The 115,343-nt window shown below is 40.9% G+C and carries 79 protein-coding genes (1 of these 79 running past the window's edge); 66 read left to right on the forward strand and 13 right to left on the reverse strand.

Annotated features, from left to right (window positions below):
- The first annotated feature begins 225 nt into the window (after positions 1 to 225).
- The 5 genes from D1164_RS00005 (at position 226) to D1164_RS00025 (ending at position 5,153) form a co-directional block, all read left to right on the forward strand.
- Entirely contained in the window at positions 226 to 1,695 is a 1,470-nt protein-coding gene (locus D1164_RS00005) for a sodium:solute symporter (RefSeq protein WP_119347883.1), read from the forward strand.
- Positions 1,692 to 2,552 carry an ATPase gene (locus tag D1164_RS00010; protein ID WP_119347884.1) on the forward strand — a complete coding sequence of 287 codons (861 nt, stop codon included), beginning with the start codon at positions 1,692 to 1,694 and terminating at the stop codon, positions 2,550 to 2,552. Before D1164_RS00005 ends, D1164_RS00010 begins: the two co-directional genes overlap by 4 nt.
- Complete coding sequence (gene murQ, locus D1164_RS00015) at positions 2,536 to 3,345, forward strand: N-acetylmuramic acid 6-phosphate etherase (protein ID WP_119347885.1); 810 nt, start codon at positions 2,536 to 2,538, stop codon at positions 3,343 to 3,345. Before D1164_RS00010 ends, murQ begins: the two co-directional genes overlap by 17 nt.
- Positions 3,346 to 3,442: 97 nt before the next feature.
- A complete protein-coding gene (locus tag D1164_RS00020) occupies positions 3,443 to 4,387 on the forward strand; it encodes a hypothetical protein (RefSeq protein ID WP_119347886.1) in 945 nt (314 codons plus the stop codon).
- A gap of 97 nt (positions 4,388 to 4,484) precedes the next feature.
- Positions 4,485 to 5,153 carry an HAD family hydrolase gene (locus D1164_RS00025; protein WP_172594262.1) on the forward strand — a complete coding sequence of 223 codons (669 nt, stop codon included), beginning with the start codon at positions 4,485 to 4,487 and terminating at the stop codon, positions 5,151 to 5,153.
- A 260-nt stretch (positions 5,154 to 5,413) separates the two neighbouring features.
- Here D1164_RS00025 and D1164_RS00035 read toward each other — a convergent pair whose 3' ends face one another.
- From D1164_RS00035 to D1164_RS00055, 5 genes are all read right to left on the reverse strand, one after another.
- A complete protein-coding gene (locus D1164_RS00035; RefSeq protein WP_147371960.1) occupies positions 5,414 to 5,827 on the reverse strand; it encodes a hypothetical protein in 414 nt (137 codons plus the stop codon).
- Between the two features lie 158 nt (positions 5,828 to 5,985).
- The gene (locus D1164_RS00040) at positions 5,986 to 7,734 is read right to left on the reverse strand and encodes a SusD/RagB family nutrient-binding outer membrane lipoprotein (RefSeq protein ID WP_119347890.1); all 1,749 of its coding nucleotides are present in this window, start codon (positions 7,732 to 7,734) and stop codon (positions 5,986 to 5,988) included.
- Between the two features lie 14 nt (positions 7,735 to 7,748).
- Positions 7,749 to 11,159, reverse strand: coding sequence for a SusC/RagA family TonB-linked outer membrane protein (locus D1164_RS00045; RefSeq protein ID WP_119347891.1), 3,411 nt, complete (start codon positions 11,157 to 11,159; stop codon positions 7,749 to 7,751).
- Positions 11,160 to 11,274: 115 nt separating this feature from the next.
- Positions 11,275 to 12,276 (reverse strand): FecR family protein, encoded by a 1,002-nt coding sequence (locus D1164_RS00050; RefSeq protein ID WP_172594263.1) that lies wholly within the window; start codon positions 12,274 to 12,276, stop codon positions 11,275 to 11,277.
- A gap of 193 nt (positions 12,277 to 12,469) precedes the next feature.
- Positions 12,470 to 13,009 (reverse strand): RNA polymerase sigma factor, encoded by a 540-nt coding sequence (locus tag D1164_RS00055; protein ID WP_119347893.1) that lies wholly within the window; start codon positions 13,007 to 13,009, stop codon positions 12,470 to 12,472.
- Positions 13,010 to 13,423: 414 nt separating this feature from the next.
- Between D1164_RS00055 and D1164_RS00060 the strand changes: the two genes are divergently transcribed.
- The 11 genes from D1164_RS00060 (at position 13,424) to D1164_RS00105 (ending at position 25,328) form a co-directional block, all read left to right on the forward strand.
- A complete protein-coding gene (locus tag D1164_RS00060; protein ID WP_119348310.1) occupies positions 13,424 to 14,353 on the forward strand; it encodes a PhoH family protein in 930 nt (309 codons plus the stop codon).
- 87 nt (positions 14,354 to 14,440) lie between these two features.
- On the forward strand, positions 14,441 to 15,391 hold the full coding sequence (locus tag D1164_RS00065; RefSeq protein ID WP_119347894.1) for a phosphoribosylaminoimidazolesuccinocarboxamide synthase: 951 nt from the start codon (positions 14,441 to 14,443) through the stop codon (positions 15,389 to 15,391).
- A gap of 169 nt (positions 15,392 to 15,560) precedes the next feature.
- On the forward strand, positions 15,561 to 17,147 hold the full coding sequence (locus D1164_RS00070; protein ID WP_119347895.1) for a PKD domain-containing protein: 1,587 nt from the start codon (positions 15,561 to 15,563) through the stop codon (positions 17,145 to 17,147).
- Positions 17,148 to 17,265: 118 nt separating this feature from the next.
- Entirely contained in the window at positions 17,266 to 18,312 is a 1,047-nt protein-coding gene (trhO, locus tag D1164_RS00075; protein ID WP_241558234.1) for an oxygen-dependent tRNA uridine(34) hydroxylase TrhO, read from the forward strand.
- Positions 18,313 to 18,544: 232 nt separating this feature from the next.
- Positions 18,545 to 19,540, forward strand: coding sequence for a tRNA dihydrouridine synthase (locus D1164_RS00080; protein ID WP_119347896.1), 996 nt, complete (start codon positions 18,545 to 18,547; stop codon positions 19,538 to 19,540).
- Positions 19,541 to 19,615: 75 nt separating this feature from the next.
- On the forward strand, positions 19,616 to 20,872 hold the full coding sequence (locus D1164_RS00085) for an outer membrane protein assembly factor BamB family protein (RefSeq protein WP_119347897.1): 1,257 nt from the start codon (positions 19,616 to 19,618) through the stop codon (positions 20,870 to 20,872).
- Between the two features lie 415 nt (positions 20,873 to 21,287).
- On the forward strand, positions 21,288 to 21,521 hold the full coding sequence (locus D1164_RS00090; RefSeq protein WP_119347898.1) for a DUF4492 domain-containing protein: 234 nt from the start codon (positions 21,288 to 21,290) through the stop codon (positions 21,519 to 21,521).
- 2 nt (positions 21,522 to 21,523) lie between these two features.
- Positions 21,524 to 23,080, forward strand: a complete 1,557-nt coding sequence (locus D1164_RS00095) for a cytochrome ubiquinol oxidase subunit I (protein WP_119347899.1) — start codon at positions 21,524 to 21,526, stop codon at positions 23,078 to 23,080.
- 18 nt (positions 23,081 to 23,098) lie between these two features.
- Positions 23,099 to 24,229 (forward strand): cytochrome d ubiquinol oxidase subunit II, encoded by a 1,131-nt coding sequence (gene cydB, locus D1164_RS00100; RefSeq protein ID WP_119347900.1) that lies wholly within the window; start codon positions 23,099 to 23,101, stop codon positions 24,227 to 24,229.
- A 16-nt stretch (positions 24,230 to 24,245) separates the two neighbouring features.
- Complete coding sequence (locus D1164_RS24085) at positions 24,246 to 24,377, forward strand: hypothetical protein (protein ID WP_262707156.1); 132 nt, start codon at positions 24,246 to 24,248, stop codon at positions 24,375 to 24,377.
- A 210-nt stretch (positions 24,378 to 24,587) separates the two neighbouring features.
- On the forward strand, positions 24,588 to 25,328 hold the full coding sequence (locus D1164_RS00105) for a glycosyltransferase family 2 protein (protein WP_119347901.1): 741 nt from the start codon (positions 24,588 to 24,590) through the stop codon (positions 25,326 to 25,328).
- 6 nt (positions 25,329 to 25,334) lie between these two features.
- On the opposite strand, the gene D1164_RS00110 is transcribed toward D1164_RS00105, so the two are convergent.
- The gene (locus D1164_RS00110; protein ID WP_119347902.1) at positions 25,335 to 26,891 is read right to left on the reverse strand and encodes an ArnT family glycosyltransferase; all 1,557 of its coding nucleotides are present in this window, start codon (positions 26,889 to 26,891) and stop codon (positions 25,335 to 25,337) included.
- A 530-nt stretch (positions 26,892 to 27,421) separates the two neighbouring features.
- Between D1164_RS00110 and D1164_RS00115 the strand changes: the two genes are divergently transcribed.
- Genes D1164_RS00115 through D1164_RS00125 form a run of 3 tightly spaced genes read left to right on the forward strand, consistent with a single transcriptional unit; the run spans position 27,422 to position 30,637 of the window.
- Complete coding sequence (locus tag D1164_RS00115; protein ID WP_119347903.1) at positions 27,422 to 28,816, forward strand: hypothetical protein; 1,395 nt, start codon at positions 27,422 to 27,424, stop codon at positions 28,814 to 28,816.
- Between the two features lie 19 nt (positions 28,817 to 28,835).
- Positions 28,836 to 29,777, forward strand: coding sequence for a glycosyltransferase family 2 protein (locus D1164_RS00120; protein ID WP_206610877.1), 942 nt, complete (start codon positions 28,836 to 28,838; stop codon positions 29,775 to 29,777).
- Complete coding sequence (locus D1164_RS00125; protein WP_119347905.1) at positions 29,774 to 30,637, forward strand: class I SAM-dependent methyltransferase; 864 nt, start codon at positions 29,774 to 29,776, stop codon at positions 30,635 to 30,637. Before D1164_RS00120 ends, D1164_RS00125 begins: the two co-directional genes overlap by 4 nt.
- A gap of 11 nt (positions 30,638 to 30,648) precedes the next feature.
- Here the strand turns inward: D1164_RS00125 and D1164_RS00130 are convergent, their stop codons facing one another.
- The 5 genes from D1164_RS00130 to D1164_RS00150 form a co-directional block, all read right to left on the reverse strand.
- Positions 30,649 to 32,097 carry a hypothetical protein gene (locus tag D1164_RS00130; protein ID WP_119347906.1) on the reverse strand — a complete coding sequence of 483 codons (1,449 nt, stop codon included), beginning with the start codon at positions 32,095 to 32,097 and terminating at the stop codon, positions 30,649 to 30,651.
- Positions 32,094 to 32,840: a class I SAM-dependent methyltransferase gene (locus D1164_RS00135; protein WP_119347907.1), complete on the reverse strand. Its 747-nt coding sequence runs from the start codon at positions 32,838 to 32,840 to the stop codon at positions 32,094 to 32,096. The genes D1164_RS00130 and D1164_RS00135 overlap by 4 nt, the downstream gene beginning before the upstream one ends.
- Positions 32,841 to 32,888: 48 nt before the next feature.
- On the reverse strand, positions 32,889 to 34,592 hold the full coding sequence (locus tag D1164_RS00140) for a hypothetical protein (protein WP_147371962.1): 1,704 nt from the start codon (positions 34,590 to 34,592) through the stop codon (positions 32,889 to 32,891).
- A gap of 12 nt (positions 34,593 to 34,604) precedes the next feature.
- Positions 34,605 to 35,315, reverse strand: coding sequence for a glycosyltransferase family 2 protein (locus tag D1164_RS00145; RefSeq protein ID WP_119348312.1), 711 nt, complete (start codon positions 35,313 to 35,315; stop codon positions 34,605 to 34,607).
- Between the two features lie 76 nt (positions 35,316 to 35,391).
- On the reverse strand, positions 35,392 to 37,044 hold the full coding sequence (locus D1164_RS00150) for an ArnT family glycosyltransferase (protein ID WP_119347909.1): 1,653 nt from the start codon (positions 37,042 to 37,044) through the stop codon (positions 35,392 to 35,394).
- Positions 37,045 to 37,193: 149 nt separating this feature from the next.
- Here D1164_RS00150 and D1164_RS00155 point away from each other — a divergent pair, with 149 nt between their 5' ends.
- The 4 genes from D1164_RS00155 (at position 37,194) to D1164_RS00170 (ending at position 42,434) form a co-directional block, all read left to right on the forward strand.
- Positions 37,194 to 39,413, forward strand: a complete 2,220-nt coding sequence (locus tag D1164_RS00155) for an APC family permease (RefSeq protein WP_119347910.1) — start codon at positions 37,194 to 37,196, stop codon at positions 39,411 to 39,413.
- Between the two features lie 190 nt (positions 39,414 to 39,603).
- Complete coding sequence (coaD, locus tag D1164_RS00160; protein ID WP_119347911.1) at positions 39,604 to 40,086, forward strand: pantetheine-phosphate adenylyltransferase; 483 nt, start codon at positions 39,604 to 39,606, stop codon at positions 40,084 to 40,086.
- A 5-nt stretch (positions 40,087 to 40,091) separates the two neighbouring features.
- Positions 40,092 to 41,504: a TlpA family protein disulfide reductase gene (locus D1164_RS00165; RefSeq protein ID WP_119347912.1), complete on the forward strand. Its 1,413-nt coding sequence runs from the start codon at positions 40,092 to 40,094 to the stop codon at positions 41,502 to 41,504.
- A gap of 126 nt (positions 41,505 to 41,630) precedes the next feature.
- Positions 41,631 to 42,434: a metallophosphoesterase gene (locus tag D1164_RS00170; protein ID WP_147371964.1), complete on the forward strand. Its 804-nt coding sequence runs from the start codon at positions 41,631 to 41,633 to the stop codon at positions 42,432 to 42,434.
- Between the two features lie 75 nt (positions 42,435 to 42,509).
- On the opposite strand, the gene D1164_RS00175 is transcribed toward D1164_RS00170, so the two are convergent.
- Complete coding sequence (locus D1164_RS00175) at positions 42,510 to 43,133, reverse strand: NUDIX hydrolase (RefSeq protein WP_119347914.1); 624 nt, start codon at positions 43,131 to 43,133, stop codon at positions 42,510 to 42,512.
- 45 nt (positions 43,134 to 43,178) lie between these two features.
- Between D1164_RS00175 and pyrE the strand changes: the two genes are divergently transcribed.
- Positions 43,179 to 43,814, forward strand: a complete 636-nt coding sequence (gene pyrE / locus D1164_RS00180; protein WP_119347915.1) for an orotate phosphoribosyltransferase — start codon at positions 43,179 to 43,181, stop codon at positions 43,812 to 43,814.
- Positions 43,815 to 43,869: 55 nt separating this feature from the next.
- Positions 43,870 to 44,319: an SRPBCC family protein gene (locus tag D1164_RS00185; protein WP_119347916.1), complete on the forward strand. Its 450-nt coding sequence runs from the start codon at positions 43,870 to 43,872 to the stop codon at positions 44,317 to 44,319.
- A gap of 9 nt (positions 44,320 to 44,328) precedes the next feature.
- On the opposite strand, the gene D1164_RS00190 is transcribed toward D1164_RS00185, so the two are convergent.
- Positions 44,329 to 45,072, reverse strand: coding sequence for a biotin--[acetyl-CoA-carboxylase] ligase (locus tag D1164_RS00190; RefSeq protein ID WP_172594264.1), 744 nt, complete (start codon positions 45,070 to 45,072; stop codon positions 44,329 to 44,331).
- Between the two features lie 154 nt (positions 45,073 to 45,226).
- Here D1164_RS00190 and rsfS point away from each other — a divergent pair, with 154 nt between their 5' ends.
- From rsfS to D1164_RS00390, 41 genes are all read left to right on the forward strand, one after another.
- Positions 45,227 to 45,598, forward strand: coding sequence for a ribosome silencing factor (gene rsfS / locus D1164_RS00195; protein ID WP_119347918.1), 372 nt, complete (start codon positions 45,227 to 45,229; stop codon positions 45,596 to 45,598).
- Between the two features lie 9 nt (positions 45,599 to 45,607).
- On the forward strand, positions 45,608 to 47,683 hold the full coding sequence (gene ftsH, locus D1164_RS00200; protein WP_206610878.1) for an ATP-dependent zinc metalloprotease FtsH: 2,076 nt from the start codon (positions 45,608 to 45,610) through the stop codon (positions 47,681 to 47,683).
- A 20-nt stretch (positions 47,684 to 47,703) separates the two neighbouring features.
- Positions 47,704 to 47,910: a putative signal transducing protein gene (locus tag D1164_RS00205; RefSeq protein WP_119347919.1), complete on the forward strand. Its 207-nt coding sequence runs from the start codon at positions 47,704 to 47,706 to the stop codon at positions 47,908 to 47,910.
- A 122-nt stretch (positions 47,911 to 48,032) separates the two neighbouring features.
- The gene (locus D1164_RS00210; protein ID WP_172594265.1) at positions 48,033 to 48,860 is read left to right on the forward strand and encodes a phosphatidate cytidylyltransferase; all 828 of its coding nucleotides are present in this window, start codon (positions 48,033 to 48,035) and stop codon (positions 48,858 to 48,860) included.
- Between the two features lie 2 nt (positions 48,861 to 48,862).
- Positions 48,863 to 49,519: a phosphatidylserine decarboxylase family protein gene (locus D1164_RS00215; RefSeq protein ID WP_119347921.1), complete on the forward strand. Its 657-nt coding sequence runs from the start codon at positions 48,863 to 48,865 to the stop codon at positions 49,517 to 49,519.
- A 6-nt stretch (positions 49,520 to 49,525) separates the two neighbouring features.
- Positions 49,526 to 50,272: a CDP-alcohol phosphatidyltransferase family protein gene (locus D1164_RS00220; RefSeq protein WP_119347922.1), complete on the forward strand. Its 747-nt coding sequence runs from the start codon at positions 49,526 to 49,528 to the stop codon at positions 50,270 to 50,272.
- 273 nt (positions 50,273 to 50,545) lie between these two features.
- Positions 50,546 to 51,157, forward strand: a complete 612-nt coding sequence (locus tag D1164_RS00225) for an RNA polymerase sigma factor (RefSeq protein WP_172594266.1) — start codon at positions 50,546 to 50,548, stop codon at positions 51,155 to 51,157.
- A 33-nt stretch (positions 51,158 to 51,190) separates the two neighbouring features.
- Entirely contained in the window at positions 51,191 to 52,387 is a 1,197-nt protein-coding gene (locus tag D1164_RS00230) for a FecR family protein (RefSeq protein ID WP_119347924.1), read from the forward strand.
- A gap of 158 nt (positions 52,388 to 52,545) precedes the next feature.
- On the forward strand, positions 52,546 to 55,872 hold the full coding sequence (locus D1164_RS00235) for a SusC/RagA family TonB-linked outer membrane protein (RefSeq protein ID WP_172594267.1): 3,327 nt from the start codon (positions 52,546 to 52,548) through the stop codon (positions 55,870 to 55,872).
- A gap of 146 nt (positions 55,873 to 56,018) precedes the next feature.
- Entirely contained in the window at positions 56,019 to 57,521 is a 1,503-nt protein-coding gene (locus D1164_RS00240) for a SusD/RagB family nutrient-binding outer membrane lipoprotein (protein WP_172594268.1), read from the forward strand.
- A gap of 186 nt (positions 57,522 to 57,707) precedes the next feature.
- Entirely contained in the window at positions 57,708 to 60,173 is a 2,466-nt protein-coding gene (locus D1164_RS00245) for a LamG-like jellyroll fold domain-containing protein (protein WP_119347927.1), read from the forward strand.
- Positions 60,174 to 60,634: 461 nt separating this feature from the next.
- A complete protein-coding gene (locus D1164_RS00250; RefSeq protein WP_119347928.1) occupies positions 60,635 to 63,553 on the forward strand; it encodes a LamG-like jellyroll fold domain-containing protein in 2,919 nt (972 codons plus the stop codon).
- A gap of 18 nt (positions 63,554 to 63,571) precedes the next feature.
- Positions 63,572 to 66,487: a LamG-like jellyroll fold domain-containing protein gene (locus D1164_RS00255; RefSeq protein ID WP_119347929.1), complete on the forward strand. Its 2,916-nt coding sequence runs from the start codon at positions 63,572 to 63,574 to the stop codon at positions 66,485 to 66,487.
- Between the two features lie 456 nt (positions 66,488 to 66,943).
- Entirely contained in the window at positions 66,944 to 67,513 is a 570-nt protein-coding gene (locus tag D1164_RS00260; RefSeq protein ID WP_119347930.1) for an RNA polymerase sigma factor, read from the forward strand.
- 182 nt (positions 67,514 to 67,695) lie between these two features.
- A complete protein-coding gene (locus tag D1164_RS00265; protein WP_172594269.1) occupies positions 67,696 to 68,820 on the forward strand; it encodes a FecR family protein in 1,125 nt (374 codons plus the stop codon).
- A 230-nt stretch (positions 68,821 to 69,050) separates the two neighbouring features.
- Complete coding sequence (locus D1164_RS00270) at positions 69,051 to 72,359, forward strand: SusC/RagA family TonB-linked outer membrane protein (RefSeq protein ID WP_172594270.1); 3,309 nt, start codon at positions 69,051 to 69,053, stop codon at positions 72,357 to 72,359.
- Between the two features lie 23 nt (positions 72,360 to 72,382).
- Positions 72,383 to 74,014: a SusD/RagB family nutrient-binding outer membrane lipoprotein gene (locus D1164_RS00275; protein WP_172594271.1), complete on the forward strand. Its 1,632-nt coding sequence runs from the start codon at positions 72,383 to 72,385 to the stop codon at positions 74,012 to 74,014.
- Positions 74,015 to 74,326: 312 nt separating this feature from the next.
- Complete coding sequence (locus D1164_RS00280) at positions 74,327 to 75,094, forward strand: PIG-L deacetylase family protein (protein WP_119347934.1); 768 nt, start codon at positions 74,327 to 74,329, stop codon at positions 75,092 to 75,094.
- Between the two features lie 119 nt (positions 75,095 to 75,213).
- Positions 75,214 to 77,100: a metallophosphoesterase gene (locus D1164_RS00285; protein WP_119347935.1), complete on the forward strand. Its 1,887-nt coding sequence runs from the start codon at positions 75,214 to 75,216 to the stop codon at positions 77,098 to 77,100.
- 281 nt (positions 77,101 to 77,381) lie between these two features.
- A complete protein-coding gene (locus D1164_RS00290; RefSeq protein ID WP_119347936.1) occupies positions 77,382 to 79,052 on the forward strand; it encodes a hypothetical protein in 1,671 nt (556 codons plus the stop codon).
- A gap of 3 nt (positions 79,053 to 79,055) precedes the next feature.
- A complete protein-coding gene (locus D1164_RS00295; RefSeq protein ID WP_119347937.1) occupies positions 79,056 to 81,332 on the forward strand; it encodes a DUF4091 domain-containing protein in 2,277 nt (758 codons plus the stop codon).
- A 5-nt stretch (positions 81,333 to 81,337) separates the two neighbouring features.
- Positions 81,338 to 83,848, forward strand: a complete 2,511-nt coding sequence (locus tag D1164_RS00300; protein WP_119347938.1) for a glycoside hydrolase family 95 protein — start codon at positions 81,338 to 81,340, stop codon at positions 83,846 to 83,848.
- Positions 83,849 to 83,861: 13 nt separating this feature from the next.
- On the forward strand, positions 83,862 to 84,881 hold the full coding sequence (locus tag D1164_RS00305; protein ID WP_119347939.1) for an alpha/beta hydrolase family protein: 1,020 nt from the start codon (positions 83,862 to 83,864) through the stop codon (positions 84,879 to 84,881).
- A gap of 27 nt (positions 84,882 to 84,908) precedes the next feature.
- Entirely contained in the window at positions 84,909 to 86,009 is a 1,101-nt protein-coding gene (locus tag D1164_RS00310) for an acyltransferase family protein (protein ID WP_119347940.1), read from the forward strand.
- An 83-nt stretch (positions 86,010 to 86,092) separates the two neighbouring features.
- Positions 86,093 to 87,265: an FN3 domain-containing metallophosphoesterase family protein gene (locus D1164_RS00315; RefSeq protein WP_119347941.1), complete on the forward strand. Its 1,173-nt coding sequence runs from the start codon at positions 86,093 to 86,095 to the stop codon at positions 87,263 to 87,265.
- A 255-nt stretch (positions 87,266 to 87,520) separates the two neighbouring features.
- Positions 87,521 to 90,271 (forward strand): glycosyl hydrolase family 95 catalytic domain-containing protein, encoded by a 2,751-nt coding sequence (locus D1164_RS00320; protein ID WP_119347942.1) that lies wholly within the window; start codon positions 87,521 to 87,523, stop codon positions 90,269 to 90,271.
- Between the two features lie 182 nt (positions 90,272 to 90,453).
- A complete protein-coding gene (locus D1164_RS00325) occupies positions 90,454 to 93,114 on the forward strand; it encodes a hypothetical protein (protein ID WP_119347943.1) in 2,661 nt (886 codons plus the stop codon).
- A gap of 61 nt (positions 93,115 to 93,175) precedes the next feature.
- The gene (locus D1164_RS00330) at positions 93,176 to 93,733 is read left to right on the forward strand and encodes a GNAT family N-acetyltransferase (protein WP_119348314.1); all 558 of its coding nucleotides are present in this window, start codon (positions 93,176 to 93,178) and stop codon (positions 93,731 to 93,733) included.
- 104 nt (positions 93,734 to 93,837) lie between these two features.
- Positions 93,838 to 95,655: a hypothetical protein gene (locus D1164_RS00335; RefSeq protein ID WP_119347944.1), complete on the forward strand. Its 1,818-nt coding sequence runs from the start codon at positions 93,838 to 93,840 to the stop codon at positions 95,653 to 95,655.
- Complete coding sequence (locus tag D1164_RS00340) at positions 95,603 to 97,981, forward strand: GH92 family glycosyl hydrolase (RefSeq protein WP_172594272.1); 2,379 nt, start codon at positions 95,603 to 95,605, stop codon at positions 97,979 to 97,981. Before D1164_RS00335 ends, D1164_RS00340 begins: the two co-directional genes overlap by 53 nt.
- A 165-nt stretch (positions 97,982 to 98,146) precedes the next feature.
- Positions 98,147 to 100,438 (forward strand): DUF4838 domain-containing protein, encoded by a 2,292-nt coding sequence (locus tag D1164_RS00345; RefSeq protein ID WP_119347946.1) that lies wholly within the window; start codon positions 98,147 to 98,149, stop codon positions 100,436 to 100,438.
- A 29-nt stretch (positions 100,439 to 100,467) separates the two neighbouring features.
- Positions 100,468 to 103,395 carry a glycoside hydrolase family 2 protein gene (locus D1164_RS00350; RefSeq protein ID WP_119348315.1) on the forward strand — a complete coding sequence of 976 codons (2,928 nt, stop codon included), beginning with the start codon at positions 100,468 to 100,470 and terminating at the stop codon, positions 103,393 to 103,395.
- An 8-nt stretch (positions 103,396 to 103,403) separates the two neighbouring features.
- Positions 103,404 to 105,707 (forward strand): alpha-galactosidase, encoded by a 2,304-nt coding sequence (locus D1164_RS00355; RefSeq protein WP_119347947.1) that lies wholly within the window; start codon positions 103,404 to 103,406, stop codon positions 105,705 to 105,707.
- Between the two features lie 36 nt (positions 105,708 to 105,743).
- On the forward strand, positions 105,744 to 106,400 hold the full coding sequence (locus D1164_RS23930; protein WP_206610879.1) for a hypothetical protein: 657 nt from the start codon (positions 105,744 to 105,746) through the stop codon (positions 106,398 to 106,400).
- 12 nt (positions 106,401 to 106,412) lie between these two features.
- Complete coding sequence (locus D1164_RS23935) at positions 106,413 to 107,435, forward strand: hypothetical protein (RefSeq protein ID WP_206610880.1); 1,023 nt, start codon at positions 106,413 to 106,415, stop codon at positions 107,433 to 107,435.
- 56 nt (positions 107,436 to 107,491) lie between these two features.
- Positions 107,492 to 109,474 carry a right-handed parallel beta-helix repeat-containing protein gene (locus tag D1164_RS00365; RefSeq protein ID WP_172594273.1) on the forward strand — a complete coding sequence of 661 codons (1,983 nt, stop codon included), beginning with the start codon at positions 107,492 to 107,494 and terminating at the stop codon, positions 109,472 to 109,474.
- Positions 109,475 to 109,571: 97 nt separating this feature from the next.
- Positions 109,572 to 110,243, forward strand: a complete 672-nt coding sequence (locus D1164_RS00370; RefSeq protein WP_119347949.1) for a lysoplasmalogenase — start codon at positions 109,572 to 109,574, stop codon at positions 110,241 to 110,243.
- A 55-nt stretch (positions 110,244 to 110,298) separates the two neighbouring features.
- Positions 110,299 to 111,339 (forward strand): glycoside hydrolase family 43 protein, encoded by a 1,041-nt coding sequence (locus tag D1164_RS00375; protein ID WP_119347950.1) that lies wholly within the window; start codon positions 110,299 to 110,301, stop codon positions 111,337 to 111,339.
- A 45-nt stretch (positions 111,340 to 111,384) separates the two neighbouring features.
- A complete protein-coding gene (locus tag D1164_RS00380) occupies positions 111,385 to 113,379 on the forward strand; it encodes a sialate O-acetylesterase (protein ID WP_119347951.1) in 1,995 nt (664 codons plus the stop codon).
- A 426-nt stretch (positions 113,380 to 113,805) separates the two neighbouring features.
- A complete protein-coding gene (locus D1164_RS00385) occupies positions 113,806 to 114,411 on the forward strand; it encodes an RNA polymerase sigma-70 factor (RefSeq protein WP_119347952.1) in 606 nt (201 codons plus the stop codon).
- Positions 114,412 to 114,544: 133 nt separating this feature from the next.
- Positions 114,545 to 115,343 carry the 5' portion of a FecR family protein gene (locus tag D1164_RS00390; RefSeq protein WP_119347953.1) on the forward strand. It continues 269 nt past the right edge of the window, so the window shows 799 of its 1,068 coding nt (coding positions 1-799); it begins with the start codon at positions 114,545 to 114,547; its stop codon lies off the right edge, out of view.

The following is a 115,343-nucleotide window of genomic DNA, read 5'->3' on the forward strand; positions in this document are numbered from 1 at the left end:
CATACCCCTAAATTTAATTTTGAATTTAAAGGTATGAATTCAAATCGTGGACAACCTATTTCGAGCATATCTTACATAATATCAAGTTCTTAAAACAATATTTTATAAAGTTTAGTGGACACTAATGATTTAATATAAAGAAAATATTCGTGAACCTTGTTTTTTAGTTGCAGTTTCTGCGGCAAGGTATTGTTGTGTCCCAAAATTTAAAATAACCATACTTATATGAATTTTACATTTATAGATATCATCATCATAATAGCCTATTTGGGTGGAATAACCTGGTTTGGAATTAAGGTTGCCGGGAAACAGGTATCAACTAAAGACTATTTTCTTGGAGGTCAGAAGATTCCCTGGTGGGTTGTTTGTTTTTCAATAGTCGCAACCGAAACAAGTTCTTTAACATTTATAAGTATTCCCGGGCTTGCCTATTTAACGAACCTTAATTTTCTTCAAATTACGTTAGGTTATTTTTTAGGAAGAGTGGTTGTTGCCTGGGTAATTCTTCCATCTTATTTTAAGGGAGAATTGGGAACCGCTTATACTTTTTTGGCAAATCGGTTTGGAATACCGATGAAAAATCTTGCATCCGGTGTTTTTATGTTGACAAGACTGGCTGCCGACGGCGTAAGGCTTTTTGCTACAGCTATTCCCCTTGCCCTTATTTTAAAGGAAACTTTTATTGCAGAAAGCCTTACAAATGAATGGATTTATATTATTTCAATCATCCTGATAGCCCTGGTGACTTACAGCTATACTTTTGCAGGGGGGCTAAAATCAGTTGTTTGGATGGAAGTGGTTCAACTATTCATATATTTTATCGGAGCAATAGCTGCAATAGTTGTTGTAAACCGGTACCTGAGCGGAGGAATAGGAGGAGGAATGACTGAGGCATTTAAAGCAGGCAAATATGAAGTGTTTAATTTTTCTGTAGATGGTGGCTTTAAAGGGTTTATCTCAACCCCATATACTTTTATTGCAAGCGTTTTGGGTGGTGCTTTTTTGTCTATGGCCTCACATGGAATCGATCAACTTGTTATCCAACGGTTGCTTGCTACAGGCACTCTTAAAGCCAGCAGAAAAGCGTTGGTAACCACCGGGGGAATCATTATATTTCAATTTGCCCTTTTCCTTTTCCTTGGCAGTTTGCTCTTTGTTTTTTATGGTGGAGCAGATATCAAACCCGATGAAGTTTTCCCCAGGTTTATAATTGAGGAAATGCCGACAGGACTTTCAGGATTGATTATTGCTGCCCTTTTTGCAGCGGCAATGTCAACTCTTTCAAGTTCCATTACAGCCCTGGGGTCTACAACTATGTATGATTATGTGGTGCCTTACTACAAAAAACTAAATAAGACCAATGAAATTATAATTTCCAGATTAATAACGGGAATATGGTGTCTTCTGCTTATTGGTTCAGCCATTTTATTTATGCAGAGTTCCCAGGTAGTTGTAGAACTTGCCTTGTCCATTGCATCATTTACTTATGGTGGATTACTGGGCACCTTTTTTCTGGGCGTTCTTTTCCGCAAACCACAGATTAAACATGCTATACCTGCTTTTATGGCAGGTATTATTGTGATGATTTATATTATCCTTTTCACTTCAGTTGCCTGGACGTGGTACACTTTAATTGGAACTATGGTTACAGTGATTGCAGGCCTGTTTTTAACTAAATTTTGGAGAACCAGATGATACTAATAGCAGACGGTGGCGCCACCAAGACAAGCTGGTGTTTTTCCGGTAAAGGAGATACACCGGGAATGATGTCCACAGGCGGTATTAATCCGTATTTCAGGACTACCGAAGATATTATTCAGGAATTGCAAAAAAGCTCATTTTCCCAACTTTCAGGAAAAGTGGAGCAGGTATTTTTTTATGGTTCCGGAGTGGTGGATGCTAGAAAGGCACAGGTCATCAGCGAGGCTCTTTTTTCTTTTTTTCCAACAGCGGAGATTGAAGTTCAGAGTGATCTTTTGGCGGCAGCCCGGGCTACGCTTGGTAAAAAGGAAGGAATAACCTGCATTTTGGGAACCGGTTCCAATTCGTGTCAATACGACGGGGAAAAAATTACCGCCCATATACCACCGCTGGGCTTTATTTTAGGCGATGAAGGCAGTGGAGCAGGACTGGGCAAACAGTTGGTTTCTGACTACCTTAAAAAGATTATGCCATCTGAACTGTTAGCACAGTTCCAGGCCAGGTATCCGCTGGAATACACTGAATTCCTGAACCGGGTTTACAATCAGGGAAAACCCAACCAGTTTTTGGCAGGATTTGTTCCGTTTTTAAAAGAAAACATCCATAAGAGTTACTGTGCCGGGCTTGTGCGTAGGGCATTTGAGTCCTTTATGACAAGAAATGTGGTGCAATACAAAGGACACGAAAAACAATCCATTTGTTTTGTGGGGTCGGTAGCATTCCATTTTCAAGAACAATTAAGAAATGTACTTTTGGAGCGAAATATGGTTCCGGGAGTGATTTTGCAGGAACCTTTATTAAAATTGATGGAATACCATCTTCAATTAAAAAAATATGAACAGTATTACTGAATCGAGCTCACCCTACAACAACCTTGAAAAATTGAGTGTTCAGGAGTTGTTGGAGGGAATACACAACGAAGATAAAAAGGTGCTTCCGGCAGTAGAAAAGACAATGCCGGAAATTGAAAAACTGGTTACAGAACTGGTCCCGAGAATAAAAAAGGGTGGGCGTCTTTTTTATGTAGGAGCAGGCACCAGTGGCCGGCTGGGTATATTGGATGCATCCGAAATCCCACCCACTTACGGGGTTGGGTATGATTTGATTATCGGCATTATTGCCGGAGGGGATCAGGCCATTCGTAAGGCGGTGGAATCGGCAGAAGACGATGAAAACCTCTCATGGCAGGAACTGCAAAAGTATAATATCACGGAATGGGACACGGTGGTCGGAATAGCCGCCTCCGGCCGTACCCCTTATGTTATAGGCGCCGTAAAAAATGCACGGGAACAAGGTATTTTAACTGCGTGTATCACCAGCAATCCCGGCTCTGCCCTGGCAAAAAATGTGGACATTCCCATTGAAGTTATTGTAGGGCCGGAATTTGTTACCGGAAGTACGCGTATGAAATCGGGGACGGCGCAAAAGATTATTCTGAATATGATTACCACTACGTTGATGATACAAATAGGAAGGGTAAAAGGGAACAGGATGGTAAACATGCAATTAACCAATGAAAAGCTGGTGGAACGAGGCACCCGGATGATTGTGGAGGAGCTGGGTTTCTCAGAAGAAAAAGCCCGTCGGCTTTTGTTAATGCATGGTTCGGTGCAGAAAGTACTTGAAGAATCGGGAAAAGGGTAGCGGATAATTCGTTTCAGGGGAAAGGAACCATTCTTCTTGTCAGATAGATAAATTAATAGAATTTTTTTTTCTTTGAAATAGTAATCAACAGATCAAAATGATAAAAATTGTATTTTCTATATTATTGTTATCTGCCACTCTTTCGCTATTGGGAGGTGATTTTGAAAAGTGTTATGTAACATATGAAAATCAAAGTACAGAGGGGCCAATGAAATTTATTGTATATGTTCAAAATAGCATCAACCCTATTTACTATTTTGGATTTGAAATATTACACGAAATAGATACTTCCGAACAAGTTTATTCGAATCAGTTTAGACTTCAGCGGGCATTTATATATGAGTTTGATGGTATGAAGATGCAATCGACCGGGCTTGTAGCTTTGGCTCCTGGTGAATCAGAATGTGTTTATAAGGCTTTAAATGCCGTTGACTTTACTGGAGGATTTCATGGCGATGAGCAATTAGTTGACATCAGTTTTTATATTGATGGAATCCGGCTATCCCAGATGGATCTGGCCGATAGTTTTCATTTAAAGCCATGTACTGAGTTTTCTTACATACAAAAGTCAAGTATGCATAAAACATTCAGAAAGAACAAATCCCAAGATCATGATCATAGGGTTGAATCAATTCACTTTAAGAATTCAATTTTCAGGGACAGTGGATACGAAACATATAACAGAATTGAATGGTGTGATAGTGTATCTATCGAAATCGGTTATATGTCACTTTCTGCTATTGGGATTGATATGGGAGAATTTTGTCAGTCTGACAAATATCAAATTTGTCAATTCAATAGATCTTCTGATCATAAATTAAAAGAAACAAATAATAATGTGCATATCTGGAATGAAACGAATGGTACTTACGCAAAAGTAAAGAGTGAGTTTAATGTATCTGACGATTCTGCTATTCAATTTATCTGGGATGTCACTAATTATAACAAATATTACAGAAATATAGTACCAAACGATCCTGTCAATGTGAATAAGGGAGATGTCTGGGATAGCTCAACTTTTGTAGAGTTTGGAATTAAATAATACATATAATATAGTTTGTGAATAGTTGTCATTAAATCAATTCTTTAAGGTTCGTTTGGTATTCATTCTTTAGATGCAGAAGTTGAAAAAAAATAATATGATAATATTATTCGATTTAGACGATACATTAATTGATAGTGAATCGGCACATCTTCTAGCATTTGATCAGATGTGTCAGGAACATTTAAAAATTGAGAATAATAATGCACAAAACTGGATCACTATTAAAAACAGAAATTTAAATCTTTTTTTTGAAGGGAAAATTTCTTTAGAAGAACATCGGTTAAATAGTATTATTGAATTTTGCAAAATAAACGACTTCAAAATTTCAAAAGCTGAAGCAGAAAAAGTATATCAACAGTATCATTTATTGCTACTTCAATCTTGCAAGGCTTTTCCTGATGTAATTCCAGCATTAATAGAATTAAAGAATCATCAACTAGGTATTATTTCAAATGGTATCTATTCAGACCAGATTTACAAACTAAGACAAAACAAATTACTTCCTTTTTTTAGTAAAATTATTGTTCCTGAGGATATCGGCTTCTCAAAACCCGCCAAAGAAATATTTTTTTATGCAGCTCAAGAATTTGGTGCTTCACTTTCAAATTGTATTTATATTGGAGATTCATATGAATTAGATTATTTAGGTAGTATGAATGCTGGTATGCGGAGTATATTATTAGACAGAAAAAAAATCTATCAAAACCAAAACAGAAAAAAAATCTACTCGCTCAATCAGTTGAAATTTGCCATAGAATTATAAGGTCTTACCCTGAAATAACTTGACACGAAAAATGTCCTTCAACTTTATTACCCGTCCTGCGTCATTTTTGGCATTTCCTGCGGCCTTTTTTTGATCCTGCAACGTTTTTGATTGTTCCTGCAGCCTTTTTACCCTTCCTGCTTTTATATTTTGTAATCCTGCTGCGCAGGAAAGCATAAAATCCATGCAGGGCAGGGTAAAAATAAGCAGGGCGCCCTACATGCTTGCAGGACGCCCCAACAGGATGCAGGATGTACATATTAAGTCACATCGTCCTGATTGCTGCTTTGTTTTCGGTGTAGTTTTCTCCAGTATTCGCTTTTCCGGTAAGCAAAACGAAGAGAAGCGAGCAAGTCGTTTCGGAAATCGTAGGCTTCAGGCACTTGTTGTGCCCACTCTTTTTGGGCTTCCTGTTGGGAACGATAGTCTTTGTTCCAAATGGATTGTGCCTCGCGGCATGCCCCTGCACGTACAGGCAGGTCATTTAGTATTTCCTCGGTAATACCAACTGCAGACAAGGCCCGGGCATCGTCGAGGCTCCATTTACAAAGGTTTTCTGCCTCTTGCAGAAACACATCAACCGGAATGGTTGGAATTTGGACTTCTTCGTCCGGGGTAGAAGAATGCAAGAAGAGGCCATCTCTTTTGAGACAGCCTCTTCTGATGTTTGGCACTCAGGTTTTAAATAGTAAAAAATTGGATTTACCCCAAAAAACCTTTGTTAAAATAAGGGCGCCTAAAAAACAGGCAGTTAGAAAACAGTTTTTCTCAAAAAATGCCGGGAATTTTTAGCTCCCGGCATTGGTAGTCTAAAATCTAAATACGGTAAGATTTAATAATTTGCCCACCACACTTTGTTCGACATTGCTTTGTTTGCCTCAGGAACATTGCTGTTTACTGCTTGTTCGCTTTCCGGAATCCTCATCCGTTGAGGAAGTACAAAGTTGGTGCTCCCTTCAGCATAACGGGCAAGTACTTTATTTGAAGTGACGCTTCCATCCGCTTCTACATAGTTTCCAACCAGTTTCATGTCTCTGTCAAGATAACAAAACTCAGGACTTTGGGCACGTCTTACTATGCTCCATGCCTGGTGTGGTACGGTATAAGCCGAAATCCAACGTTCAACATACAGTATTTCCAGTTTTGTTTCTTCATCAGATGCGGCGTTGTATTTTGCCACTACATCATCAGCAAAACTACCCAATTCTGCATCCCATCTTTCACAACTGGCCTGAAGTCCTTCGGAAAGCCATTCTGCCGCCGTTTTTTCATATGAAATCAAATCACGTTCAGTTGCCTCGGCCAAGGCTAAGCACACTTCTGCATAATCAAGGGATACCGGATCCCACGTGCCGCCATCATACCAAATAGAAGGATGCATCCATGAATAATTTTTTACATTCCCTTCAACGGGATGGCTATTGATTGAAGTTATCGTTCCATTATCCAGCATGTAAATCGCCCGTGCCGGCATGCCTTTGTGCTCATTAGAGGCATCTCCTTTGGGAGGCATAAAATATTTATCGATACGCGGGTCATAAATACCTGCAATCGGATTGATATTCACATCGGCAGAACCTGACGCATTCACCTCGCTGGCATACAATTCGGAGCCCTTCATATACTCAATAATGGCATAGGCCGGTATAAATGCACCTGGTCCCGGGCCCCAGGTTAAATTATATCCATCCCACGAATAGGTTTCTCCTCCAAGGTTCCCCGGCCACGTTTTAAAGAAACCATAATATTGATTCTGAAGGTCCACTGTTGACTTTGTCCTTGCAATTCTAAGGTTATCTGCATTTGATTCAGGTAATGGATACTGAACAATGCTTGCAAGAATCTGACTGGCACCATTTGGGTCAGCCATGGAGCGACGCAGTGCCATTCGCAAACGCAACGCATTGGCAAACTTTTGCCATTTTCTGACATTTCCTGAGTAAACCAGGTCAAACTTGTCTAAGGAACTAATGTTAACATCAGAATTCAGGTTTTCTTCGACCATTTTTTTCAGGATTGCCTCCAGGTCATTATAAATATCCTGTTGAGAATCGTATGCCGGTGAAGGAATTTCAATGTTACCATGCTCGGTATAAGGAATGTCTCCAAAAAGGTCAGAGATTTTTAGAAACTGAAAAGCGCGGATGGTATTTGCTATTCCGACATATTCACTGGCATAAATTTCATCGGGGTTATTTGCATAATAGTCAAGCAAAATTTTGAGGTTAGCAAAAAGAGGGCCTCCGTATCCGTTGTTGGAGTTGCTGTTGTATGAACTCCATGTGGCGGCAGTCCAGTCTTCGCTATATGTATACGATGAGTTTCCATTCCACCAGCAACCGGAATATCCTCCCTCCAGATGGGCGGCAAAACGTTCTGCATGAAGGACAACCCCTCTCCAGAATTCAAAACGATCTTCGTGAAACGCCTTGCGCATACTACTTGCCAGTACACTTGCCGGAGAAACTTTTTCTGTGGAAGGACTGTTCGGGTTCGTATTCAATTCATCGAAATCGCTACATGCATTTGTAACTCCGATTAATATAAGCCCTGCAAAAATTATTTTATATATTTTTTTCATAGCTACGTCGTATTTTAAAATTTAACATTGAGTGCGAAACCATAGGATGATGCAGATGGCATATTATACAAGCTGTAACCTTGCCCGTTTCCTACTCCCCAGGTTTGGTTTGGATCGATGTCCCGGGCCTCTTTATCCCGGTACAAAAAGAGAAGGTTATAAGCATTTACTGAAAACCTTACACTTCGGATAAACGCATTGGGAGACATTTTAAAAGTATAGGCTAACGAAGCTTCTTTTAACGAAATGTTTGTTGCATCAACAACCCAGGGTTCTCCATAATCAGCGAGGCCAGCCCAATAATTCTGAGCATTCATGTTTGCCGTTATCGGATTTCCCTGGCTGTCTACTCCTTCAACAACAATACCTCCTTCACGGTAATCAAGTGTATTTTTTGTAACACCTGCATCCGAAAGCTCTGCTTTTGTAGCATTCAGGATATCGCCTCCTATTTTTCCACTCACTAAAAATTTTAAAGAGAAACGCTTATACGAGAAGTTATTTAACCATCCTATCACCGCATCAGGATTAAAATTTCCGAGTTCAACCGGATCAACTCCTGTTCTGAATGTATTCTGGGTGGTCAATTGATATTGTCCGTTCACTTTTAACGGCTTCCCAAATATTTTACCGTAACCATTTTTGCCTGTTTCAGCAACAATCTGGATTCCTCCGGCAAGATTTTCCAAGTTAGAAAGGACCTGGTTTTCTATTCCTTCTGAGAGCTCTACAATCTCTGTTGTATTTTTTGCGAAGGTAAAAGTAGTTTCCCATTCTAAACCATTCCCCCTTACAGGTACACCTCCTAATGCAATCTCAATCCCTGAGTTTCTCACTTCCCCTGCATTAATCAGCTTGGCTTTATAACCTGTTGCCGGGGAAACAGGAGTTTCAAGAATTTGATTTTCGGTTGACTGCCAATAGTAGTTAAAATCAAGTAGTAAGCGGTTTTGAAAAGCTTTTAGCTCAACGCCGGACTCGATAGAGGTGGTTAATTCAGGTTTTAAATCGCGAACACCAGGTATTTCAGCCACATCCATTAAAGGAATGCCATTGTGATTTATCAGCGGATTAATGCCAAATGTTGTTGCTAAACGGTAAGGATCTGTGTCATTACCCACTTTAGCATATCCCAAACGTAATTTTAACAGGTTAATTTTTTCTGTATTTATCAATTCATTTGCCAGAAATGCTAATGAAAAAGCAGGATAAAAATAGGATCTGTTATCTTTCGGAAGCGTTGAGCTCCAGTCGTTGCGGAACGAAGCATCAAAATAAAGATAATCTCTGTACCCTAAGTTTATCGTTCCGTATAATGAATTTACCTGTTTTTTATAGTAATTGTAACTGGCCGATTTGGTAAGAAAGCTTTGTACATTCCAGAAACCCTCATTTATAACCTCATCTCCCTGGTTAAAACTTTTATCTGAATATTCATATCGAATATTACCTCCAATATTCGCATTCATACTTAAATCTACGAATCGTTGCGAATAAGTAAACAAGGCATCCAGGTTGGTTTCAATAGTATTGTACTGGTTCATAATCCATCTACCCGTTGAGAGCTGTTTATGACCCCGGTTATAACGTTCTTCAACAATATGATTGGAATAATCGGTCCCGGCCCTTACAAAACCACTAAATTTACTGCTTATATCAAAATCCAGTTTGGCATATCCCAAAAAGCGGTTTTTCTTATTGATTAATTCATCGTAATCTGTAGTCCAGTAAGGATTCATCTGGGTTCCGGTAAACGGATCATTTGGCGTTTTTTGATAGTTAAATTTTTTCAACTCATTAAGATCAACGTTACGAGGTAGCATAAACAAACCATAGATGGTATTACTGGTAGCTTCTCCCAGCCATGTACCCCCGTCAATCCTTTGGGTAATAAAGTTTGCTTTGGCATCCAGCCTTAACCATTGTGCCAAATCAACCTGGCTCTTTATAAACAAATTATGGCGGTTCTGGTCGTTGTTAGGTAGTGTGCCTTTTGCATACAGGTTTGTATAGGAAACCCTTGTGAAACCATTCGCTCCGCTTTTGCTGAAAGAAAGTGTATTCGTTGTCCTTAAACCGGTTTCGAAAAAGTCTTTCACGTTATCCGGGTGGGGCGCATATTTTAAATTATCCTGAAATCCACTCCAGCTCTCAAATGTTTGTCCTTCCATTTTGGGCCCCCAACTGGTACTTCCATTAATCAAATCATAAGTGGCAACATTATTCACATATCTTCCTTGTCCATATTGATTTTGAAACTTTGGCAAAGATTGTTCTGTAATCATATCAAACATATTTGTCGTTGAAAACTCAACGCCAATACCATCCTTGGCCCCTTTACTTTTGGTGGTTATTACAATAGCCCCGTTTTGAGCACGTGAACCATACAAGGCTGCAGCATTAGGCCCTTTAAGTACCGTAATAGACTCAATATCATCGGGATTGATATCCATTGCTGAAGAGCCGAAATCTTTCCGGTCCCATACACCAACACTTTCTTCTATTGTTGAATTATTAATAGGGACTCCATCCACAATGTACAAGGGTTGGTTATTCCCGGTAATGGAACTGTTCCCACGCAAAACCACACGATTTGATGATCCCAGTCCTCCTTGCGAACTATTCATTTCCAAACCAGCCACTTTACCTTGAATTGAATTCAAAACACTGGCTCCGGAGGCGGAAGATATTTCCTCTTCTCCAACCTTTGACACTCCATATCCCAACGATTTTTCCTGACGTTTAAGTCCTAAAGCAGTAACAACCACTTCTTCAACTTGTAAATCATCTGGTTGTAACGTCACATTTAAAACATTTCCTTCCGGACACGAAAACTCCTCCGTTACCATTCCAACAAAAGAAAAAACCAACACATCATTTCCCGAAACGTTGGGAAGTGAATATTCCCCATCCGAATTGGTAACCGTTCCTTGCGTAGTGCCTTTCACCACAACGGTTACGCCGGGCAGTGGCTGGCCGCCGGAGTCGGTTACGCTCCCGGAGATCATTTTGGGTTGGTAGGTTTCATTATCACGCCATTGCCGGGATCTCCCTGTTTTTAGATCTGGTTTGATTAAAATGAGACTGGTTGCCGTAATCGAATAGTCTATATTTTCCCCCTCGAATATTTTATTGAGGATGTTCTCAATGACTTCATTTTTAAAACTGGCATTGATCTTTTTGTTTAAATCAACTTCTTCGTTTTGGTAAATAAACCGGAATTTAGACATGGACTCAATCTCCTGGAGTACCTCTTTAATGGTAACCTCCCGCAGGTTTAACGATAGTTTGGTCGCCTGCGAATAAACAGTCGCAGAAACGTGCAGCATCGAAATCATCAGAATAAAAGTTGTCAGTTTCATTACCAGTAAAATTTTTTTTAAAACCGGACTTAACCGCTTTCTTCTTACATCAAATTTTTTCATACTTTTGTAATACTTTAATTAGTTAGTAAATATCTAATGTGGAAAGCATTAGATTAAAACTTTCAAATAACGGGGAATGTGCGACCATTTCCCGTTTTTTGTTTTTGATACGGAATTAATTCATAGGCAATTTATTTTTTTGTGATACAGTGATATTCCTGCCATTTATCGTGTAATCAATTTTGCTGATTTCATTTAAAGCCTTAAATACATCGAAAATTGACTTTTCCTGGAGTACTCCGGTATAGTGAATATTCTCCCCGATGTTTTCTCCGGCAAAAGTTATTTCCACATCGTACCATCTTTCCAGTATCCTGGCAACATTTTTCAGGGACATATTATCCATGTATAATTTTTTCTCCATCCAACTCAGGTTATACCGGGGCTCTTCCGCCGAATAATACAGCTTCCCGGAATTTTTGTCGAAAGAGCCTGTTTGTCCCGGGGTTAATACCAACAGTTCCGTTTTACTATCGTGTAGTTCTACTTTTCCTTCGGTTAAGGTTGTTTTTATTACAGCGTCGTCCGGATAAGCGGAAAGATTAAATTTTGTGCCCAGAACGGTAAGCCTTAAGCCTTCCTGCATCCGGACAATAAATGGCGCTTTGTTTTTCTCTACCTCAAAGTACCCCTCTCCACTAAATTGCACATTCCGGGTTCTTTTGCGCCTGTCGAATTGATAGATTAATTCCGAACCCGCATTGAGCATTACCGAAGTTCCGTCCGGCAAAACAACCTTAGAACGGCTGCCCAATTCGGTAGTGAGCTTTAATGGTTCTGTATCCGGAGCAAACCAGTTAAAATAGAATGAGAACCCTAACAAAATCAGTAGAGTAGCCGCTGCTCCATATAAAAAAATAATTTTGAAACGACTGGCAATCCTTGTTTGTTTTACAATTTGGTAATTAACTTGTTCCCATGCATTTTCAGGCTTGTATTTTTTCCTTTCGGCAAGAATATCTATCCCCTCCCAGATTTTGACATATTTCGAAAAGTTCTTTTTGTTTTCCGAAGCAGAATCTATCCAATGCTGAAATTCCGGGTCTGTAGTACCTGAGCCCATCTCATTTTGAAGATGATCGATAATATGCTCTTCCTGTTTTTGCTTTTCTTTCATTCTTTTTTGTACTTCATTTAAATGACACATCCATGGTAAAAAAGTCCTATTGCAAATTCCATTTTTTTACTTCTGTTTGATGAAGAGTGTACGGGATGATTGAAAATAGTATGATTCTGTTTCTGCCGGAGGTGCATCTGGAGAGTTTAGTAATCAGGTTTTTGGGGCGAATTTTGTAAGGCAGCACAAAGTATCAGAAGGCGCTTTTGACCTCCAGGCATGATTTTAAATATTTAAGGGATTTCCAAAGTTGATTTTTGATGGTTTTTATCGAAATATCTAACCTTTCGGCTATCTCTTTGTGTTTTAGTTTTTCAAAACGACTCAGAAGAAGTACTTCTTTTGACCGCTCCGGTAACTGATCAATACAATTCTCCAGTTTTTGCAGAAAATCTTCCTGTGTCAAATCTTCTGTTTCCTGAGGAAAATCCGCGTCCTCCAATCTGTTTATGGCCTTTTTACGGTTTTTTTCTGTCCTTAAAAAGTTTAGTGCACTATTTTTTGCAGCCCTGAACAGGTAATGTTTTGTGTTTTTGTAAACCACTATTTTTTTGCGATCAGACCAAAGTTTTATAAAAAGATCCTGCACAATATCTTCTGCATTTGTTGAGTCAGCTACAATGGTGGTAACAAAAGAACACAATGATGCATAGTGTTTGAAAAACAAAAGGTTAAAACTGGAGTAATCATCTTGTTTTATCCGGGAGAGCAGTATTTCATCCGTTTTAGTCATACGTTAATCTCAGTACAATATTAGCCAAATCACTTTTAATTGTAAAATTTTTATCAACTGATTTTTACCTTGTGCCGTTTTGGATATTTTTCTGTCAAATTACATTTTGATGGGGTGGAAATACCCCGGAATGGGAGCAAGGCAAAAGTCTGTAATTCATGATTTATTCTTTCTGCAGGATTTTTCGGTAATTGTATTTTTTTTCAGAATAAACTTCCATCAATAGATATTTTTGTTTACTTAAACAGGGACTTACGTACATTTGTTTATTGTCAAAAACACACCGATACAAAACAGATAAATTTATTTTGTAATTTTGAGCTGCGTTTAATAATTTAAGAAATAAGATTGGAGAAACAGATTTATTTGGAAGGCATTGACCCTCTGGAATTTTTTGGGATTAACAATACAAAAATGGACCTCATTAAAGGGGGGTTCCCAAAAATAAAAATTGCAGCACGTGGTCATTCATTATACATTCAGGGCGAAGAGAAAGAGATAAATAGTTTTGAAAAAAAGTTTGCACTTTTGCTCGATCACTACTATCAGTTTAATGTATTAACCGAAGACGCGATACTGCAAATACTTTCTACCGGCATCTCCTCGCTGGAAGAAAACGGAACTTCGGAGAGTGACATTATTGTTTTCGGGAATAGTGGAAAACCGGTACGTGCACGTACGCCCAACCAGCGCATACTGGTGGAGGACAGCACTAAAAACGACCTGATTTTTGCTATTGGTCCGGCAGGTACAGGTAAAACATATACGGCCATTGCTTTGGCAGTCAGGGCGCTAAAAAACAGGGAGATCAAGAAAATAATCCTGAGTCGTCCCGCAGTGGAGGCTGGTGAAAACCTGGGATTCCTGCCTGGTGACCTGAAAGAAAAAATTGATCCGTATCTTCAGCCACTTTACGATGCGCTTCAGGACATGATTCCGCCGCGCAAACTGGAAGATTTTTTGAAGGACGGTATTATCGAGATTGCTCCCCTGGCATTTATGCGCGGAAGAACTTTGAGCAATGCTTTTGTCATTCTCGATGAGGCACAGAATACAACCATTAATCAGTTGAAAATGTTCCTCACCCGGATGGGGCTGAATGCCAAATTCATTATTACAGGGGACGTAACGCAAATCGACCTGCCCAAACGGAGTAATTCAGGGTTGATTTTTGCCATGAAATTACTTCGAAACATTCAGTCGATTTCAGTTGTTCAGTTTAACAAAAATGATATTGTTCGTCACCGGCTGGTAAGGGATATCGTAGATGCGTACGAGAAATATTACGAAAGCCGGGCGGAAGAAAAAGAAGAAAGAGGGAGAGGAAAAAAGACAGAGCAATAAGCAAAGTGCAGTGGAAGCGTGTTATTTGAATTAAAACCAGAATCGAAATAAACAGGGAAAATTAAACAATCTAAAAATAATACAAGAATGAGCAACGCATTAACAAAGACTGATTTTCGTTTTCCGGGACAAAGAAACGTGTATCACGGGAAGGTGCGCGACGTATATAATATTAACGACGACCTTTTGGTGATGGTGGTCAGCGACCGCATTTCGGCCTTCGACGTGGTGCTGCCCGAAGGGATTCCTTACAAAGGACAAGTGCTGAACCAAATCGCAGAAAAGTTTCTTGACGCCACTGCCGATATAGTTCCAAACTGGAAAGTGGCTTCTCCCGATCCTAATGTGACGGTAGGTCATAAATGCGAACCCTACAAGGTGGAGATGGTTATCCGGGGTTACCTGACAGGGCATGCATGGCGCGAATACCGCGACGGAAAACGCTCGCTTTGTGGTGTGCCATTGGCCGAAGGATTGAAGGAGAATCAAAAGTTTGACGCGCCGATTATTACTCCAACAACCAAAGCCGATGAGGGGCACGATGAGGACATCTCCCGCGAAGAAATTATTGCCCAGGGATTGGTTGACAAAGCAGAATATGAAATGCTGGAAGACTATACCCGAAAACTGTTTCAGCGTGGTACTGAAATGGCGGCAGAAAAAGGATTGATTTTAGTGGATACCAAATACGAGTTTGGGAAAAAGGACGGGAAGATTTATCTTATCGATGAAATCCACACACCTGACTCATCCCGCTATTTTTATGCTAAAGGCTATGAGGAAAGGCTGGCTGCCGGCGAACCGCAAAAACAACTTTCAAAAGAGTTTGTGCGTCAGTGGCTCATTGAAAACGGTTTCCAGGGAAAAGAAGGACAATCCGTTCCCGAAATGTCAGCGGATTTTGTAAAGTCTGTATCGGAACGTTATATCGAACTGTTTGAGAATATTACCGGTGACAAGTTTGAAAAGTCGGAGACATCAAAAATCAATTCGCGGATTGAAATTGCCGTAACCGAATTCCTGGCCGGACAGATTTAAAACTGGCCTGTGGTCATAGCATTACTTCGAAGTAATGCTATGACTAAACTATTTAATAATCAAACTATTTGATTGCTGCCCCCTCGAAAAACTTCATCGCAGAAAATATTTTCTATCTGAGATTTTATTCGGATATTGTATAGGTCAAACCAAAATTAAAATCGGAAAGATGAAAAAATTATTGCTGAGGGTTTTTGCAGTCCTCCTATTGGTTACGCTTTTCCAGACATGTAATGAACCTTATGATTCTTCCGTTGGTCCTTTACAATGGGAGCAACCGCCCGGATTAGCTATTGCTGTGGAGAAGGTACAATCCGTTGTCAATCTTCAGGATAAAATTTCCAACGCTTTGTTCCGCAACCCGGAGGTAGTGGGAATGGGCACAGGCCTTAATGATGATGGGGTGCCGGCCATTGTTATTTACACACGCTCAAAAGTTGAACACCGGCCCGATATATCCATTGAAAATGTGGGAAGAGGTGCGAGGCCTACTGCATTGCCTGTGTCTGTTGAGAATGTACCTGTCGTTTCGAAAGTAACAGGTATGTTTAAGGCTTATGCCGAGCCAACTTCATGGTTTCCTCGTCCTGTACCAATAGGCGTTTCAACCGGCCATCCTGATATCACTGCCGGAACCATTGGTTGCCGGGTTAAAGATGCCGAAGGAAATGTTTTCGCGTTAAGTAATAACCATGTTTATGCCAACAGAAATGAGGCTTCTATTGGCGACAACGTGCTGCAACCCGGCCCTTACGATGGGGGGAGCGATCCGGCAGATGCTATTGGCACTTTATATGATTTTGAACCCATTAGTTTTTCTGAAAATAACCTGATGGATGCGGCAATTGCACTGTGTTCCACCGGAACTTTGGGGACTTCCACTCCGGCAGATGCTTACGGAACTCCGGGATCGACAACCGTCTCTGCTGCCATCGGCCTGGATGTTCAAAAATATGGCCGTACTACAGGCTGGACCCACGGGACGATCTCAGAAATAAACGTGACGGTTGATGTTTGTTACCAGTCGCGCGGTCCGTTCAAATGTGTGCAAGCGGCCAGGTTTGTCGATCAAATAACCATAACTCCCGGGGATTTTAGTGATGGAGGGGATTCTGGATCCCTCATAGTTACTGACAACAGTAGTAACAGTCCGGTCGGTTTATTATTTGCGGGTAGCTCAACGCATACTATTGCTACTCCCATCGGTGTCGTGCTCAACCGCTTCGGTGTTACCATTGACAACGAAAGTGGCGGAACAGTAAACACTCCACCATCAGCCGGGTTCACTTATACAACCTCAGGCTTAACCGCAACTTTTACCGATACCAGTACCGATCCGGGTGGTTCTGTGGTTGAATGGAACTGGAATTTTGGAGACGGTAACACGTCAACCGAACAGAATCCGGGACACACATATAATGCCGGGGGAACATTTTCTGTTTTGCTGGAAGTAACGGATAATGAAGGCGCTACTGGTTCTTCGTCTCAAAATGTAACCGTTTCAGAAAATACAGGGACTGGAATTACACTTACGGCAGCCGGCGAGAAAATAAGAGGGGTCCGATACGTTAACCTGTCATGGGAAGGCGCTATCGGAGACAATGTTGTTATAAAAATGAACGGTTCTGTTTACGATACCGTTTCAAACGATGGATCGGAAACACTTAACCTGGGAAGAATAAGCGGAACCTTTGTGTTTGAAGTGTGTGAATCAGATGGTGTTACCTGTTCCAATGAGGCAGCAGTAACTTTTTAAGTTGGTGAAAATATTTTTAGCACAGTCATAATTTGGCTGTGCTTTTTTTATTTCTTATTCAGAATAAAATCTCTTTTATTGTTCTTTTTGCCAAATGCATTATTTTTGCCTCCCAAAAATGACAACAATGCAGTTGCACAACAAAATAGACAGGGAGGTATTAAAAAAGGAGCTGATGGAAGAAACCTTCAGCCGGAAAACCATATCATTTTACCGCTATCATTATCTCGACGATCCCCAAGGATTCAGGGACGACATTTACCGTGACTGGTTTGCCCTGAATTGTTTCGGACGAATTTATGTGGCAAGGGAAGGAATTAATGCCCAAATGAGTGTGCCGGAACATCACTTTAATAAGTTCCTGCTGACCCTTGAGAAATATGACATTCTAAAAAATATTCCGATCAAGTATGCCATTGAGGATAGTGGAAAGTCGTTTTATAAACTCACCATAAAAGTGCGCCCCAAGCTGGTAGCCGATGGGTTGGACGAAGGTACATACGATGTGACCAACGTGGGCAAACACCTCAGCGGGCTGGAGTTTCATGAACTGGTTGGAAAAGAAAATACTGTCGTGGTGGATATGCGGAATTTTTACGAAAGCGAAATCGGCCATTTTGAAGGTGCTGTTTGTCCGGAAGCCGATACTTTCCGGGAAGAACTGGAAATGGTAACCGACCTGCTTCAAGACAAAAAAGACAAGAAGATTTTACTTTACTGCACCGGAGGTATTCGTTGCGAAAAAGCAAGCGCTTTTCTGAAACACCAGGGATTTGAAGATGTGAATCAGCTGCACGGGGGAGTGCTGGAATATGCCAGGCAAATAAAAACGGCCCAACTCGAATCGAAATTTACAGGAAAAAATTTTGTTTTTGATGAAAGGCTGGGGGAGAGTGTTAACGGAAAAATTATTTCGCATTGTCATCAGTGCGGTAGCCCTTGCGATACGCATACCAATTGTGCCAATAACAGTTGCCACCTGCTGTTTATTCAGTGTCCGGAATGTGCCCAAAAATACGATGGCTGTTGTACACCTGAGTGTACGGCTGAAAAGGAAGGCAACACTACGGCAAAAGGGCCCCGGGCCTATCAGTTTGGTAACAGCCGGAAGTACCGGAAAAGCCTGGCGCTGGTGAAGGCCGAACAACAAACCGAAAATAATTGATGTGTGATTTTTTTAGCAGTTACAAGGTAGTGTCATGTCAGCTTCAGAATGTCATTTCGACCCCAGGGAGAAATCTGCTACAATATTGAGATTTCTCATCTTCGTGCCTCAGATTCGAAATGACAGTACGAGACAATTTATCTTTGACATGACAGTAGTGGCGTTCGCAAAATGTAGAGTGCATCCTATTGGGTGAAGTTTCGTATTTTAGCCGCAACAGTATTTTTTAACAATGGACAATTTCTGGCAGCATATTAACCGCCCCGCATTTTTACTTGCTCCTATGGAAGACGTGACCGACACGGTTTTCCGGGAGATTGTCGCGGGAATGACCACACCGGGGAAGCTTCACGCTGTTTTTACCGAATTTACTTCGGTGGAAGGAATGAACCATCCCAAGGGCAGGGAGCGGGTTTCGGAGCGTTTAATTGTAAACGAATCGGAAAGGGTACTGCTGAAAAGGCAAAACATTAAACTGGTTGCTCAAATCTGGGGCCGCAACCCGGAAGTATATTATAACATAGCAAAATATATTTCTGAAAATTATTCATTCGACGGGTTGGACATAAACATGGGATGCCCCGTGAAAAAGATTATTAAAACCGGCGCCTGCAGTGCGCTGATTGGTGAGCCGGATTTAGCCAGGGAAATTATTCTGGCAACCAAAGAAGGAACCCGTTTGCCGGTTAGCGTAAAAACCCGTACCGGCATTAAAGAACATCAGACCGAAGAATGGATGGAGCATCTTCTTGAAGTTGATCCGGCCGCTATAATTCTGCATGGGCGCACGCAAAAAATGCAGTCGGATGGCACCGCCAACTGGGAAGAAATTGCCAAAGCCGTTGAAGTGAAAGACAGGCTAAAACCGCACATCCCGGTTTATGGGAACGGCGATGTTTATTCTTATTCCGATGGATTAAAGAGAATAGAAGAAACCAATGCCGATGGAGTGATGATTGGTCGGGGAATTTTTCAGAATCCCTGGTTTTTTAGTCCGGAGAAAGACGAAATCTCAGCACAGGAACGCATTCAGAAGTTGCTGGAACATACACAACTTTTTGAAAAGACCTGGGGAGGGATTAAAAACTTCAATATACTCAAACGCTTTTACAAAATTTATCTCAACAGTTTTCCGGGAGCAGCCAGGCTCCGTGCGGCTTTGATGGAGGCGAAAGATTACGGGGACGTTTACCGTTATTTTGAAAAAGAATTCGATTTTTCTGAATAGTTTTTTTGATTTTTACCAGGTGTCAGTAATTAAAAACACATTTCGTATACTGGTTAAGAAAATCAATATCAGAAAATGAAACTATCTTTTATACTATTTACTTTTTGTCTTTTTACAGCGTGTACTCCCCAGAAATCAAAAATATACCAATGGCGCGGAGAAGGCCGTAAAGGCGTTTTCGATGGAGAAAACCTTCTGACTGTGTGGCCGGAAAACGGTCCGGAAGAGGTTTGGTTTGCCGAAGGGGTTGGAAACGGCTATGGTTCCCCCACCATCACGGATAACAAAATTTTTATTACGGGTGAAGTAGATAGTATGGCCTGGTTGTATTGTTATGATATAAATGGGAATTTGTTGTGGAAAGAAAAATATGGGAAAGAGTGGTCAAAGCACTATCCCGGCTCACGTTCGGCCCCCACCGTTGTGGATGATTTAGTGTATGTTGAAACTGGCATGGGGGGTCTGGCCTGCCTGAAATCTGAGAATGGGGAAATGGTCTGGTCAAAAGATTTTGTAACCGACTTTGGCGGCATACTTCCCATACACGGATTTTCGGAAGCGCCTGTAGTGAACGGCGAAAAAGTTTTCTGTATGCCCGGTGGAAAGGAGCACAACGTAGTGGCCCTGAATCGATATACCGGGGAGCTTATCTGGTCATGTAAAGGCAAAGGCGAACGTTCTGCATACAATCCGGGAAACCTGATTGAACTTCCTGAGCGTAATATATTTGTTACTTTTTCTGCGTATAATCTCCTGGGAATTGATGCGGAAACCGGGGAACTGCTTTGGGCTCACCAGCAGGAAAATACCCCGGAGGAAAAGCGCGAACCCGGAATAGGCGATACGCACAGCAACAATGTGATATTCGAAAATGGACATATTTACTATGCCGTTGGAGATGGAAATTGTGGCGTTAAACTTCAGCTTTCTGAAGACGGAACAAAAATAAGTGAACTTTGGCGTACTGCCGATTTGGATACTTACATGAGCGGTTTTGTTAAAATGGACAATTACCTTTACGGATGCGGTACCCGGAAAAAAGATTTAAAAAGCTTTGATGCAATAACAGGAGAAGTGGTGGATTCACTAAAAACCGGAACAGGCGCTGTTGTTGCTGCCGGTAATATGCTTTATTATTATAACTGGCGGGGAGAACTTTCATTGTTAAGTTGCGAGAATGGGAAACTACAACAGAAAAGTTCGTTTAAAATTAGCCGTGGGACCAAAGAGCATTTTTCGCACCCGGTTATTAAAAACGGCATTTTGTATCAACGCCGGGGAAATACATTAATGGCCTTTGATATAAGAAACGGTCAGGAACCGAAAGTGTAAAATCTGTTAATGGTTGTGTAACCCCCATTTTCGAATATAGAATATTTCCTTTTTGTAAATGAAAACAGCGATGAGAAGAAACCGATAACTATCAGGGCTCCCATCACCGCAAACACAATAGTGTCAGTCACTATATTCGCTTACTAACGCGTTACCGGTTTCATATTTTGATTCACTTATTAAATTGAACAATCAAATTTAGTGAACAAATGTTTAAATCGAAAATTATTTGTTCAAAAAAAGCTTCTAACGTATTCTGAAATAGCGACTTTTGATTGCAACTTATAAAATGGCAAATAGCGAAAAGCATTGGTCTCCAAACCACTTCCCCTAAAATTGCTGTACAACATATATTAAAAACATATTTTAACGAGACGAACCGTGTATTTTTACCAGAAAGCTGTTAAAAACCGACATGAGTAAAAAGAACCAAAATACACTTCAACGAATCTGGAGTTTTTACATAAGTGGATTCCACAATATGAGCGGTTGGGGGCGTCAGGTATGGCTTATTATTCTAATCAAATTGTTTATCATGTTTGCCATCCTTAAAGTTTTCTTTTTTCCCAATTTTCTTAAAACCAATTTTGAAACCGACCGGGAACGGAGTGATTATGTATTGGAAATATTAACAAAACCAAAGGAATAACTATGGTCGAAATCGCAGATTTATCTTTAGTAAACTGGTCGAGAGCGCAATTTGCCCTCACTGCCATGTATCACTGGTTGTTCGTTCCGCTTACGCTGGGTATTACCTTCATCATTGCGTTTATGGAAACGCTGTATGTAAAAACCGGCAACGAAGAATGGAAACGGGTAACAAAATTTTGGATGACCCTTTTTGGGATCAATTTTGCTATCGGAGTTGCCACTGGTATTATTCTCGAATTTGAGTTTGGTACCAACTGGTCTAGTTACTCGTGGTTTGTGGGAGACATTTTTGGTGCTCCCCTGGCGATTGAAGGAATCCTCGCCTTTTTTATGGAGTCCACTTTTATTGCCATCATGTTTTTCGGGTGGAATAAAGTGAGTAAAAAAACACATTTGCTGGCTACCTGGCTCACAGCCATCGGCGCTAACCTTTCTGCCTTATGGATTTTGGTCGCCAATGGCTGGATGCAAAAACCGGTAGGAATGGTCTTCAACCCTGAAACAGCCCGGAATGAAATGCAAAATTTTTGGGATGTTTTGTTTTCGCAAGTCGCAGTGGATAAATGGCTGCACGCCACCTCCTCCGGGTTTGTGCTGGCCTCTGTGTTTGTAATTGGCGTTTCTTCCTGGTTTATTCTGAAAAAGCGTGAATTACTGCTGGCGAAAAAAAGTATTCTTATTGCCAGCGTATTTGGGCTTGTTTCGTCGCTTTATTTAATTATGACCGGGGACAACTCAACCCGTACTATTGCCAACGACCAACCCATGAAGTTTGCTGCCATCGAAGGATTGTACAATGGCAGTGAAGGGGCTGGATTGGTGGCTGTCGGACTTTTTTCCACTTCGGAAACCGACCCCAATAATGAGAACCTGAAAGACTTTTCCATGAAAATTGAAATTCCCAATTTCCTTTCCTACATGGCATTTCTTGATTGGAATGCTTTTGTACCGGGGATTCACGATTTAATTGACGGGAACGAAAAATATGGCTACATGCCGGCGGTCGAAAAAATTGAACGGGGGAAAGTGGCTATTAGTAAACTGTTCGACTTTAAAGAAGCGCAAAAGGCAGGAAACAAAGAACTGGCCAACACTTTGAAAGCAGAACTAACCAGTGAGGATTTTCAGAATAATTATTTTAAGTACTTCGGGTACGGCTATTTTGAAGACCCCAACGATTTGATTCCCAGTGTGCCACTTACCTTTTATAGTTTTCACCTGATGGTCGGATTGGGTTTTCTTTTCGTACTGCTGTTTGCCTTTGCATTTTATTATGTGATAAAAGGAAGCTTTACAGAAAAGAGGGGGTTTCTCCGTTTTGCTATTATCGCTGTTCCGCTGGCTTATCTCGCCAGTCAGGCCGGGTGGATTGTTGCAGAAGTAGGCCGCCAGCCCTGGGTGGTTCAGGATCTTATGCCCACAATGGCGGGTGTTACCCGAATTAGTGCAGGGTCAGTACAAACAACTTTCTGGCTGTTTGCTGTGCTATTCACTATTTTGCTGATTGCCGAGTTGAAAATCATGTTCCGGCAAATTAAAATCGGACCAAAACATTAAAATGGGAGGAAACTAAATATGTTTGAAAATTTATCACATTATGCATTGCAACAATACTGGTGGGTACTGATTTCAGTTCTTGCCGCGCTGTTTGTTTTCCTTACGTTTGTACAAGGAGGACAAACGCTCATTTATTCTGTTGGAAAAACAGAGGGAGAAAAAACCATTTTGCTGAATACGCTCGGTCGAAAATGGGAGTTCACCTTTACTACGCTGGTAACTTTTGGAGGAGCATTTTTTGCTTCATTTCCTTTGTTTTATGCTACCAGCTTTGGCGGGGCTTACTGGGTGTGGTTGCTCATTCTTGCCGCTTTTATAGTGCAGGCAGTAGCGTATGAATTCAGGATGAAACCGGCCAATTTTTTAGGAGCCAAAACGTACGAAATATTTCTCGTTGTCAACGGTCTGTTAGGTACACTGCTTATAGGAACAGCGGTAGGTACCTTTTTCAACGGAGCCGAGTTTTCCCTTAACGAAATGAACCAGGTACTTTGGCAAAATCCGGCCCGCGGTCTGGAAGCCGTTTTAACATTTCACAACGTGGCTTTAGGCCTGGCTGTTTTCTTTCTCGCCCGCATTTTGGGGCTTCTCTATTTTATTTTTACGGTGGATCACGAGGCTATTGTAAGCCGTTCGCGAAAACAACTGCTCTACAATACCATTCCATTTTTGGTCTTTTTTCTTTGGTTTGTCGTTTGGCTTTTGCTGAAAGAGGGCTTTGCGGTGCATTCTGAAACCGGAGAGGTATTTATGGAAAAATATAAGTACCTGCATAACCTGCTTCAAATGCCTCTTGTTTTGGTGTTTTTCCTGGTGGGTGTTGTAGGGGTACTTTGGGGGATTATTTCCACCATTTTTATGAAAAGTGGCAAAGGCTTTTGGTTTGCCGGAACAGGTACCGTATTGACGGTATTTGCGTTTTTTATCATTGCCGGGTTTAATAATACATCATTTTATCCGTCTTTGTCCGATTTACAGTCGTCACTGACAATTCAAAATGCTTCTTCGAGTAAGTTTACCCTGACAGTAATGAGTTATGTTTCGCTAATGATTCCGTTTGTATTTGCTTACATCGTTTATTTCTGGAAAGCAATGAATCGAAAAAAGGTGACCGAAGAAGAGATGAGTGAAGAATCCCATGTTTATTGATTAAAAACAGAAAGTAATGTATACTACACCAATATTGTGGATGGTTAGCTGGCCGGTACTTATTGTGATATCATATCGGTTGGTTAAATGGGCCGTAAAAAAGTACGTACCAAAATTGGAGGAAGAGGAGAGTGAGCAGCAGGAATGAATCGTAACTTCAGAAAATACTGTCACTCTTGCGGAGTTTTGCTTGCTAACGTATTTTGCTCCCCTTTTTGAGGGCGGAGTGAATAAATACCATTTTAACAAAAAAAGACTTCGGGGTGTGGCAGTATCTTCCCATCTTTAAAGTTTCCATTACAAACGACCTTTGCTCTCCTATTTTCTTCCTATTTTTGTCGCACAAAAAATCAGAAGAATGATTAACGACAAAAAAGTGGTAGTGGTACTTCCGGCATACAATGCTTCGAAAACACTGGAAATAACATACCGGGAAATCGATTTCTCCATTGTTGACGATGTTATTCTAGTCGATGATTTAAGTAAAGATGATACGGTAGAAGTGGGTAAAAAGCTGGGGATAAAACATATCATTGTACACGAGCAGAACAAAGGGTATGGAGGAAACCAGAAATCATGTTACAACAAGTCCCTTGAACTGGGGGCGGATATTGTGATTATGCTTCATCCCGATTATCAATACACCCCGAAACTGATTCCCTCCATGGCCCATCTCATTGCTTCCGGACTTTACCATGTAGTGCTGGGGTCGCGTATCCTGGGGAAAGGCGCACTAAGAGGTGGCATGCCCCTTATAAAGTACATTGCCAACCGTGGACTGACTCTTTTTCAAAATATCATGATGAGCGCCAAGCTTTCGGAATACCACACCGGCTATCGTGCCTTTTCGCGCGAAGTACTGGAAAAGGTGAACTACAATGCCAACTCCGACAACTTTGTGTTCGATAACCAGATGCTGGCACAAATTTGGTACGCCGGTTTCGACATTGCCGAAATTACCTGCCCCACCAAATATTTCGATGACGCTTCGAGTATAAATTTCAAAAACAGCAGCATTTACGGGATAGGTGTTCTTAGAACCTCAATACAGTTCAGGTTGCAGAAATGGGGAGTAAAAAAATCGAACTTTTTACAATAACCTGATTTAATCATTTGTTTTTGTTTTCAATTTTTGAAGATTATATACAGAAACGTTTTTAAATTCACCAATTTTGTCCTTTATGAAGGGTTGTATGATTTCTGACTTTAATAATGTGGAGTCATTTACTATCAAGTATTTTGCGCCTTGTTCAATTCGTCTGTAAAATGTTTCTGGTGTTGAAAAGTCACTGGCGAAATCTGTGTAGCCTTTTCTGTTCATATAATAAAGTGTGGTATTTATTGTAAAATCCGGAATAGAAATTACTTTATCCTCCGGTTCAATTCCCCACTTCTGAAAGCTGGGCTCTATAACCAATAAGGCTTTAAAATGTTTATGATAAGTCTCATTCATCCATCCTTCATATCGGGTTTGTACCTGTTCCCTGCAAGCTATGACATTCCATATAAAAAAGGCAATAAAGAAGACTTTGAGTACAATTCTGAAATTTAGCGAAGATAGTAAGCTTTTAACCCGAATAATAAATATTGCCCAGAAAGCAACCAATACAACAATCTGGTTAATCAGATAATAATCATGATAATCCAATATTTGAAACCATAAAATGACCTGAACTAAAAAACCAATGGGCAAAACAATTATAAAATATTGGAATATCGGTTGTAATTTTTTGATTGTAATGATCAAAAAGAACCATATAACGAGTGTTGTATATTGTAAGAAGGGTAAAAATAGCTGCTTAAAAAATATTTTATTCTGTACGTCAATTATTCTGTAAATATTTTCTTTTGTGGTAGTCCACAACGGCCATATTCCATGAGTAGAAAAATGTCCTTGATTAACAGTATTATAGTAATCAGCATAAAAGTACCATGCAAACACAGGAATAAGAACCAAAATAAAAGGAAGGAAATGTTTCAATCTAAAATTGAAAATCCGGTCACTTTTATGCTGGAAAATTAATTCAAAAATCAGCCATCCCCCAAGGGCTATAAACGAAAAACCCGATGTAACTTTAAGTAGCATCGAAAGGCAAAAAAATAAGGCAGAAGCCCATAGGTTAACAACTTGTCGTTTCTTTATAAATCTTAAAATATAATACCACGCAATAAAAACAAACATGAGAGCTGGAACATCTGGTAAAAATTTGGGGCCATAAAAAACTACCATTGGAGAGGTAAATGTTATCAGACTATTAAAACCTGCCCAGAAACTACTTTTCAATAAGTATTTCAAGCTATAGAATATAGAAAACAAGCCTGAAAAGATTATTATAACATGTAACAGTTGAAAAATCCATTCATGTTTTCCAAAAATTCTCCAAAGCTGAGCTACGAAATAGTAAATTACAGGGAACTCACCAACCGCTTTTCCTGACGTGCCGTCATTACCAAACTGATTGTGCATCTCAGGCTCAAAAAAAGGCTGTTTATACTGATAATAGTTATGCGTTAACGATAAACTGTTCGTTTGCCTCCAAACATGAACTGACTGGGGAGGATCGAAAAGAGTTTCATTAAGTCCATAATAGAAAAACATCAATATAAAAATGAAGGCAAAGAGTATATTATCCAACCTAACCAAGTAAATCTTCATAGCCATTTAGTTCTATTCTTTTTTTCGTTTTATAGCTTTTTCATAATCGGGTTCGCTTTAACAGCGACTAATATTCAGCAATCGGTCTTATTTGTCCTAAAGAATTCCAATAAGCTTCTTTTGTCATACTGCTGCAATGGACACTAGTAAGCTTATACTACTCCATCTGAAATTGATTGTGCAAAATTAACCTATTATTCCAAAATCTCCTTGGATTTTCATTCACAGGCCAACAAATATAGCAGTCTGTTGATTGTTTTCCCTTCTCAAATTAATTTTTAATCCAACGTGGTATTTTTACTCAACTTTTTCTCTATCGCCGTACAAAACCAATATTCGCAGTTGGCAGAGTAATAAACAGCGCCTTCCGTAATTTATCAAAAACCATATCTTTTGTAAAACTCCAAGTGTAGGCCGTTAAAAGGAAAACCATACCCATTACCATAGTTTTTAAAGGACGAAATCCACAAAAAAAATTCTATTTTTGTAAACAGACTTTAAAATCCTAAATAAGAGGAATCATTTTATTTTTATTAATGAATAGATTTAAATTTCTTAAGCTAAATTTTCCATACATTGTTTCTTTCCTTATTGTACTGCTTTCGATTAATATTACAAACAACGTTCATTCATGGAAAAACAAACAGGTAATTCAATGGGATGTAATTTCATATTATGGATATTTACCTGCAGCCTTTATTTATAATGATATTACATTGAAATTTATCGATAATTATTCTGGGCCGCACCAATTTGAAATGTGGCCTAAAGAGGCTCCAAATGGCAGTAAAGTGTTTGTTACATCAATGGGAATGTCATTCCTGTATGCCCCATTCTTTTTTGCAGCACATTATTATGCCTTAAATTCGGAATATGATGCAGGAGGTTATTCTGAACCATACCATCTGGCAATAATCATCTCAGCTATTTTTTACTTCGCACTGGGTTTATTTTTCTTATGTAAATTATTGTTGCAATATTTTAATCCTTTTATTTCTTCCTTAGTTGTCGTAATAACCGCTGCTAGCTCGAATTTGTTTTATTATGCAACCTTTGAACAAGGAATGTCTCACACATTTAGCTTTGCCCTTATTACCTTGTTTGTCTGGTTTACCATTAAATGGTATGATAAACAAAAATATATATATACCATCTTGCTGGGCATTTTAATAGGATTAATTTCATTGGTCAGACCAACGAATATTCTTGTTTCGCTTTTTTTTATATTCTTTGGAATAAAAAGTTGGAGAGCTCTAATAAACCGGGGAAATTTTTTCCTGTCAAGATATAAGCACCTGGCACTTATTCTGTTTTTTTGGTTTATTATATGGTTTCCGCAATTTCTCTATTGGAAACTATTGACCGGTTCCTTTTTTTATAATTCTTATGCCGACGGAAGCCAGTTCTTTTTCAATGACCCAAAAATTATAAATGGCTTTTTTAGTTATCGGAATGGTTGGCTTGTGTATTCTCCTGCCATGATTTTTTCTGTTCTGGGAATGTTTATATTATGGAAAAAGCAAAAGGAATTGCAATTACCTTTGGCTATTACATTTCTGGTTTTTATCTATGTTTCATATTCATGGTGGTGCTGGTGGTCCGGAGGAGCTTTTGGTAATCGTTTTATGATTGATATTTATGGATTATTAGCCTTGTCTTCAGGTGCATTTTTTACTTATATAAGTTCCCTGAAATTAAAATGGATAAAATATCCTGTCGTAATAGTTGCTTTTATTTTAGTATTGGCTGGGGTACATCATATTAACAAGCGAAGAAACTTTTCAATCCACTGGGATTCAATGACGAAAGAAGCCTTCTGGGATTCCTATTTGGATAAGAAGCCTTCGCCTGAATTTGAAAGCAAACTACGGGCACCCGATTATAGCAAAGCGCTGATGGGGATAGATGAGTATTCCAATAAAACAAACTGAGTTATAAAAAGTAAAAATAATGATTGCTGTAGTAATACCGTGTTACAAAGTTAGAAATCACATATTAGATGTCCTGCAGGCAATTGGCAATGAAGTTTCACATATTTATATTGTAGATGATGCTTGCCCAGAGAATTCTGGGGAGTATGTTGAAAAAAATACAAAAGACCCCAGGATTAAAGTAATCTATCACGAAAAAAATAAAGGCGTTGGGGGTGCGGTTATAACGGGATATAAAGAAGCCATTTCTGATGGAGCAGAAATCGTTGTGAAGCTTGATGGCGATGGACAAATGAATCCCGATTTTATTCCGAAATTAGTTATACCTATTGAAACAGGAGAAGCTGATTATTCAAAAGGGAATAGGTTCTTTGACGTTGAAAAGCTTCTGATAATGCCCCGCATGAGACTCATTGGAAACAGTTTTCTGTCATTAATTAACAAAATGGTTAATGGATACTGGAATATTATCGATCCCACTAATGGTTTTACTGCAATTCATGTTAACGTTCTGAAACTTCTCCCTCTCAACAAAATTGATAACAGATACTTTTTTGAATCAGACATGTTATTCCGTTTATCTGTGCTTCGTGCTGTAGTAAAAGATATCCCTATATCTCCTGTATATGGGAATGAGAAATCGAATTTAATAATAGGCACGGTACTTTGGGAATTCCCGATGAAATATGTAAATCGCTTTTTAAAACGTTTTTTTTATTGTTATTTATTGCGAGATTTCAATGCCGGCACCATGCAATTTTTAGGTGGTTTACTTGCTATTATAGTGGGCCTGGTCTTCGGTATCTATCATTGGGTTACTAGCTATGAAGCAATGTCAACAACACCAGCGGGGACGGTTATGATAGCAGCACTGCTTATTATTCTGGGATTTCAACTTCTGCTTAGCGCCCTTAATTTTGATATTCAGAACATCCCTCACCATCCAATACAAAAACAATGAATGAGTTTGAATGTCCTGTCTGCTCCAGCACATCTAATCCTATAGCGAAATATCAACTAAAACACACCGTATATCAATGTAATGAGTGCAAATTGGAATTGTGCCACGATGCTGTTTTCAATACAAATTTCAATTCAAGTTTAAATGAAAAAGAAAGGGAAAAAGCATTAAAACAATTGCGTAAAGAAAACTTTCAGCAAATTGCCAAATCTATTAATCGCTTATTGCCAAATGCTAAAGGACTTGAAGTAGGTTGCGGATACGGATGGTTTTTGGAAACATGCAAGGAGTATGGAATTCAATGTGACGGCATTGAGCCCGAGCCCCGGTTCAACAATAAATATCTGAAAGGTGGTTTTCATGTTCGAAATGGCTTTTATCCTGATATAATAAACGAAACCGAACAATACGATTTCGTTATTTTCAATGATGTTCTTGAACATATTCCTGGTATTGAAGAGACAATGAAATCTAACCACCGAATAATTAGCAATGAAGGATTACTCGTAATTAACATACCCATCCAGGAAGGATTGTTCTACTTTTTTTCTAAAGTTGCATATCAACTAGGATATCATCATTTATTAAACCGAATGTGGCAATTCAGTTTTCATAGTCCTCATCTTTATTATTTTAGAAAAAAAAATATAAAAGATATAGGAATTAAACATGGATTCACTCTTATCGAATCCTTTCAACTTAAAACCATTCGATTTTCTGATATTTCTTATCGGATAAAGCAGGATCAAAAGCAAAACTTCATAAAATATTCAATCTCTTTTATTGGGGCAATGTTGTTATTTCCGTTTACGAGAATTTTCCCTGACACATACTGCTTCATTTTTCAAAAGAATAATTAAGATTGCAATTATTATTTGCGTCTGAAAATATATATTTCGTAATCATAAGCGTTAAGGGTTTTAAAAGGATGCTCAGGTACAAACTTTTTTAGTAATTCAAAATGTTCGTTGTGTAATAAGCGATCAAGGGGCAATTGTCCTTCATTCGGTCCGAAATGGGCATCCCAGATTATAATTGCATCTGTTGGTATTCCATTTTCAGGATTCACCCTATCATCAATCAACTCGTGAACCTGCTGGCGATCATAAGGGTTCTTGTCCAGGTAGTGGGGAATCAACGGATCATAAAAATAGATCAGATGATCGTCTAAGTTTTCCTCCTTCAGCCAATTGCAGCTTATTTTAATTAGCTGCTCTTCCCAACTGGTGGGTATTGGTACAGGATATTTATTGAAAGGATGTACAACAATAAGTATTGCAGATACCGTAATAAAAACATTTGAAAGCAATTTTTTTTTCCAAAAAAAGTTTAATAGTTCATGCAAACCTCTGGCTCCCACTAATGCTGCGAGAGGAACTACACCTGCAATGACCCTGATTAAACCTAACGATCTTCCTTCCCATAACCATCGGACTACTGAATGTGCAGCAAAATAAGTAAGAAACCCACCTACTACAAGCAGAAAAAAGTAATGTTCATTGGTTATTTTTTTGAACCTTTTTAGTACGGAAAAAAATGAAAACAAAAATCCGATAAGCCAAAAAATCAAAATCGGGTATCCAAGAATCTTATCAATGGAATGTACATAATGAAATAAAGGCCCGCGTCCATAGATTCCCAAATCCCCTCCTCCTTGCGACTGGGGAAATATCCAGAAAAAATTATCATAGACAGGCCATCCAACCAGACTAAAAAATAAAAATCCAGTTAATAAGAACGGAATAGCTATATAACTTCTCTTCATCAGGTAAGCAACGAGGAATAATGGAATAAGCACAAATCCTTCGTTCCTGGCAAACGGAATGAGGGAAATGACAATAGCAGACAAAACGAACCGGTCTTTAAAAAAAAGCCATACCGCTCCAACAAGCACCAGGCCAAACAGTGGCTCTGTTAACGCCGAAGGTATAATTATAAAATAAATGGGTGCAAAGAGTAACATTAAAATGGCTACATAACGTCCATGCCAGTTATGCATCCTTGCAATATCATAAACAAGATATGAAGATAGCAAGGCAACCACGACATTGAAAATTTTTATTCCTAAAAATCCGAATTGAGCGAACGGTGAACTGAGGATATTAAATACCGGTTTTCCCCATAAATCCAGAAACAGATGAGGGTAATTTACTGCATAACGGGCAATCCTGTAATGAACGTAGCTGTCAGCTCCTCCCCAGTTTCCATCTGAAAATACAGAAAAAAGGATAAAGAAAATTGCCGATAGCCCGATCAAGGCAAAGGCTAAATAGTTATTTATACTTTTCATTACAGGGTGAGAAAAAAATTTATCACTCATTTGCAATTTAAAACTTTTTTATTCCCTACACAAATTACTGACAAACCCGTAAAATACTTCATAAACACATCGATTATTTTCCAAACCGGAACCAATTCGTTATATAATTTCATTTGTCCCCTGGGGATCATCTTTTTTTGTAAAATATTACCTGACAGGTACCAGCCAAGTACACCAATAAAGTTAAAATATATGGAATGGATTACCTCGAAGCCGGCTGATTCCATCAGACTTTTCAATGTTTTTTTTGTGTATCTTCTATAATGTCCAAGCTGCGTATCAAAGCCATTAAATAAAAATTGAAAGGCAGGAACAAGAATTACTACATTGCCTCCTGGCCGAAGAAATGTATATGCATTTTTTAATGCTTGTTGGTGGTCTTCAATATGTTCCACTACATTCAGGGCGAAAACTGTATCAAACTGCCCGGCTAATTCAGGGTGCTTTTCTTCAAGGTTTTTAGCTGAAAAATCAATCTGATGGATTCCTTTTAAATTTTGTCTGTTCCCAAATTTCTCTTTCAGACGGGGAAAATAACTGCTGTCGAAATCGCTCAGGGTAATTTCAGCGCCATCCTCCACAAAGAACTGTGATATGTTGCCAATTCCGCTACCAATTTCCAATATATTACCTTTGCAATGAGATTGTATGGTCCGATACATCCAGTAGTTAAATCTGTCAGCTGCTGAAATTATTTCCAGCGTGTCGGTTCCATACTTTAAATTTCCCGTTGTTTCAGTCATGAGTATTCAGTTAATAATTTTTGTTGAATGTGCTGAATCATTCCAATTTTATTCCAGTGTTATCTTCAATTTGTTCATAGTAAGGGTTTCTTTTTCCCTGTTCCAGATATAAACAGCAATTGTGGAATTTACAGGCAGAGGTACAGGTAGCCGGAATTCACCCTCTATACGATGTTTTCGGTTCACTTTTTTATCCGGAATCTGATCCCGCAATAGGCATGAATTCCAATAAACCAGAGAATCCGGACTTTCTATAGACAAAACCAGTAAAGCTTCTAAATTTTTATCCTCCACAATTACTTCTGCAGCGACCACTGCCTTGCTGAAATTAAGATAATGTACTTTATCCACCGGTAAATAAAGAGTTTTCGAATATTCCATGTCGGATGAGATGCTTTTCTCCGCTTCATCTAATTCCAACTCCTGATGATACTTTCTAAGTTTCACGAGATAGGAAGCATATTCCTGAAAATCCCAGTCCCCACTCTGAAAACACCTGTTGTATGCATAAACCAACTTCAGATTAAATATTACAAAAAAAGCAATCAGGGAAATAGCGACTATTTGTTTGTTCCTCTTTAATCGTCTAAGCCAGTTGAGCAAATAACCCAGCGGGAGTGCAAACATTACGTTGTATTCAACAAAATTCCGGCTCCCGTATCCACATCCGAAGGAGAAAATAAACCAGGAGGCAAATACATAGGTGAGCACAAAAAATGTTGCTAATATTATCCAGGCGTTTAAACGGCTGCCCCTACCCGCTACATTTAGTACCATTGAAACCACGATAAGTAAGTACAGCGGACTGTACAAAAACAACCCGTTGTTTGGAGAAAACCAGATTTCTATAATTTTGGGAGATGTTAAATTTGAAAAACCGTATTCACCGTAAGAATAAAACAAATAACTGCCCGAAACATATTTCCAATAAAAAAACTGAGGTAGAAATACCACTAAAAAAGCAACTGAAATTACTAAAATATTTTTAATCGTGGCAAATCTTTTTATCCTGTCCCAAAATTCTGAAAACGAATTTAAATCAAGGGTAAACAGAAAAGGCAAAATGAATAGGTTTGTTGGCCGGACCAAAACAACCAATGCAAAAAGTAAACTCCATACGGCAAAATGAACAAGTTGGTTTTCTTTATTTACCATTAACATTTTTTTTGTTACCCATGCTGTTATTGCAAACAAGCTAAAAGAATAGATATGCGACATTCCTGTACTGTCAACAGCATAATAATATAGGTTTGTGCCAAGAAACAAAATTCCAAGGGTAAAAGAAACAATGTGCGGCCGGTAATAGAACCGTAAAAAATTCCATAAGAAAAATAAACCAAGAATGCTATAAAATAAAGCGGCCAGATTGGGAACCTGATGGTAAATCCCTGAAAAACCATCCTGGGGTAGGCCCATCAGTCCAGCCAAAGTATGAATTATCAGGAAAAAGGGGGCCTGTAAAATTGCAACTCCACACGAATACCTAGTAATGACTTTATTGTTTTCCAGATCGAGTGAAAATCCGTCTCCCATTTTTTCTTCGATGCCTTCAGGAAAAGAACTTGCATCAAAATGATAAATAAATAAACCGGGCAAATAAACATAGTAGCCGGCCTGATCTGCCCATAGGGGAGTCATCCAGTTAAACGTTCCTGTTTTGCTATGGCGGTTATTAATTAAAACAGCCAAAAACAATGCCGCTAAAAGCCAAGGGTAAGCCGGTTTCAGCCAATTCAATATTGATTTCCGCACGGGGATGGACATTTATTTAAAAACGTTATATTTCAACACACACCACAACGCCCTGAATCCATCCCTCCAGCCAATCTTTTTACCTTCCTCGTAAGTGCGGCCGTAATAAGAGATACCCACCTCGTAAATCCGTACACCTGGCACCCTTGCCACCTTTGCCGTAACTTCCGGCTCAAAACCAAACCGTTTTTCTTTGAGATCAATTTTTTTGATAATTTCGGAACGAAACAGTTTGTAACATGTTTCCATATCGGTCATGTTCAGGTTGGTGAACATATTCGACACCGTCGTTAGTAATTTATTCCCGATGGAATGCCAGAAAAACAAAATGCGGTGCGGATTTCCTCCCATAAACCGCGAACCATAAACAACGTCTGCATTTCCTTCAGCAATGGGTTTTAGTAAATGATTGTATTCCCTTGGGTCATACTCCAAATCGGCATCCTGAATGATAAGACAATCACCTTTGGCCTCGGCAATTCCGCGATGTAGTGCCGCCCCCTTTCCCATGTTTTGTGGCTGATGGAAAAGTTGTATCCCGATTTCCGGATGATGCTTTATGTAATTCCCGATTACCTCCGATGATTTGTCAGTGGAACAATCGTTAACCAGAATAATCTCTTTTTTAAAATTGTAAAGTAATTCTACCGCCAATACTCTGTCTAAAATGGCTGTTATGGTCTTTTCTTCGTTGTAAACGGGTATTATAATGGATAGTATCATTTGTTTGTTTTTCAATTCTGTTTAGCTTTCAACTCTTAACGGACAAATATAGCTATGTGATGCCTATTTTTTAAATTCATTTTAGTATTATTTTGTTCTGGCCAGTTTTTGTTTTTATAAGGTAGTTGGGTTCCAGCGAATAGTTTCTTGTATCGGGATTTACAAACTGCCATGAAATATGGTTCATTCCCCGGTGCTTAATCTGGTAAACTGTATCTATCTGAAAACCCATATTTAAAATTTCATTACATTTTATTTCATTGGTGTAAATCCATGTTCCGGTTTTTTCCATCGCTTCGTACAATTGTTTCCATGTGGCAATATTTCGTACCGAATCTTTTGCATTGAAAAACAATTCGTATTCTTCCAAAGCATAATTATAGAGTCGGTTTTGTTGCGAATTGTCCGATTCAAATAGATCCAACGCCTGTCTGTTTCCTTGGTAAGAAAATAATTTTGGTATAACAACGGCATTCAGGTAGAGATTGAGCATTGTCGAAATAATTACACCAGAATAAATCAATCTACACCAATTGTCTTTTTCAATTTTTAAATACAGGAAAAGTATAACTATTCCCGTCAGCAAAAACAGTATAAACGTAAACCAACTGATTTCATGGAAAAGAAAACCTACTGCCAAAAGTAACCCAACGAGGAGAACCCAAATGACAACCTGTGCAAGAGTCAGTTTAATAAATGCGGAGGAAGACAGTTGAGAATAGTGTTGCATCTTACCACTTGCAATTATTATCAGAGGCCCAATCAAGATCATTAGATAGTTTGGGGCTTTTCCCCGGGCAATGCTGTAAACAAAAAGTAAAACTAAAATACTTCCAAGCAGTGACGAAGCAAATTTATGAACTGACTGTTTCCCAAACCAGCTTTTAATCTCCCAAAACAATGCGGCCAAAACCAGGACTGTCCATGGAAGAAAAGCCCAAAGCAGGTTGTAAAGGTAAAAAAAAGGATCGGTGCTTGAACCCGCCACTTTGCCGGTTACACGTCCGATATTATTATCTATAAAGTAGAAGCGGATACCTTCAAAACCAAAGCTTTTCCCTAAGTGGTAAAGCGAGGGTGAAATGATTACAAGTACTAAAATTATTCCTAACAGCCACTTAGGGTGAAAAAGCTGCCGGTAATCTTTATTTAAAAGGAGAAAAAACAACACAAAAAAGAAAGGGAGAATAGCTCCAACAGGTCCTTTGGTAAGCATGGCCAGTCCGATTCCAAGGAAACCCAGAATAAAATTTAAAGGCTTTTTACTGTTTAGATATTCCGCCAACTGCCACAAAGCGAGTGCTACTGCAGCCTGCAAAACCGAGTCGGTATGAAGGTCAAGAAAGTAAAGGAAAAATATTTGGGAAGTCCCTGTTATTAAGGCAGCCAGCTTTCCGGCCAATTCAGAAAAAAATAAACGTGCCAGGCGGTAGATAGAATAAAGACTGCTTAATCCGAAAAGAAAGGGGAACAATTTAAAGGCAAAGTTGGTATTTCCAAAAAGCTGGATTCCCAATCCTGCCAACCAGAAAAACAGGTGCGGTTTCTGATCGTACGGTTCGCCATTAATCTTCAGGTTTAGCCAGTCGCCCGACTCTACCATTTGTCTTGAGATGGCAGCATACAGCCCGGAGTCACCGGTCAGATCAATAAATAAACCGAAAATCCAGGCCAGGATTATCATTAAAAATGCAACAGCCCATAAACTATTTTTCAGCCTTCCGTTCAAATGATTTTCTCCTTTTTATTTGCTCAGGCAAAATAAAGGATTTAAGTCAATATTTAAGGCAAAAAAAATATTTTGAAAGAAATCATGGGGTCTATCTTTGCTTTTTTAAAGAATAAACTTGATTTTTGACCCTAAATAGAAATGAAAAAATGGCAAAATCGCTGGTAAACACCCACGCCAGGTTTGGCACTCTTCCGGTATTTTTTACAGCTCTTTCTACTATTCTTGGTGCTGTTCTGTTTCTCCGTTTTGGCTGGGCAGTAGGCCATGTTGGTTTCTGGGGAGTAATTGGGATCATAGTTTTAGGACACGTGGTAACCATTCCTACTGCTTTTGCAGTTGCTGAAATAGCTACAAACCAGCGGGTTCAGGGAGGGGGTGCCTATTTCATTATAAGCCGGTCGTTTGGTATGAATATAGGGGGTGCAATTGGCATTACACTATACCTGTCGCAGGCAATCAGCGTTGCCTTTTACATCATTGCTTTTGGTGAGGCATTTGAACCGCTTATCGACTGGATTTACCAACAATATGGTTTTTATATTCCCGATCGTCGTTGGATTTCCATACCTACCATGGCGTTGCTTTCGGTACTCATTTTGGTTAAGGGGGCTAATCTTGGGATGAAAGCCCTTTATGTGGTTGTCATTGTTCTGTTTACTTCCATTTTGTTCTTCTTTCTGGGAAATTCCCCCATAAAACCCCCGGAAATTAATCTTCATGCCAGGATTGTGAACCATGAAAATTTTTTTTATGTTTTTACTATCGTTTTCCCGGCCTTTACCGGATTGGCAGCGGGCTTAGGGCTTTCAGGTGATTTGAAAAATCCTCAGAAATCAATTCCCCGTGGTACGCTTTGGGCCACGTTTGTCGGGATGCTGATATATATTGCTGTTGCATGGAAATTTACGAATTCAGCCTCGCCTGAGGATTTGGTGAGTGATCAACTTATTATGAGAAAAATTGCTTTGTGGGGTCCCATCATTCCGGTTGGATTAGCCGCAGCTTCATTGAGCTCGGCTTTGGGATCGATTATGGTTGCACCACGCACCCTGCAGGCCATCGGGTTCGATAATATTTTCCCGGAAAACAATATTAATAAGTGGTTTGCCCGGGGTAGAAAGCAGGACAACGAACCGGTAAACGCCTCGTTGATAACTGTTTTTATTGCCTTCGTGTTTGTAGCTGTGGGGAGTATCGATTTTGTGGCACAAATTATTTCCATGTTTTTTATGGTGACTTATGGGGCGATCTGTCTTATTTCTTTCCTGGAACACTTTGCTGCCGATCCGGCCTACCGGCCTACTTTTCGCTCAAACTGGTATGTTTCGTTGGCAGGTGCCCTGTTTTCTTTCTGGCTCATGTTTAAAATGAATGCCCCTTACGCAGCCGCTTCCATTGTTATCATGGGCCTCATTTATTATATGGTTATGCTTGGAAACGAAGAAAATCAGGGTCTGAACAAACTTTTTAAAGGGGTTGTATTCCAATTGAGCCGTCAGCTCCAGATTTTCCTGCAACGGGCAGATAGCGCCGACCAACAGAAAAGCTGGCGCCCTTTCGGGGTCTGTATCTCGCATGACACGTTTAGCCGTCGTTCTGCTTTTGATATCATGCGGTGGATTTCCTTTAAATATGGCTTTGGTACGTATATCCATTATGTAAAAGGCTACCTAAATGCTGAAACGAGTGAGGAGTCGAAAATAGTTTTGGATCGACTCATCAAACTGGCACATGGCAGTAAAAACAGGGTTTACCTCGATACGATTATTTCACCATCATACACTTCAGCTATTGCTCAGGTGGTGCAGCTTTCGGGCATTTCAGGAAAAGGGAATAACCTCATTTTATTTGAATTTTCGAGAACCGATCCGCAAAACCTGAAAGAAATTGCAGCCAATTATGGAATTGCAGAATCTACCGGATTTGATATTTGTATCCTGAACACTTCGTATAAAAGTTTCGGATATAAAAATGAGATACATATCTGGATTAGGCCCGATGATTACCGGAATGCCAATTTAATGATTCTGCTTGGCTACATTATTTTGGGGCATCCTGATTGGGAAAAGGGGAAAATAAAAATTTTTGCCCTTTATCCGAAAGCGATGATGAACGAAAAGCGCAAACAGTTGCTAGGACTTATAAAAACCGGCCGGTTGCCCATCAGTCCTTCAAACGTAACCATGGTTTCTTTTGAAGAGGGGCACCGTAAAGAGGTCATAACCAAATACTCTGTCGATGCCGATTTGACACTTATCGGGTTTACTTCGGAAAAAATTGAAAAGACAGAAGAATTTACAGAAGGATATGAGAAACTGGGAAATATATTATTTGTTAATGCCAACAGGGCAAAAGCAATAAACTAAATGCACGGGGCGTTTTCGTCAGGCAGGGAAAAATAAAATATGTTTGTACCTTAGTAAAAAAAGTAATTATGAAACGAGTATGTAAAACATTTACGCCCAGGAGAATGATTAAAGTACACGCGATTTCCCCGTCTGACCGCGTAAGCCGGGCAGGCATACTATACCTTTGAAAAAAAACAACTTTAATAGTATGAAAACAGCCATATTCCCGGGATCATTTGATCCTTTTACCATTGGACACGAATCTATTGTGCGACGGGCCTTGCCTATGTTCGATAAAATTTTTATTATGATTGGGTTCAATGCCAACAAAACGTCTTTTTTTCCATTGGAGAAACGCTTGAAATGGATCAAACAGGTGTTTCAGCAGGAAGCGAAAATTGAAGTATCCGTGCATGAAGGGCTAACAGTTGATTTTTGCAAAGAGGTGGGGGCTCAATATATTTTGCGGGGACTGCGTACTTCATCCGATTTTGAATATGAACGCGCCATAGCTCAGGTAAACAAAAAAATGCATCCTGAAATTGAAACAGTATTCCTGTTGACCTTACCTGAACATACACCGGTAAATGCCACCATTATCCGGGATATTGTTTTTCACGGGGGCGATGCCAGTATGTTTCTTCCTGCCGGACTCGATTTAAAAGATTTTAAACCGGATAACAACAAATAGGGTTTATGAATGGATGGCTCTTATCTGTTCTTCTGATTATTTGGACGAACCTACCTGTCTCGGCTACGTCAATCAGTGGCTGGAATGAAGAGTATGCAGGGAAAAAGCTTGATTTTTTCCGGTTGTCTGATCCGGTGACCCGCGAAAAGGTACATGTATTCACACTTGAAGTAAACAGCAATGGCGTTTTTTCCGCCGAGGCAGAGGTTGAACAACCCACCTTTGTTTTCAGTGACTTCGGAATTTACCGTGGGATGCTTTTTCTTGAACCGGGAGAAAAAATCACCTTGTTGTTACCACCTTTTCGCGATAAATCGTTTGCGGATCAGAAAAACCCCTACTTCCAACCGGTAGAATTCTGGTTTGCTACAGGTGGGGGAAACCAGCTTAATGACCGGATCTCTGCTTTTGATAACCAGCTTTACCAACTCAGGGATAAATATTTTAACCAATTGTATTTAAGGGAATCCAGGCAGGTGTTTGATTCTCTTTCTGCTGTGCTCGAGCAACAGTTCGGTAGCATTTCTTCAAAGACTTTTCTTTTTCATAAAAAGTTAAAAATAAAGGCGGTGGAGGCCGATGCATTCAAGTTGGAGCCTGCATCTGTTTCTGATGAACTCTCGGAGGTACCTTCTGCCTTTTGGAATCATCCTGCATTTACCGGGCTTTTCGACAAAATGTATGGCAATAAACTTAGTTTTGCAGCAAAATCCATAAAAGGAGAAAGAATCAGGGGGGCTGTTTCTCAAACGGACACCGGATTTCTGCTGGAGTTTATTAAGGACAATTACAAGATAACAGGGCCAGTTGCACGGCTGGTACTTTTAAAAATGTTGCACGATGGTTTTTATTCCGGCGACTTCTCTGAGAATGCCATTTTAAATCTGGTAAGAGCGGATATTTTTGTTAAAGACCAGGAAAAAGCAGTAAAAGAGACGGCAAAAAATATTCTAATAAAACTGAGACATCTTCGGCCGGGTAGTTTGGCACCTGTCGTTTGTCTGAAAAATACCAGCGGGCAACGTTTTTGCACCAATGAAATTTCAGGAGACGATAAATTTAAATACCTGGTTTTTGCCGATACGGAAATGATTGTGTGCCGGGAGCATTTGAAATACCTTACAAAAATTGAAGACCGCTTTCAGAAATACCTCGAGATCATAATTGTTCTTAGGAAAACGGATCTTATCGAAATGAAAATGTTTTTGGATAAACAGAAAATTCCGGGAATTCATTTGGTGGATGAAGAAGGCCGTTTTACCGAAGAATATCGTGTGAAATCATTTCCTACCTGCCTGCTTCTGAATGATAAACACGAGGTGGTCTTTCAGCAAACCAAATCTCCGCTTGATGGTTTTGAGCAGCAGTTTGGGAGATTTCTGCAACGAGAATTGTTTGAGCGGCAAAGAAAACAGTAAAGTAATGCCGTTTCAATGTGAAACGAGCATGAAAAGAATTACAGTTAAGAGTTTAATTTAAACAAGTGCGATTTTTGTAATGTGGAAAATCAATTCAAAGTAGAAAACAATCTTAAACGATATACAATGCAATTCATTTTTACGAAGTACTGGCTTTTTCTTTTTTCCTTTTTCTCTCTGTTTTCATTTACTGAGCCTGCTCCCCAAACTTTTACATTTGTACAGGTAGCAGATACCCAACTGGGGTTTGAAGATTACGAAAAAGATCTGCAATCATTCAATCAGGCTGTTAAACAAATAAATGAGATCAATCCTGATTTTGTAATCATTTGCGGCGATCTTGTAAATGTTGCCAACGATAGTTCGTATGCCGACTTTCTAAACATCAAAAACAAATTAAAGGTGCCTTGCTATTGTGTTGCCGGCAACCACGATATTCAGAAAATTCCGAATGACACATCGCTGGTTTACTACCGCAAAGTAATAGGGAAAGATTACTATAGTTTTATGCACAAAGGCTACACATTTATCATTGCAAACACCCAATTGTGGAATGGCGAGGTAGAGAACGAGTCGGAGAAACACGACCACTGGTTTAAGAAGACATTAGAAGTTGCCCGAAAGAAAAAATCGTCGGTGTTTGTAGCCGGGCACTCGCCCATTTATGTGGAAGATCCTGCAGAGCAAACGGGCTATTTTAACCTGCCCCCGGCAAAAAGAAAAGAGGTACTGAATCTGTTTCGGGAAAACAATGTGGTGGCCTATCTTTCCGGGCATGCCCACAGGCTGATTGTTAATAATTTTGAAGGAACCCAAATGGTAACCAGCGAAACAACCAGTGTAAATTTCGACAAGCGCCCGTTGGGCTTTAGGGTGTGGAAGGTTTCTGCGGGTACTGTGACACATGAATCTGTTCCGCTAAAATATTAGGGAATAATCCACTTGTGCATCAAAAACAACGTTGCAGACAACCAAAGGATTTGACCATGCCTCGCCCTGGAAATATTAATCGTTTTGGTAAAGCAAAATAATATCTTGCAAGCTTCCATAAGTGTTGTTCAATACCGCATCGAGTTCATTGCCGGATAACCATTTTATTTCGGTAATGTTTTCTTCGGTTTGAGGAATGCCGGCATTTGTTCCCTGGTAGTTCATTTCAAACCAAAATGTCTCTTTAAAAATCCACTGGCCTTTTGTATCCGGGTATGGAGACTGGTAAATATGGAAGGTGGATGCTAGGGGCCTGGTTATCCGGTGGCCCTGAATACCTGTTTCTTCCATTACTTCCCTCATCGCCGCCTTTTCAGGCGTTTCTCCTTCATCAATTTTTCCTTTGGGCAAATCCCATTTTCCTCTGCGGAAAATAAAAAGAAGGCGATTTTCTGAAATAACCACACCGCCGGCCGCCGGCACAGGCAGAAAAATCGATTGAAACAACAGAAAGAACCATCCGGGCTCGGGATGTAAAAGAAAAACTTCGTCTAAATCATTGTTTAAAAATGATTTAAACCATTCTTTTATCTCCGCCACAGTGCACGATTCTTTGAAGCTTACGATTGGTTTATTTAATGTTATATTCGTGGAAGCACCGATTTTTATCAGTCGGTCATTCAGAAAAACTTTATACATTTGCTCTATCGTTATAAACAACAAAGTTAAAATATCACATCAGGTATGGAACGAACACAAATTGAAATTACAAAAAAACTTTTAGAAATAGATACCATTAAAATCCAGCCCAATAGTCCGTTTGTTTGGGCATCTGGTTGGAAATCACCTATATATTGCGATAATCGCAAGACTTTGTCTTATCCGGAAACCCGGTCGCTTATCCGCGATAAATTTGTAGAAATTATCCGGGAGAAATATCCGCAGGCCGAAGTAATTGCCGGGGTGGCCACAGGGGCAATTGCACACGGAGTGCTGGTTGCGGATAAGTTGGGACTGCCATTCATTTATGTTCGCTCAAAACCAAAGGGGCACGGACTCGAGAACCTTATCGAAGGCGATCTTAAACCGGAGCAGAAAGTGGTGATTATTGAAGATTTGGTTTCAACGGGTGACAGTAGCCTGAAAGCTGCTGAAGCGGTAAATAATTTTGGGGGCGAAGTAATAGGTATGCTATCTATTTTTACCTACAACTTCCATGTGGCAAAAGAAAAATTTAAGAAGGCCAACATTGAATTGACGCCGTTAAGCCGCTACCAGGTTTTGATTGATCTGGCGCTTGAAGCAGGCGAAATAACCCAGGATCAGGTAGAAACCCTGATGGAGTGGAGAGAAGATCCGGCCAGCTGGGGAAAAAAATAGGAATTTTTCAAACGGCAGATGCTATCATCGAATTATACAGGAATAACGAACTATTATGGCCATCAACAAATACATCAGTAATGTAAAACTTATCGATCATAATCAGCAAATTGTGTTCGATTATCTGGCGAATTTTGAAAATCTTTCGGAATACCTGAATTCAGGGCTGCTGGAAAAAATTACGAAGCAGGTTCCGCAAGTTAAAATAAGTAACTTCGAATCGGACCAGGACTCCTGTAGATTCAATATTACCGGAATGGGGTTGGCAGAAATTCGTGTGGTAAACCGTGAACCGCATAAAACGATTAAAGTGGAAAGTTCAGGCGGCTTGCCAATGAGTTTTACTTTCTGGATACAACTGCTGCCTGTTTCTGCTTTTCAAACCAAGATTCGGCTCACACTCCACGCCGACCTGAACATGATGATAAAAATGATGGTAGGCAACAAATTGGAAGAGGGGATAAACCAACTGGCAGAAACACTGGCTACTTTGCCATACAAGTAGCAAAAAATATCAAATAATAAATTCGACCTCTTTAAATGAGAAATTTCTGAGGTTTCCTGAACGGTCTTCGAGAACGAGCTGGCCAAATTCGGAAGTGCCTTTAATACGAGCTTCCAACAGTTGGCCTTCCTCTTTAAACAACGCCCATTCATTTATCCGGAAAAGATTCTCCAGGTAAGCATCGTCAATTTCCCCAATATGTCCCGTTTCCAGTCTTTGGTACCACTTCATAAATATCTTCCGTATCTGACTGGCGGTGTCAATCAAATTATAATTTATGCCTGTTAGCTGTTTCAGCGAAACAGGATTAGGCAGTTCCGGACTAAACTCTACCTGATTCAGATTAAGGCCGAAACCCAGAACTGCTGAATGAAAAAGGTTTCCCTGAATCGTTGTTTCAATCAGTATCCCCGCAATTTTCCGATTTTTCACATATATGTCGTTTGGCCATTTTATCGAAACATTGTCCGTTTTTTGTCGAAGCCAGTCAGCCAGGGCAAGACTGGCAATTTTTGATAAATAGAATTGTTTCCCGGGCGGTAGGAATGCAGGGAATAAAATAATGCTGGCAAGCAGGTTCAATTCCCGGGCACTTTCCCAGTGATTTCCGAGTTGCCCTCTGCCTTTATGTTGGTAATGTGACAAAACGACAGTTCCTCCTTCTGCCCCTCCTGACGAAATCAATCGGTTGGCATAGTTGTTGGTCGAATCGGTTTCTTTTAAAACTAGAATATATTTATCTGCTTTTTCCATGAAAGTTTGAAACTTAAACCCATTTTTTATGTACTGGTAAATGAAATACAAATTTGACGAATTTTTCATTGCATTCTGCAAATCAAAGTGGGAATGGAAAATAAAAAATTGATGTTGGGTAAAAAATATATCTTTGTAGGGCTAAAAGTTATTTATGAATAAAAACATAGAAATTACAGAAAAATTAAAAGAAGCAATTCTTGAAGGAATAAGAAAAATAAAAGGAAAAGAGATAACAATTATCGATTTAAATACATTACATCATACTGAGTGCGGTTATTTTATTATTTGTCACGGAACCTCTTCCACACAAGTAAGTTCCATTGCCCAGTCTGTTGAAAAGAACGTAGAAGACGAGGTAGGAATAAAGACTTGGCACTCTGAAGGCTATGGGAATTCTATTTGGGTTTTGCTGGACTTTGGGGAAATTGTAGTACATGTTTTTAGCGAGTCGGCAAGAAGATTCTACGACCTTGAAGGACTTTGGGCAGATGCAAAAATAATAAAGGCAGATTCAGATAATTAGAAACAAATTATGGCAGAGAACAACAAAAATAATAAACAGTCACCTCCCGAGAATCCGCTTATTCCGGGAATGAAAAAAGGGGATAAAAAAAATCCCAAGGGGCCGAAATTTAATGCTTACTGGGTTTACGGACTTATTGCCGTTATTTTTATTGCTGTTCAGTACTATCTGAGCAACAGCAGCGGACCGGTAGAAACCAACTGGAGCGAAGTAAAATCGACAATGCTGGCTCAAAATGATATTGAACGCATTGTTGTGGTAAACGAGAAGAAGGCCAACATCTATTTAAAAAAGAACAGTCTTCAAAAATACGAGCAGCAGTTTAGTGAACATTTTTCAAAACCCGCAGAGGAAGGCCCTCATTTTACATTTACAATTGGCTCGGTAGAGACTTTTGAACGTAACCTGCGTGTGGCACAGGAGGGGGCACAGGAAGAAATACTTCCGGAATACAAAGAAGAGCGAAACTGGATGGGGGAAATCCTTTGGACTATTGGCCCCTTTGTGCTGATTATTGTGCTGTGGCTGTGGATATTCAGAAGGATGAGCCGCGGCGCTGGCGGAGGGGCCGGAGGTATTTTCAATGTAGGGAAGTCGCAGGCAAAAGTTTTCGATAAGGATCAGAAAGTGAGCACCACGTTTAAAGAAGTTGCCGGCCTGGCAGAAGCCAAGCAGGAGGTGGAGGAAATTGTGGAATTTCTGAAAAATCCGGGAAAATTCACCAAACTGGGAGGCAAGATTCCTAAAGGCGCTTTGCTGGTTGGCCCTCCCGGAACCGGAAAAACCTTGCTTGCCAGGGCTGTGGCAGGGGAAGCAAGTGTTCCGTTTTTCTCCATGTCGGGTTCCGACTTTGTAGAAATGTTTGTAGGTGTGGGCGCTTCACGGGTACGCGATCTTTTTAAACAGGCAAAAGAAAAAGCACCCTGTATTATTTTTATTGATGAAATTGACGCCATTGGCCGGGCAAGAGGGAAGAATCCCAATTTCGGTTCGAATGACGAAAGAGAAAATACGTTGAACCAGTTGCTGACTGAAATGGATGGGTTTGATACCAACAGCGGGGTCATCATTCTGGCAGCAACCAACCGGGCCGACATTCTGGACCGGGCCCTGATGCGTGCCGGGCGTTTTGATCGCCAAATCCATGTGGAACTTCCCGATCTGAAGGAGCGCGGTGAAATTTTTAAAGTGCACCTGCGTCCCCTGAAGCTGGCTACCGATGTCAAAGTAGATTTTCTGGCGAAGCAAACACCGGGTTTCTCGGGGGCTGATATCGCCAACGTGTGTAACGAGGCAGCCCTGATTGCTGCCCGCAAAAACCGCGATGCGGTTACCAAACAGGATTTTCTCGATGCAGTCGATCGTATTATCGGAGGGCTGGAAAAGAAGAATAAAATTATTTCGAAAGAAGAGAAAAAGACCATTGCATATCACGAGGCCGGTCATGCTACGATTAGCTGGCTGCTGGAATATGCCCATCCACTTGTAAAGGTAACCATTGTGCCCAGAGGAAAAGCGCTGGGAGCAGCCTGGTACCTTCCGGAGGAACGCTCTATTACCACAAAAGAACAACTGCTTGACGAAATGTGTTCGGCATTGGGTGGTCGTGCAGCTGAAGAAAACATTTTTGGCAGGGTTTCTTCCGGGGCCCAAAACGACCTGGAAAAAATAACCAAGCAGGCTTATGCGATGGTTAGTTACTTTGGTATGAGTGAAAAAGTGGGGAATGTGAGTTTTTACGATTCTACCGGACAGACGGATTATGCTTTCACCAAACCTTACAGCGAAAAAACTGCTGAATTGATTGATGAGGAAGTGAAAAAGATTATTGACGAGCAGTATAAGCGGGCCAGAAAAATATTGAAAGAGAATGAGGAGGGACACAAAAAGCTGGCGGAACTGTTGTTGGAACGTGAAGTAATTTTTGGAGAAGATCTTGAGAAAATATTTGGTAAACGCCCGTGGGACGATAAAAAAATGATTGATGCGGATAACGGACAGGGAAATAATAAACCTGAAGAATCTGTTGAAACTGAAAACGGGAAGGAAGAGGAGAATTCAGAAAATCAAACTATTTCGGCGTAAATTTTTAATCTTTGTAAAGTATGGAAAAGGGCTGGAAAAAAATATTTTTTACTGCGCATGAGTACAAAGCAAATATGGCCAAAGATATTTTGGAGAATGCGGGGTTAAAAGTGGTTGTGCTGAATCAGCACGACTCTGCTTACCAAGTGTTTGGCGATTTTGAGATTTATGTAGATGAAAACGATGAGGAAAAAGCAGTGGAATTATTAAAAGAATTGAAGCGTTGAAGTAACCATGAATAGAAAGTATATTTACAAAAGCATGACGATAAGTTTCATGGGAACCCCCTTTCTGACAGCGCAAGCCAGGTATGCATGTGTTAAAATTGGAAATAAACAATTATAGGCACATGAAAGATTTATCCAGGCGTTCCATTACCGGAGTTGTATATGTTGTTTTGATGTTGGCCGGAGCTGCTTTTCATCCGTTGCTGTTTGCGGTAGTTTTCGGTACTTTTCTTTACCTTACCCAACTGGAGTTTTACCAGCTTCTGGAAAAGGCTGGAAGTGCTCCGCGAAAAACAGCAGGCCTTGCATTAGGGTTGCTCTTTTTTATTATCTGTTTTGGCATGGTCAACAACTTGTTACCGGCCAAGTCGTATCTTATTTTTATACCGGCATTAACTTTTATTTTTCTGTTTGAAGCATTCAGCGAAAAATCGGGAATTTTACAGAACAGTGCAGTCACTTTCACCGGTTTTGTATATGTGGCCGTTCCGTTTAGCCTCCTTAATTTTATGGTTCATCCCGGTTATCCCAACTATCCTGTTTTCAACGCGAAAATACTTATTGGCGTCTTTTTTATTGTTTGGGTTTATGATTCTATGGCTTACATGGCTGGCTCAATGTTTGGAAAACACAAGATTCATAAAAAAATATCTCCCAATAAATCATGGGAAGGACTCATTGCCGGAACGGTATTTGCCCTGCTTACGGGCATCCTTAATTCGGTAATTTTTCAGCACCCTTCCGTTTTAAACTGGTTGGCAATATCCGTTATTGTCGTTCTGTTCGGTACGCTCGGCGATCTTTTTGAATCCATAATCAAACGCCGTCTCAACGTGAAAGATTCAGGAACGATCCTTCCGGGGCATGGCGGCCTGCTCGATCGCTTCGACAGTTTGCTGTTTGTGATACCGGTAGTTTATGTATGGTTAGATTTTACAGGAAATTTATAAAGATGCAAATTCATAAAGAAGGAAAGAAGATTATTCCAGTGGCCTTTTTCTTCCTGGCCGTAATAGATGCGCTTATCTATTTTACATTAAGAGATTACCTCATTTTTTATTTTCTCATGGCAGGTTCTTTATTCCTGGCAACACTCATTGTGTTCTTTTTCCGGGTGCCTCAACGGGAAATTGAAAAGAATGACCAGCATATCCTGGCTCCCGCCGATGGAGAAATAGTGGAAATTTTTAAAGTGTACGAAAAGGAATATTTTAAGGATGAACGGCTGCAGGTTTCCATTTTTATGTCGGTATTTAACGTACATCAGAATCGGGCGCCGGTTGGTGGGGAAGTGAGTTATAAACACCACAAAAGAGGTGCTTATTATCCGGCATTTGTGAAGAAGTCATCGGAAAAGAATGAACGATGCTCCACTGTTTTTAAAATGAACAACGGTACGGAAGTGATGGCCCGGCAAATAGCTGGTACGGTGGCACAACGTATTGTAACCTACAAGCAACCGGGCGATATAGTGGAACAAGGGCAGGAGTATGGTTTTATCCGGTTTGGTTCGCGGGTAGATCTGTTTTTGCCAGTTGATGCTGATGTCCATGTGAAAATGCACCAAAAGACAGTGGGAGGCAAAACTGTGATTGCGTCATTAAAGTAAATTCCAATGAAACGGGTGATCCGGCAGATACCTAATTTTATTACCTCTATGAACCTGGTAGCTGGTTCGCTGGCCGTAATCTTTGCTATTGACGGACACCTTGTATGGGCAGGAATTTTCATCTGTCTTGCGTCTGTTTTCGATTTTCTGGACGGATTTGCAGCCCGCTTGCTAAAAGCTTATTCCGAAGTTGGAAAGCAGCTCGATTCGCTGGCCGATCTTATTTCTTTTGGCCTTGCACCTGCGGCTATCCTTTTCACGCTCCTTGAGTTTTCACTTTTTGAAAGCAATCAACCGATATACGAGATCAATGCCCATTGGAGCCAATGGCTGATTCTTTTTTCTGCCATACTGATGCCTGTTATGGGCGCTGTGAGGTTGGCACGGTTCAACGTTATTCAATCTGGCGAAACATTCTTCCGTGGATTACCTATCCCCGCCAATGGTCTGTTTTGGGCTTCGCTGGGTCTGATGCTGGAAGTTCCGGGTCACCAGGGATTTTTGCAGTTTATCTACTCTACACATAATCTGGTGGTCCTTGGTCTGCTTACTTCAGGAATGATGGTAATCAGCCTGCCTATGTTTTCACTGAAGTTTAAGAATCTGAACCTGAAGGAAAACTGGTATCGTTACTTTTTTCTGGTTGTCAGCCTGTTTCTGCTTGTCTTCCTAAATGTTTATGGCCTGGCTTTATCTATTCTGGCTTATATTTTTCTAAATATATTGTTCTACCTTCTGAGGGTAAAATATTAGAAAAGTAAAAACACATTCAAGAACAGAATGAGTTAAATATATGGTTTAATACACTGACATTACAAGTTATTCGGGCATATTAGTTGGCAGTGGCCGGTTAGGAGTGTTGGTTTTTGTGTAATCCGCGAAAGAACAGATGAAGAATGGTAGATCTAATGGTTATTCAGATGCTTATAATGACGGTTGATTATTAATTGAGATTTAAGAAAAGACAAATTTGCAAATCTATCAAAGTAGATCTATATTAGTGAGACCTAAATGGCCATAAAAACTATGATGCAAGACTCAGAAGGTAACACGGATTACTTATGGAAAGAGTTTAAGAGGGGAAACCAGTTAGCTTTCGCATCCATTTATAATCTATATGTAGATCGTTTATTTATTTATGGTTCAAAATTAACACCCGACAGGGAATTGGTGAAAGACTGTATTCAGGAAGTTTTTTTTGACCTTTACAATAAACGGCATTCTTTATCAGATACAGATAATATCAGGTACTACTTATTAAAGTCGTTAAAGAATACGCTGCTGAGAAAGATTCAACGGGAAAGAAGAATAATAGAATTAAATAAAAAGACCACTTCTGATTTTAATATTGAATATTCATTTGAAAAGAAAATTATTGAAAACGAAATAGAAGAGGAGAAGAAGTTGCTTGTCAAAACAATACTTGCGGATTTGAATGATAAACAAAAGGAGATCTTGTTTCTGCGTTTTATGCAAGGATTGAGTTATTCAGAGATATCGGAGATTGTTGATATAGCCAGTGATTCAGTAAAAAAACAAGTTTACCGGACCGTTAAAAAAATAAGGAAGTCATTAGGGGCTAAAACAAATATGATTTTTTATCTATTTTTTAATTTGCAAAAAGTGTCCACGTTTTGAGATCTCATTTACTTATATGAATAAACAGTAAATATGGCTGATTATTCAAAATATCTGGAAAATAAGAAGTTTATAAATTGGGTTTTTAGCCAAAATGATGAGGATGAAGAGTACTGGAACAATTATATAGAAAAGCATCCGGAAGACAAAAAATGGATATTTACATTAAAAGACGCCCTGTCATTTTTAATCTCTGAGGATGATACTCTCTCTCAGAAAGAACGCTCAGAGATCCTTATCCGACTCAATAAACAGATAGCCCTACAAAACGACAATCAAGATCGATTTCGATACAGGAGGATTTTCCTTAGGAGTGCTGCCTCATTATTGCTATTGCTGGCAGTGGGAGGGGGTGCATATTATTATTATACAAACCAGGAAGACAATAATTATTCTGATTATGTTTTAAGTGAAGAACAGGTAAGAGGTCAGGAATCTGTTCAACTTGTTCTGTCAGAAAGCGAAAAGGTTTCCATTGAGAACGACAATTCAGTTATTAATTATGATTCGACAGGTGAGGTTATGATTAGTGCGGGTGATGAAGCTTTCTCAGTTGAAGAGAATGTTGGTAAGAAAAACACATTGATTGTACCTTATGGAAAAAGGAGTAAGTTGCAGTTGGCAGATGGTACGTGGATTCATATTAATTCCGGAAGCCAATTAATTTATCCTTCAGTATTCAGTAAAAATAAAAGGGAAGTTTATATTGACGGAGAGGCCTATTTTGAAGTGGCTGAAAATAAAGATGCCCCTTTTATAGTTAAAACTCCTCAGGAAGATTATTCTATAGAAGTTGTTGGTACCAGTTTTAATGTGTCAGCTTATAAGGTCGATCGGAATTTTGAAACGGTACTCGCTAAAGGAATTGTAAATATTATTCATAAGAGTGGAGTATTATCGACTAAAGAGATGAGATTGTCTCCCGGAGAAATGGCTTCGTGGGATGTTCATTCCAGGAAAATTAGTGTGGCCAAAGTAAACCCCGAAAACTATACATTATGGACTCAGGGACTTCTCCTGTTTGAAGATCTTGAACTGAACCGCATTGTTAAACGGCTTGAAAGATATTTCAATATTACAATAAAATTTGAAGATCCGCTAAAAGGCTCTGTGCGTATTGGCGGAAAACTTGATCTGAACAGAGAAATGGAAGTTGTTTTGGATAATTTGGCTGTTACTGCCTCCCTAAAATTGGAAAAAATAGATGAAACACAATTTATAATTAAATAGGATGTATATAAAACGGTGAGTGCTGTAACACCCACCGTTGTTATCCCTGATGGTGAGATCAGGTAAAAATAATTGTTAAATAACATTGCAAATTTATGAAAAAAAGGCGAATTACAGGATTCCCTAGGATGGGGGTTTTAAAAAAGTTTTATCGTATTATGAGGTTGACGGTATTCTTTTCATTTTTACTTGTATTTCATGCGGTTGGTTTCAATACTTATTCGCAAAGTACAAAGCTTAACGTAAAACTTAAAAATACTTCCTTAAAGGAGATTTTTGAGGAAATTGAGAAACAAAGTGAATTCGTGTTCCTTTATAATTACGATGTCCTTTCGAAACAGAATTTTAAGTCGGTAAGTTTTACCAACGCTTCTATTGAAGAAATACTAAACAAAGTTCTCAACGAAGAAAAAATTGAGTACCTGATAAGGGACCGGCAGGTAATAATAAAAGAAAAAGTAAATATAAAACCGGAAGAGATCCCGGAAATCCAGGAACAGAAAAAGATTGAGATCAGTGGGCAGGTTACCGACCAAAACGGAGAACCTATTCCCGGTGTTTCAGTGTATCTGAAAGGAACAACTATTGGTATTGTTACAGATGTCAACGGACAATATCAGTTGTCGCTCCCTGAAAACAGCAGGACACTTGTTTTTTCATTTGTTGGTATGTCTACGCAGGAAGTTGAGATTGGCAACCGGACGGTCATTAATATTCAGTTGAGCGAAGATGTAGCTTCTCTTGAGGAGGTTGTAGTTACTGCCTTAGGGATTGAAAAAAACAAACGGACCTTAACGTATGCCACCCAGCAGGTTGATGTTGACGCCGTGACTACTGTAAAAGATATAAGCCTTGGGAATATGCTCGCCGGTAAATTGGCCGGGGTTGCTGTAACTACAGGCTCAGGGGCAGGTGGCGTTGGTTCCGGTTCCCGTGTTATAATTAGGGGAGAACGTTCGATTAGCGGAGGAAATACCCCTTTAATTATTGTAGACGGTGTACCTTCCAATTTTGGCCTGGATGGTATTAATCCTGATGATGTCGAAAAAATTAATGTTTTAAAAGGGCCTTCAGCATCGGCTCTTTATGGGTCAGCAGCCGCAAACGGGGTCATTATTGTAACCACTAAAAAGGGGGAAAAAGGGAAAACACAAGTTCAGGTGAATTCACTGACATCGTTTGATGTGCCTTATCTGTACCCTGAGTTCCAGAATGAATATGCACAAGGGAACAGTGGAATGTATAATGCCAATGAGGAAACGTCAAGCTGGGGACCCAAAATGGAGGGGCAGACGGTTACTGACTGGAGAGAGAATGAGGTTCCTCTTGATGCGCAGCCCAATAACATAAAAGATTTTTTCCGGACAGGCTATAACCTCACGAACAGTCTGTCTTACAGTATGGGAAATGAAAAGTCGACAGCTTATTTTTCGTATACAAACGTTACAGCCGGAGGCCTGATTCCGGTAAACGAAATGGAGCGTCATAATTTTAACCTGCGTATGGATGCAGAGTTAATTGAAAACCTGAAGCTTGATTGTATTCTTACCTGGCAAAAGGGTATGAATGAGAATGGACCGGTAACTGGCGATGATTTATTCAGTCCGATGTGGCAATTGATTAAAATGCCAAGGAGCATACGTACTTCTGACATCAGTGAAGCTTCTTATATTGATGAGTTCCTTTCCAGGAAACAGTTGACCTGGGCTCCAAGTTCTACCGGAGTGATAAATCCATATTGGTCAATATATGGACGAGAGGCGGTTAAAAAAAGCAGCTACCTGAATGCGGTGGCAGCATTAAAATATGATATTACACCCTGGCTCTATATTCAGGGAAGAGGGCAAATGGCAAATAATTCAGAAAATGAAGAAGAAAAATTGTATTGGGATACACAATACGTTGCTTCAGGAAAAGGGAAATATTACAGAAAGTATATTAATAGTCAGAAATTAAATGCTGATTTCCTACTGGGTTTTAATAAAGAACTGGTTGACGATTTACAGATAACTGCCAACTTGGGAGCCGAAATCAGGGACTCAAGAAGTGAGTGGTTGGAGTCTGAGACGATGGAAGGATTGGTTATTGAAAATAAGTTTTACTTGGAAAATGGAGTAAAGACTAAAACCAAGGATTATGAGAACCATACTCAGACGCAATCGGTTTACGGGACTGTTCAGTTGGGATTCCGTAATTACCTGTTCCTGGATGTTACTGCACGTAATGACTGGAATTCAACCCTTCCGGCACCTCACGATTATTTTTATCCTTCCGTTGGGTTAACTGGTGTTATATCTGATATTATTCCTTTACCCGAAATAATATCTTTTGCCAAGCTCAGAGGCTCCTATGCCGAGGTTGGTAACGGGGCTTCATTTGCCAGTATCTACCAGACTTTTTCACGTGAATCAAACGGTACTATGGGCATTGTTAAGCCTAATTCGGGCAAAGTACCTTCAGAACTCATCCCGGAACGTACAAAGGCCTGGGAAGCAGGGGCTGAGATGAGGTTGTTAAAAGATCGCTTTGGAATTGATTTTACCTGGTATAAATCAAATACATATAATCAATTAGTTTTTGTTACATCGCCTCCTTCATCGGGCTACAGTAGTGCAGGAATTAATTGTGGAAACATCCAGAATAAAGGGATTGAGGTAATGCTGACAACAGTTCCAATTCAGGTAAAGAATCTTAAATGGGACTTAAGCCTGAATTTTTCACGCAACTGGAATAAAGTGATAGAACTTACCAGTACGTTGGATCGATATCGAATTAGTGCACCTGATTTATCTGTTGGTAACAGTTGGATTATTGTAGGCCGTCCGTATGGTGAAATTTTATCAAAAGGTTTTGTCCGTAATGAAGAGGGACAAGTGATTGTCGATGAACTTGGTTATCCTGAAATAACCGCTGATTCAGAAATATATTTGGGGAACTTTAATTATGACTGGAGAAGCAGCCTGAATAATAATATCCGGTATAAAAACTGGAACCTCTATTTTTTGATTGACCTGAACTATGGCGGAGTCCGTCAGTCGGCTACCGAGGCTCAAATGATGGGAAGTGGAACCAGTATCGCTACACTCTACGGACGGGATGGTTTTGTTTTTGACGGCGTAAAAAGAGTTATCGCTGAAGATGAATCGGTAAGTTATGTCCCCAACGATATTGAAATTACAGCAGAACAGTACGGGAAACATATTGGAGGCCGCGCTACCAGCGGGGCAGGAGAAGCTTTTAATCATGAAGCTACTAATTCACGTTTGCGCGAATTGTCAATAGGTTATACCCTTCCTGTGAAAAGTGCTGTAATAAAAGATATTACGGTGTCAGCAATTGGAAGAAACCTGTTCTATATTTACAATGCCTGTAAATGGTTTGATCCTGACATTACATACGATCTTGAAAAAAATGGGCAAGGATCTGAGAGTGCATTCTTACCGGGAGCCAGAAATGTTGGTTTTAATATTAAGTTGTCATTATAATGGTTAAACTGTAAAAAGAAATAAGAATGAACAAGAATATATCAAATAGGCTGACAAAAAAATTATGTTACATATTTATTGTGCTCGTAGTATCGTATTCATGTACAGATAATTTTGAAGAAATAAACACCAATAAAACCCAGTTAATGGCAATAGGACCTAAAGAATACGCTGAGTTGTTTGCCTTTGGGGTGCATGAAGGGCTATCATGGACTACCACCGATAATATGAGCAGGATGTCAAGTACGTTGGTCTCAAATAATTGCGGATATATTTCCTGTGGTATACAGTCTTATGACCAGTATATGCAGGGAGTTGGCTGGCAGGATGCAGGGTTTCATGATGTTTACAGCCAGAGTTTGCCTGCTATTTTAAGTATTATGAGTGATGCAGAGCGGAAAGGAGATATGGTTTCGTATAGCCTTGCACAGATATGGAAAGTGTTCCAGTTACAGCGTGCAACCGATATCTGGGGATCCGTTCCTTATACGGAAGCCGGAAGCGGAAAAGAAGCTGTTGCTTATGACAATCAAAGAGATATTTATTACATGATGTTTGAGGAACTTGCCAGTGCAATGGACATTCTTAAAGGAGAATTGGCAAGTAATCCTGGATTAACCGTTTTTGGCCCTGGCGATAAGATTTATGCCGGCAATATTTCAAAATGGCTGAAATTTGCCAATACACTTCGATTAAGGATGGCTATACGGATTTCGAATGTTGAACCTGAAAAGGCAAAACAGGAAGCAGAAGCTGCTATTGCTGCAGGCCCTATGCTCGAAACCAATGCTGATGATGCGTTGTACCCGGTTGAAGACCTTAATGAAGAAGGCAATGGAATGCCCAGGATGGAGTCCTTTTATCAGGATGTTATGAGTACAAATATGGAAAGTCTGCTGAAGGGGTACAATGATCCCCGTATGGAAGAATTCTGGTCCCCGGTTGAATTGAACCCTGTGAACAGGAAGTTCCCTGAATTATATAAAAATAACATTGGCGGGTACCATGGTTTTTCAAGCGGTTCCAATCCCGAAGTATATACCTACTTCCGGGCATATTCCAAGTACGGTCCCCGTTTTCAGGACGGTAATCAATATAAAACTCCTATAAATGTAATGAATGCAGCCGAAGCTTATTTCCTGAAGGCAGAAGGGGCTTGGAGAGGTTGGAATATGGGAGGTACAGCAGAATCCTTTTATAAGAAAGGAATTGAAATATCCATTAAGCAGTGGAAAGGAACCACTTATCCAATGAGCGCCATTGATGATTATATTAATGGTACCTCAACACCGGTGGCTCCGGAGAACCCACCTTATTACGATCCGCCAATGACCGATATCCCGGTCAAGTTCTCATCTGACAAAACAAAACAGTACGAGCAAATCATGACTCAAAAATGGCTTGCATTGTTTCCCGTTAGTTTTGAGGCATGGGCTGAATTCAGAAGGACAAGACTACCCAAATTATATCCTAAAAAATATTCGGTTAATGCAAATATTAACCCATCAGCCGGACAAGTACAAACACGTTGCTCTTACGTAGAAAGTGAAAAAAATGCAAATACGGAGGAAGTAGAGAAAGCTGTCCAAATGTTAGGTGGTTCTGATCTGGAAAATATCCCGCTATGGTGGGATGTCAATCCTAACTAAGCCACGTTCTCAGAAAATAGGCATGAAGGATTTATTTCTTCATGCCTATCTCTAACAGCAGGATATATCTGGTCCTGCTCAGATACGAAACTTTTATAACAAGTATTCTAATAATAGAATATTTACTCTGGAGTAGAACTAACTATAATCAATATTTATAATAATTTTTAACTTAAAATTTTTGGTATGAAAAGAAAAGTTTACTTTTTGTTAGCAGGTGTATTTATGGCTATGCTCTCTTTTGCACAGGGACCAGTCGTATATTTACCTTTGGACAACGATTTAAGCGATGCCAGTGGCAACGGCAACGATGCAACGGATGCCGGAGTAATCGCTACCTCATTTGTGAATGATGCCGAACGAGGCATGGTAGCTTTCTTCGACACTGCTTCGCACGCCACATTACCTTTGGTCGATGCATTGAAATTTGGAGCCGGTCAGGATTTCTCTTTTGCCATGTGGATGAAGATAAATCGGATAGGCGGAGACCCTGTAATTATAGGAAATAAAGATTGGGGTAGTGGGCAGAACAAAGGTTTCTGTATGTACTCGAAAAATGCAGATGTTGTAGGTTCACCCAATTGCGGGATTAACTTTGGCGATGGTAAAACCGCTGTAGGCGGAAGCAACGAGCGGGTATACTGGACAGCTTTTGAGAATGGAGCGCCTGACTGTGTTGATGATAACTGGCATTTTGTAGCCGTATCGTTCGACCGTGACGACACTATCCGTGTCTGGATAGATGGCGAGCAACAGTACAGCAATGCAGCCTTGTCGTTAATGCCGGGTATGGCCTGGGACGATGACAACAATTATCCGTTTACGATAATGGAAGATGGCACGGGTACGTACAACGAAGGAGCAGGTCTGAAAGGTTATATTGATGAGTTGAGGGTTTGGAACCGGGTTATTACCGATGCCGATGTTCAGGAGATTTATGAATCATCTTCGGCCGGCGAGGGACCGGTTGTTTACCTTCCGTTAGACAATGATTTAACTGATGCCAGCGGCAACGGCAACGATGCAACGGATGCCGGAGTAATCGCTACCTCATTTGTGAATGATCCGCAACGAGGCATGGTAGCTTTCTTCGACACTGCTTCGCACGCCACATTACCTTTGGTCGATGCATTGAAATTTGGAGCCGGTCAGGATTTCTCTTTTGCCATGTGGATGAAGATAAATCGGATAGGCGGAGACCCTGTAATTATAGGAAATAAAGATTGGGGTAGTGGGCAGAACAAAGGTTTCTGTATGTACTCGAAAAATGCAGATGTTGTAGGTTCACCCAATTGCGGGATTAACTTTGGCGATGGTAAAACCGCTGTAGGCGGAAGCAACGAGCGGGTATACTGGACAGCTTTTGAGAATGGAGCGCCTGACTGTGTTGATGATAACTGGCATTTTGTAGCCGTATCGTTCGACCGTGACGACACCATCCGTGTCTGGATAGATGGCGAGCAACAGTACAGCAATGCAGCTTTGTCGTTAATGCCGGGTATGGCCTGGGACGATGACAACAATTATCCGTTTACGATAATGGAAGACGGCACGGGTTCATACAACGAAGGAGCAGGTCTGAAAGGTTATATTGATGAGTTGAGGGTTTGGAATCGTGTTATTACCGATACTGATGTTCAGGAGATTTATGAACCACTTTCTGTCGGCGACGGACCGGTTGTTTATCTTCCGTTAGACAATGATTTAAGCGATGCCAGTGGCAACGGCAACGATGCTACCGATGCAGGAGCGATAGCTACTTCATTTGTGAATGATCCGCAACGAGGTATGGTTGCTTTCTTCGACACTGCTTCGCACGCCACATTACCTTTGGTCGATGCATTGAAATTTGGAGCCGGCCAGGATTTCTCTTTTGCCATGTGGATGAAGATAAATCGGGTAGGCGGAGACCCTGTAATTATAGGAAATAAAGATTGGGGTAGTGGGCAGAACAAAGGTTTCTGTATGTACTCGAAAAATGCGGATGTTGTAGGTTCACCCAATTGCGGGATTAACTTTGGCGATGGTAAAACCGCTGTAGGCGGAAGCAACGAGCGGGTATACTGGACAGCTTTTGAGAATGGAGCACCCGACTGTGTTGATGATAACTGGCATTTTGTAGCCGTATCGTTCGACCGTGACGACACCATCCGTGTATGGATAGATGGCGAGCAACAGTACAGCAATGCAGCCTTGTCGTTAATGCCGGGTATGGCCTGGGACGATGACAACAATTATCCGTTTACGATAATGGAAGACGGCACGGGTACGTACAACGAAGGAGCAGGTCTGAAAGGTTATATTGATGAGTTGAGGGTTTGGAACCGTGTTATTACCGATACCGATATTCAGCAGATTTATTCTCCTATTACCAGTATTTACCAGAGGCCATCAGTATCGCTAAGTTCTGTTGTTTATCCGAATCCTGCCAACAGTGAAGTAAATCTCAAATTCAATTCAAAAAAATCAGGAACGGCACAGATTTCCATTTATAACAGCGCTGGTATGTTACAGAAAGGATTTTCATATTCAACAGTTTCCGGACAAAATATAGCCACTTTTGATGTTAGAGGATGGAGAACTGGAATTTATTTAGTAAGAGTAGCTTCTGAAAGTAATTCTGAAACTGTTCGTTTGGTGGTAACTGAATAATATTTTTTTGTTCTGGTAAATTTGAACAAAAGAATCTAATTTTAATTTGCCCCTCTCTCAACAGTATCAGGGGGAGGGGCTTTTTTATGAAATATCCTCACGAAATAAGGTGGGGCAAGCATAAATGCAAATTTATATTCGATGGTTGTTGGCTTTTCTGAATCTCTTGCTATTGATAACTGGGAGGAATGAGATGTTCGATGCAAAATATAAAATCTGGTTTATAAAAACTTTATAGAATGAAGTGAGCATGATTAGAAAAAACACCAGGGATAAATGACTATTTGTCAATCATGGAATTCCATGCGACAATTAAAAAACTAAAAGAAAAAAATGTATGAAACGAACATGAATTTTAATTCTTTAAATTCACAAACAAGAAGAATTAAAATTGACTTAGGTCGAACTTCGTTTCATCGGGAGTTACATCGAATACAAACGAAATAAACAATTTTAGTGAGATGAAAACACAGTATATTATTTTACTTTTTGCTCTTTTCTGTATCGGGCATATTAGTGCACAAGACAAAATTCAAACTGATGGGCAAATTCCTATACTCGGATGGTATAGTATTCCTCCACATGAAACTACTGTAGCCCGGTATACCGAGATGAAAGATGCGGGGTTTTCGCTTAGTTTTACATTCTTTGGAAGTGCTGATCATGTTCAAATGGCTTTGGATACTGCTGAAGCAGTGGGGATGAAAATTGTTATTAGGTGTCCCGAACTTAGGAGTGATCCTGAAAATACAGTCCTCCGTTTTATGGACCATCCTGCATTGGCAGGATATTACCTGGACGATGAACCTTCTATGAGTGAATTTGCCGGCCTTGGTGAGTGGGCAAAAAGGATACAGGCTGTTGATTCGGTTCATTTTTGTTATGTAAATCTTTATCCCAATTCTACCCCATCATTTAGGCTTGGAACTTCAGATTACAAACTTTACGTGAAAAATTTTTATGAGACGGTCCCACAACAGATTTATTCCTATGACCATTACCCTTTTACAGGTGATTCGTTAGGTAAATTTAGTGAACTTTACTATGATAACCTCGAATTTTTTTCCGATGAAGCGAAAAAAGCGGGAAAGCCATTTTGGGCATTTGCCATGGCTACAGCAATTTATGGGACATTCCCTATACCTACAACTGCAGCCCTCCGTTTACAGATGTTTAGCAGCCTGGCATACGGGGCACAGGGGTTACAATATTTTACTTATTGGACTCCTCCCTGCGGTGATGACGAATGTTTCCATGATGGTCCGATATATAATGGGGAACGTACGCCCGTGTATTATAAAGTACAGCAAGTCAGCAAAGAAATCCAGGGGCTTTCGGGAGTTTTTTTAGGCTCCGGTGTTGTTTCTGTCCGCCATACGGGTAGTATCCCACAGGGAACAACCAGGTTGACAGAGCTTCCGGAACAGATCAAAGTATTGGAAATATCCGGGCAGGGGGCTGTTGTTTCGGTACTTGAGCGTGACTCACTGGCTTTTCTGGCAGTAGTAAACCGCGACTTCCGGAACTCAATGGATCTGACAATCAAAGGTGATTCCAGTGTCCGGCGTGTGCTTAAAGACGGAACGCTGGTGCCGGCAGAAATTAAACATATACGTACGATTGCCGTTGAGCCTGGCGATATAGCCGTTTTTGCCTGGCCCAAAGGTGACTCCATTCGTTTTAAGCCGCTAAAAGGCCAGTTGATACACCTTACGCTTGATTATGATTTGAAGGATGTGAGCGGGAACGGTATAAACGGTATTGATGTGGGGACTGAGGCAGCCGCGTTTGTTGATGATCCGAACAGGTACAGGGTGGCAAACTTTACCGAGAACTCGTATGTAGCTTTCCCTGACACATCTGCCTTACATTTTGGAACAGAAGACTTTTCTTTTGCTGTTTGGGTGAAGTTTCCTGCTGTTGGGGGAACCCCGGTTATTTTAAGCAATAAAGATTTTTCCAGTGCAACAGGGGCAGGTTTCAGCCTTTACCTTGATCATGCAGATACTCCCGGGAGTAAACAATGGGGGGTAAGTTTTGCAGATGGCAGCGGGAATACACTAAAGTGGGAAGCATCGGATCACGGGGGTGCCAGTATTGCAGATGACCAATGGCATTTTATAGCGGTATCGTTTGAGCGTAACGGGATGATGACAGTTAACCTGGACGGGGAACTGATGGATGGGGCGATGGATATGTCTGTATGCCCGGGAAGTGCTTACGAAGCCGGGCACGCTTACCCGTTAACACTGCTTCAGGACAGGACCGGGGCTAACCCGGACAAAGTATCCGGTAATGTTGATGACTTTCGGTTGTGGGGCCGGGCGTTAACAGAAGAAGAGATGTCAACTGTTTATGTATCAGATACCACAGGAAAAGACAGAGAACTGGTTTACCTCCCGCTGGACAGTGATTTGAAGGATGCCAGCGGGAATGGTTACGATGCTACGGATGCAGGAACGGTTGCCACGACATTTGTCAGTGATCCTGACCGGGGACAGGTAGCATATTTTGATCGTTTGTCGCATGCTGCATTACCCAAGGTTGATGACTTGCGGCTTGGTACCCGTGATTTTTCATTTTCGCTATGGATTAAATGTTCAGCAGCACCTTATACCCCGGTGATAGTAAGTAACAAGGACCTGGGTGCGCTCGGAGCAACACGAAAGAAAGGTTTTGCTTTTTTCACGAACGAGTCCAACAAATCTTCCGGAGACAGGTGGTCGGTGAATTTTGCAAACGGAGAAACGGAAGAAGGGGGTAGCGGAGAGGCTATACGGTGGAACGCGAAAGACAACAATATACCTACCATTGCAGATGATAAATGGCACTTTGTGGCTATTTCATTTGACCGTGACAAAACGATGGACATATACCTGGATGGGGAGTTGCAACCCGGTTCTCTGGATATCGGGGTAATGGCCAATGGAATGGCGCATGATGATGTTAATGATTACCCCATTATGCTGATGCAGGATGGCAGTGGTAAATTTTGGATGGATATACCGGCCAGCATGGACGAATTCCGGTTTTGGGGACGGCCGCTTAAACCATCGGAGGTAAGAAGTTTATATAATAATGAACTGGTCACATCAACAGAAGAAGTCTTACAGAAAGGTGAATCTGCTCTTGAAATGCGGGTTTACCCGAACCCGGCAAGTTCAGTTGTCACGGTTACTTTCAATTCGAAAAGATTTGGAGACGCAAAAGTCATGATATATAATACCTTGGGGACATTGGTTAATGAGATTCCGGTTACGGCGGAGCAGGGAATAAATCGGACAACCTTTGATGTTAATGAATGGGTAACGGGCATTTACCTGGTACGGATTGTAAACGGTGAAAAATCGGAAACCATTCAAATGGTTGTTTCCAAATGAAAAACAAAAATCATTGAAATGAAAAACTTATCAATCATCTTATTCCTTTCTTTTGTATTGACAGGTATAAATGTTCATGCACAAGATACTTTAAAAACAGAAGGGCAGATACCGATATTGGGATGGAATGAAAGCCCTCCTCCGGAAAATACAGTGGACAGATTTGTTGAAATGAAGGAGGCTGGATTCAGCTACAACTTTACTCGTTCATATTATGATATTTCATCTGCAACAAATTTACTGGATACCGCAGAAATGGCGGGAATAAAATTATTTGTCTGGTGTCCTGAATCGGAAAGTGACCTTGAGAATACAGTTAGAAGTGTTATGAACCATCCTGCACTGGCAGGATATTATCTGAGAGATGAACCTCCTATGAGTGATTTTGCTGCCCTCGGTGAGTTGGCAAAAAGGATTCAGGCTCTTGACAGTGTACATCCATGTTATGTAAATCTTCATCCCAATTATGCCCAATCATCTCATTTGGGAACATCGAGTTATGAAACTTATGTGAATACATTTATGAATACAGTTGATCTCCAGTTTTATTCATTCGACCATTACCCAATACTGGCTGTTGATTCGGTTCGTTACTTAAGACCGGAATGGTATGAAAATCTGAAGATCTTTTCTGACGAAGCAAAAAAGGCGGGAAAACCTTTCTGGGCTTTTGCTTTGACCACTTCTCACTGGAGTTATCCGGTACCAACTGTTGCGGATTTAAGGCTTCAGATGTTTAGCAACCTGGCTTACGGGGCACAGGGATTGCAATATTTTACTTACTGGACAACCTACCTGCCGTTTTATAATGGGCCGATAGACATAAACGGCAACAGGAGTGTTGTATATTACCGGGTCAAGCAGGTTAATGAAGAAATCCAGGGGCTTTCGGGAGTTTTTTTAGGCTCCGGTGTTGTTTCTGTCCGCCATACGGGTAGTATCCCACAGGGAACAACCAGGTTGGCAGAACTCCCGGAACAGGTCAATGTATTGGAAACATCCGGGCAGGGGGCTGTTGTTTCGGTACTTGAGCGAGACTCACTGGCTTTTCTGGCAGTAGTAAACCGCGACTTCCGGAACTCAATGGATTTGACAATCAAAGGTGATTCCAGTGTCCGGCGTGTGCTTAAAGACGGAACGCTGGTGCCGGCAGAAATTAAACATATACGTACGATTGCCGTTGGGCCTGGCGATATAGCCGTTTTTACCTGGCCCAAAGGCGATTCCATTCGTTTTGAGCCGTTAAGAGGCCAGTTGATACACCTTCCGCTTGATTATGATTTGAAGGATGTGAGCGGGAACGGTATAAACGGTATTGATGCGGGAACCGAGGCCGTTACATTTGTCGATGACCCCCAAAGGCACAGGGTGGCAAACTTTACCGAGAACTCGTATGTAGCTTTCCCTGACACATCTGCCTTACATTTTGGAACAGAAGACTTTTCTTTTGCTGTTTGGGTGAAGTTTCCTGCTGTTGGGGGAACCCCGGTTATTTTAAGCAATAAAGATTTTTCCAGTGCAACAGGGGCAGGTTTCAGCCTTTACCTTGATCATGCAGATACTCCCGGGAGTAAACAATGGGGGGTAAGTTTTGCAGATGGCAGCGGGAATACACTAAAGTGGGAAGCATCGGATCACGGGGGTGCCAGTATTGCAGATGACCAATGGCATTTTATAGCGGTATCGTTTGAGCGTAACGGGATGATGACAGTTAACCTGGACGGGGAACTGATGGATGGGGCGATGGATATGTCTGTATGCCCGGGAAGTGCTTACGAAGCCGGGCACGCTTACCCGTTAACACTGCTTCAGGACAGGACCGGGGCTAACCCGGACAAAGTATCCGGTAATGTTGATGACTTTCGGTTGTGGGGCCGGGCGTTAACAGAAGAAGAGATGTCAACTGTTTATGTATCAGATACCACAGGAAAAGACAGAGAACTGGTTTACCTCCCGCTGGACAGTGATTTGAAGGATGCCAGCGGGAATGGTTACGATGCTACGGATGCAGGAACGGTTGCCACGACATTTGTCAGTGATCCTGACCGGGGACAGGTAGCATATTTTGATCGTTTGTCGCATGCTGCATTACCCAAGGTTGATGACTTGCGGCTTGGTACCCGTGATTTTTCATTTTCGCTATGGATTAAATGTTCAGCAGCACCTTATACCCCGGTGATAGTAAGTAACAAGGACCTGGGTGCGCTCGGAGCAACACGAAAGAAAGGTTTTGCTTTTTTCACGAACGAGTCCAACAAATCTTCCGGAGACAGGTGGTCGGTGAATTTTGCAAACGGAGAAACGGAAGAAGGGGGTAGCGGAGAGGCTATACGGTGGAACGCGAAAGACAACAATATACCTACCATTGCAGATGATAAATGGCACTTTGTGGCTATTTCATTTGACCGTGACAAAACGATGGACATATACCTGGATGGGGAGTTGCAACCCGGTTCTCTGGATATCGGGGTAATGGCCAATGGAATGGCGCATGATGATGTTAATGATTACCCCATTATGCTGATGCAGGATGGCAGTGGTAAATTTTGGATGGATATACCGGCCAGCATGGACGAATTCCGGTTTTGGGGACGGCCGCTTAAACCATCGGAGGTAAGAAGTTTATATAATAATGAACTGGTCACAGCAACAGAAGAAGTCTTACAGAAAGGTGAATCTACTCTTGAAATGCGGGTTTACCCGAACCCGGCAAGCGGATTAGTAAATGTAGATTTTAATTCAAAGAAGGCCGGAGATGCTTATGTGCTGGTATTCAGTAATACAGGTGTATTGGTTAAAGAAATTCCACATCCTGTGATTAATGGATTGAATAAAGTAGACTTTAATGTAAGTGGATGGCCCACCGGAATTTATTTGGTTCGGGTAGTATCTGGGGCTGATTCAGAGTCTATTCGTATGGTTGTTACGAAGTAGTAAATAATTAACATATTGCATTATACGTTGGTTAAAAGGGGCTGTTTCTGTAGAGATGGCCTCTTTATAATAGATTTATTTTATATCGATTGCTCGTTGTTCCTTTTTCTTTACCTTGTCATCCCAATTCTATTTTTGGTGTTTTCGTATATGAAAAAACGATAAATATTTTATATTAGATCCCTTGTATTTTCCAATTAATGCTCTCTAATGACAATTTAAATAATGGAGAAAATTATATTTTCCTTATTTGCGAATCATAAACAAATTTTAATAAGTTTGAAAAGATTATATGCTGGTTTTGATGGATTGCTAAAGGAGGATTATGTCTTTTATATTTGAAAAATTACTTTTGAATTTATGCTGACTTAATTCAGGAACATCATTTCTTTTTTTGACAAGTATAAGTTCCAAAGGCTTTTGGAAAGGGGGAAAGAAAGAATTTAAGTTATATTCATGGATAACCTAACAGAGAAAGCACTTTATAAAGCCCTAAAATCGGGGCAACCAGAAGCTTTTAATGCTCTTTATTATAAATACCATAAAAAGCTTTTTGCTTTTATCTATAAGTTCCTGAAGAACTGGCACGATACAGAAGACTTGGTTCAAAAGGTTTTTGTAATAATCTGGGAAAAAAAAGAAAACATCGATCTCAACAAATCATTTAATAACTATATTTTCATAATAGCCAGGAACGAGGTGTATGATTTTTTGAAGAAGAAGGCATTAATGGACTATTGTGATGACTATGCTCTGAGTAATATAAAACAGACCGAAGAAGGTATTGAAACAAAAAGAATAGTAGAAACCATTTATTCACTTATAAAAAAGTTGCCTGAAAGAAGGCGGCAGATTTTTTTACTGAACAGAGATCACGGATTGACTTATAAACAAATTGCAGTGCGACTAAATATTTCGGAAAATACCGTAGATACACAGATCCGCAATGCATTAAATTTTTTACGGGGTGAACTTCCCAGGTATTTAAAAGTAATGGTTTTGTTTCTTATCGATACCATTATTTAATCTCTATAAAAAAATTTTTACATTTTCCCTTCACGGAAAAAGGAATATAACCAGTACTAACAATGTGCGGTTTCTAATTCATATATGGTTAACTAATCCGGATGATTAAAATAGGATATCCGGATTTGGTGATAGCCAGTTAAGTTTTATCGGGATTAAGCTGTACGATGAAAAATTTCAATATGCAAAGAAAAGATAGAATAATTGAATTGTTTGAAAAGTTAATTTCAAATCAGGCAGTCAGCAAAGAAAAGGAAGAACTTTTTCAGCTTATAAACAGCGAAAATATTGATGAGATGGTGTTTGCGTGGCTGAAAGATAACTGGGATAATGTTAAATACGATCAACTTAATATATCATCAAAAGCGATACTGGATAAAATCCATGATAAGTTAGAAATTGAAGAGTCCACTGATTTGCGCAGGAAAAATCCTACAGGAGTACGGAAGATTATCCTGACCACTATGAAATATGCAGCAGCTTGTATATTGGGTTATGTAATACACCTGCTAGTCATTGCCCAAACTGATGAAAATTTGAACAAAGACATAATCCCTCAAACGGTTCAGTATAATGAAATAAACGTTCCCAAAGGTTCAAAATCTTATATCGTCCTGTCAGATAGTACAAAAGTTTGGTTGAATGCAGGCGCTAAACTTAGGTACCCTACAGATTTTCAACGGAACACAAGAAAGGTTTTCCTGGAAGGAGAGGCTTTCTTTAATGTTTCAAAAAAAGGGGAAATGCCTTTTTTAGTAAATACTACCGGAATAGATATAAAAGTGCTGGGCACTCAGTTTAATGTAAAAGCTTATGCTGATGATAACAGTATTGAAACAACATTGCTGGAAGGATCGATTGAAATCATAGGACTTAAATCTGATAAAGAAGGTGAAAGTAACCTGATGCTGGAACCAGGTCAAAAGCTGGTATTGCTTAAAAATGAGAATATCCACCAGGTTTCGGATGTGTCATCTGAAAAGCAGCCTGAAAACGAAAATGTTACAGAGAGTATTCCAGTCAAAATAAAACGTGCCCAGGTTATAACTCTTAATGATACAGAACCTGAAGTATCATGGAAAGAAGACAAACTGATTTTTAATAAAGAACGGTTTGGTGAGATAAAAGTGAAACTAGAACGCTGGTATGGCGTGAATATAAATGTGAAAGACAGTGAAATACTAGATTACAGGTTTACAGGAACCTTTGATAAAGAAACATTTGAACAGGCAATGTTCGCTTTAAAACAAGCAGCAAAGTTTGATTATTCAATAAAGAAGAAAAATGTAACCGTTAAACGGAACTAAGCTCTTTTTTACTATGCGAATATTATTTTCTGGAACAATAAAATTATTAGCCTATGTGAATAAACTAAGAAATTAAAATGGGGTGAAGAATATGCACCATTCTCCACCCCAAGACTGTGTAAAATCATTCAATTTAAAATTCATTAACACATTTCAATCTTATGAAAAAAAAATCTCATTTACAAGGGATAGGAGTATTTTTTTCTCTGTTCCCAAAAACTTGGTTGATTATGAAACTAACATTTTTACTAATTCTGTTTTGTGTTTTTCAGTCTTGGGCTGTAGTATCACAGAATACAGTAGCAACTATTAATATTAAAAATGTTCCGCTTGAACAGTTTTTTTCTTCAGTGGAAGAGCAAACTTCCGTGAAGTTTCTTTACCGCTATGAAAATGTTGAAGGGAAGTTAGTTAGTGTCAATATGAAAAACGCATCGGTTGATAAATTGCTGGATGTAGTTTTAACGGATAAGGGATTGACTTATAAACACATGAGAAATAACTTAATTGTTATTGTTGAAGGTGAAGAAAAAGCAGTAACCGGAAAAGTAGTCGATGGGAATAATCTGCCTCTCACGGGTGTCAATGTTATTATAAAAGGAACCCTTCAGGGGACAGTTACTGACCTTGACGGTAATTTTGAGATAACTGTTCCAAACGATCAGACCGTGTTACAGTTTTCGTTTATAGGGTTTATCATGCAGGAAGTATTAGTTGGCGACCAGTCGGCAATTTACGTAACTCTACAAGAAGATACCAAATCGATCGAAGAGGTAGTCGTTACTGCCTTGGGTATTGAAAAGAAAAAGAAAACCCTGACATATGCAACCCAGGAGGTTGATATGGAAGGGATAACTACTGTGAAAGACGTTAGTCTTGGTAATGCATTGGCCGGAAAGGTTGCCGGGGTTTCAATTACTTCTTCTTCCGGTGCAAGTGGTGTTTCCGGCGATCCCCGTATTATCATCCGTGGCGATCGTTCCATACAAAACAACAACCAGCCACTTGTTGTAATTGACGGGATACCTCAGGCTTTTGCCGAGAGTATTGCCCCTTTTATGCAAGGCCAGCCTCAGCCGCCATTAGATAATTTGTCGAGCATTAACCCCGATGATATTCAGAGTTTAAACGTACTGAAAGGCCCTGCTGCCTCAGCTTTATATGGGTCGAGCGCCAACAACGGGGTAATCGTGATTACGACAAAAAGAGGAGTGAAAGGTAAGCCCCGGATTACAGTTAATTCTGTTACCAGTTTTGATCTCCCGTATTTATATCCTGAGTTTCAAAATGAATATGCACAAGGTGCCAGCGGAATTTATCAGGCGACTGCTGCCAATACAAGTTGGGGCCCCAAAATGACAGGGCAAAGTGTTCAAAACTGGAAAGGGGAAACAGTAACATTATCTCCTCAGCCCGATAATGTTAAAGATCTTTTTTCAGTAGGTTATAACCTGACAAATAGTTTTTCATACAGTGCCGGTACCGAAAAATCATCTTCTTACTTTTCGTATAGTAATACTACAGCAAGAGGAGTATTGGAAGACAATAAAATGGTAAGACACAACTTTAATTTGCGCCTTACTGCAGAGTTGATGGAAAACCTGAATATGGATTTTAAAATTACTCACTTCCGCCAGACTGTAAAAGACCAGCCTACCTCAGGGGACAATCTTTTTAGCCCCATGTGGCAGTTGGTTAAAATGCCACGGAGCATGCGGACTTCTGATATTGAAAATGGCTCGTATGTAACAGAAATGGGAAAACTTACGCAGAATACCTGGGCGCCGGAATCAACAGATAACATTAACCCGTATTGGGCGATGGAAGGTTTTGAACTGCCCAGCGCTCTTAACCGGGTAAATAGTTTTTTGAGTTTGCGCTACAATTTTTCTGAAAGTTTATACCTGCAAGTCCGTGGAGGAATGAATATATCTAATTCAGACAACGAGGAAAAAACATATTGGGGCACCCCGTACATTTATTCCGGCTTCGGAAATTATAAAACCTCATTTGATAAAATCCAAAATCTGAATAGTGATATTTTATTGGGATTTGATAAAGAGTTAAATAAAGATTTCCGGGTTGGCCTTAATTTAGGTGCTGAGGTGAAAGATATGCAACGGAGAGGCCAGTGGGCAGAAGCAAGGGGCTTGTCTATGTTGAACAAATTTGCATTAAATTTTGCCAGAAATATTATTACCGAGGATCTTGAAACACGGATTCAAAAACAGTCAATTTACGGGATGGGACAGTTTAGTTTCCGGAATTATTTGTTCCTGGATGTAACGGCACGAAGAGACTGGAGTTCAACCCTGCCGGAACCTCATGATTATTTTTACCCGTCAGTTGGGCTGTCCGGAATTATTAGCGATATGATTGACCTTCCCGATGCAATTACTTTTATAAAACTACGCGGTTCCTATGCCGAAGTTGGTAATGATGCCGGATTTGCCAGTATATTCCAGGCATATAACAGCGATTCAAGTGGCCCTCTTGGAATGATTACCCCGAAAAGCACAAAAGTTGCCGAACAACTTATTCCGGAAAAAACCAAATCTTGGGAAGCCGGCGCCGACCTGAAGTTTTTTGACAACAGGTTGGGACTCGATTTTACCTGGTATAAATCGAATACGTATAACCAGTTAGTGCGGATTACCAATCCTCCATCATCCGGTTTTAGTTCTGCATGGCTTAATTGTGGAAATATCCAGAATACCGGGGTGGAAATTATGGTGTATGCAACACCCGTTAAAACACACAATTTCAAATGGGATGTAAACTTTAATTTTGCACGTAATAAGAATAAAGTTATTGAACTTACTGAGTTTATAGACAGGTATGAGATTGAAACACCCAACTTGTCAATGGGGGAAACATGGATTATCGAAGGCAGGCCATTCGGAGAGATATTTACCTACGGTTTTAAGCGCAATGCGAATGGAAAAATTATTGTTGGTTCTAATGGTATTCCGCTTATCGATCATGGAAAAGCCGACGTTTATTTAGGAAATTTCAATTACGATTGGAGAAGTGGGCTCACCAATAGTTTTAGCTACAAAAATTGGCATATGTCATTCTTAATCGATTTAAATTATGGCGGCGTACGGCAATCAGCTACCGAGGCTATGATGTTAAGTGCCGGAACAAGTAAAGCTTCTTTGGTTGGGCGTGAAGAAGGTATTGTTGTTGATGGGGTAAAAGAAGATGGCAGTGTGAACGATATCAACATCAGTGCAGAAGATTATTACAAATCTGTTGGCGGAAGGATTAATAGTGGCACAGGAGAACTGTTTAACCATGATGCAACCAATTCCAGGTTACGTGAATTTTCGTTGGGGTATAATTTTCCCATAAGAAATTCTGTTATAAAATCATTAAGAATATCTGCTGTTGGGCGTAACCTGTTTTACATCTATAATGGCTGTAATTGGTTTGACCCGGATGTTTCTTATGACGTAAGTACAAACGGACAAGGTGCAGAAAGTGCTTTCCTGCCCGGAACAAGGACTCTTGGATTTAATGTCAAAATCTCCTTATAATGATTAACTTAAAACTTAAGGACATGAAAAATATATTTCAGATAAAAAAACATTTATACGTGATAATGTCAGGTATAATTTTGGGAACAGCACTGTTATATTCTTGCACGGATAATTTTGCTGAATACAATACCGACAAAACGGAGGTGATGCAGATAGGTCCGGAACAATTGCCTTCCCTTTTTTCAAAAACACAGTATGAAGGAAGCAACTGGCTTACAACCGATAACTATGTCCGGATGTCAGGTGCGGCAGCAATGCATTTATGTGGTTTTATGGCCGTTCCTTCCTCATGGGGCGGACATAATGAATTAAGAAAAGGATGGTGTGATGCCGGTTTTGAGAAAATGTATTCTCAAGGACTTCCTCCTCTTTTTTCAATTCTGAATATGACACAAGGTGAAGATGGTTATGAGGCGGAATATGGAGTCGCTTTAATATGGAAGGTATTCCTGATGCACCAGTTAGCTGATATTTGGGGACCAATTCCTTATACAAAAGCTTGTTCAGGTGAAAAAACAATTCCGTACGAAAGCCAGAAAGATGTGTATTACCTGATGTTTGAGGATTTAAAAACAGCTGTCGATATCCTGAAATCACGCCAGGGAGAAAATGCTTTTGGAGATGGCGACCTGATTTTTAATGGAGATGTCTCGAAATGGACAAAACTGGCAAATACCTTGCGCTTACGTTTAGCTATGCGTATTTCTAATATCGATTCTCAAAAAGCCAAAGTAGAAGCAGAGGCAGCCGCCGCAGAACAAACAATGGCCTCCAATGACGACGATGCATTTATGAATGTTGTGGGGCTGAACAGAGGAAATGGAATATCTCGTGTGGTACCCTGGATTGCAATGGTAATGAGTGCAAGTATGGAAAGCGTCCTTAAAGGGTATGCTGATCCGCGTATGGAGAAATTTTTCTCTGCTGTTAAATACGACGAAGTTTTCGACGGGGACGGGTATCCCGAAGAATTAAAAGCCAACACGGGGGGGTATCATGGAATGGCCAATGGCTATGCGCAGGAGAGTGAAATAAACTATTTCAAATCCTACTCTAATTTTGGCGCCTATTTTGAGCACGATAACCATGAAGTTCCTATTAATATTATGCATTCAGCGGAGACCTGGTTCCTGAAAGCAGAAGGTGCCTGGCGCGGATGGAACATGGGAGGAGATGCTAAATCATTCTACGAAAAAGGGATTGAGGTTTCCATAAAGCAATGGAGGGGAAATGGAATTTCAGAGGATTCTATTCAGAGTATTGTAAACAGTATGAATACGCCTGTTGCTCCCAATAATTATGGGTACAACGACCCGGCAATGACTGACATCCCGGTTAAATTTTCGGCTGATAGCGAAAAACAATATGAACAGATTATCACTCAAAAGTGGTTAGCGCTCTATCCAATTAGCTTTGAGGCCTGGTCTGAATACAGAAGGACACGCCTGCCCAAAATTTATGCTAAAAAAACTTCTGCAAATGGAAGAATAGATCTTTCTAAAGGGATGATTATTACGCGGTTTATGTTTACTGATAGCGAAAAAGCATCTCAACCGGGAGAGGTTGATAAAGCAGTTCAGTTATTGGGTAACGGGAATGAAGATTTAGATAATGTTCCTTTATGGTGGGATGTAAATCCTAACGGGAATTAGCAGATAGAGTAATAGAGAGTACATTTTATATTTTTAAGGGCTAACGTGATATCATTTTGCGTTAGCCCATTTATTACGGCCTCGTTTTTTGCTTAAAAGATCTTTTGAAAAAATGATTTTGGTTTATGAAATTAATATGTGTGTAAAGAGGAAATAATATTCAAAAAAAACAGTTTAATAATTAAGCGAAATATAATGAAATAAACATGAAGTTTTGTTGTTTCGATTTTCTCCGAAAAATGACTTATATTTATGTGAATTACTGAAGGTATTCAGGCCTTTTGAATATTCTGAAATCAAAAAAATAAACAGATGAAAAAAGTTTCCCGTCGTGATTTGCTGAAGGCTTCAATCCCAACAGCAGCTTGTTCTTTGTTGGGGGTGCCAATAATGAGTACAACAAATGAAGACAGTAAAATGAAACCGTTGAAAAAGCTGAAAGTGGTTGTGTTTGGAGCCCATCCAGATGATCCGGAAACCGGATGTGGCGGGGTAATGGCGCAATTGGCAAACGAAGGGCACGAAGTAATCGCTGCATACCTCACGCGGGGCGAAGCGGGTATCAGCGGGAAAACGCACGATGAAGCGGCTGCAATTCGAACGGAAGAAGCGTTAAAAGCATGCAGGATTTTAAATGCCACACCAAAGTTTTTGGGGCAGATTGATGGTGATTGTGAGGTCACCAAAGAACATTATAATACGATTCATTATTTTCTGAAAGAAGAAGACCCGGATATTATTTTTAACCATTGGCCTGTCGACACGCATCGCGACCACCGCGTTTGTTCCATTCTTGTTTATGATGCATGGCTCAATTTAGGTAAAAAGCAGGCGATGTATTATTATGAAGTGATGTCGGGATGGCAGTCACAAAATTTTATGCCTACAAATTATGTGGATATTACTCCGGTTATAAAGCAAAAGCACAATGCATGTTTTATTCATAAAAGCCAGAAAATTGAAGATGATTATCCGGCATACCATGGTAAAATGGAAGTATTCCGCGGAATGGAATTTAATACTTCGTATGCCGAGGCATTTATAAGGCATGTTCATAATCAAAGAGGACGTATTATTTAATGGGCTTCATTTTATGTTCGGTTTTTATGTATTGATTTGATGATAAAGTACAATAACCCGTATGTATTTCAAGCTGAACTGTACCCGTTCAACGTGAATCTGAAAAGATTAATATTATTATGAAGAAATTTTTTTACACCATTTTTTTTATTGGATTTTTTTTGCTGCCAACTGCCTATCTGTTTGGGCAACAGGACAAGTCACTGGATTTTGTAGTGGAACCATACCTGACAGACATATCTGACTCCTCGTTTCGGGTATTATGGGAGACAACATTACCTGCAAAAGGAGAAGTGCACTTGATTAAGACCGAACCTTTTTTATTGAATCCGGACATGAAAATTGTGGCCCGGGAAAATGAATCTGCACTTTTTCATAAGCTTACTGTAAGCGGGCTAAATAGAAGTGATTTATATTACTACCAGGTAATAAGTATTGGCGAGAGCGGAGATACATTGAGAGGACGGCTTACACCACTATCCATTCCTGACTATAACCATTCTGCTGTTTCTTTTTCTGTTGTTGGCGATACCCAGGGGAACCCGGTAGTTTGGAAGAAAATTTCAGAACTCATGGCCGAAGAAACACCGCACTTTATTGTCCATGTTGGCGACCTGGTACAATATGGCCCTAATAAAGACGATTGGACTGATGAATTCTTCCGGCCGGCAAAAACATTGCTTAGTTATACCCCTTTGTATCCTGCGAGCGGGAATCACGAGATGAATGATGAAAAATTGTACCAATATTTTGATCTTCCATACGATAACGCTTTTTATACGGTAAAAAAAGGAGATATAATTTTTATTTTTGTAGATACTAACAAAGATATTTTGGTTGGATCTGAACAATACAATGAACTAAAAAATGTGTTGGCTTCATCTAAAGAAACCTGGAAAATTGTGATTCACCATCATCCGGTATTTACATCCCATAAATTTTCGTACAGGAGTTCTTTGATGGCAGCTCCCACCAAAGGCGATCCTAATATATTGCACCTGAAAGATCTTTATGAAACATATTGTGTTGACCTGACCCTGGCAGGGCATGTGCATAATTACGAAAGGACCTGGCCAATTCGTGAAAACCAAATTAACGAGGAAGAAGGTGTTACCCATATCATAACCGGCGGCGGTGGCGGCGATTTTATAAAAACACCAAACGACAGAAACTGGTTTTCGGTAGAAGCAAAAAATATTCATCATTTCCTGAATGTCAGGGTATGGAAAAATAAGCTGCATGTGGAAGCAATTGATACCACGGGCTGTGTTTTCGATATCTGGGAAAAGGAAAAAGAACCTTCACAGGTAAATCTTATTGCTCCCCTGTTAGGTGCCGAAAAAAGTTATTTTATCGATTCTACTTCACTTTCCATTGTAAATAAAAATGAAACAGGCAGCATTAATTACCGGTTAAACGATGGACAATACCAGACTGAGGCGGCTAACGAAAAACTATTTGTGTTGAAAAATACGACAACTGTATCGTCGTTCATTAACAGTGTTAACGGGAGAAGCAGGGAATCGGTTAAAACCGTAGTCAGGCTTCCGTTAATGGTAAAACAAAAACCGGCAGGAGACAAAATAAAGGCGGATTATTACGAAGGGATTTTTACTTTACTGCCGGATTTTGATTCGCTGAAACCTGTTCGTTCATTTTCTCTTCATTCGCTATCGTTAACAGAAATTCAACCCCGTATAAAGGATCATTTTGCCGTGCGGTTTAAAGGAACCTTATATATTCCTGAAACCGGTGTGTATCGTTTTTTTCTGGAGTCGTTCGACGGAAGCCGGTTAATTATTGACGGAAAGGAAATAATTAATAATGACGGGGTACACTACGAAATTTTTATGGAAAATTATGCCGCATTGGAAAAAGGCGCTCATCACTTCGAAGTTCAGTATTTCGATTTTAAAAGAAGAGAGACTTTAAATTTACTGATAGGGGAAGAAGGTGGGGAAATGTTTAATATCAACGAATTTATAAGTCCGGGAAAAGGAAAGTAATGGGTATTTAAAGAATACCCGGTGCAGTGGATAGTTTTATGTAAATTGTATTAATCCTCCCTTTTTTTCATACAAAGCGGCAGAACGGTTAGTTACGTGTAATGCTAAATGGGAGGGACAGGTCAAATGCTTTTTTGCTTTTTGTTGTGAATCAGGGAGAAGAACGATAAAAACGGAAGTGGTTGAAACAGGAAGCGGGAAATACTTTGTGACTACTTTTATAGATACTTTAAAGAATAAATGCCTGTAGCCTTATGGGCATTATAAACTAAAAAAGGAATATGACAACAATAAAAAATAGAGACAAAATTATCTTATCCATATTATTACTGATTTTGGGGATTCATGTTAAAGCGCAACAAGTTGATTCAATATGCGGGCGGGAGGTTGTATACGACGAGTCGGGTGAGATTTTGAGCTGGTATATGCCCGGTATTCCCGGTGCTGGTTACAGTCATGTTGTAAAGCTTGCCTCCGAATTTTTATTGGACATGCCCATTGAACCCCAGACCGGGCTGCCTATGTATTTTGTTACCTGCTGTTTTAAAGGCCCTCACATGACCCCCGATAAAAATTTTGTTGCGCGGCGCTGGATACATAATCCTGCCTGTGTTTTTGCCGGGTCGGTGCAAAGTTTTGCGGTTCAGTATTATGCGTATTCAGGAGATGCGCGGTTTATCGGTTTGGTAAGGGAGATGTTGGATTACCAGCTTGAACATGGAACAACCCCGGGGAATTACCGTTGGCCCAATGTGCCCTACGCCAGTTCCAATCCTTTTGAAACGGAATACTATGGAGCTACCTGGTGGCAGGGTAAAAGAGGGGATGGCTATAACAATATTGAACCCGATAAAGTGGGAGAACTGGGCTACGCGTATCTTCGTTTTTTTCAGGTGACCGGTGAACAGAAATACCTGGATGCCGCCGTTTCCTGCGCGGATGCATTGGCTGCAAATATCAGGGAAATTGAGGCGGTTGATTCGGATCAGGAGAACTATGAAGTACGAATTGGCAGGTCGCCCTGGCCGTTTAGGGTGAATGCGCTCACCGGCGAAGTATTTGACCAGTATAGTTCCAATGTACTGGAACCAGTAAAGTTGATGCGGGAATTGATCCGGATAAAAGATCGGATTAATCTTCCGGAACAAAAAAGCATACAATACAACGATGCAGTAGAAATTGCATGGAACTGGTTGTTTGGAAAAAACGGACCGCTTCGCACTTTTACATGGAATGGTTATTTTGAAGATGTTGATTATGATCCAAGCCTTGCAAACCGGGTGCAAATTACTCCTGTTGAATTGGCAAAATATCTGGCTGAAAATCCACAATTTGATGATAAAAGGGATATTCATATTCCGGCACTTTTATACTATGCAGTATCGGCATTTAAAACCGAAGGAATGGATGCCATGAATGAGCAGTTGTGGTGTTACCGTCCGATGGGAAGTCATTCTGCCCGATATGCATCGGCGTGTGCCCTTTGGTACGAAAAAACTGCTAACGAGTGGTTTAAAGACCAGGCATTTCGTTACCTGAACACAGCCACATATATGACTTACGACAATGGAGTGGTAGCCGTTGGGCCCGATTATCTGGCTACCTGGTTTTCGGATGGGTACAGCGATTATGTGCGCCATTTTATTGATGTTTTGGCTGCCGTCCCGGAATGGGCTCCTGCGAACGAAAATCATTTGTTGCGCTCGTCATCTGTAGTCCAAAGTATTGAGTACGACGATGAGAAGATTGGGTATTCAACCTACGATGGTCAATCAACCCAGAAATTCAGGTTAATAAGTAAGCCCTCTAAAATAATGGTGGGTGATAGAAAAATAAAAGAAAGCTCCTCGTTGCTGCAAGAGGGCTGGACCTGGGAAAAACTAAATAAAGGGGGAGTGTTAACCATCCACTCTTCTGATGAAAATTCGAAAACAAAAACGATTATTTTTTAAAACATGATACGAGCTTTTTTACTTATTTGTGTTGTTTTTACGTTTGTTTTGTCAGCTGGAGCCAATGGTTTATTAGTGGAGAACACCCCGGAGTGTAAAATATGGTGGGCAGTAAATACCAGTAAAATAATGCGCGATGCTCCTGTCCCGGACCAAAAAGGGAAAATTCAAATTCAGGCGGCACGTAATGAATATGAAGGATTTCAGGTGGTTTTATCTCCTCTGGTTGAATTTAAAAATATTTCCGTATCAATAACTGATTTTACGCAGAAGGGAGATGAGGTGATACCTGCTGCCAATATAAAAATCAGGCAGGTAGAATATGTTCATGTTACCAAACCATCAGGGAAGTACCATAAGACAGGCTGGTATCCCGACCCGCTACCATTGTACGAAAAACCATTCGATGCCAAAGCAGAAACAAATACTCCCTTGTGGTTTACGGTAAAAGTACCTGAGAATGCAACACCCGGAATCTACAAAGCAGTTATAAAATTTGCTACTGCCAATTGGGAGGCTTCCATTCCCGTTGAGCTTAAAGTATGGGATTTCTCAATGCCTGAAGTTCCTCATATCCGTTCTGCTTTTAATCTGTATTCAGGATTGATTCACCAGTATCACAATCTGGAAACCAAAGAAGAATTAAAACAGGTACTCGACCTCTATTATCAGAGTTTTAAAGAGTACCGGATTTCTCCGCAGGAAATATTCGACCAGTATCCGATCTCGAAAAGTGTGAAAGGTGTAAAATGGGCAGGAGGTACCTTCGATCCTGATACTGTGTTCGAAGGAAGGTATTCGTATCAGGTAAACGACAATAGTGTTCGTGCGAATATCGAAGGCCGGGCCAAAGAACTGATTGAAGTTACCCCCGAAAAACCTTATTTATTAAAGTGGTGGGCGAAAACATTGGAGGATGGTCAAAAGTATTTTGTTTCCGTAAAAAGTTATGACGCCAATAAAGAACAAATTCATTGGCATCTTCAGGGAACTATTTACGACGGAAGTGTAAGCTGGAAACAAGATAGCCTTCTGCTCGATCCGGAAAATCCAATTCTGGTGGACCGATTGATAGCTTGCCGCCCAATCCCTGCAGAGGCAAAGTATGTTAGCGTTCAGTTTTATCCGGTTGTTCCGTTTACACGAGGCGAATTAACAGGAGTTTTCTGGATGGATAATTTAAGTTTTACCGATGTTCAAACCGGAGAAAATCTTTTACCGCATGGCGATTTTGAACAGAATATGGATGAATTAGACCTGGAGATTGATTTTACCGAGTTCAATTATGCCGCTCATAAATACCTTGACGGCTACGGGTTTACCGGTTTCAGGTTTAAGGTGCCGGAGTTAAGGGAAGGAGCTTATTATGGCCGAAAAGCCGGCTGGTTTGGCGGTTTTGTTAACGGAACCGACGAGTATAAAAAACTAATATCCCGTTATTTGGGCGCCTTTCAGCAAAACCTGGAGAAAAATGGTTGGCTCGGAAAAGAATACCTGTATTGGGTTGATGAACCCAAACACGAAGATTACGAGTTTGTGCGGGAGGGGATGAAAACAATTCATGCTGCTGCTCCCAAATTAAAACGTTTTATTACTGAAAATAATCCGGGCCCGGAGATTATGGATGTCACCGATATCGGGTGCCCGGTCTTAATCCAGTTCAATCCTGAAAAATCGAAGAAATGGATGGAACAGGGGCGCGAAATGTGGTCGTATTTGATGTGTTGGCCTAAAGATCCGCATGTAAACCTGTTTATCGATGCGGACGCTATTAATATGCGAATGTGGTTGTGGATGTCGTATCGTTACAACTTAACCGGAATTTTAGTCTGGTCGGCTAATGTTTGGAATGCTGAAGGTTGTTCTCCTCCAGGCATCTTACAAAATATTTGGGAAGACCCGATGACTTACAAAGACAGTTACGGTGCTCCGGTTGGCGGAGGAATGGAGTTTGGTAATGGAGATGGAATGTTCTTTTATCCTCCTAACCGGGATCCCAATAACGATAAAACAAAATATTTAAGAGGTCCTGTTCCATCGGTTCGACTGGAAATATTACGTGAAGGAATAGACGATTACGATTACATGATGATGTTGGAAAAGTATGTTGAGTCGGCTTCTCCAAATCAAAAAGGGTTGGTAAAAAAAGCCAGGCAGCTACTTCATTTTGGAGATGAAGTTTTTACCAGCGACCGGGTATACACAAAGAACCCGGAGGTTTTAATGAATTACAGAAAACAGATGGGAGAGTTATTGGAGAAGTTTAGTAGTGCGAAGTAGGAATTATGAAAATAGTTATCGCCATCATATTTATCATTTTAGCCAATCCGTTTTGGGCAAGAGCTCAAGAATCAAACGATTTGAAACTATGGTACGACAAACCTGCGGTGCAGTTTACCGAAGCACTTCCGGTTGGTAACGGCCGTTTGGGGGCAATGGTTTTTGGACAAACCGGAAAAGAGCGGATTTTGCTGAATGAAAATACCCTTTGGTCCGGACGCCCGCACCATGCTGATAATCCCAAAGCGCAGGAAACCAACCGGAAAGCCCAGGCTTTAATTTTTGAGGGTAAATATGACGAAGCAAACAAAATTTGCAATGATATTCTTTCGCTGACCGAAAAGAATTTCCTAAGTTTCGGATCTTACCAGTTACTTGGTAATCTCTGGCTCGACTTTACACAGGTAAAGGAGTACCGCACGCTGGCCCCGATCGAATATTGTGGTACCGCGTACCGGAATGAGTTGGATTTGGATAAAGGGATGGTGCAGACCAGTTATTATACCGCACCAAAAACTGAATATGTGCGGGAGGTCTTTGCCTCTGAAGCAAATCAGGTAATTGTTGTAAGGATTACGGGCAGTCAACCGGGCAGTATCGATTTAAAAGTATCCATGGACCGTCCCGGCAGGGTGGAAGAAGAACTTCCCCGCCGGGAAAGACGTAATTGCTCCGGTCATACGGCATACAACCAGGCCTTTGTCGAAAACGGTTTGGACCTTGTAATGATTGGGTGGCCCGATAATGGGAAAGGAGAAAAGTGGCTGAAATACGTAGCCAGGGCAAGGGTGCTGGCAGACGGTGGCAAAATCAGTTCTTCTGAGACAAGTATTACGATAGAGGGCGCAGACACCGTAACTTTATACATTAGCGGAGCGACCAGTTACAAGGAAAGGATGAATCAGTTTCTCGGTACTCCGGATGCTGAGACAGAAGATCCGGAAGTTTCCTGCAAAAGGCACTTGGACAAGGTTGTGGCAATGAACTATGAAGACATTCGTAAGGAGCATATCGCAACGCATCAGGAGTTATTCCGGCGGGCGAGTATTAACCTGGGAAAAACAGAGCCTTTGCTTTCTTCTCTTCCAACCGGTATGAGGTTAAAAGAATACCGGAAAGATTACAGGGACCCGGAACTGGAAGCATTGTTTTTTCAACTGGGGCGTTACCTGATGATTAGCGGTTCCCGCGCAGGGGAGTTGCCCATGAACCTCCAGGGATTGTGGTGCCAGGATTTGGATGCCCCCTGGCAGGCAGATTACCATCTCGACGCCAACCTCCAGATGAATTACTGGGCGGCAGATGTTGTAAATCTTTCAGAATGTTTTGAACCGCTTGAAAGTTACACCAGGTTGCTCAGCCAGACTTGTTCCGTAACGGCAAAAGAAACATACGGCTGCCGGGGCTGGGTGGGGCATACACTGGCCAGTGCCTGGGGATTTTCTGAACCGCACCGCTATACCAGTTACGGATTGTTTTCAGGCGGAGGGGCATGGCTGTGCCAGAATTTATGGGACCATTATGCTTTTAATCTCGACAAGGATTACCTGAAACGTATTTATCCCATATTAAAAGGAGCAGTGTTGTTTTACATGGATTACATGGTGGAACATCCGGAATATGGTTACCTCGTTACCTGCCCGGCCAATTCCCCGGAAAACAATTTTATGCCCTTCCCGGATAAACCGGAAAAGTATGCAAATACAGCCGGACCTGCCATGGATACACAAATTGTAAGGGAGTTGCTTCGAAATACAATGGCAGCCAGCCGCATTTTGAATGTGGACAAAGATTTCCGTAAGGAAATGATTCAAATGGAAAAACAGCTTGCACCGGATTTAATTGGCAGGCACGGGCAAATTCAGGAGTGGCTGGAAGATTATAAAGAGCACGATGTTAGCCACCGCCATATTTCCCATTTATTTGCCTTGTATCCCGGAACCCAGTTTACGTACAACGATTCGCCAGAGTTGATGGAGGCGGCCACAGTAACCTTAAACCGCAGATACTCCCAACCGGAAGATATGTACTGGGGGGCAGCAGCGGCTTGGGGTGTTGCCTGTCGGGCACGGCTTCAGCAGGGCGATAAAGCACATGCAAAACTTAGCAAAGACGTTATCGGAATTAGTTGGGATAACCTGTTGGGAAGATGCGTTAACTTTTTCCAGATTGATGCTAACCTTGCCGGTACAGCAGCTATCGCTGAAATGCTTTTACAAAGTCATGATGGTACGATTCATTTATTGCCGTCACTCCCTGCGGCCTGGGAGGAAGGAAAAGTAACAGGATTAAAAGCCCGTAAGGGTTTTACCGTTGACATAGAATGGAAAAACGGGCAATTGGTTCGTGCCACAATAACTTCCAAACTGGGAGGCAACTGCCAAATCCGCACGAACAAGCCTGTTACAGTAACAAATACTGAAGTGGGCAATTCAAGGGAAGACAATGATTTTATCCGGACCAATTTCGAAACAGAGAAGGGAAAAACGTATATTTTAACAGGAATAACTCATTAAATGAAAAACAACTATGAAAAAAAGCAGCTGGTATGTAATACTAATCGTTTGTATTGTGGTCATTAGTGGAATATTTGTTTGGCGAAATGAAACAGGCCGGTCACTGGTGAAGAAACAGACAGAGGCTGTTATTAAGTTTGATGATACCCGGGATCTTGACTGGGGCGATGATTTTAAGGTAGTTGAAATCAAGTCTTATCCGGATGGATATATCCATAAAGCCTATTTTTATCCTGCCAAATCAAAAGAGCCCAGGCCCCTGATTGTTAGTTTGCATACCTGGAGCGGTGACTTTACCCAGCAAGACTCCATCGCCAATCATTGTCTGCTAAATGACATCAATTATATCCATCCCGATTTCAGGGGGGCAAACCATACAAAAGATGCATGCTGCAGTTGTTTGGCCCTGGAGGATATTGATGATGCAATAACCTATGCCATTGAAAATGGGAATGTAGACCCGGAACAGGTATACGTTTTGGGAGTGAGTGGCGGAGGCTATGCAACATTGAGTTGTTTTATGAAATCAAAACATAAAATCCGGAAGTTCAGCTCGTGGGTTCCCATCTCTGACTTAATTGCCTGGTATCACGAAAGCCGGATTCGGGAGAATAAATATGCAGATGATATTCTGGGATGCACCCATTCGGAAAACGGAGTGTTAAACGAACAGGTTGCCATAGAAAAATCTCCCATCTATTGGGAAACGCCTGTGGAAAAATTATCCGGTTCTGAATTAAGTATTTATGCCGGAGTATACGATGGGATACAGGGGAGTGTGCCCATAACCCATTCCATTAATTTTTACAATAAAGTTTTGTCGGATTTGTCGGTACAGGATTCTTCCAAATATGTTTCGGATAAGGAAAAGCTGTTGTTGCTCGAACACCCTAAATCGCTGGGAGAGTTTGGGGAAATTGGAGATCGTAATATCTTCCTGAAAAAAGAATACAAGAATATAAAACTTGTCATTTTTAAAGGAAGGCATGAAATGTTGACCGGGTTTGCTTTTAATGATTTGATCGATAACTAATTATAAAAAACTTAAAACAAAAATCAAATGGTTGGACACAAAAATTCACAGGAAAGGCTACTGTCGCTTGATTTTTTCAGGGGGCTTACCATGTTTTTATTAATAGCAGAATTTACCCGTTTGTTCTGGTATATGCATGTTCCTGAACTGGAAGGTACGTTAGTTTATTTTTTAGGAAATCAGTTGCGTCACCATCCCTGGCATGGACTGCATGCGTGGGATTTGGTTCAGCCCTTTTTCATGTTTATTGTAGGAGTGGCCATGCCTCTTTCGTATGCTAAAAGGATAAAAAGAGGCGAAACACACGCCAAGGTTTTTAAACATATAGCAATCCGTTCGCTTTTGCTTCTTCTTTTGGGCTGGTTTTTGGCATGTATATCTTCCGGAAAGATTGTTTTCTTTTTTCAAAATGTACTTGCCCAGCTATCGGTAACCATATTTCTCTCCTTTTTGATTATGAGGAAGAAGCCACTTTATCAGTTATTAATATCATTTGGTTTACTGGCTGTTACCGAACTTATATATCGTACTTTTTGGGTTGAAGGGTTCAACCAGCCCTTTACTCCGGATCAAAACTTCGGCGCCTGGGTAGATTTGCTGATTTCCGGAAAATTGTCTGGTGGACACTGGGTATCGGTTAATGCTATTCCCACAACAGCCCACACCATTTGGGGCGTTTTGGCAGGTAAACTGTTGATGAGCGAAAAATCCCATAAATATAAATTGCAAATTTTATTAGCAGCGGGAATTGCCGGATTGATTATTGGCTATGGGTTAGATCCTGTAACCCCAATAATTAAAAGAATTTCAACCACTTCTTTTGTTTTTGCCAGTGGCGGATGGACCTTCCTTGCCCTCGCATTTTCTTTCTGGCTAATTGACATGATGAAGGTAAAAAAAGGGGTTAAGTTTTTTGCTATTGTGGGAATGAATCCCCTTTTTATTTACTTGTTTGCCCATGTAGGAGGAGCACAGCTTGTAAGGCAGGTTGTATTTCCGGTTGCCTATTCCGGGTTTAGCTGGGCGGGTGAGCTCACCGTTAATATTGTTGCCAGTACCATGGCACTTATGGGGTTGTGGTACATCTGCTACTGGATGTATAAACGCAGAATTTTTATAAAAATCTAAACGGCATTTACGCTCCTGTTATACATGCGGGGAATGGAATTTTTATAGGAGCTAAATAAAAGTTTTTAAAAAAGAATAAACCAATGACGAATTTGAAAGTATGTGCCGGTATTGTTTTATTGTTGCTGGGAACGCAGGTAATCCGGGCGGAGGAAAATAAAAGTGTAACCATTAACCACGGACCTTATCTGCAGAATGTTTCGCAAAATACAATAAGTGTCGTATTTTCCACGGATGCACTGGTTGTTCCCGGGGTTATGTTGTACGGGAAGGGGGAGAAGCCAGTGGTCATTAAAAACAGTCATTACGGACTGATTGATGTGGGCGAAGGCATCCATAAAGTGGAAATTTCGGGATTGAAACCGGGAACAAGTTATAGTTACAAAGTATTTGGTATTGAGGTGGTGGATTACCAGCCTTATAAATGTGTGTTTGGAGACACGGTGTATTCTGCTTTAGGCACGTTCAAAACGGTTGAACCGGATAAGGAAGGAATTAAGTTTACTGTATTTAATGATGTCCACGATAAGGCCTGGAAAATAGGAAAATACCTGGATCATAACGCTATTGACGAACAGGATTTTTATATTTTGAATGGCGATATTTTGGGGCACATTGATGAAGAAGCACAGATGTATAGCAGTTTTATCGATACCTGCGTCAGTCGTTTTGCTCAAAACATTCCATTCTTTTATGTTCGGGGTAACCATGAAACCCGAGGGGCTTATGCCCGGGAACTCAAAAAATTCCTGGTTCTTGACAATGATTCTTACTATTATGCTTTTTCCCGGGGCCCGGCAAGGTTTGTTGTATTGGACGGCGGTGAAGATAAACCCGACGACAATATCGAATATTCGGGGCTGGCAGATTTCGATGCCTTCCGGGAAAAACAACTGGAATGGTTGAAAAGGGAAATAGCCGGCCGGGAGTTTCTGGATGCCGAAGTGAAAATCGTAGTTATTCACATGCCCATAATTGAAAATAAGGAGAACTGGTACGGAATGGCGCAACTGGCTGAACATTATGGCCCGGTGCTGCGCGATGCTGGTATCGATCTGATGATTAGCGGGCATACTCATACCAACGAATGGATTGATTCCAAAAAATCAGGATTTGGTTATCCGGTGATAATTTGCTCGCATGAAGATTTTCTGGAGGTGGAACTGGACGCAACGATGATAAAATGTGAGGTTAAAGGGATGGATGGAAAGGTAGTCCAATCGCAACATATTTCATTGCAGGCATCTGAAAAATGAAACGAATAGAATTCAAATAGCTAAACAAAGACCGAAGCATGGAGGTAAATAATTGTGAGACAAAACGTTTTCTGCTCAAATATTAAAAGTGCAGGCGCGCCCCTGTTGAGTTAGGAATGGATGAAATCTGCGAACGTTTTTGTAAGATATTCAGGAGAGAGATAATTACACGCTTGTCTTAGGCCTGAAAGAATGAAGTTTTCCATGGCAAGCTAAAAATGTAAAATGATAGTTACCCATTAATAAGCTGAAAATATGGTACTCAAGAACGGCGATAATTTGAATGAGAATATTACTGTAAATTGTTCTGGCAGAGGTTCAGGAGCAAAATGTTTTTTTCTTCTGATTTTCAGTCTGATCATAACTTCTGTTATAGCTCAAATACCCGCAAGTACAGAACAGAACAACATTGCTTTTGATGGAAAAGGACTTAGCATAGACCGGCAGGCTTTTTTATCCCAGCACGATATTGTGTATTTGTCACCTGCAACTGAAGGGTATGAAGGTTTCCCGATTGGCAATGGTGACCTGGGGGCTATGAGCTGGACCCCTGTCGACAAAATCCATTTTCAAATCAACAAAACCAATACCTGGGATGATGCCCCTGAGGGGATGTTCAGTCCGTGGGAGGATCGAAATAACCCGGAAAAATCGGAGAAGTTCACCTCGTTGCGAAGTTGCGGGCAGTTGATGATAGAACCAGGTTTGCCGGGGTTCGACTGGATGTACCTGGAAGATTTTGAAGGACGCCTCTCCCTGTCTGATGCGCAGGCAACATGGAAAGCAGAAGGACCACTCGGCAATATCCGGTGCCGTTCGTTTGTTGCCGGCGGAGATTTACCGGTTATGGTGGTCCATTACGAAGATGAGTTGAGTGACCCCGTTGAACGACGGGTAAAACTGGCACGCTGGGGAAGTAGGGTATTTGAACACTGGTACCAGTTTTTCCGGCGTGACTTTCATCTGGGAAACGAAGGAACAGAGGTGGGAACCGAAGGTGACGAAACCTGGATCGTACAGCCAACCCGCAGCCTTACGTTTGCCATGGCAGCCAAACTTGTGGGGCCGGGAGTAAATGCGCAACGGTTTAACAGTCATGAAGCAGGGTATATCCTGAACACAGGGAAACGTTGTTCTTTTAACGTATTTATTTCGGTGGTGACCAGCGAAGAGGCTGATGACCCCCTGGCAAAAGCCCGCGAAAATGTGCGGGCAGCAGCAGAAGCCGGCATCGATAAAATTTACGAAGCGCATAAACAGCGGTGGGCTGATTTTTGGTCAAAAAGTTTTGTCGATATACCAGACGATTACATTGAGAATCTTTGGTACATGAATTTGTATCAAATTGGCTCGTCAGCCAAGGGCGATTATCCCCCGCATTTTATCAATAGCATCTGGTCGTGGAACCGTGACGTACGCCCCTGGAACCATTATTACCAATGGAACCAGCAAATCTATACCTGGCCGCTTCATGCTTCAGGTCACCCTGAACTGATGATGCCCTACGCCAAATGGAAACGCGAGGGGCTGGAAAAGGCAATGGAAACAGCCAAACTGGCCCATGGTATTGATGGCGCTTTTTATAGCGATGTCTCCGACCGGCGGGGAAACCAGGGAGTCGGAGAGGGCGCATCTGAGGTGAGCAACAGTTTTGGCTCGTCAGGGCTAATGGCAATGGATCTCTGGCGGCACTACCAATATACTCTTGATGAAGCGTATCTGGAAGAATACGCATATCCGGTCATGCGGGAAGTGGTGCGTTTATATACCAATATCCTTCAAAAAGAAGACGACGGAATGTATCATATTCCCGAAGCATTGCCATTTGAATCTCCCAAAGACCGCCTGAGCAAGAATACGACCAACGATTTGGCGTCTGTAAAAAATTTGTTCCCTGCCTTTATCGAAACGGCAAAAAAATATAAGCAGGACAAGGAACTACGCATTAAAGCACAGGAGATACTTGATAACCTGGCCCCTTTTGTTTTAACAACGATTCCGGAAGAGGCAAAACCCTGGGGGCCTGTAAATGTGGGGGATACCATTATTGCCTACGGTACACGCCTGAGAACAGGAGAACCGGGGGAACCCTGGGTTACGCGTCCCTATTGGTTACCCAATGCCCCGATAGAAATGCCCTGTAGTTTTCACCCGATAAATGCCCAACTCACACCGGTCTTTCCTGCAAACCTGGTCACGCTCGATGATGAAGGGACGAAGCTTTTTGATGCGTGCCGGAATATGGCTTTAAGCTTTGACCCATTGCCCAATAACGGGCACTCGCTTATTCCTATAAGTTATGCCCGTCTGGGAATGAGCGAATTTCTTCCGGACCTTCTGGCACGCTGGGTGGATGAATTCCAGCTTTTTTCGCAGGGGCACTTTTGTTACTTTAAACGGGACTTTATAGACTACTTTGAAAAAGGGATGCACGATGAATTGTACAGTTCAGCCGAACATACAATCAGGGGACTGACCAATAATGTCCGCGTGATGTTCAGTGACCCGGAAGAAAAAATCGGGCTGCTGCGGCAACCCTTTGCCCACATGGCGCTGGAACCGGGTTCCGTTCTTGAAGCCACAATAAATGAGATGTTACTGCATAGTCACAGTGGAAAAATTCGTGTGTTTCCTGCCGTACCCGACGATTGGGCGAGCTGTTTTAAGTTGCATGCCCGGGGAGGTTTTGAGGTAACCTCCGAACAGGCAGAGGGAGAGGTTAAATACATCGCAGTAAAAAGTTTGAAAGGACAACCTTGTCGTATTGTTAATCCCTGGGAAGATGGCGGGGAGATACGTGTAAGAGAAGCGGATTCAGCAAAGAATCTGCTGAAAGCGACGAATGAAAAGGAATTCGCTTTTAAAACGGAACCTGGGATGACTTACGTTATTGAACGTGTGAATAAGCCGGTTTCTTCATTTGACCTTCAGGTTATCAGTGGAGTAAAAAACAGGGATGCCAAGATAAAAGGACGTGCGCGGATTGGTATTCCACGGCAATTTTAGATAAAGGAGTTTGAAGGGAGCAGGAAATGAGCATAAATGAATTCCAGCATAATATTATATATCAGTCGAAATAATTAATTCCGATGGCTGTCGGGTGTTGCAAAATACATCCGGTTGGAAATCAAATTAAAATGTGAGTGTATATACGAAGATTATAGAACCTTAATTGAAAATTTATACTGATGAAACGATTATTTCCCGGAATTACGGTTTTTGTTGCGGCCATCTTCATTCAGTCTGCAACTTTTGGACAAGGACTATCAGGTTTTAATGTTAAATCAATTGATTCAGAAAAATCGGTAATTACTCAAACCGAGCATTTTAATGGTTATACAAATCATTGGCAAGACAATTATACCGAATGGCACCGGTACGGGAATATGTTTAAAATGGGTATGCCGGAGTTGGAACCAACCGTGTTGCAAAGTAAGGTAGATATTGCTGAGGATATGGGAATTCCCGGTTTATTAATGCAGGAGGGATTTATTTCAACCCTGTTTTCCCATTCTTACAAAACGGTTAAATATCCTTCTGCTGACGAATTGGGTAAAATCATAGGAGAAGGGAATACGCTTGTAATTACCGACCCCTCGTCAGAGGCGGGGAAGCTTTTAGAAAGTAAAGCCTTACATGTTTTTGAATGGAAAAACAGAATACAAAGTCACCAGTTTGATGCGATAGATTATGAAGAAGTAAAAGCTTTTTATCTGGTGAATGATAACAATTTCCTGTTTGTTATTTCTTCTTCTGCAAAAGAACAGGCAGAGCAATTATTGGCGTTAATTGAGAATACCCGGTCATTGTTGGATAAATACAAATTAGCTAAGGGCTGGTTTGGTGTTTCTTCAATGCTTAAAAGTGTTACCTGTGAAGCAGGACATCCGCTGGAACTGATTGGCAAAGGTTTGAATGAAGGTGTTTCCTGGTTTATTTTCGACGGGTATATGGATTTTATGGCAAAAGATGAAATAGCAAATTGGGTCGAAGAGGTCGATCTGCCTGTTGTTACGGATGCCGGTTTTTCTCCGGTTTATGGCTGCGAAAATTACGATGGATTGCAGGTGCAGAATATGGCAACGAAAGATGCCTGGATAAAATATGCACACGAAAGAGGAGGCTATGCTTTCCGTCCTGTTTACGACCCTTCGTCCGACGGGCTTCAATATGACGGATATATTGTGCATGAAGGCAATAAAGAACAAATTGATAATGAAGATGTACCATTTGTAAATAAAACCGGTTACCTGAGTGGGAACCTGACATCCTCCATGGTTTTATTTATAGAAAAGGAAAAACCATTGTCCCGGGAATCGGTTTGGGAAGCCATATTGAACAGGCAGGAAGTTGCGGTGCTTGAAAAAGCGAATATGCTGGGGCCCGCTGAGTTTAGAAATGCCCTGCAGTTGCTGTATTTAGACAGGTATTTTCTTGAAAACTATTTTGGCGACAGGCTCAATATGGAAGCTAGGCTGGAAGGCTATGATTTAGTCGTAACATTAAAAAATTATACATCTGCTTCCATTTCCGGGAAGATAAATGTAGGTGTTTCTTCGGCTTTAAAGGTTGGAGATAATCCGGGAACTATTGTTTTAGACAGAAATGAAGAGAAGCAGATAAGGATTCCTTTAATGCCAAACAAGGAAGCGATGGGGAGAACGAACCCGGTTGCAGTGAAATTTTCCTGGGATGAAAAAGAAAAAAGTACGTTAACAATGTTGGATTTGCCTCCGGTTGCCTCAATTCATCAGCTGCTGTATGCACATGCGCCCAATGTACATTTTCCTGTAACTGTTCATAATTATACTGATAAAGAATCATTTCCGGTGGAAATTAAAGTATTCGAAAAAGAAAATAGGAAAAAGGCAGTTTACGAACTAACTGAAACATGTAAAATACCAACAGCTTCATTTAAGGATATGGCTTTTGATTTAAAGCTGGAACCCGGGAAATATCTGGTTGAAGTAAGCGCTTTAGGATGTTCGTACGAAAGCCAGTTGGGTGTGGGAAAGGCAGAGGGGAGGCCATATGTATATGAGATGGATTTGAATAGTGACGGGATCAATGAATACCGGATGGAAAATGATTCGGTGCAGATTACCCTGCTCCGGACGGGGGCCCGCGTCATTGAATACATTGTAAAAAGCAAAAACGACAATGTTCTGTTTAAAGCCTGGCCGGAAAAAACAATTAACCATAAAAGAGCATTCAGGGAGAGAGGTTATTATCCATACGGTGGATTTGAAGATTTTTTGGGGCAGGCAAGTATGGAAACACACCGGATTTATGATGCAAGGATTATTCGTGAAGAAGGGGATTATGTTCGTGTGGAAATGGAAACAGACTATTTCGGAAACAGGCTAAAGAAAATTTTTACACTGTATGGAAACTCACCACTACTGGAAGTAAGGTTTGCTTTAACCTTTAAAAATCCTGAAGCTAATGTGCTGGGGCCTCAACCCATTCTTGAAATAGGTGAAACTCATGGTACGGAGGATGTATTTACCGTTCCTGAGATGGATGGAAATAAAGAATACAGAATGAGGCCCGAAGAGTATTACGGGATGGCATTCAATATCCGGGAAGGGTGGAATGCCGGTTATGATACCCGGGAAGATATTACGTTTGTGGGCGCATTCCCTGTTAAGCAGCCCCTATTCCTGCACATGTGGATGAACCATCCCCGAAATGGTGACGCTCCGCACTATTATATGGAATTTCAACCCTGGACACCCATCATTCAAAAAAGTACCATGCATTTTTCCTACTATCTGTGGGGAAGTAGCGGAGGCTTACAAAATAGTTTGGACGCGCTGAGAGAAAAGAATTTAATAACTACCCGTTAGGTTGCAGTCATTTTTGTCCGGGCCGGAGGGTATAAATAACAAAAAGCAAATTGTAAAAAGTATGATAATCAGAAAGGCTAAAGCAGAAGATTCAAGTGTGATTGCAATGCACCTGATGCTGGCAATGAGCACAATTGTTTATCGATTTATTGGAGAAGATTCTGAAGAAAAGGCCACTCAGTTTTTAGAAAGCCTGATTAGAAAAGAAGCGACTCAATATTCTTATGAAAACTGTTGGGTTGTAGAAAATGAAGAAGGAGTTGTTGGAGTAGCCACTGTTTATGACGGAGCAAAATTACAGCAACTCAGGGCTCCTGTTGCAAAGATGGTGAAGTCAATGTTTCACAGGGAGTTTAATCCTGAAGATGAAACACAGGCAGGTGAATTTTATATTGATTGTATTGGTGTACATCCTGACTGGCAGGGGAAGGGTATTGGCTCGAAAATACTTCAGTTTTTGATTGATGAGTATGTTTCTAAAAGAAATAAAACACTGGGTTTATTGGTAGACAAAGACAACCCAAATGCTAAAAGACTATACTTAAAATTGGGATTTGAATCTGTTGGAGAAACAACATTAACAGGTAAAGAGATGGAACATCTTCAACTCAAAAATTAAAAACACCGTTCTCGTTTTTATGGGAAAAGGCAGGGGAAATACTGTATAACAATTACTGATCATATAATTTGCTGACTGTAAATAATGAAAAACTACTTTGAAAAATGAAAAAAACACTATTTGCCATCGTTTTGTGTGTTAGCCTGACAGTATCCATGAATACTGAGGCTAAGAAGAGTGAACCCTCTTTAAAGATTGAACATATTGAGTTGGGATATCCGGTTCCGGCCATACCGTTTTATCATTTTAAAACGACACTTGAATTGCCTGAAGCATCCATAATTGAGGTGGAAGCAGCCGTGAATGGTAAAACCATGCGTTTTGTTAATCTTTACCGCGGAGATGTGGAAGAGGAGGAAAACAAACCGGCTCTTACACACCGTCCGCCCTCCGGTTATGCCTTGTCGCAGGACAATACGCTTTATAAGAAACCGGTAATTACTGGTTGGCTTATGTGGCAGCCGGGAGAGGAATACGATATAAAAATTACTGTCCGATTAAAAAAATCGGCAAAACCATCACCTGATGACCGGTTTATTTCCAAAACGGTACGGTTGACAGCGCCTTCCGGGGCAAACGTATTTGATACAGCATGGAAAAATTATAAGTCGGTTGTGTTAAGTGAAACAGCCGGAATAGACCGTAAACAGGAGCCGGTGGAAGTATTGCTGCCCTTTTATCCGGATGAAGCAAACGACCTGAAACGGGAAATCAGGGTCGTTGCGGTTAATCCGGTTGATTTTAGTTTATCGGAGGTGCCCAGTCAGGTGTACGACATTCAACAGTATATAGAAGAAGATAATTTGGAACCTCTGGAAGAAGGGCAACCCAAACGGCATATCCCTCTTTGGATGCCAACAGTAACCTGCAGGGTTTCTTTTTTGGCTGATGTTGCGGCCAAAACAAGCCAGGTATACCTTGTTTATTATAACAATGAAAAAGCGATGGCGAAAATCTATCAGACTGATTTACGTGTACAGGGTGAATTGCCGGGCCTAAGCATTGATAACAACCATTTCAATGCTGTACTTCATCCAAAATCAGGACATCTCGATCAAATTACATTAAAGAAAAAACCTGAATCTCCTCTTTTTCATCGCATGGAAACCAATGGGGCAATCCATTGGAATCCGGGTATTTATGTGCCTCCACGTGCCTGGACACATACAGCAGACTGGAAATATGACCAGAATGTACATTCCATATCCGGAGCTGTAATGGCTACCAGTGAAGCCTGGGGCGCTTTGAGAGAGGTACCGGAAGTTGATGCTTCTGTAAGGTACCAGTTTTTTCCCGGAGTTCCGTATTTTGTCAGTACTACCACGATGCGGATTAATGAGACAGTTCAGACGATTGCTTTAAGGAATGCAGAAATTGTTTTCAAGCGCGAATTGATGACACATGCCGGTTGGTACGATGTTATTCGAGACTCAATTATTACTTACGATGTGGGCAATATGGCTGATCTTACAGATTTAAAAATGGAGGCCGATGTTCCATGGATTACATTTTATAATGAAGAAACAGGAATCGGCTTTGCGGGCATAAAACTGGAATATGCCAATGCCGGATTGGAATCGCGCACCAGACTGTTGAATCCTTATTTCTATATTACCGGAGGCCCCTGGATTTATTGGTCCCGGGCATTGTCTCTTAGCTTCCTGGCGTCTAATATGCAGCAGGTTATTCCTGCCATGAAAGGGAGTATGTTTCTGGAAAAATGGGCTTATCTTGTTTATGAGGCAGACAAAGAAGATCCTTACAGGCAGGTTCTGGAATGGAAAAAGAAACTAACGAATCCGTTAAGAGTCCAGTTGGTTGAAGAAGTGGATGAACGTGTCTCAAAATCCCTCATCGAAATTTATATGGATGAAGGCAAAACAGGATGGGAAGAGCGGGATACAGGAAAGCATGAACACTGATTTTTATAAAACAAAATGGATGGGAAGAAATAATATGATGAGAAATATAAAGTCGGAAAATAAAGTAAAAAAGGTTACAATGAACGTGTTGAATCATTCTCAAAAAGCAGGTATAAATAAAATCATTAAAATCGGGGGCTTTTTTATAATGCTCCTGGTGTTCACTGCCTGTTCCAACGTAGAAAATAAAAAGGAAGATCCTTTAAAGTATGTGGACCCGTTTATCTGTACCAAAGGAGATAACGGACAATTATATCCCGGGCCGGTTTATCCGTTTGGGCTGGTACACCTCTCTCCCGAAACCGAGGGCGATTCGCATGTGGGCTATTATTACGAAGACAAATTTATTGAAGGCTTTTCGCATTTGCGGATTGGTGGCGCCGGTTCAAGAGGAAAAGGTGGTGGATTGCTGATTAAACCGGGTATCGGAAAATTTTCGAATAAGATTGAAAAATTCCGTGAACCTTATATAAAATCAGAGGAAGAGGCAGAGGTTGCCTATTATAAAACGGTGCTGGAATCAGGTGTTAAAGTTGAACTTACGGCAACGGAAAGGGTTGGTTTTCATCAGTATTCTTTTCCTGAAGATAAAAAAGAGGAGAGGTACATAGCCATTGATTTGTCGCATAGTTATGTCGGGATGCTCGATGCCAGTCTGAATGTGCTGAACAACAACGAAATTACCGGGATGATTAAATCAAAACACAATAACGGGGGAGGACACCACCGGTTGTTTTTTGCTGTTGTTGCAGATACGCCTTTCGAGTCATTCACGAGTTGGCAGGGCGATAATACTGAGGAAGGACAGGCCATTCGTAACGGGAATGATGTTGGAGTCTGGCTGAATTTTCCGGAAGAGGGTGAAAATGTGATCCGTTTAAAAGTGGGGATGTCGCCCATCAGCGAAGAGCAGGCTATGTTTGAAGCCAAAAATGAAATCAGGGATTTTGATTTCGATAAAGTAAGAAAAGAAACTGCTGCTGTGTGGAGGGATAAACTCTCGAAAATGGAGGTAAAAAGTGATTCGGAAGAATTCAAAACGTTATTCTATACGCATTTATATCACTCTTATCTTGTCCCCAATAATGCAACTTCATCAACAGGCGAATATGTAAGGGCCCATCACCTCGATACCGTTTGTAAAACGCAAAGCACAGCTCCCGACTTTACGTATTATTCGTGTTGGAGCCTTTGGGACGATTTTCGTAAATACACCCTGGTTTCGCTGCTTGAGCCGGATGTAGTCAAAAATATTGCCCGTTCTCTGGTTGATTATTACGGAACGCGTCCCGATTGGATAACAACCTCAAATGCAGGCGATGGCAGTTGGCCCACACCAACCATCCGGATGGAATTTACCAGTCCGGTAATTATGGATGCATACGCCAAAGGTTTGGGTGATTTTGACACTGAAATCGCTTTTAACGGAATGTTGAGAGACTTTGAAAAATACTCTACACGTAACGTTAGTGCGAAACTGGAGAAAGCATATCATGCCTATGTGGCCCTGAAAATGGCTGAAGCGCTTGGCAAAACAGAATACCTGGAAGAACTAAAAGCCGGAGCCGATGCCTATAAAAACATCTGGAACAAAGAACAAAAAGATAACCAGGGGAATGAGCGCGGATTTTTTACGCCGGATGGAAATCCGGTTCCGGATGTGGAAGAGTTTGAACTTTACGTTTACGAAGGCAACCTGTGGCACTACCGCTGGTTTGTGCTTCATGATATTGATGGGTTAGTTGACTTGCGCGGTAGTAAAGAAGCGCTGTCCGACGATCTGGAATATTTTTTTGAAAATGATTTTTATATGCACCTGAACGAACCGGATATACATTACCCGTACTTGTTTAACCTTCTGGGAAAACCCTATCTGACACAAAAATGGATACGCACGTTTACTACGAAAGAGGTTACCCAGCTGTACCATAATCATGGATTCTTCGACGAACCCATTGTTAAACGGATTTACCGGGCCGATCCGGAAGGTTACATTGAATCGATGGACGACGATGCCGGTACCATGGCTTCGTGGTGGGTGATGAGCGCCATGGGCTTGTTCCAGTTAGACCCGGTACAACCGAGATACCTGATTGGTTCTCCCATTTTTCCTGAACTTACCATACATCACGACAATGGAAATACATTTAAGATTATCGCAAACAATGTAAGCGAAGATAATTTTTACATACAATCGGCAAAACTAAACGGGAAACCATACAACAAACCCTGGATCGACTATTCAATCATTATTGAGGGCGGTACCATTGAATTTGAAATGGGAGCTGAACCCAATAAAGAATGGGGAACTGGAAACAACTGGTGATTATCCCCGGCAGTCCCCTTTAGGGGATTTAGGGGTAAAATGATAGATATATAATTCTGAACAAATCAATATTGAATTTTGAATGATTATTTATGGAAAGAGCCTTGGAATATGAGCATATCAATAATGTTAAATTAACTGTGTAATTAACTAAACTTAATAATTATGAAACCATTTTCATCAATCAGCTATTTTTCTCTTATTGTAATTTTAGTTCTTGCCTTTGGTTGTAAAAACCAGAAGTTTACAATTAACGGAGAAGGCGGATATCAGATTGTTATCCCGGCGCAGGCCGACTCTTTAACGCTAAAAGCCGCCAATGATCTTCAGTTGTATTTAGCGAAATTGCCTGGCGCAAACCTTCCTGTTGTCTCGGAAGATGAGTACAAAGGCGACAAGGGCATTTATATTGGGCATACCCATTATGCAAAAGAACTGGCTGTTAATTTCGACCAACTGGAAACGGACGGATATGCTTATAAACAACATCAGCAGAATTTTATTATTGCAGGAGGTTCGGAGAAGGGAATCCTTTACGGGGTTTATGACTTTCTTGAATCTGCAGGTTTCCGGAAATATACTTACGAGTATACTTATGTTCCTGAAATAAATGCAATCACTTTTCCAAAGGACACGGTGGTGATTCCGCAAATAAAATTCAGGGAAGTGTATTTCAACGATGCCTACCATGCTGATTTTTTCGATTGGCACAAACTGGGTCATCATGCAGACAATTGGGGACTATTTGTTCATACTTTTAATACGCTGGTTCCGCACCAGAAATATGGTGAGGAGCACCCTGAATATTATTCGCTTTGGGAAGGACAACGCCAGACCGGCGACGGAGGGCAATTGTGTTTGTCGAATTCAGAGGTTTTTGAAATTCTTGTGTCCAATTTGAGGAAAGAGATGGCTAAAAGGCCCCATATGAAATACTGGTCGGTTAGTCAGGGCGATAATGAAAATCCATGCTGTTGCGAAGCCTGTAAAAAGCTAAATGAAAAGTATGGTGGCGAACCTTTCCGGCACAGTGGTTCTATAATTTATTTTGTGAACAAAGTTGCGCGCGAATTTCCTGACAAAACTATTTCTACACTGGCCTACAGGCATTCGCGCGAAGCTCCCGAAAATATTGAGCTGGAGCCCAATGTCAACATTATGCTTTGCAGTATTGAAAGTACACGTGAGAAGCCCATTTCTGAGACCGACCCTGAATTTGCAAAAGCCCTGGAAGACTGGGGGAAACTTGCCAAAAGCATTATTGTTTGGGATTACACCGTGCAGTTCCACAATCTAATTAGTCCTTTCCCAAACATGCATACGCTGAAACCAAATGTGAAGCTGTTTACTGATAATAACGTAACCGAAATGTTTGAGCAGGGGGACCGGAATACTGAAAAAGGTGGAAATATGGTGGAGTTAAAAACCTACCTGCTTGCCAAACTTTTGTGGAACCCGGATGCCGACGATGAAGCTATTATTCAGGAATTTGTACAAAACTATTACGGGGAAGCCGGTACTTATATTCAGCAATACATCGACACCATGCGCGAAGCATTGCTGGCAAGCGGACAGGAACTGGAAATATTTGGCAGTCCGATTGATGCCAGGGATACCTACCTGAAAGCTGAAATGATGGAGAAGTATAAAAGCTTATTAAACCAGGCAGAAGAAGCAGTGTCAGATGACCCGGAACTGCTTTTTCGTGTACAAAGGGCCAAATTACCCATTATGTTTGCCGAACTGGAAATTGCCGGTACCGAAATGGATACCCCGCGCAGTATGTATACAAAAGCAGCTGACGGCAGGTACGTGGTAAAACCTGAATTTAAAAAGCTGGTGCATGAGTTTGTTGAGGGGTGTAATGCCCAGGGAATTGCCAGGCTGAATGAAAGGACCACACCGCCCGATTTGTACCTTAAAGCCTTTACCCGAATTTTTGATAAAATAGATGAACTGGACAGCGTAATATCATTCCGCAAAAAAGTAATCCCGGTAACTACTCCTGATTCAGAACCAATTGAGGCTTTAACTGATGGAGTTTTCGCTTCGTTCGAAACTTACCAACATCCAATCGATTGGGTGGGATTTAAACAGAAGCACATGGAGTTTATTCTGGATTTGGGCGAAATCAGACCTGTAAATTCGGTAAACATTGATTTCTTAAACGGACGCACGCTCTGGACTTCCATATTTTTACCTGAATATGTTAGTTACGCAACTTCAGTGGATGGTGAAAATTACAGTGACCCGGTTAAAGTTTCCAGTCCCGTCGACCCGAATAAAGCCGAATCGTACACCGAAGAATATTGTACATATCCATTTTATGCGGATATGAATGCCCGCAAAGCCCGTTATATAAAAGTGTATGCCAAAAACATAATGGAATGCCCGTCGTGGCACATGAACACAGGTACCCCGGCATGGCTGTATGCCGATGAAATTACAGTAAAGTAAGAATGATTCTTCAAATTTTTAAAACGAATATGATTGGATTAAGGAAAGTATTTTTAGTGATTTTGTTTTATTTTTTTGCGGTGGGCATAAATGCCCAGGAGCTGTCCCGATCCTTTGAAATGCGGTATTTCACAAATGATTCGAAGGCCAACGGGGAAACCGATTTTCTGGGCGAAACCCAATGGATGACAACAGACCAGCGGATTGGTTTTTTGAAAGAGTATGCCCGGGTTGCCGCTGATTTTTTTGATAATCCAAACCTGGATAAACAGATCGTTTCGGATACCGAAATCAGCGATTTACTAAAAAATGTAAAGCCGCAACCTGTAACATCAGTGCGTAAAACAATCCGGTTAGACAACTGGAAAGCCTACGGTTACAAAGAGGGACAGGACCAGGTAAAAGCCAGAAGTTTGCAGGAATGGGACAATTGCCAGGACGCAGTGGTGAAAGAGGGGACACTGGAGGTGGAGAATACCACAATAACCCGGGTTATCGATTCACTAACCTGGCGGTTTAAGGTAGAAACATCGTTTAAAACAGGAGAAAACGGAGCGTGCCGTATCATCCTTCAGGACGGGATGAGGCAGGGTATTGTTTTTGGTGTCCGGGGCAATAAAGTAATGTTTGGTTCTGAAAACAAAACCAGGGAAGAACCAATCGCAAATACCAATGATTGGGTACAACTAAAAATAGAGGCAGACCTGACACAGAAACGTTTTAACCTGTATGTGAACGACAAACGTATTCAATATTACATTCCGGTTATGGATACTACTGTTGAAGCTATCACGCAGTTCTCTGTCGAATCGAAAGGGACTTCTTTTATCGATGAACTTTTCATTTTCAACCATACCCCAACCGACCAGGTCCGGTACCCTTATGTTTCTAAAGTTGTGTTGGATGAAAATTTTCGGGAAAAACCAAGTGTTGAGGGCTGGCAGACGGCCGGTTTTGATGACGGCCACTGGACGGAAGTGAAACTACCCTCAGCGCATGGCGGACTGCGGGAAAAAGAGGAAGCCTACTATTTACGCAAAAAGGTGGCGACGGATGATTTTCAGCGGGCCGTTTTAAAACTGGAAACCCTCGACCCCGGGGGTGAAATCTGGGTGAACGGGCAGGTAGTTGGCGTGGTAACCACTCGTCATCCGGTTGAAATCGATATAACCCGGTATTTAAAGCGGCACAATGAAAACATAATTGCCGTTAAAGTGAACCCCTATAAAATAGTTTACCCGATGGTGCACAGCCCCACCGACCATTATACCGGTTGGTTCCTGGGACGCGCCACACTGGAACTTTCCCATCGCTGTAAGATAACCGATGTGTTGGTGCATACCCAAAATATTGGAGAAAAGGCAACGCAGGTTCACCGGGTGTATATTAACTATCCTACCCGTGATTACTTTGAAGGGAGCATTGAGGTAAACTACTATCCCTGGTTTCCGGAGGAAGGAGAAAAAGTGGCAAGTGTGAGCCGGAAATACAGCATCCCTCCGCGCATTGTGAATGAATACACTATCGAATGTGAAATCCCTTCGCCCAAACTCTGGAGTTTTGATAATCCTTCTTTATACAAGGTGGAGGTTATTTTAAAAGATACCCTGGGGAATGCAGTTGACGATTATGTCACCACAACAGGTATCCGGACAGTAGAACAAAAAAACAGCAACCTGTATGTAAACGGCAAACCGGAAATGCTGAACGGGGCACAGATTATGGGGTTCCGGACCCCGGTTGAAACAATGTCGAAGTATAACCGGTGTGCCCCATGGGAAACCGTTGCCGAAGAATTACTGATGCTGAAAAAAATGGATGCTAATCTTTTGCGCCTTCATGTTCATGCTGAAAAAGATACGGTTGATGGCATAAACGACCCCCGTTTTGCGGAGTTTGGTGACCAGATGGGCATCATGTTTATCTGGCAAACAGCTTCATTTATCCGTGAGGGGGAAGCCTGGAATATTGATTTTGACGGCTTCCCGAAGTACATCAAACAGGTGTACAATCATCCCAGCATTGTAATGTGGGAAGCATCCAACCACCCGAATAAATTTCATAACCACGATATTTCGGCTACGCATGGCTACGTAAAAAAGATATACAACACGATTTATTCCACCGACCAAAGCCGCATTATTTCACCCACTTCAGCGTGGAACCTGACGCATTACGGAAATACGGAGGGAACAATCGATAATGAGGGCAATCCGATAGAGGCCGTGCCGGAATATACAGCACACCGCGTAACCCGTGGAAACCAGGATGCTTATACCGGGTACGGAAAAAAATGGACTGAATTGCGCAAAGCCCCCTACCAATGGGCGGCTTCCTGTTTGAAGGACAGTGCCCGGGCCTATTTTAATTTCGAACACGAAGAGTCGGTGGGGCAGCCCAACTGGGAGTTGTGCAAAGGGAAACCGTGGTATTTGCTGCAATCGTACGAGTATTACTATAATGCACAAAGTGTTGGGCGGTATTTAACGGCTGGTGAATGGAGGGAAAGCCAGGCCTGGCAGGCATTTTCAGCCTGGGAGTCAATGAAAAAGCAAATGCTGCTGGGCTACGATGGTTTTTCGTGGTGCTGCCTGCGGGGAGGTGCCAACATGGGAACCTACAAGAAACCGTTGATTGATAACCTGAGACATCCGAAACTGGCCTACTATACCAACAAAATGGTATTCCAGCGTACCTGGGCCGGCAGCGCCGATGTAGATGTGGTTTACGGACCGGAGGATAAAATCAGTCCGGTAATCCATCATTTAGGGGGAGAAACCAAGGTAAATCTCACTGTTACCATTAAAAATTCAGAGAATAAAATTATGGATAAAAAATGGTACAAAAATATTGAGTTGGAAGGTGGAAGGTCAGTAAAAAAACTTGAAACATTCAGGTTTAAAAAAGTGCCTGAAGAAATTTACACTATCGAGTATGTAATTAGTGAAATAAAATAAGCCGTATTATGATTAATTATAAATCAAAATTATTACCGGTGTGGATAGTTGTATTTGCTATTTTGTTTGGTTGCACAAATAAACCTGAGGGGGGGAATTGGTCCATTCAGGAAAAGGGAAATGAAATAAACATACGGGCAGGAATACTCGAACAAAAACTGGTTTTATCTGACAACGGTTTTCGGACTTCGGCGTTGTTGGTTGCTGATGAAAATATGCTGAAAGCAAACTCGGATGAAATAAGTTTTAGTATCCACAAAGCTTCACCAAATATTAAACCTGAAGGAATTACATATTCATCGGAATCGGGGGTAGAACAATCGAATGCGGAGCAGAATCAAACCGATGCGTTATCGGTGAAAAAAGCAAAAGAGGGAATTACTACCAATGTTCAGTGGGTGGATTCGATGTATGTGGCAGGCAAAACTTTTGCCGATGTTTTTGCTTTTGAAAGCCATAAAATTTCCAGTCCAAAACAAGGGGTAAAACGGTTGGTGGTAACATTCACATCAAATAAAATAGCGGAAGATTTTTTATTCAAAATAAACTATGAAATCTATGAAGGTCAACCGGTTATCCGCAAATGGGTAGAGTTTAAAAACCAGGGCAGCCAGTGGACTAAAATATCCGACCTGATGTTGAAACAGTTGGATTTGGGAGCTTCTTTTTCCCAGGCTACTTTACTAACTCCGGCAGTTCGCGGCGTTGATCCCAGTATGGTTGCTTATCGGAATGAAGCGGCTACAACCGGAGTTATTTCAGTTAGCGAAATCCCTTCAAAAACAAGGCATCTTTCGGTTGATGGTAGCAGTGGGTATAATCCCGGTTATTTTGAGTGGGTGCTGGGACCCGGTGAAACGTTCGAATCGGAACCGGTTTTTGATTATGCCTTTTCCGGAGAAAGTTACAAAACAGTATCCGCAGCCTCAACGGCACTCGACCGTTGTGTTGAAAAGGGTTTTACGGCTTTTCTGAATAAGTACATTTTAAAACCGGTGGATGAAACGAAAAATGTGGCCCCTGTATTTTGTACCTGGACAAACTACAATTCCAACATTAACGATAAAAATATGCGGGAAGCTGCCGACATTGCTTCTGAAATTGGGTTTGAATGTTTTCAGCTGGATGCCGGTTGGTCGGACACCGGACCCGATGGTGGCTGGGCTGTGTCAACCACAAATCCCAGAGCAAAGGAATTCCCGGATATGAAAGGGTTAGGTGAGTACATTCAGTCGAAAAACATGAAAACCGGAATGTGGTATTCTGTTTTTATAAACGAGCAGGAGACCGATATTTCTGCTTCAGAACCCGGATTGTTTAGTTTGCCGCTTATTCGTCGGGCAGGCGGGTTGGGACTGAGTTTTTGCTATGAAAAGTCGCGTAAAAAGTATGTCGACGAAATTGTCTACCTGAACAAAACATTTGGGGCAACCTATTTTAAGCAGGATTTAAGCAACATCTGTTATGGCGATATTGCCCGCGGCCACGAAAGTCGTACAAAAAAAGAATCGTATCTCCGCGGGTTGCGTGGTTTATTTGCCACACAGGACGAAATTCTCAGGCAATCGCCCGAAACCTGGCTGCAGTTGTCGCACGAAATTTACTGGGAAACTCCCGGCCCGGCTGCCGATGTAGCGGTGTTAAAACATGTCGATTCGTACCATGCTTCGCCCAACGAATACTGGGGCGCAGGGAACAGGAAAACCCTGGTTGACGACACCTGGAATTTTGATGTGGACAGTTTAAAACAGCAGTTGCGTTTGGGGGCTTTCCGTGCCCGGGAAATTATGTATAACCACCGGGGGTTGCCGCTGGAACGAATTGAAATATTCGGGGCTGCAACGACCAACTACAAAGGCAGCCTTTCGTCCGATGTGCTTGACCGCCAGATTTGCAGCTGGCTAATGGGGTCACCACTGTCGTACTCCGGCGATTTAACTTCGCTTACTCAGGAAAACATAAAACAATACCGTAACCGGTTTGCCCTATTAAAAAGGCTCAATCAGCAATATGGTATTTATTCCCATTTTCAGTACAGCGGGGTGCCTGCACCTACCGATGAAGACTGGCACTGGTGGGGGAAACTGAATGATGATGGCTGTGGGGCAGTGGTTGTTTTGCGGGGAGCTTCGGGTGCTGATTCACGCAGTGTAAATATTCCATGGGTAAATGCAGACAAAAAGTATACGTTGAAAGCATTATTTTCAGGAAAAGATTTGGGAGAGTTTTCCGGGCAACAATTGCATGACGGGGAACTAAATCTTTCACTACATCAGTTTGGACAGGAAATAATTGAAGTGTCACTGAAATAAAAAGCAAAAATCAACTAAAACAATAAAACCAAAGGAATGAGAAGTGGTAAATTACTTATACTGATGTTTTCTGTTTTGTTCTTGCTTGTTTCATGCGTTAATCAAAAAAACAAACAGCAGGAAAACAAGGATGAAAAAGAGCGTCCAAGAATAGTTAATATTATCAATTTTATCCGTTTATGCGATCCCAGAAAGGAGGAAATTACCGAAGAAGTTCTGTTCAAAACGGTGGAGAAGCAGGTGGAGGTGATGAATCAGTACAAACTGGGCGGAACTTTTCTTTTGCAGTACGATGCATTGATGGATTTGCGCTATCAAAAGCTTCTGAAAAGTCTTCCGGCTGATTCGTTCGAAATTGGGGCCTGGTGGGAAATTCCGCAGCCTTTGGTTGAAAAGGCCGGATATGAGTGGCGTGGGCGTTATTCCTGGGACTGGCATGCCGATGTTGGTTTCTCAACCGGTTACACTCCCAAAGAACGGGAAAAACTCGTAGATGTTTACATGGCAGATTTTAAGCAGATTTTTGGTTATTATCCGAAATCAGTTGGTTCCTGGTTTATCGATGCACATACTTTGAATTATCTTCATGAAAAATATGGCATTGTAGCTTCGTGCAACTGCAAAGACCAGGTGGGTACCGACGGTTATTCCATGTGGGGTGGCTACTGGAATCAGGCGTACTATCCCAGTTAAAAGAATGCGTATATGCCTGCGCAAAATGTTGAGAGTCAGATTTCGGTGCCCGTTTTCAGAATGTTAGGTAGCGACCCGGTACGCCAATACGATAATGGATTGGGAACAAAAAAGCAAAAGGTCGTTTCGCTGGAACCGGTTTATCCGGAAAGTGGAGGAGACGCTGATTGGATTAACTGGTACTTCGGGCAGCTTGTTGAAGGAGAATGTATGGAGTATGCCTATGTTCAGGCAGGACAGGAAAATTCTTTTACCTGGAACCGGATGTCGAAAGGGTACGAATTACAAATGCCATTGATTGCAAAGCTTCGCGATGAAAAGAAAATAAAAGTGGAAACACTGGCTGAATCAGGGCAATGGTTCCGTGAAAATTATAAAACAACACCCGCCACATCGGTTACTGTAACCGAGGACTTAAAGGAGAGTAATAAAAAGACAGTATGGTTTAACAGCCGCTATTACCGTTTCAATTTGTTGTGGCAGGATAATGCCCTGAGGTTCCGCGATATCCATGTATTTGATGAAACTCTGGCCTCTGATTATCTGAACGAGAAAGCCACTTCTTCAAAATGTGACTATTATGCGCTTCCGATTGTGGATGGGTTTAACTGGAGTACTGCTGATGATGTGGCGGGGTTACGTTTTAAAGCGGTTATCAATGGCAGGGAAAAGTGTATTGAAGGGGGGACCCCTGTGGTTGATGATTCTAATGAGGGACAATTGTATATTTCCTGGCCATTAGTAAATATAAAAGGAACGATGGAATTTCAGGTTGATGCAAACCGAGTGGAAATCAGATTAACCGGGAATAATCAGGTGGACTGGTTTCTTGACCTGACTACAGATCCGGATGCTGGTCTCCCCTTTAAAAAAATCAGCTCTGACAGGATTGACTGTAACTTTAAAGGAATGGATTATTCGGTATTTCTGGATGGAGGGACTGTTTCTGTACCTGACAAGGATGTCGTTTTTCGAATCATCCCTGAAGAGAAATCAATAGGTCTGTCTTTTTCTGAAAGAAAAGTCAATGATTAAATGAATAATATACCTGACATAAATTTTAATATTTGAATCATTTAAACTTAATGGATATGAAACTACTGGCTTTTTTTATTTTGATTTTTAGCTTGTTTTCGACTGTTGCACTGGCGCAAAACCTAACGTTGCATGTATCCGTGCAGGGGGATGACTCAAATCCCGGAACAGAAGGAAAACCGGTAGCAAGCATTGCGCGGGCAGCAGAACTTATTCGCGCTGCCGGTTCGGATTTTGATACGGCCCATGTCATCATTCACGAAGGGGTTTATCGCCTACAACAGGGAGTTGTTATCAACGGGCTGAAAAATATTGTTTTCTCCGGAGTTGACAACGGTAACGTAACGATCAAAGGAAGTACAGCGCTTACATCCTTCCAGAAGTTGTCAAAGCGGCATACCTTATACAAAAAGAATCCTGAAATTGGGAAAAAAATTATCGAATTTGATGTAAGCAATATTGAAGGCTTAACGCATGAAAAGCTACGTTTGGCGGGAGCTTCAAGTGTTCCTGAACTAAAAGATTTTCGTTTGCACGAACTAATTGTAGATGGTAAGCCCATGCCTTTAAGTCGTTGGCCAAACGGAGATGCGTATGCGGAGTTTACTCATTCTGTTGTTGATTCATCGACCATGCTAACCGGCATACAATACACGGACGAGCACATTTCATCGTGGAACGACGAACCCAATATTCTGCTCCACGGCTATTGGAAATATTTATGGGCCGATGCATACGAGCAGGTTAACAGTATAGACAGAAAGCGTAAAATTATCTGGTTGAATCCACCATACAACCATTATACTTTTGATGAGAACAAGCCTTTTGCTGCGGTAAATGTCGTAAGTGAAATTGACCAGCCCGGCGAGTGGGCTTATGATTACAAGGCTCAAAAAATATTTTTCTATCCTGAAGGAGATGTGACGGATTCAAAAATAGAACTTTCGGTTTGTAAAGATCCTTTGCTGAGCATAGAAGAAGCACAACATATCACCTTCAGAAATATCACCTTCTCCAACGGTGCAGGTCCGGGTATAGAGATAAAAAACAGCAGTTATGTCAATGTTGAAAATTGTATTGTAAATGCATTTCCGCAAGATGGCATTTTAGTTCACGGAGGGTACAATAACTCGATCAGAGGTTGCGAGGTTTTTGATACAGGCAGGGGAGCAATTATTGTAAACGGAGGTTCCTATATTACACTGGAAAAGGGAAATTTCAACATCGAGAATTGCCATTTGCATCATTTGTCACGTATTGATAAAACATACACCCCCGGAATCCTTGTCGACGGTGTGGGAACCACCATCAGAAACTGCAAAATGCATGATATACCGAGTAGTGCTATTCGTTTAAATGGGAACGACCATCTTGTTGAGTACAACGAAATGTATGACGTTGTTACCGAGTCCGATGATCAGGGGGCCATTGATATGTGGGGGACACAAAACTACCGGGGGAATGTGATACGCTACAACTACTTTTACGATGTGGGCCCCAAAGGGCAAGATGCAATAAACAGCCACTGCGGCCGCGCTGGAGTAAGGCTTGATGATGCCATCAGCGGTGTATTTATTTACGGCAATGTTTTTAAAAACACTTCTGTCGGTCTTTTTGGGGCAGTGCAGATTCATGGAGGAAAAGACAATATTGTCTGGAACAATATCATTTATAATTGTGAAACAGGGGTTTCTTTTTCTCCTTGGAGCGAACAAAAATGGGAAGAGTATACCCAAAAAGCCAAGGAGTTTTTTATGCAAAACCGGTTGGCTTATATTGCTCAATATCCTCAAATGATAAGATATGATGATGACATCAATAAAAACACACTAATTGGGAACGTGTTGATCAACTGTGAGAAGAATAAAGTGCGGGATAAAAAAGGGATAAATACCTGGGAAGATAATATTGAAATTAACGATGAAGGCGCAGATTTGGAACGGGCAAATTATTCATTGGGAAAATATGCCAAAGAACTTGAAGGGGTGCAATTTATTCCTATTCCATTCGAAAAAATTGGATTGAAGAAGCAGGAATGATTTATTTAAAATCAGAGAACAAAGAAATGTTGCCAGGGGATTATTCTATTCATTTTAACGTATATAAACAGTAACCATTTAACAAAAATCAATTCAGATGATTTCAACAATTAAAAAGAATCCGATCTATTTTATGCTGATAGTGCCCATCCTTTTTTCATTATTGGCTTACACCGGGTATGGTTTCGAATTTCAGTTGGCTGTTCCCGCAAGTTGTATCATGATAATAGCGCTGGCCTACCGGCAAAGAATGAGAGCCTCTGCCGATATTTTTTATATTATCGGAGCTTTCGTTTTTTCCATGGGGGGCGATTGGTTTCTGGTCAACAAAGGGGATAGCTTTATGATGTTTGCCGCAGGAATTGGCCTGTATTTCTTTGCTCACCTTTGTTACCTGATTTTTGCCCTGATTAATGGAAAGATACATAAGGTTTCTTTAATTGGTTTATTGGTTATTTATTTGGCGTTTTATGTTTTTATTCTTTATCCGGCAATCGATGAAAAAATACTATCTGTATTTTCCCTGGTTTACCTGCTGATTTCTTGTGTCTCAGTTGCTGCTGCAGCGGGTATCAGTTTAAACAAACCTTCAAAGTGGGCATATCTTGCAGGTATTATATTTATACTGCTTTCGGATACCATCATTGCTTTTAAGGAGTTTCTTGCATACGACGAACTAAACTTTCTGATTCTTCCCACCTATTACGCTGCGCATATCTGCATCACTTTTGCTTTGGTTGGAAGGACCAAAAAGGTGCCTGCCGTTTGATAAACGGCTATTCAGTATAGAGTGAATTTTAATGTGAAAAGTATTTAAAAAAAGAATGATGAGATTAATACAAATAAACGGTTCCTATCTGGTTTTACTGACCATCTGTGCGTTGCTCTCTTTTGGTGTGAGTAGTTGCAACAGTGCATCCAACAAAAAGACTGAATGGATAAAAAACTCGGAGATCAGGGTCAGGGATCCGTTTATCCTGGCTGATAAAACGACTCAGACCTATTACCTGTATGCCTCCATTGAAAACCGAACGATGGATGAAAGCGAAGGACAGGGAGTTGAGGTTTATACAAGTAAAGATTTACAAAACTGGACCGCACCAAAAGTTGTTTTTCAGGTTCCTGACGATTTTTGGGCAACCCAAAGGGTTTGGGCCCCTGAGGTTCATTTTTACAGAGGAAAGTACTATTTATTTACCACCTTTACTTCGAATGACACATTAAACACAGTAGCAGCGCCTCCTTCACCCAAATGGCCCAAACGTAACATTAGGGGAACCCAGGTTCTGGTTGCAGATACTCCTGAGGGGCCTTTTATTCCATTTGAAAATAAGCCACATATCCGGACAGACTGGATGACACTTGACGGAACTCTTTGGGTTGAAGAAAACCAGCCATATATGATTTATTGTCATGAATGGGTTCAGATTGAAGATGGTACTATTGATGTAGTGGCATTAAAAAAGGATCTTTCCGGGACGCAGGGTGATAACCAGGTTCTGTTCAATGCATCGGAAGCCCCTTGGGTAAAGCCTGTCAGGGAGGGATTTGGATACGTTACAGATGGCTGTTTTTTGTATCGGACAACCACGGAAAAACTTTTAATGATTTGGTCGAGCATGGGGGCCGATGGGTATGCAATTGGAATGGTAACATCTGAAAGTGGCAGCGTGAGAGGCCCCTGGAAACATCAGGAACAATGTCTGTTTAAAAATAACGGGGGACATGGAATGATTTTTAAAACATTTGACGGGCAATTGGTAATTGCTTTGCACCAGCCTAATTCAAGCCCTGATGAACGCATGCAAATTTATAAACTGAAAGACACCGGAGATAGTTTGGAATTGGATGGAAAGTTGTTTTAACCAGGTGGAGTGGGGCATTCTTATTCACTTTAAAATAGTTACAATATGAGAAAGCTGAAGATTAAAATTTCGTTTTTTTTCATTTTACTGACTCCCCTGTTTTTCTCCTGCCATCAAAGTCAAAAGAAGCCTTTGCAAGTAAACAGGCTTTTTTCTGATCATATGGTTCTTCAGCAGCAACAGGAAGTAACTTTTTGGGGAGAATATACGCCTAACCGGGAACTGACTGTTTCTGCAAGTTGGGGAGAAGAGGTTTCGGCTAAAACCGACTCCGGGGGGAAATGGGAAGTAAATATTGCCACACCAGAGGCCGGTGGCCCGTATTCCATCCATATTTGTACAAAGGATAGTACAATTTCCATTAACGATGTATTGGTAGGAGAGGTTTGGCTGGCTTCCGGCCAGTCAAATATGGAAATGACTTTAAACGGCTGGCCTCCCAGGGATACTGTTCAGAATGCAAAAAAGGTTATCGCTGAGGCCCGTTATCCCGGATTCAGAATGCTTACGGTTGAAACAAATCCTTCTGATAAACCTTTTGATACGGTTGCGGGTAATTGGGTCGTAGCATCTCCCGGAACAGTGGGGACATTTAGTGCAACCGCTTTCTTTTTTGCCCGCAGGTTGTATGAGGAACTCAATGTACCGATCGGAATTATACATTCGAGTTGGGGAGGAACTGTTGCAGAAGCCTGGACCAGCGAAGGAGGGCTCAGGAATCTTGGCGATTTTAACGAAGTTTTAGACGCGGTGAAAACTTCTGATGTACGGAAAAAAGCGGCTGATTGGTTTGCCAACTGGAACGAAATGGAGATGCCTTTAACAGATGAAGAATGGCAAAATATCAGTTTTTCTGATTTGGAAGCTGCCCAGGCTAATTTTGATGATTCGCATTGGGATACCGTCGGGCTCCCCGGAAGGTTTGATAAAATCGGTTCGGGAGTGTTTGATGGTGCAATGTGGTTCAGGAAAACATTTACTGTTGAAAATGCAGAAGTTGATTATGTACTCAGGACAGGTCCGATAAACGATATGGATGCCACATATATTAACGGGCAAAAGATTGGAGGACTTGCCGGCGAAAACTTTTGGAAAACCCCCAGGGAAATGGTTGTCCCTAAAACATTACTGAAAAAAGGAGTTAACACCATTGCCATTCGTGCCATCGACCGTCGTGGTAAGGGCTCTTTCAGTGGGCCAATGACGATATCGAATAGCATGGGCGATACCATTTCAATGGAAGGGAATTGGAAATATAGGTTGATTGCCGAAATTTTTATGAACCGGTTTTATGTTTATACACTTAATTCAGACTTTTCTGAGCGGCCTGATTTAATTGAGTTTCACCCTAACCTGCCTTCTGTTTTGTATAATGGGATGATACATCCCCTTACAAATTATAAAATCAAAGGAGCAATATGGTACCAGGGCGAATCCAATGTAGGTAGAGATGAGCAGTACCGGCGGCTTTTCCCGGCAATGATAGAAGATTGGAGAGCGAAATGGGGATATGATTTCCCCTTTTACTTTGTACAGATAGCACCGTATAATTACGCTCCCGAAAGGTTGTCCCAGAAACTCAGGGATGCACAAAGGTGTGCCCTGAAAACACCCAACACCGGTATGGTAGTTACTTTGGATATTGGAAATCCAGCCAACATTCACCCGGCAAACAAACAGGAGGTTGGGAAACGGCTGGCAGGGCTGGCACTCGATAATAATTACGGAAAAGATCTGGTCGCTTCGGGCCCTTTGTACAGGCAGACTATAAAATCGGACAAAAAACTGATTGTTGAATTTGATTATATCGGAAGTGGATTGGTCGCCTCAACGAAGGGGCTTTTCGGGTTCGAAATTGCCGGGGAAGATAAAAATTACCTTCCAGCCAAAGCGAAGATTGTTGGTGATAAAGTGGAAGTTTTTAACGCCGATATTGACTATCCTGAATATGTAAGGTATGCATGGAAGAATGAAAGTGAAGCCAGTTTGTTTAACAGGGAAGGACTACCTGCCTCTACTTTTACATCCGAAAAATTTTAGCAATATACCTTCGTGTGAATTTTTATCAGACTCACATTCTGCAGAGACTAAGAAGCTGTTTAAATTTCATTCTACGGCACTATATTGCTTTGATTTTCAGTTTTTACCCCAATCCCTAAAGGGTGTACTGAAAATCAATTTACTCCCTTTAGGGTCGGGGTTAAATAAATTGATTTTTAATATTATGATTTGTGCAATAAAACTTAAACCCATTCTATATAATATTTTATTCTTACGATTTTTAAACAGTTTCTAAAACAAGGGAAAGAGTATAGATTATAATCAAATCTGTAAAGCTGTTTAGGGCGGGTACTTGTTAGTTTATGGGTATGTGAAATTAATAGATACCTGTCGATAAAAGGGAAGAATTGTTTTTCACAAAAATATAGGAACATTCGAAAGAATTAATACTTTTGGATAAATTACATGATAGGATTTCCTGTGGAAAACAACAAATCCAATAAAACTCTTTTGGTACTTCTGAAAAAAGGAGATATGGCTGCTTTTGATGCCATTTATAATAAATACTCTCATAAATTGCATGAATTTGTGTTTAGGTATTTAAAGCAGGAAGAGGATGCAGAAGAGATTGTACAGGATGTTTTTATAAAAATTTGGGAATCCAGGAACAGAATTGATGTTTACTCTTCATTTGAGGCCTATCTGTTTTCTATTGCATATAACACTTCAATGAGCCTTTTGCGCAAAAGGGTAAGTGATATGAAATCCAGGGAATATTTGCGAACCACACAACAAAGTAATTATTCCGACGATAATACGATTGGCGAAATCCATTTTAAGGAATTAAACGAAAAAGTAAATGTACTCTTAACGCAATTGACACCCCGCCAGAAAGAGATTTATCTTTTAAGTCGTGAAGAAGGCCTTTCGCATAAAGAGATTGCCGCAAAATTGAATATTTCTGAAAATACAGTAAAAAATCATTTAGTAACTACCCTGAAATTTTTAAAAAATCATATCGATAGTGGGCTGGTTATCAATGTTTTATTTTTGTATCTGTTTTTGTCTTGAAAAAAAATGCATTTTTCCTTAGTCCCTCCGCACATTGTATTGCGTAATATAAATAAACCTGTGCAAATTACCTGCAAGGTTTAATTTAGTGAATGGTAGTATATCATCTTTAAGGCTGAAATTATTTAAGTTGATGGACAAGGGGCTTCTAAAAAAATATGTAAATAACAGTTGTACCGAAAAGGAATTTGATGAACTGGTCAGACGGATTATAAACGACTTCGGTAATAATCAATGGGAAAGCTGGAGCTTTGATGAGTGGAAATCGTTTGAGCCTGATTTGAAAACGAAAGATGAAAAGAAATACAGTGATTTGCTAAACAGAATTCACCATGAAATAAACCTCCGAAATAAAAGTCATAAAGAGAAAAAGGTTGTAACCCTGAGAATGGTTACTACATGGTTCAGCCGGGCGGCTGCCATTTTGTTTATCCCGTTACTCGGCTTTTTACTTTACATGATTTCAACCCGTGACATTGAGTCATTCAAATCGGTGGACCTTACGGTTGACTCGCTCGAAATTATTGCTCCAATAGGTTCCAGGGCAGTTATCCAGCTGTCAGATGGAACAGAAGTAAACCTCAATTATGGGAGTAAAATTAAATATCCAAGAACTTTTGAAGGCGATATCCGGGGAGTAACATTGGAAGGAGAGGGGTATTTTGATGTGGCTCACAATCCCGATAAACCCTTTGTTGTAAAAACCGGAAAAATAAATGTAAAGGCATTGGGTACCAAATTTAATGTAAACGCCTATCCTGACGACCACGTAATTGCTACCACTTTAGTCGAAGGAAAAGTGGTTGTTGAAAAAACAAAGAATGGTGAAAATCTTGAGCCTCTGGGGATAATGGTTCCTGGTCAGCATATTGTTTATGATACAAAGTCGGAAAAAATCAGTTCGTCTTCCAAAGGGAGTGTCCATAAATATA

Source organism: Mariniphaga sediminis, assembly GCF_003573545.1.
GTDB classification, from domain to species: Bacteria; Bacteroidota; Bacteroidia; order Bacteroidales; family Prolixibacteraceae; genus Mariniphaga; species Mariniphaga sediminis.

Coding starts and splice junctions, on each gene's coding strand:
- D1164_RS00005 (WP_119347883.1), top strand. CDS start 226: ATGAATTTTACATTTATAGATATCATCATCATAATAGCCTATTTGGGT.
- D1164_RS00010 (WP_119347884.1), top strand. CDS start 1,692: ATGATACTAATAGCAGACGGTGGCGCCACCAAGACAAGCTGGTGTTTT.
- murQ (WP_119347885.1), top strand. CDS start 2,536: ATGAACAGTATTACTGAATCGAGCTCACCCTACAACAACCTTGAAAAA.
- D1164_RS00020 (WP_119347886.1), top strand. CDS start 3,443: ATGATAAAAATTGTATTTTCTATATTATTGTTATCTGCCACTCTTTCG.
- D1164_RS00025 (WP_172594262.1), top strand. CDS start 4,485: ATGATAATATTATTCGATTTAGACGATACATTAATTGATAGTGAATCG.
- D1164_RS00040 (WP_119347890.1), bottom strand. CDS start 7,734: ATGAAAAAAATATATAAAATAATTTTTGCAGGGCTTATATTAATCGGA.
- D1164_RS00045 (WP_119347891.1), bottom strand. CDS start 11,159: ATGAAAAAATTTGATGTAAGAAGAAAGCGGTTAAGTCCGGTTTTAAAA.
- D1164_RS00050 (WP_172594263.1), bottom strand. CDS start 12,276: ATGAAAGAAAAGCAAAAACAGGAAGAGCATATTATCGATCATCTTCAA.
- D1164_RS00055 (WP_119347893.1), bottom strand. CDS start 13,009: ATGACTAAAACGGATGAAATACTGCTCTCCCGGATAAAACAAGATGAT.
- D1164_RS00060 (WP_119348310.1), top strand. CDS start 13,424: ATGGACCTCATTAAAGGGGGGTTCCCAAAAATAAAAATTGCAGCACGT.
- D1164_RS00065 (WP_119347894.1), top strand. CDS start 14,441: ATGAGCAACGCATTAACAAAGACTGATTTTCGTTTTCCGGGACAAAGA.
- D1164_RS00070 (WP_119347895.1), top strand. CDS start 15,561: ATGAAAAAATTATTGCTGAGGGTTTTTGCAGTCCTCCTATTGGTTACG.
- trhO (WP_241558234.1), top strand. CDS start 17,266: ATGACAACAATGCAGTTGCACAACAAAATAGACAGGGAGGTATTAAAA.
- D1164_RS00080 (WP_119347896.1), top strand. CDS start 18,545: ATGGACAATTTCTGGCAGCATATTAACCGCCCCGCATTTTTACTTGCT.
- D1164_RS00085 (WP_119347897.1), top strand. CDS start 19,616: ATGAAACTATCTTTTATACTATTTACTTTTTGTCTTTTTACAGCGTGT.
- D1164_RS00090 (WP_119347898.1), top strand. CDS start 21,288: ATGAGTAAAAAGAACCAAAATACACTTCAACGAATCTGGAGTTTTTAC.
- D1164_RS00095 (WP_119347899.1), top strand. CDS start 21,524: ATGGTCGAAATCGCAGATTTATCTTTAGTAAACTGGTCGAGAGCGCAA.
- cydB (WP_119347900.1), top strand. CDS start 23,099: ATGTTTGAAAATTTATCACATTATGCATTGCAACAATACTGGTGGGTA.
- D1164_RS24085 (WP_262707156.1), top strand. CDS start 24,246: ATGTATACTACACCAATATTGTGGATGGTTAGCTGGCCGGTACTTATT.
- D1164_RS00105 (WP_119347901.1), top strand. CDS start 24,588: ATGATTAACGACAAAAAAGTGGTAGTGGTACTTCCGGCATACAATGCT.
- D1164_RS00110 (WP_119347902.1), bottom strand. CDS start 26,891: ATGGCTATGAAGATTTACTTGGTTAGGTTGGATAATATACTCTTTGCC.
- D1164_RS00115 (WP_119347903.1), top strand. CDS start 27,422: ATGAATAGATTTAAATTTCTTAAGCTAAATTTTCCATACATTGTTTCT.
- D1164_RS00120 (WP_206610877.1), top strand. CDS start 28,836: ATGATTGCTGTAGTAATACCGTGTTACAAAGTTAGAAATCACATATTA.
- D1164_RS00125 (WP_119347905.1), top strand. CDS start 29,774: ATGAATGAGTTTGAATGTCCTGTCTGCTCCAGCACATCTAATCCTATA.
- D1164_RS00130 (WP_119347906.1), bottom strand. CDS start 32,097: ATGAGTGATAAATTTTTTTCTCACCCTGTAATGAAAAGTATAAATAAC.
- D1164_RS00135 (WP_119347907.1), bottom strand. CDS start 32,840: ATGACTGAAACAACGGGAAATTTAAAGTATGGAACCGACACGCTGGAA.
- D1164_RS00145 (WP_119348312.1), bottom strand. CDS start 35,315: ATGATACTATCCATTATAATACCCGTTTACAACGAAGAAAAGACCATA.
- D1164_RS00155 (WP_119347910.1), top strand. CDS start 37,194: ATGGCAAAATCGCTGGTAAACACCCACGCCAGGTTTGGCACTCTTCCG.
- coaD (WP_119347911.1), top strand. CDS start 39,604: ATGAAAACAGCCATATTCCCGGGATCATTTGATCCTTTTACCATTGGA.
- D1164_RS00165 (WP_119347912.1), top strand. CDS start 40,092: ATGAATGGATGGCTCTTATCTGTTCTTCTGATTATTTGGACGAACCTA.
- D1164_RS00170 (WP_147371964.1), top strand. CDS start 41,631: ATGCAATTCATTTTTACGAAGTACTGGCTTTTTCTTTTTTCCTTTTTC.
- D1164_RS00175 (WP_119347914.1), bottom strand. CDS start 43,133: ATGTATAAAGTTTTTCTGAATGACCGACTGATAAAAATCGGTGCTTCC.
- pyrE (WP_119347915.1), top strand. CDS start 43,179: ATGGAACGAACACAAATTGAAATTACAAAAAAACTTTTAGAAATAGAT.
- D1164_RS00185 (WP_119347916.1), top strand. CDS start 43,870: ATGGCCATCAACAAATACATCAGTAATGTAAAACTTATCGATCATAAT.
- D1164_RS00190 (WP_172594264.1), bottom strand. CDS start 45,072: ATGGAAAAAGCAGATAAATATATTCTAGTTTTAAAAGAAACCGATTCG.
- rsfS (WP_119347918.1), top strand. CDS start 45,227: ATGAATAAAAACATAGAAATTACAGAAAAATTAAAAGAAGCAATTCTT.
- ftsH (WP_206610878.1), top strand. CDS start 45,608: ATGGCAGAGAACAACAAAAATAATAAACAGTCACCTCCCGAGAATCCG.
- D1164_RS00205 (WP_119347919.1), top strand. CDS start 47,704: ATGGAAAAGGGCTGGAAAAAAATATTTTTTACTGCGCATGAGTACAAA.
- D1164_RS00210 (WP_172594265.1), top strand. CDS start 48,033: ATGAAAGATTTATCCAGGCGTTCCATTACCGGAGTTGTATATGTTGTT.
- D1164_RS00215 (WP_119347921.1), top strand. CDS start 48,863: ATGCAAATTCATAAAGAAGGAAAGAAGATTATTCCAGTGGCCTTTTTC.
- D1164_RS00220 (WP_119347922.1), top strand. CDS start 49,526: ATGAAACGGGTGATCCGGCAGATACCTAATTTTATTACCTCTATGAAC.
- D1164_RS00225 (WP_172594266.1), top strand. CDS start 50,546: ATGATGCAAGACTCAGAAGGTAACACGGATTACTTATGGAAAGAGTTT.
- D1164_RS00230 (WP_119347924.1), top strand. CDS start 51,191: ATGGCTGATTATTCAAAATATCTGGAAAATAAGAAGTTTATAAATTGG.
- D1164_RS00235 (WP_172594267.1), top strand. CDS start 52,546: ATGAGGTTGACGGTATTCTTTTCATTTTTACTTGTATTTCATGCGGTT.
- D1164_RS00240 (WP_172594268.1), top strand. CDS start 56,019: ATGGCAATAGGACCTAAAGAATACGCTGAGTTGTTTGCCTTTGGGGTG.
- D1164_RS00245 (WP_119347927.1), top strand. CDS start 57,708: ATGAAAAGAAAAGTTTACTTTTTGTTAGCAGGTGTATTTATGGCTATG.
- D1164_RS00250 (WP_119347928.1), top strand. CDS start 60,635: ATGAAAACACAGTATATTATTTTACTTTTTGCTCTTTTCTGTATCGGG.
- D1164_RS00255 (WP_119347929.1), top strand. CDS start 63,572: ATGAAAAACTTATCAATCATCTTATTCCTTTCTTTTGTATTGACAGGT.
- D1164_RS00260 (WP_119347930.1), top strand. CDS start 66,944: ATGGATAACCTAACAGAGAAAGCACTTTATAAAGCCCTAAAATCGGGG.
- D1164_RS00265 (WP_172594269.1), top strand. CDS start 67,696: ATGCAAAGAAAAGATAGAATAATTGAATTGTTTGAAAAGTTAATTTCA.
- D1164_RS00270 (WP_172594270.1), top strand. CDS start 69,051: ATGAAACTAACATTTTTACTAATTCTGTTTTGTGTTTTTCAGTCTTGG.
- D1164_RS00275 (WP_172594271.1), top strand. CDS start 72,383: ATGAAAAATATATTTCAGATAAAAAAACATTTATACGTGATAATGTCA.
- D1164_RS00280 (WP_119347934.1), top strand. CDS start 74,327: ATGAAAAAAGTTTCCCGTCGTGATTTGCTGAAGGCTTCAATCCCAACA.
- D1164_RS00285 (WP_119347935.1), top strand. CDS start 75,214: ATGAAGAAATTTTTTTACACCATTTTTTTTATTGGATTTTTTTTGCTG.
- D1164_RS00290 (WP_119347936.1), top strand. CDS start 77,382: ATGACAACAATAAAAAATAGAGACAAAATTATCTTATCCATATTATTA.
- D1164_RS00295 (WP_119347937.1), top strand. CDS start 79,056: ATGATACGAGCTTTTTTACTTATTTGTGTTGTTTTTACGTTTGTTTTG.
- D1164_RS00300 (WP_119347938.1), top strand. CDS start 81,338: ATGAAAATAGTTATCGCCATCATATTTATCATTTTAGCCAATCCGTTT.
- D1164_RS00305 (WP_119347939.1), top strand. CDS start 83,862: ATGAAAAAAAGCAGCTGGTATGTAATACTAATCGTTTGTATTGTGGTC.
- D1164_RS00310 (WP_119347940.1), top strand. CDS start 84,909: ATGGTTGGACACAAAAATTCACAGGAAAGGCTACTGTCGCTTGATTTT.
- D1164_RS00315 (WP_119347941.1), top strand. CDS start 86,093: ATGACGAATTTGAAAGTATGTGCCGGTATTGTTTTATTGTTGCTGGGA.
- D1164_RS00320 (WP_119347942.1), top strand. CDS start 87,521: ATGGTACTCAAGAACGGCGATAATTTGAATGAGAATATTACTGTAAAT.
- D1164_RS00325 (WP_119347943.1), top strand. CDS start 90,454: ATGAAACGATTATTTCCCGGAATTACGGTTTTTGTTGCGGCCATCTTC.
- D1164_RS00330 (WP_119348314.1), top strand. CDS start 93,176: ATGATAATCAGAAAGGCTAAAGCAGAAGATTCAAGTGTGATTGCAATG.
- D1164_RS00335 (WP_119347944.1), top strand. CDS start 93,838: ATGAAAAAAACACTATTTGCCATCGTTTTGTGTGTTAGCCTGACAGTA.
- D1164_RS00340 (WP_172594272.1), top strand. CDS start 95,603: ATGAAGGCAAAACAGGATGGGAAGAGCGGGATACAGGAAAGCATGAAC.
- D1164_RS00345 (WP_119347946.1), top strand. CDS start 98,147: ATGAAACCATTTTCATCAATCAGCTATTTTTCTCTTATTGTAATTTTA.
- D1164_RS00350 (WP_119348315.1), top strand. CDS start 100,468: ATGATTGGATTAAGGAAAGTATTTTTAGTGATTTTGTTTTATTTTTTT.
- D1164_RS00355 (WP_119347947.1), top strand. CDS start 103,404: ATGATTAATTATAAATCAAAATTATTACCGGTGTGGATAGTTGTATTT.
- D1164_RS23930 (WP_206610879.1), top strand. CDS start 105,744: ATGAGAAGTGGTAAATTACTTATACTGATGTTTTCTGTTTTGTTCTTG.
- D1164_RS23935 (WP_206610880.1), top strand. CDS start 106,413: ATGCCTGCGCAAAATGTTGAGAGTCAGATTTCGGTGCCCGTTTTCAGA.
- D1164_RS00365 (WP_172594273.1), top strand. CDS start 107,492: ATGAAACTACTGGCTTTTTTTATTTTGATTTTTAGCTTGTTTTCGACT.
- D1164_RS00370 (WP_119347949.1), top strand. CDS start 109,572: ATGATTTCAACAATTAAAAAGAATCCGATCTATTTTATGCTGATAGTG.
- D1164_RS00375 (WP_119347950.1), top strand. CDS start 110,299: ATGATGAGATTAATACAAATAAACGGTTCCTATCTGGTTTTACTGACC.
- D1164_RS00380 (WP_119347951.1), top strand. CDS start 111,385: ATGAGAAAGCTGAAGATTAAAATTTCGTTTTTTTTCATTTTACTGACT.
- D1164_RS00385 (WP_119347952.1), top strand. CDS start 113,806: ATGATAGGATTTCCTGTGGAAAACAACAAATCCAATAAAACTCTTTTG.